This window comes from Dactylosporangium sp. CA-233914 (genome assembly GCF_050942935.1).
Classification (GTDB): domain Bacteria; phylum Actinomycetota; class Actinomycetes; order Mycobacteriales; family Micromonosporaceae; genus Dactylosporangium.
Genome location: NZ_CP192030.1, coordinates 2,951,902 through 3,067,244, shown reverse-complemented (window position 1 = coordinate 3,067,244; position 115,343 = coordinate 2,951,902). Strand labels below are relative to the sequence as shown.

Here is a 115,343-nt window from a genome sequence, read left to right as displayed (position 1 = left end):
TGCCCGGGCCGTCCATACGCTCGACGTAGTTGCCGAAGAAGGCCAGGTTCTTGAACGTGGAGCCGTCCGCCGAGGTCTCGACCCGGAAGCCCGCGTCGGTGTTCTGCTGGTCCTGCGGCGTGGAGAACCTCGTGTACCACGGGCCGGCGCCCACGACCTGCAGCGCCTTGCCGTAGACGTTGAACTTCTGGTTGGTGACGTACGTGCCGGCCGGCAGGTAGACGCCGACGGCCGTGGCGCTCTGCCGCGCGGTGTCGAACGCGTTCTGCACGTCCTGCTGGGTGAAGCCGGCCGGGGTGACGTACGTGGCCGGGTTCGGGTTGGCGATCGGCGAGACCTGCTCGAGGTTGATGAAGTCGACCGCGATGTTGCCGGAGTTGGCCGCGTCCTTCTGCAGCTTGATCGTGCTGCCGGCCGGCACCGTGCTGTCGAGCATGATGTTGGCCTCGTCGTAGATGTGCCGCGGGCCGGTGCCGGGGGAGTTGCTCGGCGACGCCTCGTTGCCGTACAGCCACGTGAACTTCGACGTCAGCGGGATCGCCTTGGCGAAGGAGCCGTTGACGTACACGTTGATCGACGAGGTGGTGCCGTCCGGGATCGAGAACCGCACGACGACCGTGTTCGTGTTCGCCCGGGTGGTCCACTGCACGTACTGCCCGGTCCCGTTCAGCGTGACGGCCTTGCGGCCGGACGCCTCACCCGCCGGGTCACCGATGGTGCGGTTCGGCCCGACGACCTGCGCGCCGCCGCCGACCGTGCCGTCCTCGGCCTCGTACATGTCGTAGGGCATGTTCGCGCCCCGCCCGACGAACATCGGGTTGTCGCTGGTGTTGTTGGCCTGCTTGACCGACAGCTCGTTGGTGTCCGCGGCGAGCACGGTGTGGACCGTGTACTTGCCGTTGACGGCCGTCCAGGTGCCCAGGGTGATCACCGGCGAACTGGCGCCCGCGGCGAGCGTCCCGGTGTACGAACCCGTCAAGGTCTTCACCGTGGCGCCGGTGGAGTCCTGCAGCGTCAGCGTGACCCCGTGCGCGCCGCCGGCCGTGGCCTGCGTGCCCTGGTTCTTGATGACGACGGTGAAGGTGACGGTGTTGCCCGCCGACGGGTTCGACGGCGACCACGCCACCGGCGAGGCGACCAGGTCCGAGCTCTGCACCGGCTGGACCACGAGGTTCGTGCCGGAGGTGAAGGAGTTGTTGGACTCGTCGGTCTCGATGACCGAGTTGCCCTCGTCGACCTTCGCGCTCACCGTGTAGGTGCCCGCGGTGCGCGGCCCGATGTTCGCGGTGAACGTGCCCTGCGCGCCGGCGGCGAGGCCGGTCACGTTGGCGGTGCCGGCCAGGACCGTACCCTGGGCGGTGCCGAGGTAGAAGTTGACGTTCGTCGCGCCCGAGGCGGCGGTGCCGTTGTTCTTCACCGTCGCGGTCAGGTTCACCGAGTCGGTCTCCACCGGCGCGGCCGGCGCCGAGGAGATCGCGGTGACCTGCAGGTCCGGGTTCGGCGCCGGGGTGCCGAAGACCTGGAACTCCGCCACCTGGCCCGACGGGGCGCCGGTGTTGGAGTTGAACTGCAGCCGCACGTCCGCGACCCGGGCGGTGACGGTGATGTCGACCGAGTTGCCGGTCGCCGGGTTCCAGGTGTAGTTCGCCGCCGACACCAGGCTGGTGAACGTCGAGGCGCCCTGCTCGCGCCCCAGCACCTGCAGGTTCTGGGTCCGGGTGCCCCACGCGCTGCTCGGGTCGAGCTTCAGCGTGATCTTGGAGATGTCGTGGTTGGCGCCGAGCTTCACCGTCAGGGTCGCCGGGTAGCCGGCCGCGCCCTCCCAGTACGTCGTGACGCTGTTGTCGTTGGCGTTGGACGGCACGAAGGTGAAGACCGAGCCGCTGGCCTCCATCGTCTTGCCCAGCGCCACGTTCGTGCCCGGCGGCGGGTTGCCGGTGCCGGTGCGGGTGACCGTGTTGCTGGCCGCGGAGGCGTTGCCGGCGGCGTCGCGGGCCTTCACGTAGTACGACACCGTCGCCGAGTCCGGCTGGTTGTCCGTGTAGGTCAGCACGTTGCCGGCGACCGAGGCGCGCAGCGAGTCGTTGGCGTAGACGTCGTACCCGGCGATGGAGCCGCTGTTGTCGGTCGAGGCGGTCCAGGTGAGCTTGATCTGGCCGCCGGCCGGCTGGGTGTAGGCGAGGTTGCCCGGCGCGGTCGGCGCCTGGGTGTCGGGGTTGGTGCCGGTGCGGGTCACCGTGTTGGACGCCGGCGACTGGTTGCCGGCGGCGTCGCGGGCCTTCACGTAGTACGCGACCGTCGCGGTGTCGGGCTGGCTGTCGGTGTACGTCAGCACGTTGCCGGCCACGCTGGTGCGCAGGGTGTTGTTGGCGTAGATGTCGTACCCGGCGATGGAGCCGCTGTTGTCGGTCGAGGCGGTCCAGGTCAGCTTGATCTGGCCGCCGGCCGGCTGGGTGTAGGCGAGGTTGCCCGGCGCGGTGGGCGCCTGGGTGTCACCGGTCGTCGGGCCGTAGACCTCGAGCTCCGAGATCTGCGCCGCCGGCCAGCCGGTGTTCGCCGAGATGTTCACCCGCACGTACCGCGTGGTCGTCTGCGTGAACGGGATCGTCACCGTGTTGCCGGCGCTCGGGGTGAAGTTGTACCCGTTGGAGGCCACGATGTCCGAGAAGGTGCTGCCGTTGGTGCTGCCCTGCACGGCGAGCGTCTCGGTGCGCGCGCCCCAGGAGGCGGGCAGCTTCAGCACCACGGAGTTGACCGGCACCGCGGAGCCCAGGTCGACCTGCAGCCACTGCGGGAAGGCGCCGGAGCTCTCCCAGTACGAGTTCTGGTTCGAGTCGCCGCCGTTGGCCGGCACGTACTGCCCGTTCTGGGTGCTGGCGGTGAACGTCTTGCCGGCGGCCAGGTTGGTGCCCGACGTCGACACGCCGTAGATCTCGAACTCGGAGACCTGCGCGGCGGGCCAGCCGGTGTTGGCCGAGAAGTTCAGCCGGACGTACCGCGTGGTCGTCGCGTTGAAGCTGATGGTGACCGTGTTGTGGGTGGACGGGTCGAACACGTACCCGGCCGAGCCGACGATGGTGCTGAAGCTCGTGCCGTCGTCGCTGCCGGTCACCGACAGTGTCTCGGTGCGGGTCTGCCAGGCGGCATCGTCGGGCAGTTTGAGCTTGATCTGGTCGATACTCTTGGCGCTGCCGAGGTCGATCTGCGCCCACTGCGGCCAGGAGTTGTTGGCGCTCTCCCAGTAGCTGGCCTGGTTGCCGTCGTTGATGTTGCCGATGCCGTTGGCGCCGTTGGTGCTGCTGGAGGTGGCGGGGCGGCCGGAGGCGAGGTTCGGCCCGCCGGCGGCCTGCGCCGGCAGCGTCTGCGCCGTCACGGCGACGAGGGTGGCCACGGCGAACACCGCGAACACCCTTCGCGTCACGGTCCTGGATCTCATCGGGTTCCTTACGTCGTGTGTCATGCGTCCGAGCGGGGTGGTTGTGGTGCGGGGACGTGGCGACGCGTGGCGATGGACGTAACTCGACCTGCGACGAGGCTTTGGCGGGGGTCGGCGTGCGGTCCTTGCTGCTGCGGTGGCGGCCACGGGCGTGCTTGACTGCGATACGGTCACGGACCCGGCGGCGGCCCGCGGCCGGACATCTCCCACTGCACTGGTTCGGCCTCTCCGTAGGCGGGGTGTGATCGAGTTGCGGAGAGTAGCAGTAAGTCTGTCGGACGCTCGTAGGAATCTTGCACGGCGTTGCGCCAAATGTTGCAGACTCGCTACCGGCTCGTCAACGGTCTACGCCCCGCATGGACGCCCGAAGTGCCATCGATCTTCGTTTGTGTACCTTCCCGTGTACTTCTTGCGTTGGAATCTGCGCGACTGTACAAACTTCAGCGACGACGTTCGAAACGTTCCGGATTCGTTGCCGACGGCTCCGGTGTCGCCGGTTTCGGCGGCGTCCACACGCGAGGGGAGCCGCGATGGTGAGCAAGGCACGCGCCGGTGCCGGCTCCGACCAGCTCGCGCCGCGCCGGGCCAACCTGACCCGGCCCCTGCGCCACCTGCGCACGGGCGGCCCCCGCACGCGGGCCGCGATCGCCGCCGCGGGCGAGGTCGGCGTGGGCAGCGGCGTCATCGTCGACGGCCACCTGCTGCGCGGCACCGACGGCATCTCGGGCGAGGTCCACATGCCGGCACCCCGTGCGGCTGCGGCCCGGGCCGGCTGCCGGGAGACGAAGATGGGCCTGGCTACCCCCGACGCCGCCCGCGGCCTGGGCGCCGGCCCGACCCCCGACCCTGATCCCGTCCGCCCAGGCCAACCTGGCCCGCCTGGCGGTCGCCTCCACGGCCGCCCGCTGCCACTTCGTCGCCTCACACCTGGGCTTCACCGCCGCAGCGAGAGCCGCCACCACCGCAACGCATGATCGACGACCCGACGGCGGTGTCCCTGACCGCACCGGCGCCCCTGGCCGGGGTCCGCTAGCCTGCGCCCGAACTGTCGTTCACCGTCGACGACGCGAGCGCCGTTCCCGCCCGCCGGATCTCGCCTCCGCCGGCAACACGCGATGGTGCCGTTGCGCGCCGAAGACCGCATCGATCACCACCGCAGCCCCCCGCGGTGCGCCAAGCCGAACGATGGCCGGCTGCCGCATCCGTACCGCCGCCGCACTCGCGGCTGGCGCGTCCGCCCCGGACGGCAGCGACAACCATCACGTCCGGCGTCTGGTACGCAAGCCCGCTCGGCGCACCCTCACATCCACCGATGTCAACGGTGTAGGTCAGCGCCAAATCCTGCGTGCCGGTGAGCCGGCTTGCCGACGCGAGCCCGACGAGGAGTTCGCCGTCCATCGGCAGTACCGAAGGATGCGGCGCCGGTGAACTGCGCACAAGTGTGCGGCGCGGGCACGCCGACCGGGCCGCTCGGGTTGGCCGGCGCGGGTGCGGCCGACTGCGATCGGTTCCTCGGGCCGGCCCGCAAGGTGGTGCCGATCGCGACGACCGGCACCACCTCGAGATGTGCGGAGGTCACGGCGTCAGGGCGAGGCGTTCTCGGCGGCGTTGTACAGGTTGAGGGTGTCGCCGTCGTAGTACGGGCCGAACACGGGACCCTGCGGGTCCGGGTTGATGCCGTACGAGGTGTTGCTGACCGCAATGCCCAGGCCGTTGGCGAAGTCCCGCAGCCACGGGCCGCCACTGGAGCCTGTGCCCAGGTTGCAGTTGAGCTTCTGGTCGGAGTTGGTGATGCTGCGCCGGCTGAGCTGGCCCTGGCAGCTGGCCTGCTGCTCACCGCCGGCGACATTGCTCGGGTATCCGATGAAGGTGATGAACGGCCGGCCCGGGTTGATCTGAAGACCGTTGCCGCCCACCGCGTCCACGATCCGCTGGCCGCTGGAATTGTTCTGGGTGATGGCGAAGGCGTAGTCGTAGTGGCGGTCGCGGTTGTTGATCCAGCCGCCCTGCGCCCACAGCTGGAAGGCCGGGAAAATGCCCGCCGAGCCAGCACCGAAATTGTAGCCGGGTTTGAAAACCCAGTTCTCCATCCAGCCACCGTTGCCGTACACGCAGTGCCCGGCGGTGAGCACGAGGCGGCGCTTGCCACTGTTGACGGCGCCGGCGGAACAGGCATGGTCGAGGCCGTCGGCCGGGTCCCGGTAGAAGACCCGGCCCTCAGTGTTGGTGAACGCGACGGCCAGCGACAGATCGGCCTTGGCCGCCGTCGGCGCGGCGACGAGCTGCGGCTTGCCCTCCGTTCGCCGGTCCGGCGCCGACATACCACCGACGTTCGTCACGGGCTTGGCGGCCGCGATCCGCTCGGGTGTCCAGTACGCCGAGATGACCGCCGCCGCGGTGGTCGATGTCGCCATCCGGGCCTGGCGGGTGGCCGGGTCGAACACTGGCACGAGGTCGGATCCGACGGCGACGCTACCGGCCTCCGCAGCCACAGACGGCGCCGCGCCGGCCACACCGGGCGTCGCCACGGCGACCGCCACGAGAGTGGACACTCCGATGGCGATTCTGAGCAGGTGCACGCTTCCCCTCCTTCAAGATGATTTTGCAGCTTCACCTCCATCGATGTTTTCAATCGCCAATTGGCGGGTCAATGGCCGATTAACGACAAGTGCATTAATAGACGATTGACAATTTAGAAAAGTTTTGGCAAAAACGAATTGAACGTGCCGAAACCCAGGGGGATTTCTCCAGACCCCGCCAGCGGCATTCGCCTGGCGAGGTCTGCCGCTATCCAAGATCGAAGATTTGGCGGGCTGGGCCGGCCGATCCGTGAGCATCTGCTCGCGCTGCCGGGCGTGACCTCGGTCAGGCAGTGGCCCAGGTAGCGCACGGTATCGATCTGCACCGCCACGCCAAGCCGGTTGTGATCACCGCGCTTGTTCGCGATCAGATCCAGCGCCGTCCCGTCGAGCAGGGAGAAACCCTCCAGATCCGGCCGGGTGAGCGTTGATTTTCGCACGGATCTTTCTCGACCCCGAGAGTGAGCGCGGCGCGGTACCGCCGAGATGATCTCTCACACCTCCCGCGCGCGGAGGCGGCGCAGCATGCGGGCGTCTTCGAAGCCCGCGGCGCGGGCGGCCGCCTCGACCGTGGCGCCGTGGCTGATGAGGTGCTCGGCGCGCTCCACGCGCAGCAGCTGCTGGTAGCGCAGCGGGGTCAGGCCCGTCGCCTCGCCGAAGGCGCGGGTCAGGGTCCGCTCGCTCACGCCCGCGGCGCCGGCGAGGCCGCGCAGCGGCAGGCGCTCGGTGAAGCGGGCGTCGATGAGGTCCTGCACGCGGTGCACGACGTCGCTGAGGTGGTCGCGGTGGCGCAGCATCGCGCTGTGCTGGGGCTCGTCGCCGTTGCGCCGAGCGTAGACGACCATCTCGCGGGCGATTTGGGCCGCCACCGCCGGGCCGTGCCTGGTCGCGACCAGGTGCAGGGCCAGGTCGATGCCGCTGGCGATGCCGGCCGAGGTCACGATCCGCTCGTCGACCACGAACAGCACGTCGCGGACCACCCGGGCGGCCGGGTAGCGCTCCGCGAGGTCGTCCTGCAGGCCGTGGTGGGTGGTGCAGCGGCGGCCGTCGAGCAGGCCGGCCTGGCCCAGCGCGTCGGCGCCCGCGCACACCGACGCGACCGTCCCGCCGCGGCGGTGGTGCTCAGCGAGGCGGGCGCGGGTCGATCCGGTCAGGCGGCCGTGGTGGCCCAGGCGGTGGCCGCGCCAGCCGGGGACGACGACCAGGTCCCCGGCGTCGAGGGCGGGCCACTCGGTCCGGGCGCGCACGGGCAGGCCCTGGGCGGTCGGGACCTCCTCCCGCTCGGCCACGTAGTGCAGCTCGTAGCCCAGGCCGAGGTCCCGCACGGTGGAGAACACCTGTGCGGGGCCGGCCAGGTCGAGCAGGTGCACCTGCGGCACGAGCAGGAAGACGACCCTCACCGGGCGAGGACCTCCTTGACGGTCGCGATGGTGGCGAAGCGACCGGCCAGAGCATATTCGGTGCGGGCGATCACGTCCGCGGTCCTCAGCGTCCGCGGGCTGCTCAGGATCTGCTCGTACGGCAGGTCGCGCTCGTCGCGGTGCGCGATCGGGAACGTGGCGGTCGCCTCGGTGACGAACGTGACGTCGTAGCCCAGATCGCCGGCGAGGCGGGTGGTGGTCTCGCAGCACAGCTCGGTCTGGATGCCGGTGACGATCAGGTGGCGGATGCCCCCGGCGGTCAGCAGCTGCTGCAGGCCGGTCGTGGTGAACGCGTTCGCGGAGGTCTTGACCAGCTCGGGCTCGCCGGGAAGGGGTTGCAGGTCCGGCAGGTACCGCAGGAAACCGCGCGCCGGGTCGAAGACGTCGCCGGCGCCGGGCGCGGCGTGCAAGACCCATACAACGAGGTCGCCGCGCTCGCGGGCGTCGGCGACGAGCGGGGCGACGGTGGCGGCGATGTCCGGGTTCGACACGGCGGCCCAGCTGGGCCGCTGCCGGAAGGACTCCTGGATGTCGATGACGACGAGTGCGCTTCGCATGCCGTCGATCCTGCCGCCCGCGTACCGCGCGCCACCAGGCACGGCCAGGTCGTGAGGCGGACCGATCCGGCCATCGGCTTGACCATATAATGGGAAGTGCATACCGAATTATGGGAAGCAAATACTACTGTCCGAGACATGGCTACGAACGTGTACACCCACGGGCACCACGAGTCGGTGCTGCGCTCCCACCGCTGGCGCACCGCCGAGAACTCCGCCGCCTACCTGCTGCCGGTGCTCAACGAGAAGATGAAGGTGCTCGACGTCGGCGCGGGGCCCGCGACCATCACCCGCGACCTGGCCGGCCGCGTCGCGCACGTCACCGCGCTGGAGGCCAACGAGGAGGCGGTCGGCGTCGCCCGCGCGGGGCTCGCCGGGGTCGGCAACGCCGACGTCGTGCTGGGCGACGTGCACGCGCTGCCGTTCCCCGACGACACGTTCTGCGTCGTGCACGCCCACCAGGTGCTGCAGCACGTCGCCGACCCGGTGCTGGCGCTCAGCGAGATGCGGCGGGTGTGCAAGCCCGGCGGCTACGTGGCCGCCCGCGACAGCGACTACGCGGCGTTCACCTGGTTCCCCCGACTGCCCGAGCTCGACGACTGGCTGGCGCTCTACCAGCGGATGGCCCGCGCCAACGGCGGCGAGCCCGACGCCGGGCGGCGGCTGCTGGCCTGGGCGCACGCGGCCGGGTTCGCCGAGGTGACCGCGACGTCGAGCACCTGGTGCTTCGCCGACGACGAGGACCGGGCGTGGTGGGGCGGCATGTGGGCCGACCGCGTGCGCGAGTCCGCGATGGCCCGCCAGGCGCTCGCGGCCGGGGTGGCGCAGGAGGAGCTGGAGCGTCTCTCGGCGGGCTGGCGAACCTGGGCCGCGGACTCCGACGGCTGGCTGTCCATCCTGCACGGGGAGATCCTGGCGCGGCCGTAGCATGCACTCGTGAATGAGCTGCCCGCCGACCTGCACACGCACACCCAGTTCTCCTGGGACACCCAGACCGGGGACATGGACGGATCGTGCGCGCGGGCGGTCGAGCTCGGGCTGCCGGCGATCGCCTTCACCGAGCACACCGACTTCGTGTCGTGGACCGTCGAGCCCGCGTCCGTGCCCGAGCGGTGGGCGCCACACATGGCCGGCCCCGCGAGCCTCGCCCCGCCGCCGCTGGACCTGGCGGGATACCTGGAGGCGATCGACCGGTGCCGCGTGAAGTACCCCACGCTGAAGATCATCACCGGGGTCGAGCTCGGCGAGCCGCACTGGTTCGCTGAGCAGGCCGCCGCCCTGCTGGCCAGCCACCCGTTCGAGCGGGTCATCGGCTCGCTGCACTCGCTCGAGGCCCGCGGGCGGCACCGGCTCGTCGAGGACGAGTACGCCACCCGCCCCGTCCCCGACGTGCTGCGGGACTACTTCGCCGAGACGATCCGCATGATCGAGGCGTGCGGGGACTTCTCCACCCTGACGCACCTCGACTACCCCGTGCGCTACGTCCCCGCGCAGTTCACGTTCGACATCGCCGATTTCGAGGATGAGGTACGGCAGGTGCTGCGCTCCCTCGCCGGCACCGGCCGCGCGCTGGAGGTCAACACCCGCCGGACCCTCGAACCGCTGCTGCTGCACTGGTGGCGGGAGGCCGGCGGCGCCGCCGTCAGCTTCGGCAGCGACGCGCACCGGCCCGACGCGGTGGCCGCCAACTTCACGGCGGCCGCCGCGCTGGCCGAGGCCGCCGGGTTCCGGCCGGGCCGGCACCCGTACGAGCACTGGATCCGGTAGGACTACTGTGCCGTACAGGTCAGGGTCGGTGCGTTGTTCGTGCCGGTCCACGAGCCGTTGAAGCCGAAGCTCGTGCTCTGGCCCGGGCTGAGGCGGCCGTTGTAGCTCGCGTTCGCCGCCGTCACCGTCGAGCCGCTCGTGGTCAGCGTCGCGTTCCAGGAGCTGGTGACGGTCTGGCCGTTGGCGAAGGTCATCTTCACCGTCCACGTGCTGATCCCCGCCGAGCCGGCGGTGACCGTCACGCTGGCGCCGAAGCCGCCGGCCCACTCGGAGGTCTTCGCGTACGCCGCGGTGCAGCCGCCCGGGCCCGGCGAGGCCGACGCCGACGCCGACGGGCTGGCGGAGCGCGACGGCGACGCGGAGGCGGACGGGGACTTCGACGGCGACGCGGAGGTCGAGGGCGAGGGCGAGCCGCCGCCGCTGCCGGTGAAGATGATGTCGCTGCACAGGTAGTACGACTGGTCCAGGTGGCTGGCCTGCCAGATCACGTACATCACGTGCCGGCCGGTGCGGGTGCCGGCGTCGACGTCGGCCTGGTACATCGGGGCGGGCGCGTACCGGCCGGTGCGCTGGATCAGCTCGAGGCTGTTCCAGGTCAGCGGCTGTGTCGTCGGGTCGAAGCCCTGCTTGGTGATGTAGATGAGCAGGTAGTCCGCGCCGTGCTGGGCCTGGTCGGTCAGCGTCATCGTGAACTTGTTCGGCTTCGTCGCCGCGACCCACGGGCCGACCGTGTCCAGGGAGGCGTAGAAGCCGTTCTGGGTGCGCCCGCCGCTGCACAGCTGCCCGTCGGGGATGGCCGCCTGGTGGTTACCGGCGACGCCCTCGCGGTACAGGCCGTTCCAGTTCCACATGGTGTTGGGGTTGGCCTGCCACGCCTGGGCACACATCGGGTCGGTGTCGGCCATGTGCGGGTTCTGGAAGTCGGAGCCCCAGCGGGCCCAGCAGCCGTAGTTGCGCGACGGCGGGTCGGTGACCGACCCGTGCGCGGAGGCCGGCTGCGGCCGGTCGAGCACGATCAGGCCCAGGGTCGCGGCCAGCACGGCCAGGACCCCGGCCGCGATCCGCCGGGCTGTCGGTGAAAGTTGCATCGGTACTCCTCGGGGGTGCGCTCGCGCCACCGGCGGCCTGCGGGCGCGGCGGCGACGCGGCTGACGTCGGACGATACGAGGTCAACGCGCGCGGCTCCCGCCGGGAGAGTAGCCGAGTAAGTGAGGAATGTGAATATCTGGAACGCCGGTTAATCCGTTGCCGCCCCGGGCGGGCCTGCCTAACGTCGGATGAATGGCGCGCACGATCGTCGTCGGTGACGTCCACGGCTGCTTCGCGGAGCTCGCCGCGCTACTGGAGCTCGCCGCCGTGCGCGACGAGGACCTCCTGGTGAGCGTCGGCGACCTCGTCGACCGCGGGCCGGAGCCGGCCGAGGTGATCCGGCTCTTCCGCGAGCGGCCGAACTCGGTCGTCGTGACCGGCAACCACGAGCGCAAGCACGTGCGCGGGATCTTCTCCTACGCCCAGGAGATCACGCGGCTGCAGCTGGGACCCGGCTACGGTGACGCCGTCGGGTGGATGGCGACGCTGCCGTACCACTTCGAGAACGCCCACGTCCGGGTCGTGCACGCCGCGCTGCTGCCGGGCGTGCCGCTGTCCGGGCAGCCGGAGGAGCTGCTGTGCGGCTCGACCGCGGGCGAGCGCGTGCTGGCCGGGCACTTCCCGCAGGGGCACTGGCACGAGCGGTACACCGGCCCGAAGCCCGTCGCGTTCGGCCATCACGTCACGGGCCGCGCCCCGCTGCTGCGCGACGGCGTCGTCTTCGGCCTCGACACCGGCGCCTGCCACGGCTGGAACCTGACGGCGGTGTCGTTCCCGGACCGCACGGTGTACTCAGTGCCGGCGCGCGCGGACCACTGGGCGCGCATCAGGCGCGAGTGGCAGGAGCCGGTGCTCAAGACCCGGCCGTGGCTCGACATGCCCTGGCCGGAGCTGGCCGCCGAGGCCTCCCGCCATGCCGGCACCCCGTGGGTCGCCGGGCTGTCGTCGTGGGCCGCGGCGCTGCGGGCCCTCGAACCGGCGCTGGCAGCGGCCGCCCGCGCGAGCGCGGCGACCCTCGACCCGGCCGCCATGCGCGCCCACCCGGCCGCGCCGACGCTGTTCCAGGCCGCGTCCGGCCGCCTGGACGTGGCACGCACGTGCCGGACCCCGCGCCGCACCCTGGCGCTGGCCGAGGCGCTCGGCGTCGCCACCCCGGAGCCGCCCTTTTAGAGGCCGCGCAATCATGGGCGGGGCGCTTGTCCCACCGGTACAGGGTCCACGCCTGCCGGATCGGGCTATGTGGCGTGGTGATGGTGTCGGCGAGGTGAAGGAACGCGTTGATGACGTGTGCTGTGCGTTGGTAGCAGCGTTGCAGGCGGTTGGTGGCGTTGTGTGAGGAGTTCGTGCGCTCGACGTGCCATCTCCGGCTCGCCTGGATGGGCGCTTTGTCGCCTTGCTGGGTGATTTCGCCGTCCAGGGTTCCGGGCAGCCGGAACCTTGCGGGTGACCGCCGAGTCGTCGCCGGTGTCCAGATGCGCCGTCACCTGCTGGGGCAGCGGACCGAACGCGTCCGGTGTGTCGGGGGTTGGCCCCAGCAGCAGTGGTGGATCGTGTCGGTTCGCGCCGGCCGGGACCCGATCCTGAGGGATCCCTGTACCCTCGACCGTGCTGGAGCGTTTTATCCCATGTTTGCCCCGGTCGGCCGGGGCCGGCCGGCGACCTCACCGCCGCCGGGAACCTTGGTGATGCATCCATCCACGGCGATGCCCTCCCAGACCAGGCCGACAATCCGGTCGTAAGCCCCCAAAACAATCATGTTGAGTTATTTGAACACACCCAAAGCGATCCACTCGTCACGCCGGTTCCGGATCGTCGTCGCCGAACAGCCCCTGTCCCCGATCGACTCGTACGAACATCCGAACCGCAACACCTGGAACAACTTCTCGAACACCAACCGATCCACCACCCGCAGACTGTGACAGCCCAGCGGATGCAAGGGATTCACCACCGGCCATAAAATTGAGACGAGCGGAGCCGCAACGCACTGCTGCACCTTCTTGCACCAGCGCAGCTTCGCACCACCCATTGTGAGGGACACGGTCGACGCACGCGCCTCGTGCGTCGTCGTCGTTCTTGAGGCGCACGGAAATGCTGGTCGGTGGCCCGTTGGGATAGGGCCGGACGGATTTCGTGCGTGACATTTCCCGGGAACAGTTCTCATGTGCCGGCAGGCGCTGATGCTCGCCGGTATTGCTTCGCGGTGCCGTGTCGGCGGGCCGGCGCGGATTCTCGCGGGCGTGCCCGCGCCGCGCCGACGGGCCGGCAGGATGGCGCTGATGCGGTGGGTGCGGGTGGACACTGCGAGGCGGGGCCGGGTTGACCGGCACCATGCGTCGGATGCGGCACTGCGGTGTGGTCGTCCGAGCCGGTACCGATCGCGGGACGGTCCGGGCTGCGCGGGCCCTTCGGCCGGCGGCGGTGCTTGGGCCGCTGGCGGTGTTTCGGCCGCTGGCGGTGTTTCGGCCGGTGGCGTGCCGAGGCCCTGTCCTTGGCCGGCGGTGCCGAGGTCCTGGCTGGGGCCTTGGCCGGCGGCCGCGCCGTAGCCGTGGCCATGCGCGGTGCCGGGGTTGTGGCTGGGCCATGCCGGAGTCGTGCGCGGCACCGAGGCCGGGGCGAGGGTCGTGGCCGTGCGCGGCGCCGAGGCCGTGGCGGAGGCCGTGGCGGAGGCCGGGGCGAGGGTCGTGGCCGTGCGCGGCGCCGAGGCCGTGGCGGAGGCCGTGGCGGAGGCCGTGGCGGGGGCCGTGGCGGGGGCCGTGGCGGGGGCCGTGGCCGTGGCGGGAGCCGGGGCTGGTTCGTTCACTGAGTCTTCCCGGCCATCGGCAGCCACGCTTGCCGACGGGGTACTCGCGCGTATTCGGCGGAGTTTCTCGGCATGTCGCTGGGCAAGGCCCCACGCGCGATGCCGAGCATGTTCCCGACGGAACTCCTCATTCGCCACGGAATAACGACGCGACCTGGTCCGGTCACGCATGGCAGCCAATTCAGACTTGCTAAACAATTGCAGCTGCCCCATGCATTCATTCTCCCAGAATCCAGCCCGACCCGCCGCCCCGCACAGCCGGCGGAAATGTCAAATGGTGCACACACACGCCGCATCGAGGCCTGCTACCCAACGCGACAGAGGCCGGGTCGCCGGCCACGAACATACCGAATACAGAGGCACCCAATCACGACGCCAGGTCACTGCGGCACCTCGCCCCAGCGTCGTGGTGCTTGACGCAGGAACGCTAGACCGAAGGCAGACGACAAGACGGCTCGACAACACCGACGCCCCCGCCGTGGCGAGCCCTCATCGAACACTGCCCGTGCGAGATCAACAGATCGTCGGCCCGATCCGGGAGGACATCGCCGTGGACGGATACATCACCAAGGCTCCCGGCAGCGGTGAGGTCCCCGACCGACCCCCGGCCGACCGGGGCAAACATGAGATAGAACGCCCCAGCACGGTCGAGGGTACAGGGATCCCTCAGGATCAGGTCCCGGCCGGCGCGAACCGACACGATCCACCACTGCAGGGGCCAACCCCCGACACACCGGACGCGTCCGGTCCGTTGCCCGAGCAGGTGACGGCGCATCTGCGCGAGGTTCCGGCTGCCCGAACCCTGGACGGCGAAATCACCCACAAAGGCGACAAAGAGCCCATCCAGGCGAGTCGGAGGTGGCACGTCGAGTGGACGAACTCCTCGCACAACACCTCCAACCGCCGGCAACGCTGCTACCAACGCAAAGCACGCCTCATCAACGCGTTCCTTGACCTCGCCGACACCATCACCACGCCACATAGCCCAATCCGGCAGGCGTGGACCCTATACCGGTGGGACAAGCGCCCCGCCCGCCGCCCATGATCTTGACCTACTTGCGCGGCCTCTAAGGCGGCCGGCCTCACCCGGCGAGTTCCGCCGTCCGCTCCGCGCCGCGGCGCTCGTTGCCCACGATGTCGTACTGCAGCGAGCCGACCATCCGCGCCTGCCGCTCGGCGGCCGCGGCGTCGGCGAGGCGGCGGACGCCGACCCGGATCGCGAAGTACATCAGGTGGTCCCGCAGGTCCCCGCCCAACCCGGCGGCGACGCGGTCCGCCAGGGCGTGCACCGCCTCCGCCCCGCCGAGGTGCCCGGCGGCGGCCCCAGGGACAAGGTCAGGCATCGCGAGGGTTTCGCTTTGCGACCAGGTCAAGCACCGCGAGGGTGTCGCCCACCGATCCCACCGACCAGGTCGAGCACCGCGAGCACGCCGCGTTCGACCGTGTCCCGGTCCGGCGGTGGCCCGGTGCGGTCGGCGAAGAGCAGGTGCGCGGACCCGATCAGCATGGCCCCCAGCGACCCCGGATCGACCCCGGGCGCGACGCGGCCGAGATCACGCTCGGCGGCGAGGTAGTCCGCGAGCATCTTCGCCGCCTCGGTCAGCACCGGGACCCCGGCCGGCCAGGTGTCACGCAGCCGCGCGCGCAACTCGTCACGGAAGGTGACCAGCGCGACAATGGCAACGGCCACGGACCCGAACACGGCCACGAGCGTGTCGGTGACATTACCGGCGACGGTGCCAGAACCGGCCTGCTCCCGCAGCCGCGCGGCCTGCGGCGCCATGCGGTCGGCCCGATCCAGCACGAACTCGGCCAGGAACGCGTCGAAGTCCGCGAAGTGTTTGTGCAGCACGCCTTTGGCGCAGCCGGCCTCGGCCGTCACGGCGCGACTGGTCAGCCCACTGGGCCCGTCGCGCAGGAGAATCCGGTCCGCGGCGTCGAACAACTGCTCGCGAACATCACGGATGGCTACCCCGGTAGGCACCCGCCACCCCGCCTCCCGCAGCCACGATTGTCGAGTGGGCAGACGCCCACTAGAGTGGGCGCATGCCCACTATTCCGCCCACCAGCAACGAGTCCCATCACCAACGAACGGTAGCGGAGTCCTTCGGCGCCGACGCCGAGCGCTACAACCGGGTCCGCCCCAGCTACCCGGCGGCCCTGATCGACCGCATCCTGACCCGCGCCGCCGCCACCGCCCCCGCCTCGGGTCCGAACACCCCCGCCCCGGGTCCCGCCACCGCATCGGCCTCTGTCGCCGCCGGCCCGAGCCCGCTCATGGGCGCCGCCGATCCGAGTCCGTTGGTGGACGCCGCCGGCCCGGGTCCGCGGGTGCTCGACGCCGGGTGCGGCACGGGGATCGCGGCGCGGCTGTTCCAGGCGGCCGGCTGCACGGTGCTCGGCGTCGACCCCGATCCACGAATGGCGGCGGAGGCGCGCCGGCACGGGCTCGAGGTCGAGGTGGCGAAGATCGAGGACTGGGACCCGACCGGCCGCACGTTCGACGTGGTCGCGGCCGGGCAGACGTGGCACTGGGTCGAGCCGGTGGCGGGCGCGGCCAAGGCGGCCGCGGCGCTGCGGCCCGGCGGGGTGCTGGCGGTGTTCTGGAACGGGGTCGAGCCGCCGCCCGAGGTCGCCGAGGCCACCGCGGGCGTGTTCCGCCGGCTGCTGCCCGACATGCCTATGCTGCAACGCTACTCGTTCGGCGGCAACGCCTACGGCGCGCTGGGCGACAAGGCCGCCGACGGCATCCGCACAGCGGGCGGCTTCGGCGAGCCGGAGGCGTGGAGCTTCCCGTGGGAGCGACCGTACACCCGCACCGAGTGGGTCGAGCAACTGTCCACGTCCGGCTTCGTCAACCAGCTTCCGCCCGGGACGCTCGCCGACGTGCTGGCCGGCATCGGGGAGGCGATCGCCGACAGCTTCGTGGTGCGCTACTCGACCGTCGCCGCCGTCGCCCTCCGCGAAGCCTGACGCAAACCCTACGCGGAAGCCCGACGCAAACCTCACGCCGTCGACGACCGTTGCGCTGCCCGCCCCCCGCGGCCGTCGACAGCCGCGGCGCCGGAACCGCCGTCAACGACCGTCGCGCTACTCGCGCCCCTCGCCGCCGCCGACATTCGCAAACGGCTGAGGCCGCCGTGGCACGCAATGCCTGGTCGAGAAGGGACTGCCCGGGCGCCGTCCCGCATTGCTCCCCTCACGCTAACATGCCCATCCAACTTGGATCTTGCGATGTCGCGCACGGTGAATGCCGCGTCACGTTAGGCGTCCTCCAGGTCGCCCTCGGTCTGGAGGTACACCTCGCGCAGGCCGTCCAACGTGGACTGTTCGGGGTGCTCCCACAGGCCCCGGTCGGCCGCCTCCAGGAGGCGTTCGGCGATGCCGTGCAGCGCCCACGGGTTGGACTCGGTCAGGAACTTGTGGTTGTCGGGGTCGAAGACGTAGGACTCGGCGAGTTTCTCGTACATCCAGTCAGCCACGACGCCGGCCGTCGCGTCGAAGCCGAACAGGTAGTCCACCGTCGCCGCGAGTTCGAAGGCGCCCTTGTAGCCGTGCCGGCGCATCGCGGCCAGCCAGCGCGGGTTGACCACGCGCGCGCGGAAGACCCGGGCGGTCTCCTCGCTCAGCGTCCGGGTGCGAACGGCGTCCGGGTTCGTGCTGTCGCCGACGTACGCCGCCGGCGCCCGGCCCGTCAACGCTCGCACGGTCGCCACCATGCCGCCGTGGTACTGGAAGTAGTCGTCGGAGTCGGCGATGTCGTGCTCGCGCGTGTCGGTGTTCTTCACCGCGACGCTGATCCGACGGTACGCCCCCTCCATGTCGGCGCGCGCCTCGAGCCCGTCCACGCCGCGCCCGTACGCGTAGCCGCCCCACACCGCGTAGACCTCGGCCAGGTCGCGGTCGTCGCGCCAGTTCCGGCTGTCGATGAGCGGGAGGATGCCCGCGCCGTACGCGCCCGGCTTCGACCCGAACACCCGTAGCGTCGCGCGGCGCTCGTCGCCGTGCGCGGCCCGGTCCGCCTCCACGTGTGCGCGCACGTAGTTGTCGTCCGGGGACTCCTCGGCGCCGGCCGCCAGCCGGACCGCGTCGTCGAGGAGGGCGACCACATGCGGGAACGCGTCGCGGAAGAAGCCGGAGATGCGCATGGTCACGTCGATGCGCGGGCGCCCGAGCTCGGCGAGGTCGGTCAACTCCAGGCGGGTGACCCGGCGCGACGCCTCGTCCCACACCGGGCGGACGCCGAGCAGCGACAGGGCCTCGGCGATGTCGTCGCCGGCGGTGCGCATGGCGCTGGTGCCCCACATCGACAGCCCGACCGACCGGGGCCAGTCGCCGTGGTCCGCACGGTACCGCTTGAGCAGCGAGTCGGCCATCGCCTGCCCGGTCTCCCATGCTAGCCGGCTCGGCACGGCCTTGGGGTCCACGGAGTAGAAGTTGCGCCCGGTCGGCAGCACGTTGATGAGCCCCCGCAGCGGCGACCCGCTCGGCCCGGCCGGCACGTAGCCGCCCTCGAGCGCGTGCAGCACCATCGCGAGCTCGTCCGTGGTCCGCTCCAGCCGCGGCACGATCTCCTCGGCGGCGAAGCGCAGCACACGTACGACTTCCGAATTATCCGAAATTTCCGACAAATCCGTCGGGTCCCAGCCCCGCTCTTCCATCGCGGCCACCAGCGCGCGAGCGCGGGACTCAACGGAGTCCACAGTGGAGCGGTCCACAGCGGACTCGTCGAGCCCGAGCGCCTCCCGCAGCCCCGGCAGGGCGGCCACCTGCCCGCCCCACATCTGCCGGGCCCGGAGCATGGCCAGGACCAGATCGACGCGCGCCGGACCGGTGGGGGCCTGGCCGAGAATGTGCAGCCCGTCGCGGATCTGCACGTCCTTGACCTCGCACAGCCACCCGTCGACGTGCAGCAGGAAGTCGTCGAACTCGGCGTCGTGCGGCCGATCGGCGAGCCCGAGGTCGTGGTCGAGCCGCGCCGCCTGGATCAGTGTCCAGATCTGGGCCCGGATGGCGGGCAGCTTGGCCGGGTCGAGAGCCGCGATCGTGGCGTGCTCGTCGAGCAACTGCTCGAGCCGGGCGATGTCACCGTACGTGTCCGCGCGAGCCATCGGCGGTACGAGATGATCCACGAGCGTGGCGTGCGCCCGCCGCTTGGCCTGCGTCCCCTCCCCCGGGTCGTTGACGAGGAAGGGATAGACCAGCGGCAGGTTGCCCAGCGCCGCGTCGGCCCCGCATCCCGCGGACATCCCGACGGTCTTGCCGGGCAGCCACTCGAGATTGCCGTGCTTGCCGACGTGGACGACCGCGTGAGCTCCAAATCCAGCATCGGACGAGTCCGCCAGCCACCGGTACGCCGCCAGGTAATGGTGCGAAGGAGGCAGGTCGGGATCGTGGTAGATGGCGACCGGGTTCTCGCCGAACCCGCGCGGCGGCTGCACCATCACCACGACGTTGCCCCGCCGCAGCGCCGCGAGCACGATCGCGCCGTCCGACGGATCGACGAACAGCTCACCGGGCGCCGGTCCCCAGTGCTGCTCCATCCCCGCGCGGAGATCTGCGGGAAGGGTGGCGAACCACGCCCGGTAGCGATCGGCGGAGATCCGCACCGGGTTGCCCCGCAGCTGCTCCTCGGTGAGCCAGTTGACGTCCTGGCCACCGGCCGCGATGAGCTCGTGGATGAGCGCGTCGCCGTCGGACGGGAAGCCCTCCCCGAGGTCGTACCCGGCCTCGGCCAGCGCCGCCAGCAGCCGCACCACGCTCGCCGGCGTGTCGAGGCCGACGGCGTTGCCGATGCGGGAGTGCTTCGTCGGGTACGCGCTGAGCATCACCACGACCCGCTTGTCCGCGTTCGCCAGGCCGCGCAGCCGGGCGTGCGCCACCGCGATCCCGGCGACGCGCCCGGCCCGCTCCGGGTCGGCGACGTACACGGTGAGGCCGTCCTCGTCGATCTCCTTGAACGAGAACGGGACCGTGATGATCCGCCCGTCGAACTCTGGGATGGCGACCTGCGTGGCGGTGTCCAGCGGCGAGAGCCCGTCGTCGTTCTCATCCCAGGTGTCGCGGCTGCTGGTCAGGCACAGCCCCTGCAGGATCGGCACGTCCAGCGCCGCGAGCGCGCCCACGTCCCAGGCCTCGTCCTCGCCGCCGGCCTGCGCGTCGGCGGGGCGGGTGCCACCGGCCGCGAGCACGGTCACGACCAGCGCGTCGGCCCGGCGCAGGGTGTCGAGCAGCTCCGGCGGCGCGGTGCGCAGCGAGGCGGCGAAGACCGGCAGCGCGGTGGCGCCCTCGGCCTCGATCGCCGTGCACAGGCCTTCGACGAACGCGGTGTTGCCGGAGACGTGGTGCGCCCGGTAGTAGATGACGGCCACGGTCGGCCCGCCGGTCGCGGCGCTCGCGCGCTCCAGGACGCCCCAGGCGGGGGTCTCGACCGGGGCGGCGAAGCCGTGGCCGGTGAGCAGGATCGTGTCGGTCAGGAAGCGGTGCAGCTCGGTGAGGTTGGCCGGGCCGCCGAAGGCGAGATACGTGTGGGCCTGCGCGGCGAGGCCGGCCGGGACCGTGGAGTGGCTCATCAGCTCGGCGTCGGGCGCCTGCTCACCGCCGAGGACCACCACCGGAAGGCCCGTCACCAGGAGCGTGTCGAAGCCCTCCTGCCACTCGCGGTACGCCCCGAGGAAGCGCACCACGATCAGCTCCGCGCCGTCGGCGAGCCCGGTCAGGTCCGCCACGGGCGTGCGCGCCGGGTTGGCGAGCCGGTATTCGGCGCCGCTGGCCCGGGCGCTGAGCAGGTCGGTGTCGGAAGTCGACAGCAGCAGGATCACGCCGGGGTCCTCCCTCGGGGTCCGCGCCCCAAGCCGGTGGGATGGGTCCGGCGACGGAGAGTCTCCTGGCTCCCGGATCGGCGCTCGCCCCCGGGCCTTCCCGGGCGGGGCCCGGTGGCCGTGTGGTGCTGGAGGCTCGCTCCCCGGTCACAGTGGCGGGACCGTCCCGGATTCGCACCGGGTTCCTCCACACGTCGCCGTGGTACAGCGTCACAACTCTCCTCGACGAGCCCGCACGGAGTCAAGCGCACGTGCCGAGGCCCGCAGGCGCAGGTAGTATCCGCCCGTGCAGGCTCCCAGCGGACGCGACGCCCCCGACCGGTGCCCCGGTGCCGTGCAGGTCCACGCGGCCGCGGACGGCGGGCTGGCGCGCGTGCGGCTGCCCGGCGGGCGGATCACCGGCGCGCAACTCGGCGTCCTGCGGGCGGCCGCCGCGGAGCTCGCCGACCCCGCACTGGAGCTCACCTCACGGGGAAACGTGCAGGTCAGGGCACTTCCGCCGGGTGCAGAGCACGAGCTGGCGGCCCGGCTGAGCGACGCCGGCCTGCTGCCGTCGGCGACCCACGAGCGGGTCCGCAACATCGTGGCCAGCCCGCTGAGCACGGCCGTCCGCCCGCTCGTGCGCGAGTTCGACGCGATGCTGTGCGCCACACCCGCCCTCGCGGCGCTGCCGGGCCGGTTCCTGGCCACCGTCGACGACGGTCGCGGGGACGTGACGCCGCTGCTCGGCGACGTGGGGCTGCACGGTTCCCGTTTGGTTCTGGCAGGTGTACCGGCCCAGGCCCGCGGCGGCCCCGAGTTGCTCGTCCGCGCCGCCGAGGCGTTCCTGGCCGAGCGGGCCGCGCAGGACTCGCGCGCGTGGCGGCTGGCCGAGCTCACCGACGGGCCGGCCCGGGTCGCGGCCCGCCTCGGCACCGCGCTCGCGGATGTCCCGATCAACCGGGCCGCGGCGCCCGCGCCCGGGGTCCACGGCCGCGCCGCGGTCCTCGTCGTGCCGCTCGGGCTGCTCACGGCGGACCAGTCGGCGGCGCTGGCGGCCGCGGCGGACGAGATCATCGTCACGCCGTGGCGGACCGTCGTCGTCCCGGCGGCCGCGATGGCCGAGGCTGAGCGGGCCGGGCTCGTCGCCGACCCCGCCTCGCCGTGGGCCGGGGTGACGGCCTGCGCCGGGCGGCCCGGCTGCGCCAAGTCGCTCGCCGACGTCCGCGCGGACGCCCGGGCCGCCGTGGCCGCCGGCACATCGTCACCGGAGGGCCGGCCGGTGCACTGGGTCGGCTGTGAGCGGCGCTGCGGCGCACCGAAGGAAAGGCACCTGGAGATGGTCGCGACGATTTCGGGCTACCGGAGCGCGGCGGCATGACGGAGTACATCCGCGACGGCGCCGAGATCTACCGGCGCTCGTTCGCCACCATCCGGGCCGAGGCCGACCTGTCCGGGCTGCCGGCCGACGTCGCGCAGGTGACGGTGCGCATGATCCACGCCTGCGGCATGGTCGACCTGCCCGCGGACGTGGGCTACTCCCCCGGCGTCGTCGCGTCCGCGCGTGCCGCGCTGCGTTCGGGCGCACCGATCCTCTGCGACGCCGAGATGGTCGCCTCGGGGGTGACCCGGGCCCGGCTGCCCCGCGACAACGAGGTCGTGTGCACGTTGCGCGATCCCGCCGTACCGGCGCTGGCCGCCCGGCTGGGCAACACCCGCAGCGCCGCCGCGCTGGAGCTGTGGCGGGGCCGCCTCGACGGCGCCGTCGTGGCCGTCGGCAACGCGCCCACCGCCCTGTTCCGGCTGCTGGAGCTGGTCGCCGAGGGGGCCGGCACGCCCGCCGCGGTGCTCGGCATCCCGGTCGGCTTCATCGGCGCCGCCGAGTCGAAGGCGGCGCTGGCCGCGTCCGGGCTGGAGCATCTCGTGGTGCACGGGCGCCGGGGCGGCAGCGCGATGACGGCCGCCGCCGTCAACGCGATCGCGAGCGAGAGGGAGTAGCACTGTGAACGGTGGCAGGCTCTACGGCGTCGGTCTCGGCCCGGGCGACCCCGAGCTGGTGACGGTGAAGGCGGCCCGGCTCGTCGCCGCCGCGCCCGTCGTGGCCTACCACAGCGCCCGCCACGGGCGCAGCATCGCCCGCTCGATCGCCGCGCCGTACCTGCGCCCCGAGCAGATCGAGGAGGCGCTGGTCTACCCGGTGACGACCGAGGACAGCGCCGACTACCGGGGCGTCATCGAGGAGCACTACGACGCGTGGGCGGCCCGCCTGGCCGCGCACCTCGACGCCGGCCGGGACGTGGTCGTGCTGTGCGAGGGCGACCCGCTGTTCTACGGCTCGTACATGCACATGCACAAGCGGCTTTCGACGCGGTACCGCACCGAGGTCGTCCCGGGCGTGACCTCCGTCGCCGGCGCCTCCGCGGTGCTGGGCCGCCCGCTGGTCGAGCGGGACGAGATCCTCACGGTGCTGCCCGGCACCCTGGACGCGGACGTGCTCGCCGAGCGCCTCGCCACCACCGACTCGGCCGCGGTGATGAAGCTGGGCCGCACGTTCGGCAAGGTCCGCGACGCGCTGGAGCGGGCGGGCCGGCTGGACGAGGCCTGGTACGTCGAGCGGGCCACCACCGCCGGCGAGCGCGTCGCCCCGCTGTCCGATGTGGACCCGGCGACGGTGCCGTACTTCTCGATCGCCCTGCTGCCCTCCCGCGTCCACGACGAGACCGCCGCGCGGCTGGCCGAGACGCCGCCCGACGCCGGCCACGAGGGCGAGGTGGTGGTCGTCGGCCTCGGCCCGGCCGGGCGTGACTGGCTCACGCCGGAGGCCCAGGCCGCGCTGGCCGCCGCCGACGACCTCGTCGGCTACGGGCCGTACCTGGCCCGGGTCCCGCACAACCCCCGCCAGCGCCGGCACGCCTCCGACAACCGCGTCGAGGCCGAGCGGGCCGAGTTCGCCCTGTCCCTGGCCCGCGACGGCCGCCGCGTCGCGGTCGTCTCCTCCGGCGACCCGGGCGTCTTCGCCATGGCCGCCGCGGTGCTGGAGGTCGCCGCCGAGCCGCAGTGGAAGGACCTCCCGGTCCGGGTCCTGCCGGGCCTGACCGCGGCGCAGGCCGTGGCGAGCCGCGTCGGCGCCCCGCTGGGCCACGACTTCTGCGTGCTGTCGCTGTCGGACCGGCTCAAGCCGTGGGACGTCATCACCGCCCGGCTGGAGGCCGCGGCCCGCGCCGACCTCGTCATCGCCGTGTACAACCCGGGCTCGAAGTCCCGCACGTGGCAGGTCGAGGCGGCCAAGGCGGTCCTGCTGCGCCACCGCGCCGCCGACACCCCGGTCGTGGTCGGCCGCGACGTCGGCGGCCCGCAGGAGTCGGTACGGGTGGTCCGCCTGGCCGACCTGGAACCGTCCGAAGTGGACATGCGCACGCTGCTCATCGTCGGCTCGTCGCAGACCCGGCGTCTGGACCGCGACGGGTCCGCCCCGGTCGTGTGGACGCCCCGCCGCTACCCGGCCTGAGTTCCCCGCCCCGGCCCGGCCGGCGGGGTGAGGTCGGGTTGGCGACAGTTGCGTGGCAATGCCGGTAGCGCCCCTATCGTGCTTCTCGACGACAAATGCGAGATCTCTCAAGGGGGCAGACAGCCATGAGCGACTACGACGGCGGCGAGCAGCTCGACCCCGGCTACACCGGCAACGACCAGCCGGAGACGCTCGACCCGGGATACACCGGCAACGACCAGCCCGACGTCTTCGGCGGCCACGGCACCGACTTCGGCCACTACGAGGCCGGCCAGGAGCACGAGGCGCAGGACCACCTGCACCAGGACCACGGTGCGCAGGCCGACTTCGGCAGCCAGTTCGGCATCTTCGAGCAGGACCACCACGAGGCGGAGTCGACCGCGCTCGTGCACGGCCAGCACGTCGAGTACAGCAGCGGCTACGACGAGGGCGAGCAGCCCGCCTTCACCGGCGGCGACATCGACGAGCTCCAGAACCGCCTGGGCAGCCTCGGCGAGGACCACGGCGGCGAAGCCCACCTCGGCGTCGCCTCCAACTGACCCGCGCCACGCCTCCCGGCCGGGAGAAACCGCTCCCGGCCGGGCCGGGACCGCAACGCCGTCAGGCCGCGGCCGACTCCTCGATCAGGTCGTCCTCGGTCGCGCCGCGCCGCCAGTAGCCGGTGAACCTCACCCGCCGCCTGTCGAAGCCCCGCTCCCGCACCAGATGCCGCCGCAGCGCCCGGACCTCGCCGGACTCCCCGGCGATGAACGCGTACGGCGTCCCGGACGGCAGCGCGGCGTCCCGCAACGGCGCCACCAACCCGCCGGGGCAGTGCACGGTGCCGGGCGCGCAGCGCTGCGGCGCGCTCGCGATCCACGAGTACACCGGCAGCGAGGAACCGACCCAGGACCGGATCGCGTCCAGGGCCGGGACCGCGGAATCGTCCCCGGCCAACAGCACCCACTCGGTGTCCGCGGGCGGCTGGAAGTCGACGCCGCCGTTGTCGGCCACGGTGGGGCCGAGCACCAGCAGCCGGTCGCCGACGCTGACCTGCGAGGCCCACTGGATGGCCGGGCCGCCGCCCGGGTGCAGGGCGAAGTCGACGTCGAACGAGTCCGGGCGCGCGGCGGAGACCGTGTAGGTGCGCATGATCCCGCGAACCGACGGGTCCAGGGCGCGCCACCGCGGGTACCACTGCTCGGAGCGCGGCACGATCGCCTCGGACTGGCCGGGCGCCGGGAAGAACAGCTTGCACCGCTGGTCCCTTCCCCCGCTGACGAAGCCGCCGAGCGTGTCCCCGGCGAAGGTCACGCGCACCGCCGCGGGCGTCAGGGCCTCGTGCCGCACCACCGAGACGTCGAAGAAGTCATACGTCACGACGCGACCTTCCTGGCTGCGGCCAGGGCCTTCGCGAGCGCCTCCAGCGCCCCCGCGCACCCGGCGTGGCTGAAGCGCGGCTCGCTCTGCCAGGCGACGATCTGCCCGGCCTTGACCGCGGGAAGGCTCGCCCAGGTCGGCTTGGCGGCGAGGTCCCTGGGCTGCAGCGCCTGGGCCCGGTTGTCGAGCAGGATCACGTCGGCCTGGTACTTGTCCGCGTTCTCCCAGCTCAGGTTCTCGAAGTAGCCGCCGGACACGGCGCCGGGGGCGATGACCTCGACGCCGAGCTCCTGGTAGTAGCTCAGTTCGGCGTACACCTTCGGGTCGCAGACGTAGAGCAGGTCCGGGCTCGCCGAGGCGGCCAGCACCTTCAGGCCGCCGTTGGCCTTCACCGCGGCCTTGACCGCCTCGGAGGCCGCCTCGAAGCGGGCCTTCGCGTCGGCGACCGGCTTGGCCGCGAGGTCCGCGCCGAGGGCCCCGGCCAGGTCGGCGTAGCGCTGGATGACCTTCCGCAGTGAGGTCCGCGACACGGTGATGCCGGCGCTGGGGGCGAGCGCGAGGATCTTGTCCTTGCTGTCGTCCGGCACGTACCACAGCTGGTTCGGCTCGTACATGTTGGTGATGAGCAGCTCGGGGCGCAGCGCGGCGTACTTCTCGATGTTGAACTCGCCCCACGCGTTGCCCAGCGACTCGACCTTGGCCGGGTCGACGTCGCCGGCGAGCGGGTCCTTGCCGCCGTCGGCCGCCTTGAGCGGGCCGAAGGTGCCCACGAGCGGGGACGTGATGCCGAAGTCGTGCAGGGCGGCGGCGGTGCCGATGTAGGCGACGATCTTCTTCGGCGCGGCCGCCAGGCTCACGTTGGTGCCGCGGTCGTCGGTGAAGGCGAAGGGGCCACCGCCAGCACCGCTCGCGCCCGGCTCGGCGCCGGTGCCGGACTCGCCGTCGCCGCAGGCGGCGAGCGCGCCCAGGCCGAGGACGCCGGCGAGCAGGCCGCGGCGGGACACGTTGAAGGACATGGTGGGTTGCCTCCCTCTCGATCGAAGCTTAGGGTAGCCTCACTTAAGTTGATCGTGTCAAGGCGGTAGTTTTGCGCGCATTCGTCCGGCTCGCCAGCGCGACCGGCGTCCTCGTCGTGGTCGCGGTCGCCAGCCTCGCCATCGGTGCCCGGGCCCTCGGCCCCGCCGAGGTGTGGCACGGCCTGACCGACGCCGCCTCGGCCGGCGCCACCGTCGTGCGCGAGCTGCGGCTCCCGCGCACCGTCCTGGGCCTGCTCGTGGGCGCCGCGCTGGGGCTGGCCGGGGCGCTGATGCAGGCGCTGACCCGCAACCCGCTCGCGGACCCCGGCCTGCTCGGCGTCAACGCCGGCGCGTCGGCCGCCGTGGTCAGCGCGATCGCCTTCCTCGGCGTGACGGATCTCTCCGGATACATCTGGTTCGCCTTCGGCGGGGCGGCCCTGGTGTCCGTCGTGGTCTATGCCGTGGCCGGCGGGCGCGGCTCGTCCCCCGGCGGCCTGGCCCTCAGCGGTACCGCGGTGAGCGCGGCCCTCTACGCCTACGTGGCCGCGGTACAACTGCTGGACACCGCGTCCCTGGACCGGATGCGGTTCTGGACCGCGGGCTCGCTCGCCGCCGCCCGCCCCGGCACCGCGGGCCTGATCACGCCGTTCGTCGCCGCCGGCGTGATCGTCGCCGCGGCGCTGGCCCGCCCGCTCAACACCCTGGCGCTCGGCGACGACGCCGCCCGGGCCCTCGGCGCGCATCCGGGCCGCATCCGCATCGCCGCGGCCGTCGCGATCGTGCTGCTGTGCGGCGCGGCCACGGCGGCGTGCGGCCCGATCGTGTTCCTGGGCCTCATGGTGCCGCACCTGGTCCGCTCGTTCACCGGGCCCGACGTGAGACTGCTGCTGCTGTACAGCGCGATCCTCGCCCCGGCGCTGCTGCTCGCCGCCGACGTCATCGGCCGGGTGGTCGCCAGGCCCGGAGAGCTGCAGGTCGGGGTCGTGACCGCCGTGCTCGGCGGCTGCTTCTTCCTGGCGATCGTCCGCCGGCGGCGCATATGAGCGGCCGGACCCGCGCCTTCACCGTCGGCCTCGTCCTGGCCGCCGTCGCCGTCCTCATCGCCCTGTACGCGATCGGCAGCGGCGACTACCCGATGAGCGTGCCGGACGTGGTCCGCACGCTGTTCGGGCACGGCTCCAAGGCCGACGAGTTCATCGTTCGCGAGCTGCGCCTGCCCCGGGTCGTCACCGCCCTGGTCACCGGCGGCGCCCTGGCGTTGGCCGGCGCGCTGTTCCAGTCACTGGTGCGCAACCCGCTGGGCAGCCCCGACGTCCTCGGCTTCACCCAGGGCTCGGCCACCGGCGGGCTGCTCGCGGTGGTGGCGTTCGGCGGCGGCACCACGGCCGTCGCCACCGGCTCGATGCTCTCCGCGATCGCCACCGGCGTCGCGATCTACCTGCTCGTGTGGCGCGGCGGCGGCCACGGCCACCGGCTGATCCTGGTCGGCATCGGCGTGGCCGGCATTCTCACCGGCGTCAACAGTTACCTGCTCATCCGGGCCAACATCGTCGACGCCGCCCGGGCCGTGCTGTGGCTCACGGGCAGCCTCGACGGCCGCGGCTGGGGCCACGCCGCCGTCGCCGGTGGCGCCCTGGCCGTCGTCACCCCGGTCGTCGTCGCCTGCGGCCAGGCGCTGCGCAACCTGGAGCTCGGCGACGACCCGGCCCGCGCGCTCGGCGTCAACGTCGGCGCGGTCCGCGTCACCGCGCTGGCCGGCGCGGTCCTGCTCGCCGCCGCCGCGTCCGCGGCCGCCGGCCCGGTGCTGTTCGTGGCGCTCACCGCCCCGCAGCTGGCTCGCCGCCTGACCCGCACGAGCGGCCCGAACCTGCTGCCGTCGCTGTTGCTGGGCGCCGCCCTGCTCAGCGGCGCCGACGTGGTCGCCCAGCGCGCCTTCCCCGGCCACCAGCTCCCGGTCGGCGTGGTGACCGGCCTGCTCGGCGGCGGCTACCTGGTCCTGCTGCTCGCGCGTACCGCAAGGAGAGCCCGTGTCTGAGTCCGACCGGCTGCGGGGCACCGACCTCACGCTCGGCTACGACGGCCGTACGGTCGCCACCGGCCTGTCCATCGACGTCCCCGACGGCTCCTTCACGGTCATCGTCGGCCCGAACGCCTGCGGCAAGTCGACCCTGCTGCGCTCCCTGGCCCGGGTCCTGCGCCCGAAGTCCGGCACGGTCCTGCTCGACGGCCGCGACATCGCCACCCGCCCGGCGAAGGAGGTCGCCCGCCACCTGGGCCTGCTCGCCCAGACCGCGATCGCCCCGGACGGCATCACGGTCGCGGATCTGGTCTCCCGCGGCCGCTACCCGCACCGCGGCCCGCTCAGCTCCTGGGCGCCGGCCGACGAGGCGGCGCTCAAGTGGGCGATGGACGCGACCTCGGTGACGGAGCTGGCGAACGCGTACGTCGACGAGCTCTCCGGCGGCCAGCGCCAGCGCGTGTGGATCGCGATGGTGCTGGCCCAGCAGACCCCGCTGCTGCTGCTCGACGAGCCGACCACGTACCTCGACATCGCCCACCAGATCGACATCCTGGAGCTGTGCGCGAGCCTGCACCGCGACCACGGACGCACTCTGGTAGCGGTGCTGCACGAGCTGAACCTGGCCGCCCGCTACGCCACCCACCTGGTCGCGATGCGCGACGGCCGCATCCTCGCCGAGGGCCCACCGTCGCAGGTGGTGACCGAGCCGATGATGGAACAGGTCTTCACCCTGCCATGCCGGGTCATCCCCGACCCGGAAACCGGCACAGCATTGGTCATCCCCCGCAAACGCGCCGCCTGATTCCGATGCGACCGCGGTGCGGTGTGCGGGCGTACATCTGCGGCTCGTATTTAGCAGATAGTCGCGCAGGACGCGGGAGTACAGGACGTTCGCATCGGCGAGGACGACACGGACCAGGTCCGTCTCCTCGGGAGTGTCGCTCATCCGGTCAGGCCGAGATCGTTCTGCAAGGCAGCCAGGTCGGCCAGCGCGTCGCGCCGACGTGGACGCTCAGACTCCAGAAATGCCCTGATCGAGGAGACCCGGATGCGATGGTGTGTGCCAACCTTGCGGAACTCCAGCAGGTGACGGTCCATCAGCTTGCAGACCTGAGGACGTGACATGCCCAGCAGCACCGCCGCCTCGGTCGGGGAGATTTCGGCGTTGCCTGGGGACACCAGGATCTCCTCACCGCGCGTCCGGGCGTCGACCCACCGGGACACCAACTCCGCGGTCTCCCGTGACAGCGCCACCTCTACCTCTTCACCGGCCCCTTCCAGAGCGCGATGAAGAGCACTGGCATCCCGCACCAACAGATCACTCATGACCCTGCTCCAACTGCACCAAATGTAGTGCTGCACGGCTCGTTCCCACCCCCAGTGGAAGAACCGGGGACAAGGCGCGACCAGATCAGCATGAGCACGAGGCCGAGCAGCAGGGCGAGCATGCCGATGATGAATACGCCGCCGATGTGCCATTGCGGTCCGCCGAGCGCCGGCAGGGCGCAGCGCGAGAGGAGATCCCGCAGGCCGGCCGATCCGCGGTAGGCCGAGGCGGAGGTGAGGCCGTAGTAGAGGGCGATCATCAGGCCGCAGGAGGACACGGCGTCGCCGATGACCTGACCGTCGGGACTTCTTGACCTGGTCGGGGCGAGCGAGGAGGAGAGGACGGAGTTCTTCCTCCGCCACGACACCTTCTGGCTTCAGACGTAGGCAGCCGAAGAACGTTATCTGGCATCGATGGCCCCGAATTCCAGCGGTACCTGATCGCCCAAACCTGATCAAATTCACCCGGTGTCGACAACGGTCACACTATGGGCTCGTTCAGCGTGGTTGCGAGGGCCCGCAGTTCTTCGGAGGTGAGGCCGCCGCCGAGTTGGAACTCGGTGGTGAAACGGGGTTCGCCCAGGGCCTGACAGACCCGTGTGGTGATTCGGTCGATGTCGCCGCGCTCGGAAGGCCCAGGTGGCCGTGAGCTCGATCCGCGCGTCGCAGCCGCCGCGCCGAGAAGCCGGGCGGCGCGGTGGTGATGTCCGGCGAGGGCCAGCGCCCCAGCCAGTCCCTCCACGGTGATCGGCATGTCCCGGGATGTGTCGAACCCGGCGGCGAGGTCGAGCGATTCCAGGTGGGAGGCGAGGGCGGTGGCCGCGTCGCCGCGTTGCTCGGCGAGGAAGCCGAACTCCGTTAGGACGAGGGGAAGGTACGGAGGTTGGGCTTCCTGGCGTGGAGCCAGGCTGAGCATGTCGCGGAGGTGGGTCTCGGCGAGGTCGAGGCGACCGTCTCTGCGGGCGGCGAAGGCGAGTCCGATCCTGGCGAAGATCTGTGCCTCCTGGTGGCCCTGTTCGACGGCCAGCCGCAGCGCCCGCTCGCAGGACTGCACCGCCTGCGGGTAGTCACCGCGTTGCAGCGCGATCCACCCGAGCCAGGACAGCCGGCCGGCAACCTCCGTCCACATACCGAGTTCCTCGGCCATGCGCTGCCCGTCGCGGTGGACGTGTTCGGCCCGGTCGTGGTCGCCGGTCATCTCGGCGAGGGCGCCGAGCCAGCCGGATGCCTCCAGCTGGCCCCAGCGGTCGCCGAGCTCACGGAACAGTGCCGCGCTCCGGTCGGCGTCACGTTCGATCGCGGTGACATCCCCCCTGATATGCGAGAGTTTGGCCCGGCTGGCGAGGACGGCGGCGATTCCCCAGCGATCACCGAGTGTTTGGAAGTCCGAGAGTGCCCGGTCCAGCAGGTCCTCGGCGACGGTCAGATCGCCGCGGCCGATCCCGGCGTAGGCCAGGAACCACTGTGCTCTGGCACGCCCGCCCAGGTCATCGGTGTCGTCGAACAGTCGCAGCGCCGTCCTACGGCGCTCTTCCCGGTCTGCCACGTCGCCGTGGAGGAACCCGACACCGGTCGCCCAGGCCAACGTCCTGGCCCGGCGTGCGGACGTCGAGACGGTGGCGACGGCTCCGGCGTGGGACGCGGGAACGTCAGCGTTACCGCAGGGCTTGACGGCGAGTGCGGCAGCGAAGGACCGCAGGGCCTCGTTCAGGCGGCCGCGCAGGAACCAGTACCAGGCCATCGCGTCGACGAGGCGCAGGGCGCCGTCGGCGTCCGCGTCCCTGATCGCGGCGTTGAGCGCGGCGCGGAGATTCATCGCCTCGGCGTCGAGGCGGCGCAGCCACCGCTGCTGGTCAGGTCCGTGCAGGTGCGGCTCGGCCTGCTCGGCCAGGTCGACGTAATAGCGCTGGTGCCGCCGCCGGAGCGGTTCGAGTTCGTCTGCTGCCTGCAGTCGCTCGATGCAATAGGCCGCCACCGATTCCAGCAGCCGGTATCGGGGCACATCGGCGTTCTCCACCATGACCACCAGCGACCGGTCGACCAGACGGGCCAGCAGGTCCACGACGTCCAGGCCGTCCTGCGCGCAGACGACCTCGGCGGCCTCCAAGGTGCAGCCGTCGGCGTGCACCGCCAGCCGGCGCAGCACAACGCGCTCGGGGTCGGTCAACAACTCCCAGCTCCAGTCGATCATCGCCATCAGGGTCTGCTGCCGCGGTGGCGCCCCCCGATAGCCGACGGCCAACAGCCGGAACCGGTCGTCGAGTCGGTTGACCAGGCCCTGCACGCCCAGCGCCCGGACCCTCGTCGCAGCCAACTCCAGGGCCAGCGGGATGCCGTCGAGCCGCCGACACAGCACGGCGACCGCCGGGGCGGTGTCGGCGTCGAGGACGAATCCGCGAGCAGCCGCAGCCGCCCGTGCCACGAACAGCCGTACGGAGTCGGTCCGTTCCAGTTCGGCGAGACCGGCGGCGCGATCGGGCACCTTGAGCGGCGCAACGCTCCAGACGACCTCGCCGGCAAGGGCGAGCGGCTCCTGGCTGGTTGTCAGCAGCCGCAGCCCCGCAGCAGTGTGGAGCAGCAGCTCCGCCAGCTCGGCAACCGATTCGACAATGTGTTCGCAGTTGTCCAGCACCAGCAGCAGACGCCGGTGGCGCATCGCCTCGGCGAGCCGGTCCACCGAGGCCACCGGCTCAGCCGGGCCGGTCGTGTCCCGGATGTCCAGCACTGACATTATCGCCTCTGCCACCCGGTGCGTCACGTCCCGGTCGGTCGGCCGGTCCAGGGCCGCCAGCTCGACCAACCACACGCCATCGGGGAACGGACTTCCCTCGGCGCCCGGTGGAAGCGAGGCCAGCTGCCGGGCGGTCTCCAGCGCCAGCCGAGTCTTCCCCACCCCGCCTGGACCGGTGAGCGTCACCAGGCGGTCGGTCTCCAACCGAGCGCGGATCTCGGCGACCGCGTCGCCCCGGCCGATCAACTCGGTGAGTGGCGTGCGCAGGTTCGAGGCAGGCTGCGCCGACGGACCCGGTGTGGCCGGCGCGGCCAGCGCCGCGTCCTGCGTCAGGATCGCCCGGTGCAGGGCGACCAGCTCGACACCCGGATCCAGGCCCAGTTCATCGGCGAGCAGACCGCGCAGCTCCTCGTAGCTGGCAAGGGCCTCGCTCTGGCGTCCGGAGCGGTACAGGGCGCGCATGTGCGCGGCCCGCAAGCGCTCCCGGAGTGGATGCTCGGCCAGTAGGGCGCCGAGCCCGCTGGCCAGCAGGGCGTGCTGGCCCAGTGATAGCCGCGCCTCGGCCAGGTCCTCCTCAGCGGTGAGCCGTTGCTGCGTCAATTGAGCGATGGCGGACCGGGTGAACGGCTCGTCGGCGAAGTCGGCGAACGCCGGGCCTCGCCATGCCGCCAGCGCCTCCGACAGCAGCGTGGCCCTGGCCCGGGGCTCGCCGGCCCGGCCCGCCTCGGCGATCAGGGACTGGAACCTGTCGGCGTCGGTCTCACCTTTCAACAGGTACCCCGCGGGATCGTGCTGGACCAACTCCCGGCCGCCCGGCTCGGCGTCCTCCAGCGCCCGGCGCAGCTGCGAGACCTTCGCCGACAAGGCGCCTGCGGGGTTGCCGGGCGGGTTGTCGCCCCACAGGTCATCAACGAGTCGGTCAGCGGAGACCGGCCGGCCCTCGTGCACCAGAAGGTCGGCCAGCAGGGTGCGGACCTTCAGCCCGGGCACCCCAACCGGTGTGCCGCTGGTCGTCCACACCGTCAACGGGCCGAGCACGCCAAACCGCATGACGGCCACGATAACCCTGCCTCGGCCGGGTGATGTCCACGTACGCGTCGCGTGAGCTGCGCCGTAAGCCGACGAGCAAGAAGCCGTAAACGGCCTGCGACACCGTGGGTCACGTCGAACGGGAACCGACCGCGGCGGAGGTGGGACATGTTGGAGAACGACCGGCTGCGGCTGGCGGTCATCATCGGCAGCACTCGCAAGGGCCGGTTCGGACCCACGATCGCCGGCTGGTTCGTGGGCAGAGCCCGCCGACACGGCGACCTCGACGTCGACGTGATCGACCTGGCCGAGGCCGATCTGCCATCGACCCTCACTGACGAGGACGAGCCCGTCCCTCCGCAGGTGCTCGCCCTGGCACCCCGGTTGTCCGCCGCGGACGCCTTCGCAGTGGTCACCCCCGAGTACAACCGGAGCTTCCCCGCTCCGCTCAAGACTGCCATCGACTGGTACTACCGCGAATGGCAGGCCAAACCCGTAACCTTCGTCGCCTACGGCAGGGAGTCCGGCGGCCTGCACGCCATCGACCAGCTACGGCAGGTCTTCACCGAACTGGATGCCGTTGCCATCCGCGACGCCATCAGCCTCCCCAGGTACTGGGAAATGTTCGCCCCTGACGGCACCTGGCCCAAAGCCGCCTCCGACTGCAACACCACCGTCACCGCCACACTGGACCACCTGTCCTGGTGGGCCCACGCATTGCGGGATGCCCGGACCAAGTCCCCCTACACCACGTAGACCCACCTCCACAGCGTGCGACGCCCCCTCCCGGCAAGACGATGATCTGGGCCGGATCGCGCTGTGGACCCATCCGATATCCCAATGGCACCTCATGAGGGAGCTATGCGGTTTCTTCTGCTTGGACCCTTGGAAGTCCATGATGAACGCAGTGCACGGGCGCATCATCGACCGCTCGAAGCTCCACTCGTTGTTTTCGGTCCTGCTCACCAATGCCACTACGTTGGCGCCCGTAGATACGCTCGTCGATGAACTATCGGACCCGAACGCACCCAAGTCCGCCAGACGGAATCTCAAGACCTACGTATGATTGCTGCGCAGTCTGCTCGCTTCGACCGGCACCGGAGCGAGCCCAATCCGCAGTGATTCGCGTGGGTGCATGTTCAGGCCGCGCCAAACGATGATAGGAGAAGACCGTGAGTGACGATGTAACCCAGTACATCAACAAGGCACAGCCGTGGCAGATTGATGTTTGCGAGAGACTACGCGCGATGGTCGGCCAGACTATTCCGGATGCCGAGGAGCAGCTCCAGTACGGCAAGCCGCACTACCTCAAGAACGGGCACCACGCGGCTGTCATCGCGGTGGCCAAGGACAAGGTTTCGTTCATGGTGTTCAACGCAACGGACATTCCGGAGGTCAAGGGGTTCCTTCGGGCATTGGGCAACGGTGAACGCAAAGCCGTCGACATCAGAGAAGGGCAGGACGTCAACTACGACGCACTTGCCAGCATCCTGGAAAAGACCACGACTGCCCTGTAGCCCCCAGGGCATCCGCCATTCAGGACCCGGTCCTGGCACCGCGAGCCCAGGCGGCCATCCCACTGCCCGGCACCTCCACCGAGGTCGTACCGACCAAGCGACCGGCGACGGGCACTACCTCGGTCTTTCGTGAAGCGCCGTCCATAGTGCGGATCGGGAATGGGGAGGTGCCTTCTGAGCTGGCAAGATAGGACTTGCTGACGGTCTTGTCGGTCCCGCGCGGAAGGCACCTGCCAGGTGAAGACTACGAACAGGCCCGAAGATCACGGTGAGCGCGGACGGGCGTGGCGTGGTCGGCCATGCCGGCGCCCGGCTGCTCGCCGATGTTGCCGACACGACAGGGAGCGAGTTCAGTGACGCTCTGGCTGGGTTGCGGCAGCGGCGGGGCGGGCATGACCCGGGTCGCGGTTGGCGTGGCGGTGATGCTCGCCGACGGCGGTCAGGTGATCGCCGACCTTGCGGTGCTGCGTGACCAGGCCGACTTGTTCGGGGCGGTGGCGTTAGGTCCGACCGCGTGGCGGGTAACAGTCGCTGCCGTCCCGGCCGTACGGAAGGAATTGTCGTGCCCCGGTCGACGGGTGTGCCGCCGCCACGTTGGCTGCGCACGTGCACCCATCCCTGCCGCGAACGCGATGCGTGCCGACCAGCGCACCCGGGCCAGCCGTGCCGCTTGTCCTCGACCATCGCGGCCGAGGCGACGGTCATCGCCGCATCCCTTCGGAGAGGAGTGTTGTGCATGGAGATGGTCCGGACGAAGGTTTGGCACGCCTCCGCTTGCAGATGAGCCAGGCCCTCGGGGTGTGCGTCCGTGGTTGGCGCGACAAGCGGCAAGGTCAATTGTCGTCTTGACCGCCACGGTCAGCACGCTGCCTTCGGGGGAGCGGGCTTCGGTGGTCGCCAACGACTTGCCTGGGAGACGACCGGCCGCCTGCGCGGCACGTCGGTAACTGTCGACAGCCTCGGCGGGCGAGGTGACCTCGAAGCGTCCGGTCTGGGTCACGGCGTCGGCGATGAGTTGCGGCGCGAGTTCTTTGATCGCCTCGTCGTCGTGGAACTCCAGCGGCAACCGGCTTCGCTGTGCGGTCAGGTTCTGCGCGGCGCGTTCCTGCTGGACTCGTCGCCGCTCGGGATCAACCCATGCCGCGTAGGCGGAAACGGCGCGGATCTCGCGAGCCGAGAAGAAGAGACCGGTCAGGCCGTCGGCTTGGGCCGCCTGCCACCACTGGGCCGCCAGATGCTCGGCCTCCTCGACCGTGTCGAATACGCCGAAGGCTGTGGTCCGGTAGCCGTTGCGAACGGTGGTGGCTTCGATGGTGAACTTCGGCAGTTCGGCTGGTTCCGACGGTGGCGCGGGTTCGTCGCCTGCTGTCGCAACCCGTTCAGGTAGTGCCTCGTGGTGCAACTTCCACAGCCCGTCAATCTCGGCGCGCGCCGCCTCGCGGAAGCGCTCGCCCAGCCGCGTCGGAGTCGTTCAGCAGCTGCTCGTCATCCATTTGGTCGAGGTAAGCGCGGACGGCCCCATCGCGGGCGACGGCCAGCGCTCGGAGTTCACTCGACCATCGGTCATAGCCAATTCAGTGATCGCAGCCTTCAGCCTCACCGACCGCTGTGACGCCGCCCGCGAGCCTGATCAGTTCCCACTCGGCTCGGTGAGCCCACGTTCTGCTGGGTTTGAGCGGCCTCTCCCGGGTCGGCCCCGCCGGTAATGGTCAGCAGACGCGTCACAAGTTCGTGCACGCTGGTCCAGGGATTTCGGTCCACCATGCTCGGATAGTCCTGGCGCTTCCGCCGATCGAGCTGGTCGGCGTTCTTGAGCGCCGTTTCTCGGTAGGGCCAGAGTTTGTCGAAGTCGAAGCCCTTGTCATCGTAATCGAAGGGGAGGTCACGAGCAATCGACCGAGCTTTGTCATTGGTGAGGTACGCGGTGTGGAGTCGGAAATGGAGGATCAGCCAGAGTTCGAAGCACGGGTGGGAGATCGCGCAGCGGATCCCGGCCCGGTCTGCCCTCGCAATGGCCGCTTCCAGGCTTGGATGCCGCTGCCCATGATGCCCAGCCGACTCGACGTCGAAGACCGCCCAGGCGTGGTCATAGTCGGACTTGAGTTCTTCGGCTCGTCTCACGACGGTCAGGGGATCCGCACCGAGCCCGATGAAATTTATGCGCGCCGTTGCGAGACGGTACTCCTTGCGGATGCCGTTGAAGTAAATCTCCTCCGTCTTTACGCCTTCACAAACAATGACGATTGTCTCGGCCTCGATTGCCGTTCCTGCACGCCGGGTCAGCGGACGACTGTTACGCGCCATGTTCGTTGGCGTCCGCGGTGAGCTCGTCCAGCAGCGATCGGTCGAAGAATGGCACGGCGCCATACCTACCCTGGAGGTAACGACCCTCCACGTCGTCAAGGCCATCGCGCACGCGGCCGTACTCGGTCAACGGGTATAGCTTTGTAGCGCCGCTCGGCTCCTTGTTGGTGAGCCAAACCTGATCTCGGCGTAGACGGTACTCGACATGTCTTCCAAGGAGGTTCACGTCATGGCCCGTGAAGATCAACTGTGCTCCGGCGGGATTGGTCTGACGATCCTGAAACAGGCCTACAAGCTGCGCCGTCAGCAACGGGTGAAGGTCGGAGCCCAGATCGTCAATCGCCAGTAAAGAGCCGTTCCGGAGGCTAGACGTGGCGAGTCGGCTGAGGCGTAGCCAGGTCTGTGTGCCAGACGACTCCCATGGCCACGGAAGCGGCTCACCACCGCTGTCGGTTGCGGCTTGATGAACCAGTTCAAGCCGCGCGAACCGCCTCGGCGCTCCTTCCTCGGCCGCCGTGATGTCCGTTGCCCCCGCCTCCGCGCCGATCGCTGCTCGTCTCCGATGCCGCCTGAACCCGCCGAGGCCGAGGTTGGCCTCCTCCGGCGACCGCTCGACCATCGCAGCACCGATCACGCCGATATCGGCATAGCGGAGCACCGCCATTGTCTGGTCGTCAAGCGGTCGATTGGGAGCAGGGAAAAGACCGTTGATGGACGCTCTTTTCCACGAACTGAACCAGGCCGCCACGGACCGCAGTCGTGGATGGTTGTTAGCCGCTGCCGCAGATAGGAACAGGCTGTTCTCCCGGACGAGTTCAGCGATCGTCGCCTTCTGTCCTGTCAAGCTCGGGCCGAAGTCGGTCGTCATGCCGCTGCGTTCAAAGAGGGTGCTACGCTTGCCCTTAGGCCAGTAGTACAGCCACTCTTCCTGAATTGCCGTGTCGTCGAGATGGAATCCGTACTCGTACCTGACCTCATCATGCACGAAGTCAAAGACGAACGCGCTAGGCGCGAGCCTGCTGTCCATGTCCAAGCGGAAGGGCCACCGGGGTATGGGTTCCTCGGGCAGCCAGTACTGGTGCGACTCCACCACAACTGACTGAGCAAAGTCCATAGCCTTGACGACATTCGACTTCCCTGAGGCGTTCGGCCCGAAAATGCCGGCGACAGGCAGGGCGCGCTCCCTGCTCAGCGGTATCGCTGAGGTCGCGAGATCGGGATGGTCGTCGATTGCGATGAGAGAGAGCTCCTGCTCATCCTTAATCGATGCAAAGTTTGTGGCGCGGAACCGGAGCAACACAGCAGCCTCCGGGCTGGAGTTGGAGCTGATCCCCTACATGCTAGCATGTTTAACGATGGTTTCCGGCAAGTTTTGTCGAATTCGACGCTTAAACAGGGGGAGGAGCCGTCAGGTCGGGACGCGTTCACGAGGCGCGGGAGTTGATCCCTGGCCGACAGGAGTGCCCACCCTCGCGACGCTGACAGGCTGATCAACTCTGCGGGAGCGGCCTGGGCTGCACAGGAGCCGCCCCGGCATGACGGTAGCCAGAGGCCCACGGCGACCCCAGCAGCACCGAGCCGATCGCGCTGAACCCTCTGCGATCACGAAAGTGTGGTCTTGCCGGCGGCTTGGCGTCCTGGCCTGACCACGAGTCTCGGCAGCGGCCAGCCTTGAACTTGATCACGCGGTTCGCATCGTGCATCGCCCACTCCACCACTGCGCTCACCGAGCGCGCCCGGCCGGTGCACGGCCGGATGACCACGATCATGTTTGACGTGTCCGGCTGGTCGCCGATCAAGAACGAGGCGATGTCGCTCTCACGGATCGGGCCGACCGACCGCTGCGGCGCCACGTGGTCGCCGTTCACCGCGCGATCCACCAGCGGGCGACAAGACGTTTGAGTTGGGCGCGCAGCCCTTCGGGGTGACGCCGGAGGCCAAGGGGCGAGACAGACGTCGCGGGCGCGCATCGGGGTGACGGTGCCGAACGCGGCAGGGATCTGCCACAGCGTGACCACCCCAGGGTGGTGGCGGTCGTCACGCAGGCCGCAACGCCGGGCGAAACAACGTTGCAGAAGTGCAAAAATACAGTTATGCAACGTAAGAGATGGGTTTGCGTAAGCGCAAGCGCCTGGAGATCCGGGCGCGGATCGTCGACGCGGCGCTGGATCTCGCGCTGAAGCATGGCCTTGACGGCGTCGAGGCGATCAGTGCGGCTGCGCATGTGTCGGCGCGCACGTTCTTCAACTGCTTCGAGTCGAAGGGCGACGCCCTACTCAATGCTCCCGGCCCGGGCGAGGCCGGTAAGATCGTGAAGGCGGTTGTAGCGGCCGGTCCGGGGCCGACGCCGCGTGAGGTAGCGGTGCGGTCGGTCATTGAGTGGATCCGTCCGGGCCTGCGGTCGGTGCGCCGTCGAGGCGAGCGCCACGAGTTGCTTGCCTGGCACCCGCATCTGTTTGCCACCGCGTTCCGGCGCATGAACGACACCCAGGACGCCTTGTCCGAACGGGCGCTCCGGGCCGAGTCGGGCCCGGGGTGGGTTGATGCCCTGGCTGCTGCGGCGATCGGCGCGGTCCGCGCCGCCGTGAAGGAACGGACCCCTGCGGGTGGCACCGACACGGGCGACCACCCGGAAGAGCGCACCAACGCGCTCATGATCAGGACATGGGAGACCCAGGTCGATGCCGCGCCCACCGTCACGGTCCGGATCCGGCCACGTCCTGACCAGCCGAGCGCGTGGCCCCGGCTTTGCGGCTGCGCCAACCTGGGCCACACCGCCCGCCGGCGCGGACACTCGTCACCGGAACCAGACAAGGATCAATATGAATGATGACACTCCGGCGATCCCGGATCTGCTCACCATCGACCTGAGGCAGCAGCTGCTGGTGCGCCTGCGTGACACGTCGGCCGACGTTCTCGGGGCGGTCGGCAGCGCGCAGGAAGAGGTCTTTCGCCGCCTGCGCGAGACGCGCGACGAGTTCACCCGGCTACGGATGTACTACAGCTTCGGCATCCAGGAGGTGCTGACGAAGGTCGAGATCCTGCGGCAGGAGTTCGAGACCATCTACGACTACAGCCCGATCGAGCATGTGCGCTCCCGGCTCAAGTCGGCAGACAGCCTGCTGGAGAAGGCGGTACGCCAGGGCACCGAGCTGACCGTGCCGGCGATGCGGGCCGAGATACGCGACATCGCGGGGATCCGCATCACGTGCAGCTTCATCTCCGACGTGTACTGGATCGCCCAGGTGCTCAGCGCTCAGCCGGACTTGACGGTGCTCACGACCAAGGACTACATCGCCAACCCCAAACCCAACGGATACCGCTCGCTGCACCTGATCGTCGAGGTGCCGGTATTCCTGTCGAGCCACACCGAGCAGATCCCGGTGGAGTTGCAGATCCGCACGATCGCGATGGACTTCTGGGCGAGCATGGAGCACAAACTCTCCTACAAGTACCGCACAGACATGCCCGCGCACCTGGCCGCGGAGATCGCCGACGCCGCCCGGGCCGTCGCGGACCTGGACGCGCGCATGGGACGGCTGCGCGACGAGATAAGGCCGTCGCCGGCAGGTCAGCGGGGCTGAAGGTCTCGGGCCTATACTCGGCGGCGGGCGTTGAAGGGGACGAGTACCCCCGCACGCAGCCTTGAGCGAGCCGGGGACGGTGGAAGCCCGGCAGGCGTGCGCGGGCGGGAACATCACCCCGGAGCCGCCGGAAGAACGGCCCGCGGGCTCAGTAGAACCGGCCACAACTGAAGACCAGAGTGGGCTGCCCTCCAGGCGGTCAAGGAGGGTGGTACCGCGGGGCCATGTGAGCGCCTCGTCCCTCCGGCCGGATCGCCACGATCGACGACGGAGAGGTGCCGCACCATGTATCGCCCGGTTCCAGCGCAGGTCGACCTGTCGCAGCTGGATCATCAGGTGCTCGAGTTCTGGCAGCAGGAGAACGTCTTCGCGCGCAGCCTCGAGCAGTCGCGGGGGCGGCCCGAGTGGGTGTTCTACGAGGGGCCGCCGACCGCCAACGGGATGCCCGGCGCCCACCATATCGAGGCGCGGGTGTTCAAGGACGTCTTCCCGCGATACAAGACGATGAAGGGCTTCCACGTCGCCCGGAAGGCGGGTTGGGACTGCCACGGGCTGCCCGTGGAGCTCGCCGTGGAGAAGGAGCTCGGCTTCTCCGGCAAGCAGGACATCGAGGCCTACGGCGTCGCCGAGTTCAACGCCAAGTGCCGCGAGTCGGTGACCCGGCACACCGACGCGTTCGGGCGGCTCACCGAGCGCATGGGCTACTGGGTCGACATGGACCGGGCCTACCGGACCATGGACCGGCAGTACATCGAGTCGGTGTGGTGGTCGCTCAAGCAGATCTTCGACAAGGGGCTGCTCGTCGAGGACTTCCGCGTCTCGCCGTGGTGCCCGCGGGACCAGACCGGCCTGTCCGACCACGAGCTGGCGCAGGGTTACGAGACGGTCACCGACCCGTCGGTGTATGTCCGGTTCCCGCTCACGTCCGGGCCGATGGCCGGCGCCGCGCTGCTGGTGTGGACGACCACGCCGTGGACGCTGGTGTCCAACACCGCCGTCGCCGTACACCCCGATGTCACCTATGTCGTGGCCACCGACGGCACCGAGCGCCTCGTCGTCGCCGAGCCGCTCGTCGCCAAGGCACTCGGCGAGGGGTGGGCGCCGACCGGGGAGTCGTTCACCGGCAAGGAGATGGAGCGGTGGGCGTACACCCGGCCGTTCGACCTCGTGCCGATGGAGGGCGCGCACTTCGTGGTCCTCGGCACGTACGTCACCACCGAGGACGGCACCGGCCTCGTGCACCAGGCGCCGGCGTTCGGCGCCGACGACTTCGCCACGTGCCGGGCCTACGACCTGCCGATGGTGAACCCGATCCGGCCCGACGGCCGCTTCGCCCCCGAGGTCGGCACGGTCGGCGGCGTGTTCTTCAAGGACGCCGACAAGACGCTGGTCGAGGACCTCCAGCGGCGCGGCCTGCTGTTTCGGCACCTGGCCTACGAGCACTCGTATCCGCACTGCTGGCGCTGCCACACGCCGCTGCTGTACTACGCGCAGCCCTCCTGGTACATCCGCACCACCCAGGTGAAGGACGCGCTGCTGCGCGAGAACGAGGCGACCGCCTGGCACCCGGAGTCGGTCAAGCACGGGCGCTACGGCGACTGGCTGACGAACAACGTCGACTGGGCGCTGTCGCGCAGCCGCTACTGGGGCACCCCGCTGCCGATCTGGCGCTGCGAGGAGGGCCACCTCACCTGCGTCGAGTCGCTCGCCGAGCTCAGCGAACTCAGCCGGCGGGACGTGACCGGCATCGACCCGCACCGGCCCTACATCGACGAGATCACCCTGCCCTGCCGGTGCGGGGCGACCGCGCGGCGGGTGCCGGAGGTCATCGACGCCTGGTACGACTCGGGGGCGATGCCGTTCGCGCAGTACGGCTACCCGCACCACAACGCCGAGGTGTTCACCGCCCGCTACCCGGCCGACTTCATCTCCGAGGCGATCGACCAGACCCGCGGCTGGTTCTACACGCTGATGGCGGTCGGCACGCTGGTCTTCGACCGGTCCTCGTACCGCAGCGTCGTCTGCCTCGGCCACATCCTCGCCGAGGACGGCCGCAAGATGTCCAAGCACCTCGGCAACATCCTGGAGCCGATGGCGCTGCTGGAGCGGCACGGCGCCGACGCGGTGCGCTGGTTCATGGCGGCGGTCGGCTCGCCGTGGTCGGCGCGGCGGGTCGGGCACACCGCGATCCAGGAGGTCGTGCGCAAGGTCCTGCTGACGTACTGGAACACGGTGGCCTTCCAGAGCCTCTACGCCCGCACCGCCGGGTGGACGCCGGCGCGGGGCGTGCCGGTCGCCGAGCGGCCGGTGCTGGACCGGTGGGTCGTCTCCGAGCTGCACCAGCTCGTCGGCGAGGTCGACGCGGCGCTGGCCGCCTTCGACACCCAGCGGGCCGGGCGGCTGCTGGCCGGGTTCGTCGACGACCTGTCGAACTGGTACGTGCGGCGGGCCCGGCGCCGGTTCTGGCGCGGCGACCCGGCGGCGCTGTCGACCCTGCACGAGGCGGTCACCACCGTCACGCTGCTCATGGCGCCGCTGACGCCGTTCGTGTCCGAACGGGTCTGGCAGGACCTCGTGGTGCCCACGACGCCCGACGCCCCGGATTCCGTACACCTCGCCGCCTACCCGACCGCGGACGCGACCCTGATCGACCGCGACCTGTCGGAGCGGATGGCGCTCGTGCGGCGCCTGGTCGAGATGGGCCGGGCGGCGCGCGCGGACGCGACGGTGAAGACCCGTCAGCCGCTGTCGCGGGTCCTCGTCTCCGCCCAGGGCCTTTCCGCCCTCGACGCGCAGCTGCTGGAACTGCTCGCCGACGAGCTCAACGTGCAGGCGGTCGAGCCGCTGACCGGCTCGCTGGTGAACACCTCGGCGAAGGCGAACTTCCGCAGCCTCGGCAAGCGTTACGGCAAGCGGGTGCAGCAGATCGCCGCGGCGATCGCGGCCGCGGACGCCACCGTGCTCAGCACCGCGCTGCGCGAGGCGGGGACGGCGACGCTCGCGGTCGGCGGGGAGCCGGTGACGCTCGAACGCGACGACGTGTTCCTGACCGAGACACCCCGCGAGGGTTGGGCGGTCGCAAGCGACGCGGGGGCGACCGTGGCGCTGGACCTGAACATCACGCCCGAGCTGCGCCGGGCCGGGATCGCCCGCGAGGTGATCCGGCAGGTGCAGGAGTCGCGCAAGGCCTCCGGGCTGGAGGTGGCCGACCGGATCGAGCTGCGGTATCAGCCCGAGGACCCGCAGACCGCCGAGGCCCTGGCCGAGCACGCGGCCGCGATCGCCGACGAGGTGCTGGCGACCGCGTTCGGCGAGGGTTCGCCGTGGCCGGACGCGGAGGCGCACTCGGCGGCCGGGCTGACGTACTGGCTACGCAAGCAGTAGCTTCGCCACTTCCTCGACGGATTCGCAGACGGGGACGCCTGGGGTGACCGGTGGGCGGTCGACGACCACCACCGGGATCCCCAGCTCCCTCGCGGCATCGAGCTTCGCGGCGGTCATGCTTCCCCCGCTGTCCTTCGTGACGAGCAGGTCGATGTCGTACTGCCGCATGAGCGCGATCTCACCGTCCACAGTGAACGGTCCGCGGTCCAGGATCACGTCCACATTGGACGGAACGTCCTCGGGCGGGTCCACGCAGCGCAGCAGTAGGAACATCGGAAGATCCCGGAAATACCCGATTCCCTGGCGCCCGGTCGTCACGAACGCACGCCTTCCCAGCGAAGGCAGGAGCACCGCGGCGGCCTGCAGGGTCGGCACGTGGTGCGAACCGGATATGTCCGCAAAGCCCGGCCGGCGCAGCACCAGCAGCGCGACGCCGGTCTCGGCACAGGCCTGGGCGGCGTTCGCGGACATCCGGGCGGCAAAGGGGTGGGTGGCGTCCACAACGGTGTCCACACACTCGGCCCGCAGGTATGCCGCCAGGCCGGACGGACCGCCGAAGCCGCCGATGCGCACCTCCCCCGCCGGCAGCGCCGGGTCGGCGACGCGGCCGGCGAGGGAGGAGATCACGCGATTCGCCGGCAGCAGCACCGAGGCCAGCCGCCGGGCCTCCCCGGTGCCGCCCAGGATCAGCACGGTCGGCACCGGCAAAGCCTAACCCCCACGGGAAGTTGCAGTATGTTGGTGTTCCAGCCGACGGTGCCCGCGTCGAGAATGACGCCGGCGGGCCCGATCCTCAGGCGAGGATCTCCCCGGTGCCGCCGGCGGTCTCGTTGACGGACTCGAGCCAGGCCTTCATGTCGGTCTTCGAAAGGCCCGTGCCGCCCACGACGACGGTGTTGCCGACCAGCAGCGTCGGGTACAGCTTCGCCTGGTCCTGCGCGTACGCCTTGGCCGCGTTGGCCGCCTTGAACTCCACGAAGATGGCCTGCTGCCCACGGTGCGGGAGCCTGTCGTTCTTCTTCTCGTAGCAGTCGAACTGCTTGAAGCTCGCCACGGCCGAGCGGTACTTGGGCTCCACGCCGGTTGAGTTGGCGTCCCACTGCCCGAACGGGCAGTCGGGGTCCTTGGTGAACAGCTCTCCGGTCATCTTGCCGACGGTGGTGAACTCGAGCTTGCCGGCCGCACCGGACGCCTTCGCCGCGCCGGAGGCCTTCGCCTCGCCGGAAGCCTTGGTGGAGGTGGACGGCTCGGCGGACGCGGAGGCGGGTGCCGAGGCCGCGGCGGTGTCGGACTTCTTCTCTTCCTTCTTGTCGTCCCCGCACGCCGCGGTGAACAGCAGGGCGGCACAGGAGACGGCCAGGACGGGCAGCAGACGCTTCATCGGGGATCGACTTCCTTTATCTGTACCGCATGTGGCACGCGGTCGGTCTTCGTCGGACGAAGAGCAACCTATGCGCGCCCGGGCACCGTTTGATCCCGGATGTATGCCACCCGACAACTGAACGTGGGCTACCTCACCTTCCTCGGGGTTTGGAGGGGCGGGCCGGGCCGGGCGTTGGCTTCGGGTGACCGTCCCGGCCCGCCCCTCCCTGTGCCGGTGCCCCGGCCGTCCGCTTACCGGGGCACCCGCTCATGAGGGACTAGCCCTGGTACTGGGCGATGACCTTCGTGTAGTCCCACGCGCTCTGCGAGACGCCGCTGCACGTGTCGTCGCCGGTGCCGCCGCCGTTGCACGGCCGGTCGCGGTTGGCCGACCAGAACGTGAACCGGGCCAGGTGGTGCTGCTGGGCGTAGGCCAGCATGGTGCGGAAGTCCGCCACGGTGACCGTCTCGCCGACGTCGGTGATGCCGTTCATCGAGGAGATGCCCGAGTGCCGGTACGCCTGGTCGTCGGTGTAGTGGTAGCCGTTCTTGACCACGTTCTTCAGGCCCTCGGCCGCCTGGATCGTCAGGTTGCCCATGTTCTGCCCGGCCGCGCCGAAGTCGAACGGCATGATGGTCCACGCGTCGACGGTCAGCCCGCTGGCCGCCGCCCGGTTGATCATCGAGGAGTCCGGCCCGGTGCGGTCACTCGGGAACGTGACGTACACGGCGGTGCCGGGGTTGTTGGCCTTGACCGTCTTCAGCGCGTCGATCGTGCGCTGCTGGAGGGTCGGGTTGTTGTACACCGTGCCCTCGATGTCGATGTCGATCGCCTTCAGGCCGTAGGCGTTGATGACCTTCTGGTACGCCGCGGCGAGCGCGCTCGCGCTGCCGCAGGTCTGCTCCAGCCACGGCCCGCTGGCCCCGCCGAACGACACGGCGACGTCGCCGCCGGCCCCGCGGATGTTGTTGACGGTGGTCTGGTCCTGCCCGCCGGTCAGCGGCCGGTTGCCGTCCCACAGCGGCTCACACGCGCCGTTGGACAGGATGAACGCCATCGTGAACCACTTGATGCCGGTCGCGCTCATGATGGTGCGCGGGTCGGGCAGGTTGCCCCAGCCGAGGTACGCGTACGGCGCGGCGCCCATCGCGGGGTTGGACGTGGGCGGGTTCGTGGTCGGCGGCGTGGTGCCACCCGGGAGCGTCCAGCGCTGGTTGGCGCCGGCGAAGCAGTCCCAGATCTGCAGCGGCGTGCCGTCGGCCGAACTCGGCCCGGTCGCGTCGAGGCACTTGCCCAGCGCCCGCAGCGTGCCGTCGCTGTTGCGCGACCACTGCTGCGCGGCGGTGCCGTTGCAGTCGTAGATCTGCACCTTGGCGCCGTTGGCGGAGCTGGCCGCGGCCACGTCCAGGCACTTGCCCAGCGCCCGGATGGTGCCGTCGTCGCCGATCGTCCACTGCTGGGCGCTGGTGCCGTTGCAGGTGTACAGCTGCACCTGCGTGCCGTTGGCGGAGCTGGCCGCGGCCACGTCGACGCACTTGCCACCGTAGCCGGTGATCGGGCCGGCGGACGCGGCGGACGCGACGTTCATCGCCACGGCACCGACCGCGCCGATGACGGCGAGGGCGGCGGTGGCGAGCACACCGCGGCGGAGCAGGCGGGTTCTTGCCATGAGAGGCCTTTCAGCGGAGGGTGGCCCCGGTTGGGCGCCCAGATCGGGTGAAGCCGACTGGGCGGCCGGCCATCTGTTAAGCGCCCTTCCAGATTGAAGGCAGGCTATGACCAGATTCATCGCGCGTCAATATAAGAGGCGAAAAAAGGGGTCCGCTTGCGGTTGGCCCGTTGCCGTTATCCCAGGTCACGCCCCGATTACCGGGCGTCGTCGATCGGGGTGCGGCGGCCGGTTCAGGGGCGCGACGCGCGGCGCAGCAGCTCCGCCATCGGCAGGGTCGCGGCACCGAAGGCGACCGCGTCCGGCCCCAGCTCGCACAGCTCGATCGACACCTGGCCGAAGGGGTGCTCGAGGGCCTGCTCGCGGGCGGCCGAGCGGATCTGGGGCAGCAGCCGGGCGCCCAGGGCCAGGCCGGCCCAGCCGCCGAGCACGACCCGCTCGGGGTTGAACAGGTTCACCAGGTTGCCGATGCCGGCGCCGAGCATGCCCGCGGTCTCGGCGAGGATCTCGGCCGCCGCCGGGGTGTCGGCGGCGATCAGCGCGGTGACGTCGGCGATCTCACCGTCGGCCGCGGGGGTGTCGGGGTCGAGGGTACGGTAGCGCTCCAGGATGCCCTCGGCGCCGACGTACGCCTCCAGGCAGCCCCGCGCCCCGCACCGGCAGACCCGCCCGCCGTAGACCACCGTGGTGTGGCCCCACTCCCCCGCGCTGCTGCTGGCGCCGCGGTACACGGTCCCGTTGGTGATGACGGCGGCACCGACGCCCGAGCCGACCAGGACGACGACGGCGTTGCCGACCCCCCGCCCGGCCCCGAACCACATCTCGGCCTGCCCCTGGGTCTTGGCCCCGTTCTCGACGAACAGCGGGGCGCCGACCCCCCGCTCGCGGAGCAGATCATGGAAGGAGACCCCGCGCCAGCCGAGCGTCGGCGCGTAGACCAGCGGCGGGTCGGCCTGCTCCACGGTCCCCGGCACACCGATACCGATGCCGAGCACCGCGTCGGGGTCGATGTCCTTGAGCACCGCACGGATGCCGGCCTCCAACTGCCCGGCGACCGCGGACGGATCGGGACGCGAGGACGGCAGCGGCTCATCGACGGCGGCGAGGCGGTTCATCGCCAGGTCGAACAGCTCGACCTTGACACCGGTCTCGCCGACGTCGGCACCGACCAGCCGCCCGAAGTCCGGGTTGACCCGCAGCAGAACCCGCGGTCGCCCCCCGTCGGACTCGATCTGCCCGGCCTCGATGATCAGACCCTCGTGCAGCAACTCGGCCGTGACACTGCTGGCGGTGGCGGCGCTGAGCCCGGTGATGCGACTGAGATCGTGACGGCTCAACGGCCCGCGGAAGAACAGCTCCGACAGCAGCGTGGAGCGGTTGCGCCGCCGCATGTCGCGCGTCGTCGCACGCTCGACCTCGATGCGCACCACCGCTACCCCAACCTCCCCCTTGATCCCTCGGTAGCGATCGTGTCACGCGCACCGATGCCCGTCGACACCGGGAGTACTCACGGGTGTCGCCGTGGGTTTCCAGGCGGGTGGCGTCTGAGGGCGGGTGTCCGGCTCCGCGCCGGCGGTCGCTCAGCGCCGCCGGGCCCGCCGGGCGGCCGCCGCTACCAGACCGACGGCCACCACCACGAACGCCCCCGTCAGCAGCGCCACCTTGCCCTGCCGGCCGGGCCCCGGCTCGCCCGGGCCGGCCCCCCGGTCGGCCTGCTTCGCGGCCTCGGTGGGAGTCGGCGACGGGGAAGGGCTCGGGGCCGGCCGCTCGACCGGATAGCGCAGGATGCTCACCGGGCCCGCCTGGTCGGAGACGGTGAGGAAGTCCTTGCCGTCGGGTGTGTATGCGATCGCCTCGCCCTGCGGCTCGTCCGGCAGCGGCGTCACCCGCGGCTTGCCGGTGGTGATCGCCTTGGCCACGTCGCCGTCGGGAACGTCGAACTCGTACGCGTCGGCGTATGTGCGCACGACCGCCCGGGTGCCGTCCGGGGACACGGCCGCGCCGGTGACGAAGGAGCCGCCGAGGAAGCCGAACGGGTTGCTGGTGCCGCTGTGGGTCGCCTCGAAGCGGCCGATCCTCGTCAGCGGCGCCCCCTCGACGTTGTCCGTCGGCAGCGGGGTTTCCAGGCGGAACACCTCGCCGCTGGGGTCCTTGGTGACGATGACCGGCCGGCCCTGACCGTCGATGAGCAGCGCCTCGGCGTCGCGCGGGGTGCCGTCGGGGTATCGCAGCCGATGGATCTTCATGCTCTTCGCCCCGGGCGCGAGCGTCCACAACGCGATCGTGTCGCGGCGCTTGCCGGAGCCGCCGGTCAGCGGGCTGTTGTCGCCGATGTCGGCGATCCAGACCGTGCCCTTGGCGTCCACCGCGAGGTCCTCGGGGTCGCGGGCGGTCGTCGGGTATCCCACGCTGCGCGTCACCCGGCAGTCGGCGCCGAGGTAGAACAGGCGGGTCTTGCGCGGCTCGGGGTTGGAGTCGTTCTCGACGAGGTAGCCACCGCCGGGCAGCGCGGCGAGGCCGGATGCCTCGGTGACCGCCGGATCGGTGATGCGGCAGGCCTCCCGCGCCCGCTCCGCCCAGGCGAACGCCGGGCCGGGAACGCCCACGCCCAGGGCGACGACCGCCACGATCACCACCCACCGCATGCCGTCCAGTCTGGCAGAGCCGTGCCCACCCCCACGGTCCGGATGACTGTCCGTCGTCCGAACGGATGTGAGCAGTAACCGACACGATGGTGGAAGTGCGCGTTCAGCGCCACGTAAATATGACACATTTCGGACATGAAGACATGGGGGAACCTGGCGGTGACGCTGGCCGGCGCCGCCGTGCTGCTCGACGTCTCGGTGGCCTCAGCGGCCGTGCGCCCGGCCGGCGTCCCGGCGCCGGTCATCGTCGCGCGGTACAGCTTCGACGCCGCCAGGATCGGAGGGACCGTCGCCGACGACTCGGGGCATGGCCACACGCTGGTGCCGTCGGCCAACCGCGGCGGCAAGGTCAGGCTGGCCGCCCGCGCCGCCGGCCACGCCGCGGCGTTCCCGGCCAAGTGCAGCGGCAAGAAGTGCCCGCACGCGGTGCTGCAGGCGCCGGACGCCCCGGAGCTGAACCCGGGCGCGAACCCGATCCGCTACGGCGCGTCGGTGAAGCTCGCCAGGGGCCAGACCGGCCCGGGCGAGAACGTCCTGCAGAAGGGGTACTCCGCGGCGGGCAGCCAGTACAAGCTGCAGGTCGACGGCGCGCCGGGCCGCCCGAGCTGCGTCCTGACCGACAACGTGGTCCGCGACATCCACGTCGCCCGGTCCGGCGTCTCGATCGCCGACGGCACGTGGCACAGGCTGGAGTGCCGCCGCGCGGGCGCGACCTTGACGCTGCTGGTCGACGACGCGGTCCACGCCACCGCGACGATCCCGGCGACGCTGGCCATCACGAACACGGTCCCGCTGAGCATCGGCGGCAAGGGCGACGGCAAGGACAACGACCAGTTCCACGGCGCCCTGGACGACGTCTGGATCGCCCTGGGGTGACGCAGACCGACCTCACCGGCCCCGGGTCGAGCCCGTCGCGCCGGTCGCCGGGGACCGCGGGCCGCACCGGGATCAAGGATGGCGGCTGCGGGTGGTCGAGTACAGATGGCTGTCGGGGAACGTTTCGGCGGTGAGCACGGGGCCGACGATGATGACCGCCGTGCGCTTGATGCCCGCCGCGCGCACCTGGTCCGCGATGCCGGCCAGGGTGCCGCGCAGGACGATCTCGTCGGGGCGGCTGGCGTAGGCGACCACGGCGACCGGGCAGTCCGGGCCGTACCACTGGGCCAGCTCCGCAGCGAGCGCGTCGATGCGCTGCACGGCGAGGTGCAGCACGAGCGTGGCCCGGCTCGCGGCGAGCGTGGCCAGCTCCTCGCGGGGCGGCATCGGGGTGGCGCGGGCGGCGGTGCGGGTCAGGATGACCGACTGGGCGACGCCGGGGACGGTCAGCTCACGGCCGAGGGACGCGGCGGCGGCGGCGAAGGCGGGGACGCCCGGCACGATCTCGTACGGCACGCCGGCCGCGTCGAGGCGGCGCAGCTGCTCCGCCATGGCGCTGAACACCGACGGGTCGCCGGAGTGCAGGCGGGCCACGTCCAGGCCCCGCGCGTGCGCGGCGACGAGCTCGGCGACGATCTGGTCGAGGTCGAGGTTCGCGGTGTCGACGAGCCGGGCCCCCGGCGGGCAGTACGCCAGCAGCTCCACCGGGACGAGACTGCCCGCGTACAGGCAGACCGGCGCGGCGGCGAGCCGGTCGCGGCCGCGCACGGTGATGAGGTCGGCCGCGCCCGGGCCGGCGCCGATGAAGTACACGGTCACTTTCGCACCACCCACTGCGTCACGGGCAGCATCGGCCGCCACGCCAGAAACCCGCCGACGGCCCCGGCCCGCTGGACGGCGATGCGGGTGAGCTCCCCGCCGTGGCGCGCCTGAAGCTCGGCCACGAGCCGCTCGGACTCGACGGTGACGGCGTTGACCACGATCCGCCCCCCGCTGCTGAGCGCGGTGAGGCAGGCCTCGAACACGCCCGGCACGGTGAACCCGCCCCCGATGAACACCGCGTCGGGCGCGGGGAGCCCGTCGAGCGCCGCGGGCGCGTCCCCGACCACGACGCGAAGCCCCGGCACCCCGAACCGCCGGGCGTTGCCGGTGACGCGCGCGGCCCGCACGGGGTCCTTCTCGACCGCGACGGCGCGGCACCGGGGATGCGCCCGCATCCACTCGATCCCGATGCTGCCGGACCCGGCCCCCACGTCCCACAGCAGCTCCCCGGCCCGGGGTCCCAGCGCGGCGAGCGTGACGGCCCGGATCTCCCGTTTGGTGAGCTGCCCGTCGGTGTCGTACCGGTCATCGGCGATCCCGGGCACGAGTGGTACCCCGCCGTCGCCCCGGCACTCGACCGCGACGATGTTCAGCGGCCGGGCGGCCGCCGGGTCGTGATGAATCCGCTCGCCGTCCCCGCCGAGCTCCTCCAGGATGGTGACGCCGCTGCCGCCGAACCCGGTCTCCGAAAGGACCCGCCGGACTTCGGCGGGCGTGCCGGCCCCGGAGGACAGCACGAGCACCCGCCGCCCGTCCTGCAGGTGTCGCCGCAGCGCGTCGAGGTCCCGCCCGACGGCGCTGACCACGTCGACGTCCTCGACGGCCCACCCGAGCCGGGCGCAGGCGATCGACACCGACGACGGATGCGGCACGGCGGTGACGTGGGCGGCGCCCAGCAGCCGTACGAGGGTGGTGCCGATCCCGTAGTGCATGGGGTCCCCGCTGGCGAGCACGCCGACCCGCCGCCCGTGGCGCTCGGCCAGCAGCCGGGGCAGCGCCGGCACCAGCGGCGACGGCCACGCGACGCGTTCCGCGCCGCCGTCGGGCAGCAGCGCGAGCTGGCGGGGGCCGCCGAAGACGACCTCTGCCGCCTGCAGCGCGGCCCGGCCCTGCGGGCTCAGGTCGCCGCCGGCGCCGATGCCCACCACGACGACCTCGGGCGCGGGCGCGGCCACGGCGACGGTGGCCACCGGCGAGGACCGCTTCTCCACGATGAGTACGGACGCGCCGCCGCCGGCCGCCGCGAGCCGGGCGGACGCCTCGGCGACGCTGGGTGTGCCGAGGGCCGAGGTCACCCGGGCCGAGGGCGACGGGACCGGCACGGCGGCCAGCTCCGGCGCCCCGAACACGACCAGCTCCCAGCCGAAGCGCTCCGCGACCGCCGACGCCAGCGACCGCCGTGAGTCCACAGTGGACACCGCCACGACGTCCGACGGATCGGGCAGCACCTCGCGCAGCAGCCGCTCGACGTCGGCCACCGAGGCCGAGGAGCGCGCGCCCAGGCCGACCGTCAGGCGCACGCCGCCACCAGCCGATACGCGAGCTGCGGCGCCCCGGCCCAGTGCAGGTGCAGGTAGGAGGCGTGCACGTTGCCCTCGACGAACCCGTCCCGGCCCTCGCGCCACGCCCACGCGGCGCTCGGGCCCGCCGACGGGGTGACCCGCGTGCGGTGGAACTCGTGCCCGGTGACCCGCACGCCGGCCGGGGCCAGGACGCTGGCGGAGACGGCGACGGCGTCACGGTAGCCGAGGGTGAGACTCGCAGTCATGGTCGCGTCGGCGGGCAGGACCCCGCACATCGCGCGGCCGTCGAGCGTGCGGCACAGCCACAGCAGCCCCGCGCACTCGGCCGCGATCGCGCCCCCGGACGCGGCGAGGGCCGACACCGCGGCGCGGAGGGGCTCGTTGGCGGACAGCTGCTCGGCGTACACCTCGGGGAATCCCCCGCCGACGACGAGCGCCCGGGCCCCGTCCGGCAGGGCCTCGTCCCGCAGCGGGTCCACATAGGACACCCGGGCACCGGCGGCGGTGAGCAGCTCGACGGTCTCGGCGTAGCCGAAGGAGAACGCGGGGCCGCCGGCGACCGCGACCACGGGCTCGCCGGCGACCGGCTCGCCGAAGCCCGGGGTCCACGGTGGACTCGACAGGGGCGGCGCCGAGCGCGCCACCGCCAGCACGGCATCCAGGTCGACGCTCGCGGCGATCAGCTCGGCCAGGGCCGCCACCGACGCGGCCGCCTCGGCGGAGCGCTCGACGACCGGCACGAGACCCAGGTGACGGGAAGGCGCGGCGACGGCGTCGTGGCGGTGCAGAACGCCGAGGACCTCGGTGCCGACCTCGGCGCAGGCGTCGCGCAGGATCTGCTCGTGCCGGTCGGAGCCGACCCGGTTGAGGATCGCCCCGGCGATGTGGATGCCGGGGCCGAAGGAGCGAAACCCGTGGATGAGCGCGGCGACGGACCGGGCCTGCGCGGTGGCGTCGACGACCAGGACGACCGGGGCCGACAGCAGCCGGGCGACGTGCGCGGTCGAGCCGAGCTCACCCGCGCCGGTGCGGCCGTCGTACAGCCCCATGACCCCCTCGACGACGGCCAGGTCGGCGCCGGCCGAGCCGTGGGCGAACAGCGGGGCGATGCGGTCCTCGCCGACCAGCACCGGGTCGAGGTTGCGGCCCGGGCGGCCGGCGGCCAGGGCGTGGTACCCGGGGTCGATGTAGTCCGGGCCCACCTTGAACGGCGCGACCCTCGCCCCGCGGGCGGCGAACGCGGCGAGCAGGCCCGTCGCGACCGTCGTCTTGCCGTGACCGGAGGCGGGGGCCGCGATGACGATCCGGGCTACCACTCGATGCCCTGCTGGCCTTTTCGCCCGGCGTCCATCGGGTGCTTGACCTTGCTCATGTCGGTGACCAGGTCGGCGAGCTCCACCAGGTCCGGGTGGGCGTCGCGGCCGGTGACGACGACGTGCTGGGTGCCGGGGCGCTCGCGCAGCGTCTCGACGACGTCGGCGATGTCGACCCAGCCCCACTTGATCGGATACGTGAACTCGTCGAGCACGTAGAACTTGTACGCCTCGGCGGCCAGGTCGCGCTTGATCTGGGCCCAGCCCTCGGCGGCCTCGGCGGCATGGTCGCGCTCGGTGCCGGGGCGCTGGATCCACGACCAGCCCTCGCCCATCTTGTGCCACACGACGCTGCCGCCCTTACCCGTCTCGCCGAGCGCGCGCAGGGCCGTCTCCTCGCCGACCCTCCACTTCGGACTCTTCACGAACTGGAACACGGCGATCGGCCACCCGGCGCTCCACGCGCGCAGGGCCATGCCGAACGCTGCGGTCGACTTGCCCTTGCCCAGCCCGGTGTGCACGGCCAGGACGTGCTGGCGGCGGCGCTGGCGGGTGGTGAGCCCGTCGTCGGGTACGTTCTCGACTCTTCCCTGCGGCAACTCAGGCTCCCAGGCTCGTCAGCGGAATGCAGGACGCCTCGAGCGCGGCGGCGAGGCGGCGCGCCAGCCCGAGGCGGATCGGGCCGTTCTCGCAGTCGACGACGACGGCGGGCACGCCGGCCAGCAGCGGCACCACGCTCAGCGGGTCCGGCCCGCTCGTCGAGCGGCCGTCGGTGACGACGACGAGCAGCGGCCGGCGGCGGGCGTCGCGGCGCCGCTCGCCGTGCAGGGTCCGCGCGGCCTGGCGCAGCCCCGCGGCCAGCGGCGTGCGGCCCCCGGTGCGCAGCTCGGCGAGGCGCACCACGCCGACCTCGTGGCTCGCGGTCGGCTCCAGCACGAGCGAGGCGTCGTGACCCCGGAAGGAGATCATGCCGACCTTGTCCCGCCGCTGGTACGCGTCCCGCAGCAGCGACAGGACGGCGGTCTTGACCACGCCCATCCGCTGCCGGGCGGCCATGGAGCCGGAGGCGTCGACGACGAACAGCACGAGGTTGGCCTCCCGCCCGGCCTTGACCGCCTCGCGCACGTCCCGGGCCTCGGCGCGCCCGGCCCCGCGCAGCGCGGCGGCGCGGATCGTGTCCGGCACGTGGATGCTCGTGAGCTTGCCGCCGATCGGGGCGCGGGAGCGCACCACGCGGCCGTGGCGGGACAGGGCGGGCGATCGGCGGCCGGCGTGGGCACCGGCCTGGCGGTTCGCCCGGCCGGCGATGGCGAGCAGTTTCGGCTTGTACGGCAGCCCCGCGAACGCGAGCTGCCCCGGCGCCGCCACTTCGGACATTTCCGAAAAATCCGATTCGCTCAGCGAGTCGGATTGATCCGGCTCGACCGGCGAGCGCTGCCCTGGCGGCGCGGGCGGCGGATCGGCCGGCCCCGAACGTTCAGGCCCGGAAGAGGGCGGCGCGGAATCGGACAAATCCGAACGATCCGAAGGCCCGTCCGGCGGCGGGTTGTCGTCCGGGGGCGGTGGCCCGCCCGGCGGGTCGTCGTCGTCCGGTCCGGCCTCCTGGTCCAGGACCTCCTCGAGCCGGTCACGGTCCGCGCCCGGCGGGTCGAGCGGATCCCGCCGGCGCCGGTGCGGCAGGGCGAGGCGGGCCGCGTCGCGCACGTCGGCTTTGGTGACCACCGTCCGGCCGTGCCACGCGGCGAGCGCGATCCCCGTGCGCGCGACCACGATGTCGGCGCGCAGACCGTCGACGCGGTACGCCAGGCAGATCCGCGCGATCCGGTCGAGCTCCGCGTCCGGCAGGGCCACCGCGCCGAGCCGGGCCCGGGCGCTCACGATCCGCGCGGCCAGGGCGGCGTCCTCGGCGAGGAAACGCGCGGCGAACGCGGCCGGATCGGCCTCGTACGCCAGCCGCCGCCGGACCACCTCGGCCCGCGGCGCGGCCTCCTGCGGGGCCGCCACGCCGACGACCAGGCCGAAGCGGTCCACCAGCTGCGGGCGGGGCTCGCCCTCCTCGGGGTTCATGGTGCCCACGAGCAGGAAGCGGGCCGCGTGCTTGACGGAGACGCCGTCGCGCTCGACGTGCGCGCGGCCCATGGCGGCCGCGTCGAGGAGGAGGTCGACGAGGTGGTCGGGCAGCAGGTTGACCTCGTCGACGTAGAGCACCCCGCGGTGAGCGGCGGCGAGCAGGCCCGGCTCGTAGGCCTTGACGCCGTCGCCGAGGGCCCGCTGCAGGTCCAGGGTGCCCACGACGCGGTCCTCGGTGGCGCCGACGGGCAGCTCGACCAGGGCGGAGCGGCGGCGCTCGAACCCGGCGCCGGGCGTGTGCGGCCCGTCGGGGCAGCCGGCGTCGGGCGCGGCCGGGTCGCAGGCGAAGCGGCAGCCGGAGACGACCTCGACCTCGGGCAGCAGGTCGGCGAGGGCGCGCACGACGGTGGACTTCGCGGTGCCCTTCTCGCCGCGGACGAGAACTCCCCCGATGGCCGGCGACACGGCGGTGAGCAGCAGCGCCAGGCGCAGGTCGGGCAGGCCGACAACGGCCGAGAACGGATACGGCGGCGTCACGGGCACACATCCCTTCGGCGGGTCCGCGCCCGCGAGGTGGCTGAACATGGGCGGCCGGAGTCTCCTGGCTCCCGGAATCGCCGCCTTGCGGTGTCGGGCGGCGCCCCGGTCACAGTGGCGGGACCGTCCCGGACTCGCACCGGGTTCCTCCGCATACCGCTTGCCGGTCATCGTGTCCCACCGGCCCCAGCACCGTCAACGTGACACGGTGTGATGCTCACGATCCCGGCCGGCCCGCCGATGGGAAAGGCATGCGGCGCGGCAGGTCCTCGCAGGAGTGCGCTGCCGGTCGAAGGAGCGCCCGGAACATGAGAAGGCGGCGGCACGAGGGAGGGGTGCCGCCGCCTGGCCTCATATATATGGTTATCGAGAGCGGGTTCTCGAGTTAGGTGGTGCGAGGGCCGTTGTACCGGCCCCTTCAGTGGCGCTGAAGACAGGTTGCACCGGCGGACTTGGCGCCCACTTGGCAAGCACTTGCGCCGATCTGTCACGCAGGCGACAGAGCACCACAGCCCCGGCGCGTGACGTATGTTGCGGGCGTGAGCCTCGACGAACTCGACCTCGACTCGCTCGACAGCGAGCCGGTCGTGCCGAGCGACCCGCGGCAGGCGGCGCTGTGGGCCGCCCGGATCGGGCTGTGCGCGGTGTTCGTGCTGTTCCTGCTGCTCACCAGCGATCTCGTGTTCGGGCGGACCGTCGCGCTGGCCGCGCCCGAGCGGATCGGCCCGTGGGCGGCCGACCCGCAGCTCACCGAGACCCTGGACCGCGGCGTGCGGGCCGCGCAGGACGAACTGGGCGCGGAGCCGTTCACCGCGGCGTACACCGACGACGACGGCCGCATGCTCCTGCTGTGGGGCGGCACCGGACTGCCGGTCAAGGACGCCGACGACGCGGCGGTGCTCGGCGTGCTGCGCGAGACCATGCTCGGGTTCGTGATCGACGGCGGCAGAGGCGCGGTGGCGGCCGGCGCCGACCCGGGCCGGCACCACGGGAAGGCCTCGTGCACGGTCGTGCGCTACGGCGAGGCGCGATACACGGTCTGCGTGTGGACCCTCGACGAGGCCGCCCTGGCGATGCTCGTCGTCAACGGCACCGAGCCCGGCGACGACCTGCGCACGGTGCTCGACGCGGTCGTCACGATGCGTTAGGGCATGGCCTCAGATCATGGCTTCCAGGGCCAGGCGCTCAGCCGCGGCGGCGCGGACCTCGGGGGTCTCGATCGGGTCATCGCGCAGGTACTCCATCCGCCGCTCCAGCTTCGCGTCCAGCGACACGTGCCGCACGGCGAGCAGGCGGACGTCGGCCTCGCAGTCCCACAGGCCCTCGGTGAGCGCCCCGGCGCACGCGTCCGGCTCCAGCGTCAGGCGGGCCCGCAGGTAGGTGGCGCGCTCGTACGAGTGGGGGCTGAACCACAGCGATCGGATGCGCGGCAGCGCCCGCCGGGCCGCGTCGCCGCCGACCCGCGCCAGCCCGTCGACGAGCCGGTCGTAGCCGCACATGTCGTCCGGCCGCCGGTCGAGCCATTCGAGCCCGGCCAGCAGGGCGGGGCCGTCGGACTCCGCACCGTGCTCGGCCAGGACGCACAGGCCGCGCCAGTACTCGCCCGACGTGGGATCAGCCGCGGCGCGCCGGGCCGCCGGCAGCGACTCGGACGCGGGTCCGGCCAGGCACTCGGCCTCGTCCAGCAGTTCGTCCACGTAAAAGCCGCCGGTGACCGCGGCCCGGATGCGCTCGTCGCGGGCGGACCACTCGTGCCACGGCGCGCCGGGCGGCAGGGGCGCGGGGGCGCACTCCAGGCGGTCGGCGGCGACCGGTAGCAGGTCGTCCCACCAGTTCGCGGGCCAAGTCGCGGCGATCGTGGCGAGCGCCTCGCGCCAGTAGGGGCCGATCTCGACGTATCGGCGCAGGCTCTCGATCATCCCGTCGGAGCCCGCCCGGGCCAGCGCCTCGGCGACCCGCAGCGCGTGCGTGAACTCGCCGGTCTCGTCGGAGGCGGTGAAGAGCCGGGCCACGATCGGGCCGGTCGGCAGTTCCAGGTCGCGGACCAGCCTCGCCAGGTAGACGCCGCGGTCGTCCAGTGGCAGCCAGCGATGGTCGCGGCGGATGCAGGCGTACACCAGCTCCGGCGCGGCCGGGTCCTGTCTGGCCCGCACCGCGCCCCGGCCGAGTCCGCGCTGCAGCGCGCCGGCCCGGGTCCTGGTCGGCAGGTAGTGCCAGTCGTCGTCGAGGCTCATGGCGATGCAGTCTGCGCCGGTTGCGGGCCCCGCGACAACGAATTCCGCCGGGGAAACGGCTTGACAACGGGGCCGGACACGACGCGACGCCGGTCAGCGGGGGTCCCGCCGACCGGCGCCGTGAGCGCGATCTCACCGCCCCATGAGAGGCCGGTCACGCGCTGGCGTCGTTGATCTCGTTGTCGTTCAGGAACCCCCCGGAGGTGAGGAAGTTCTCGAACCGGGACGTGAGGCTGTCCAGGCCCGAGCCCACCGAAGCGGCGCCGAACCCGGACTCGCCGAACTCGCCCTCGGTGCCCTCGGCCGCGCCGAAGCCGGCCTGGCCGTCGCTCTCCGAGCCGTACGCCATGAGCGTGTGGTCGTCCTCGATCTCGGTGTGCTCGTAGTGCGTGTACTCGGTGATCTCGTAGTGGTTGCCGGCGGCGTCGGTGTACTCGATGTGCTTGAGTTGCTCGAACTCTTCGTGCTCGAAGCTGTGGTGGTCCTGCTCGAGGATGCCGAACTGCGACTGGTGGTCGGCCTCGGCGCCGTAGCCTCCGTGCGCGGCCTCCAGGGTGCCGTGCTCCTGGCCCGCCTCGATCTCGCCGTACTCGCTCATGGGGGTGGTCCTCTCGGGTGCCGCTCATGTATGGGGGTGGTGCGCTCGCTTGCTGCATTCAAGGTACGGGCCGCCGCCACGCCCCAAATCCCGGAAACGTGCCACGCGTCATGGGCCGCTCGGGCTCAATACGCGGTCACCGGCGCCCCGGTGTGGCTCACCTGCACCAGGTGTGTCACGCACTCGCCGCCCTCGAGGCGGTGCAGCAGGAAACCGCTCGGTTCCGCGACGAAACTGACCGGTCTCCCTTCGCGGAGCCCGAGGTCGACCTGACGGTACGTGCTGGGCGCGACGCTGAGGATCGTGCCCGCGAAGCCGGCCGTGACGACCCGGTGCAGGTGCCCGGCGAGCACGCGCACCACGTGCGGGTGGCGGCGCACGACCTCGGCCAGCTCGGGGCCGTCGACCAGGCGGATCGCGTCCATGCCCGGGATGCCGACCCGGACGGGCGGGTGGTGCAGGCAGACGAACGCCGGGAAACCGGTCCGTTTCCGTAGTGTCGCGTCGAGCCACTCCAGCTGCTCGGCGCCGAGGAGTCCGGCGTCGCCCAGCTCCGGCTGCAACGATTCGAGGACGATGACCGTGAAGTCCGGGTACTCGGCCGCGTACCACGTCTCGGGCAGCCCGAACGCCTGCCGGAGGGCGTCGCGGCCGTCGTGGTTGCCGGCGACGAGGTGGACCGGGATCGGGTACGGCTGCAGCAGCTCCCGCAGCACGTCGTATTCGTCGGCTCGGCCGTGGTCGACCAGGTCTCCGGTGATGATCACGCAGTCCGGGGCGGGCTCCAGGGCGAGCACGCGGGTCAGGGCCTTGTAGAGCCCGGCGGCCGGCTCGGCGGCCAGGGCACCGGTGGTGATGTGCGGATCGCTGAGGTGCGCGATGAGCGGCATGCGGTCATTCTGCGCGCCAACCACGGCGGGCGGGGCTGCTCCAGGGGGTGAGCAGCCCCGCCCGTGTCTCCGGTTTCCGGTCAGCCGTCCGGTCCCTCGCCCGCGGCCGCCGTCCGGTCCTGTTCCGCTTTCCGGTCGCCCAGCCCCGCACAGCGGATAACTCAGTCCCTTTGTGTGGATAAGTCCGAGCACTTAATATCCGGACTTATCCGATTTTTCATGATCTAGCGGCGCTAGCGATTCGCGCCCACCGGGGTGTCGTCCGCCGGGGACGCCGGCTTCGCCGGCGAGAGGTCCAGCGTGCTGCGCAGCATCGTCGGCTTCATGAGGATCGCCGCGATCACACCCACCACCGCGATCGCCGCGGCGATCAGGAAGATGTGCCCGGTGGCGTCGCCGTACGCGGCCCGCACGATGTGCTGGAACGCGGGCGGCAGGGCGCCGAGGTTCAGGTTGCTGGTCTCGCCGCCCCCGGCCGGGGCCTGCACGCCCGCCGCGGCCAGCGAGTGCGTGATGTTGTCGGTGACCTGCCGGGCCAGGACCGCGCCGAGGACCGACACGCCGATCGTGCCACCGAGGGAGCGGAAGAACGCGACCGTGGAGCTCGCGGCGCCGATGTCCTTGAGCGGCACCGTGTTCTGCACCGCCAGCACGAGGTTCTGCATCGACATGCCGACCCCGATGCCGACCAGCAGCATGCCGCCGCTCACGTAGACCAGCGAGGTCTCGTGGTCGATGGTCGACAGGACCGCGAAGCCCGCGACGAGCACCAGCGTGCCGGCCACGATGTAGGGCTTGATCTTCCCGGTGCGGGTGATGAGGCGGCCGACCACGATCGAGGAGACCAGCACGCCGGCCATGAGCGGGATCGTGAGCAGGCCGGCCTCGGTGGGCGAGTAGCCACGGCCGATCTGGAAGTACTGCCCGAGAAACACGGCCCCGCCGAACATCGCCATGCCGACCGCGAGGCTCGCGAGGATCGACAGCGCCGTGGTGCGCTGCGAGATGATCCCCAGCGGCACGACCGGCTCGGCGGCACGCGCCTCGACCCACACCGCGAGCGCGAGCATCACCAGGCCGGCGCCGAACATGACCGCGGTCTGCCAGGACAGCCACGCGAAGGAGCCGTCGACGAAGGAGACCCAGATCAGCAGCACGCTGACGCCGGCGGCGATGAGCGTGGCGCCCAGGTAGTCGATCTTGAGATTGTCACGCTTGAGGGTGACCAGGTGCAGGGTCTTCTGCAGCACGACGAGCGCGAGGATCGCCACCGGCACGCCGACGAAGAAGCACCAGCGCCAGCCCAGCCACGAGGTGTCGACGATGACGCCGCCGAGCAGCGGGCCGCCGACGGTCGCCACCGCCATGACGCCGCCGAGGTAGCCGTTGTAGCGGCCGCGCTCGCGGGGCGGGATCATCGCGGCGATGACCACCTGGACCAGCGCCTGCAGGCCGCCGACGCCGATGCCCTGGAAGGCGCGGGCGGCGATGAGCTCGCCGGTGTTCTGCGCCAGGCCGCTGATGATCGAGCCGACCACGAAGATCACGATCGAGACCTGGACGAGGGCCTTCTTGCTGTACAGGTCGGCGAGCTTGCCCCAGATCGGGGTGGTCGCGGTCGCCGCGAGCAGGGTGGCCGTCACGACCCAGGTGTACTGGGTCTGTGTGCCGTTGAGCGCGCCGATGATCTTCGGCAGCGCGGTGGAGACGATCGTGGAGCTCACCATGGCGACGAAGAGCGCGAGCAGCAGGCCGCTCAGCGCCTCCAGCACTTGCCGATGGGTCATCGGCTCCTCGGTGTGCGTCTGACTCATCGTGTTGCCTCCAGGGTCTTGCTGGTGGGGTTGTTCTCGCTCAGGGACACCGCGAAACGGCGCAGGAGTCCGCTGAGCTGTTCGACATCGGCTCGGGTCCAGTCGCGCAGGGCGGCGGCGAGCATGCCGGCGTACCACTCGTCGGAGCGGCGCAGCGCGTCGCGCCCCTGATCGGTCAGCTCCAGGAAGCTGGCCCGGCCGTCGCGGGGATCCGCGACCCGGCGCACGAGCCCGTCCTGGACGAACGCGCTGACCGCCCGGCTGGTGGTCGACTGGTCGAGCGCGCAGGCGGTGGCGAGTTCCTTGAGGTGACAGCCGCCCTCAAGCCGCTCGATGGCTGCGAGCATGCCCGCGACACCGGGTGCGAGCGGCCCGTGATCGTGCGGGTGCTGCTGCTTGAGCAGGCGCACGACCTTCATGAGCTCGCGCACCCCGTCACGCAGCGCGTCGACGTGCTCCACCGGAGACCTCCCGAATACTTGCCTGGTACAAGCATCCAAAAAACTTGCCCGGTGCGCAAGTTTGCTCAGTGAGAAGTAGGTAACATCGGCTGCGTGACGCTGGGCCTGCGAGAGCGCAAGAAGATGGCTACGCGACAGGCCCTACACGAGGCCGCGGTGGCCCTGTCGATCGAGCACGGCCTGGACAAGGTGACGGTCGAGGCCATCGCGGACGCGGCGGAGGTGTCCCGCCGGACGTTCTCGAACTACTTCGCGAGCAAGGAGGAGGCGCTGCTGCACGGCGACCAGCAGCGCGTCCGCCAGCTCGTCGACGCGGTCCGCGAGCGCCCCCGCTCCGAGCCGCCGTGGGCGGCCCTGACGGCGGCGGCGGTGGGTCTGCAGCAGCGGCTCGGCGCCCGCGACCCGCACTGGGTGGCCCAGGTCCGCCTCGTGCGCCGGCACCCGTCACTGGTGGCGCGGCAGGTCTCGGCGTACGCGTCGATGGAGGACGAACTCACCGCGGAACTGGCCGCGCGCGGCCCCCGCCCGATGCGCGCCCGCGTGATGGCGGCCGCCTTCCTGGTGGCGATGCGGGTGGCGGTCCAGGAATGGCTGGACCGCCCGGCGGGCACCTCACTGCCGGACGTGATGCGCGAGTCCCTGGACGAAATGTCGACCGCGTTCCAGTGACGATGCGGAAAAGCTCCGCACATCCTGCTGCGCCTGGCATCGAGAATTGGGTGCCTGCCGTAGGAGCCGCGCTCGTACTCTGCGTTGGTGAGCGATACCGATGACTACGTGAGGCTGCGAGAGACCTTCAACGAGGACGCCGCACGATATGACCGGGCCCGGCCCCGATACCCGGCGCAGATATTCGATGATCTCGCTGCGGCCGGAGTAGCGCCCGGCGCGAGAGTGCTGGAGATCGGCTGTGGCACTGGGCAGGCGACCGTGCCGCTGGCCGAGCGGGGCTATCGCATCGTGGCTGTCGAGTTGGGCACGGACATGGCGGCTGTGGCTCGGCGAAATCTTGCCGCGTTCGACGCGGTGGAGGTCGTTACGGCGGCGTTCGAGGAGTGGCCCTTGCCCGGTGAACCGTTCGACGTGGTGTTCTCCGCTACCGCGTTTCACTGGATCGACCCCGCGGTGCGGGTGTCGAAGTCCGCTGACGCTTTGCGTCTCGGTGGCCTGCTGGCCACCGTGGGAACCCACCACATCGCCGGCGGCACCTGGACCGAGGCATTCTTCGCCGAGATCCAGAAGTGCTACGAGCGCTTCGATCCGTCGACCCCACCGGGCCTGCGTCTTGAGACTGCTCGAGACATCGTCGAAGACGATCGGGAGCTCACCTCGTCGGGGCGATTCGGGCCTGCGAGGTTCCACCGATACGAGTGGGAGCTGCCGTACTCGACAGCGGACTACCTGGATCTCCTGTTGACCTACTCCGGACACCGTGCCTTGCCGGACGCGCAGCGCAGTGCACTGCTGAGCTCCATCGCGCGGCTGATCGACGTGGACTACGGGGGTCAAGTCGTCAAGCGCTACCTGACGGAGCTGAGGATCGCCCAGCGAGTCCGGTGAATCGCTTCGATCAGTGGCGGTCGGATTCAGCGGAGCGCCCGTGCGCCCGCAGGGGATCTCCAAGGCTGAACCGCGCTCTGACCAGTCGAGCCAGAATCGAACTACCGGCCGAGGCCGGCCTCGCGGGCCCGGACGATGGCCTCTGCGCGGTCGGCCACCTGCAGCTTGGCGAAGACGTTGGACACGTTGTTGCGCACGGTCTTCTGCGACAGGAACAGCGCCTGCGCGATCTGGGCGTTGGAGCGCCCGGCCGCGAGCAGCTCCAGGATCTCCCGCTCGCGGGCGGTGAGCTCCGGGAACGCGGTCGTCGCCGAGGGCGGCCCGGCCGCGAAGAACTCCGCGATGCGCCGGGCCAGGGTGGCGCCGAAGACCGCGCCGCCGGAGGCCACCGTGTTGATGGCGCGGACGATCTCCTCCTGCTCGGCGCCCTTGACGAGATATCCGCGGGCGCCGGCGCGCACGGCCGCGAAGACCGTGCCGTCGTCCTCGGACATCGTGAGCACCACGACGCCCGACTCGGGGACCTCGGCCGTCAGCCGGCGGGTCGCCTCGATGCCGTTGAGGCCCGGCATCTGGACGTCCATCACGACCACGTCCGGGCGCAGGGCGACGGCCTGCTCGACCGCCTCCAGGCCCGTCGCCGCCGTCGCGACCACCTCGATGCCGTCGACCGAGCCGAGCAGGACGGCCAGGCCGTCACGGAAGATCGGGTGGTCGTCGGCGACGAGCACCCGGATCGCACGCTCGTCGGTCATGGCCGGCATCCTCCAGGTAGGGCCCAGGGCTCCCCCGCCAGTCGCGGCCCGCGGCCCGTGGGGTGAGAAAACGCGGCGCGGCGGGTCACGAGCTTAGCGCCGCCGCCGTCGCGGCCAAGGGCAGGGCCGCGCGGACGACGGTGCCGCCGGACCGCGGGCATTCGATCTCGCAGCGGCCGCCCAGCTCCGCCGCCCGTTCGCGCAGCGAGACCAGGCCGACGCCGCTCGGGGTGCCGGGGGCGATCCCCGCGCCGTCGTCGATCACCTCCACAATGAGGTCGGTACCGCCGGAAAACAGGCGAACCGTGCAAGTGACAGCATTCGCGTGCTTCGTGACGTTGGTCAGGGCCTCGGAGGCGATCCGGTACGCCGCGACCTCGACCGCGGCCGGCAGGTCCTCCGGCAGGTCGGCCAGCACGCGCGTGGTCAGGCCGGGGGCGCGGAGCCGCTCGGCCAGCTGGGTCACCGCGCCGGCCAGGCCGACGTCGTCCAGGGCCGGCGGGCGCAGGTCGTGCACCAGGCGCCGCACGTCGGCCAGCGCCGTGGAGACGTCCTCGCGGGCCTGGCGCAGCACCTCGTCCGCCTTGCGCAGCGCCTCGCCGGCCCGGCGCCGCTCGCCGTCCGCCTGTTCCGGAGCACGCAACGGATCCGCCTTGCGAGGCACGTCCGTGGCGTCGGCCGGATCGGCCGCGGCGGCGACGTTCGGGGCGCGCGTGAGGCCGGCGGCGCGGGCCAGCAGGTTTCGGGCCGTGTCGATGCGCAGCGCCACGCCGCCCAGGGCCGGCCCCAGGCCGTCGTGCAGGTCGCGGCGCACCCGCCGGCGCTCCTCCTCCCGGGCGCCCACCAGGCGTTCCCGGCTCACCTGCAGCTCCGCCGCCAGATAGCTGGACCGCGCCGCCGCGGCCGCCTGACGGACCACGTCGGCCAGGAGGCGTTCGTCGCGGGGGGACAGCGCGGCGCGGAAGCCGCCGGCGGCGAGGATCAGGCGGCCGACGGTCTCGTCGCGGTATGTGATGGGCAGCGTCTGGGTCTCGGTGGGCGCCACCCCGTGCTCGGCCAGCAGGAGGTTCCCGCCGGTGCGGTGTACCTCGACGGCCACGTACGGCGAGCGGAACGCCTCCGCGACACTGCGCACCACCGCCAGGAGCTGGTGCTCGGGACTTTCGGAGCGCTCCAGCTGCTCGGCCAGGCCCGAGATGATGCGGTACGGGTCGTGCCGCTGCCCGAGCACCACCCGCTGCACGAGCACCCACAGGCGGTTGCGCAGCGGGCCGTACACCAGCAGCACCACGAGCAGGCCCACCAGGGCGGCCCCGCGGTCGCCGAGCAGGGTCGTCACCAGGGCGAGGATCCCCGCGTCGACGAGGACCACGATGGTCGCCAGGGTGCCGTAGAGGACCGTGCCGCCGAGGAGGCGGTCGATGTCGAGCAGTTGCGGGCGCAGGACCCCGGCCGCGATCGCGCCGCCGGTGATCGAGATCGCCACGAGCAGGCCGCCGCCGAGCCAGGGCTGGGGCAGCACGAGCGAGGAGAGCATGACGAGCACGTCGACCACGCCCGCCCACAGCAGCCAGCGCATGCGGGTGCGCTCCAGGCCGGCGGCGGCGCGGTACCGGCGGAACACCACGGCGAACGGGATCAGCAGGCTCACCGGCAGCGCCGCGTAGCCGACGCGCAGCAGGGCCTGCCAGGCGGTGTCGGGCAGCGGCAGGGAGAGGAAGTCGATGGACAGATCCCGTGCGGCGGCGGGGACGGGGCCGTCGTCCATCGTGTCGGCGATCCGGGCCGGGACGAAGATCAGGGTCAGCGGCAGTACCGCGGTCGCGCCGAGGCTGCCCAGCGCCGCCCACCGCCACCGGCCGGCCGGGAGGCGCCCGTTGGGGTAGAAGACCAGCAGCAGCGGCAGCGAGAAGAGCAGGCCGGCGCCGACGCGCTGGTAGACCCAGTACGTCAGGGCCGCGCCGGGCAGCATCGGCGAGTGCGCGGTCGAGTACGCCACCCACGCCACCGCGACCCCGTCCAGCGCCCAGTGCAGCCCGCTCGCGCACAGGATCCACGCGACCGCGTTGCGCGGCACCCGGTGGACCAGCAGGCCGCCCGGCACCGCGAGCGCGAGCCCGGCCAGGCCCGAGACCCAGCCGGCCTCCAGTCCGTCGCCCGCGCGCCGCTGCGCCCCGATGCTGAACTCCAGCGCGAACGACGCGACCGTCGCGGCGAGCGCGAGAGCCACGAACAGGGCGCCGACCAGGGTGGACACGCGGGGTTTCGCCACCCGGTCATGGTGCCAGGCCGGGCGTCCCGAGGGCCCGGGGACTGCGGTCCCGATCCATCCGGGACACGGCGCGGGACGGGGCGCGGGGCGCGCGCCCCTGCCGCCCGGGTCGCCGCGCGCCGCAGAGTTCTCGGCATACCGCACCGCAGTGCGCCAGACATAGACAGGAACCCACGATGACGATCCGCACCGGACCGATTCCCGCCCGTACCGACCTGCCGCCCACCGTCGCCGCCCGCATCTCGACCGGCACGACCCGCGGCCTGGCCGCCGCCCTCACCGCCGGCACCCTGGTCTGGGCCGGCACGATGTTCACGGTCGGCAACAACCCGACCGACTCGCTCGGGCTGACCATCACCGACATCGGCGGCACCGCGTTCCAGCTCGGCCTGTTCGCGCTGCTGCGCATCCAGCTACGCACGGCCGCCACCGGCACCTCGAAGGTGGCGCGCGGGATGCTCTACGTCGAGCACGTCCTGCTCGCCGTCGCCACCGCCTGGAGCATCCTGCACGCGATCCCGGCGCTGCGCGACTCCGCCTTCCTGGTGCCGATGGACGTGTTCTGGCCGCTGTCGATGCTCGGCATGTTCGTGATCGGCCTGAAGATCCTCTTCACCGGCCGCTGGAAGGGCGCGGCCCGCGTCTGGCCCACGGTCGCCGAGAGCTGGGCGGTCGTGAGCGTGCCGACGTTCGCGATCGCCGGCTCCCCGATCGCCGACTACGTCGGCGGCGCCCACCTGCTGATCGGCTACGCCACCCTCGGCGTGATCCTGGCCACCCGCCCGGAGCTGACGGGAGCCCGCACATGAACCGCTGGGCCGGTCCCTGCTGAAGCCGTGGTGATTGCCCGGCCGCCGACGGCGGCCGGGCATCGACCCGTCACTGCCGGAGCGCGATGATCAAGGAGTTGTCCAGATACTTGTACGCGTCCGCGCCGGCGCTGGGCAGGTTGTTGCCTGGGATATAGACCAGTTCGTAGAAGTGGCCGGGCTCGAGGCTCGGGATCGCCGGCACCGTGTATGAGTACGGCAGCTCGAGGTTCGCCGACGAGCCCGGGACCGGCCACAGCGTCGCGTCGCCGGGGCCGTAGAGCCCGTTGCCGCTGCGGGTGTCCCGCAGGAACACCCGCTTGCGCTGCAGCGTCGGGCAGCCCGAGCCGCTGTCGCCGACGTGGAACTGGCCGTCCGAGAAGCTCAGCGTCAGCCCGTACGCGCACTGGCTCGGCAGGGCGATCGGTACGCCGTGGCCGCCCGGGTCGATGCTGTCACTCGGCGACGGCGGCGCGCTGGGGCCCGGCGTGTAGCTGCGGGAGAACCCGGGGGCCGGGCTCCCCGACGGCCACGGCTTGGCCAGCGACGGAGCCCCCGACGGCCGCGCGCCGACCTCCAGGCCGGGGCCGGGCCCGCCGGCGAGGCGCCCCGTGGCCACCCCGATGACGAGCACCAGCCCCACCACCCCCGCGAACACGGCAAGCACGGACACCTGCCGCCGGCGCCGCACGTTGACCGCGTGCCGGCTCCGCGCCTCCACCGACGAGTCATCCGGGCCGTCGACCGGCGGCCGTCCGGCGCGGCGGACCACCTCCGCCAGGCCGGCGTCGGCGTCGAAGGGCTCAGCGGCATACGCGCGCCGCACCAGCCCCCTGGTCAGTTCATCCTCGGCCATGTTCGCTCGCCTCCATCAGCTCCTGGAATCGGCGCACGTACGGCTGCAGGACCTTCCGCAGCTCCGCCACGTGCGAACGCACGGTCGACTCGCTCATGTCGAGCAGCTTGGCGATCTCCGCGTAGCCGTCGTCGTGCAGGAAATACAGCAGCGCCACCTGGCGCCGCCGCGGCGGAAGCCCGTCGATCAGCTCCCGCACCGCCCGCTCCAGGCCGAGGCTGTGCTCGATCCGGCCCAGCGCCGCGTCGTCGGCGCCGGGCTCGCCGCCCGGGCGCTCGTCGAGGCCGACATACCGCGACTGCGTCTCCGCCCGCCGCCGTGCGTAGTTCTTCGCGGTGGTCAGCACGTACGCGCGGCGCTGGGGCGGCCCCAGCTCACGCAGCCTGTCCCAGCGCTCCAGCATCCGGGCGAACCCCTCGGCCGTCGCCTCGACCCCGAGCTCATGACCCGCGAACGCGCACACGACGTGCTGCACTCGCATCGCCTCGGCCCGGTAGAACTCCGCGAAGTCCGGCGGCGCCGCCCCAATCTCGTGCGTCACGTTCATAGAGAGCCGCGAACGGCCGATTCCGTCCAATGGCCACACCGTTCGATATCGGGGCGAGCGGACGGACCCAGCATGAGACCAGGCCTCGGTGGTACGCACAGATCGCGCGCACGATGACCGGCGGCGTCCGCCCCGCTCGCCCTGACCACCTGCACCGCGGTCCTGCTCGGCGGCCCCACGATTCCCGCGGCCGTCCTGCTCGCCGCAGCCGTGTGCGGCGTGCGGCACACTGCCGGGCCGGCTCGCCTCGCCCTGGAGCCCCGCCGCGCCGCCGCCATGCTGCTCGGCACGGGCCAGGCCGCCGCCGGGCCAGCCCGCCTCGCCCTGGAGCCCCGCCGCGCCACCGCCATGCTGCTCGGCACGGGCCAGGCCGCCGCCGGGCCAGCCCGCCTCGCCCTGGAGCCCCACCGCGCCGCCGCCATGCTGCTCGGCACGGGCCAGGCCGCCGCCGGGGCCCGCCGCCGCCTGGATCGCCCCGCCGCAGGCCTCGCCCTCGTGACCGGGCTGCTGCCCGGCCTCACAGGCGGCCCGGCTTGCCCAACTGCACGACGCGGCGGACCGTACAGTCCTCGCCACCGGCCTGCTCGGCACCGTCGGCGTCACGGTTTCGCGCTGGCAGTCCCCTTCTCCCTGTCGCGCCCGCGCCACCCTGCCATGCCGGATTTTTCCCCCGCCAGGCGAAAAAACATGACAAGCCCGGCAAGCGATGCCGGACTTGTCGGGAGTTGCTCCGCGTTCAGGCCTTCTTCGTCACCAGGGGTAGGACCGCCCGATCGGGGTTCACGTGCAGGACGCTGAAGGTGATCGGGTCGCCGCCCTGCCAGCGGACGGCCAGGCGGTGGGTCTCGCGCGTGGCCGGGAACAGCATCCGGCCCGTCGCCACGACCGGAAGGCCCAGCTTGGCGGGCTGAACGCCGCGGTTCTTGAGGTTGCCGCCGACCACGTTGACGAGCTCGCCCATGGCGTCGGTCACGTCGCGTTCGGTCACCTCGTCCGCGTCCATGGCCAGCATGATGGCGGTGATGTCGCCGGCGGCGGCCGGCGGGACCAGGACGCGTACGTGGCCCTCCCAGGCGCCGGTGATCGACACGGCGGCGGTGACGGACTTGGCGTCCAGGACGGTCTGCGCTTCGATGGGGGTGGCCGGGGGCTGCTGGAGGTACGCGTCCCAGACCTCGTTCACGATCTCGATGAGGTCCCGGTCGACCAGGCCGGACTCTGCGGTGGAAACGTCCGCCATGGCGGCTCCCGACGGTTGCGACACGGCACCGCCTGCCGGTGCCCCCTTCACCGCATGGTGCCAGTCCAAGGTTTCAACGCAGACGGTTTGGCGGTATTCGCCGGGCCGGCGGGAGAACTGGCGGCGTTCAGCCCGAAGCGGAAACGCGGGTGCGCGGACGGCCGCGGCACGGATTCTCGCCTATGTTCGGGGCATGCGCTCACCGTACGAACGACGGCCGGACGAGGAGCCGCCGATGCCCCCGGCCCTGCACACACCGTGGCTGGACGAGCAGCTGTTCGGGCGGCGGATGGTGTTCCTGCGCGGGCCGATCGAGCCGGAGATGGCCGCGCGCACGGCGGCCACGCTGCTCGCGCTCGACGCGTCCGGGGACCAGCCGATCAGCATGCACATGAGCGCGGACCAGGGCAACCTCGCGGCAGTGTGGACGCTCGTCGACGCGATCGACTCGATGCGCGCGCCGGTGCACGCGACCGCCGTCGGGGAGGTCAGCGGGGCGGCCCTGGGGGTCTTCTGCGTGACCGCCCAGCGGACGGCCTTCGCGCACGCGCGGTTCCGGCTGACCGAGCCGAAGGTGTCCTCGCCGGGCGGGACGGCTGACCAGGTGGTGGCCGAGGCCGGGCGATACCTGCGCGACCTCGAGGACCTGATCCTGCGCATCGCGGGGGCGACGGGACAGCCGCGGTCCCGGGTCGAGGACGACCTGCAGTCCGGTCGGGTGCTGTCGGCCCAGGAGGCCGTCGACTACGGACTGGTGGCATCCATCGTCAAGCGCTGAACCGTTGCCTGCGAGGTGGCAACATAGGCTGATGGGGAGCGTCGATCTCGTGCGCAAGGTGGCGCTGGGCCTGCCGCGCACGACCGAGCATCTGATCCGCGACCGGGTCAAGTTCCGGGTCGGGCGGATCGTGTATCTCGCGCTGTCGCAGGACGAGACCACCCTCGGGTTCGCCTTCCCCAAGGAGGAGCGGGCCGCGCTGGTGGCGACCGAGCCCGAGCGGTTCTTCCTGCCGCGCCCCTCGGACATGCGGTTCCACTGGGCGTGCGCCCACCTCGACCAGCTCGGCGACGACGAGCTGCGCGACCTGATCGTGGACTCGTGGCGCATGGTCGTGCCGAAGCGCGTGTACGCGGAGTGGCACCAGCGGACCCCCTGAACGCCGATAAATCGTGATTTATCCGATATGACGGGACGCGCACCGGCGCCTCGGTGCGGGCGGACTCGATGGACGAAGCATGGCGACCGCCCCTCCAGCGGGACCGGGCCGCGAGACAGGCGAAGGTGAAATAGATCACCATGAGCGCGCCGACGAACAGGCGGCTGTTCGCGGTGCAGTGGGTGAGCGCACGCACCCACCGCAGCGATGTGCTGCACTGTGCGTGCTGGACCGCCGCGCAACGGCCGGACCCCGGTGCGGGGTAACGCACGGACGGCCGGCGGGCCCCGCGACCAGGACGTTGCGAGCACCCCGCAGCGAAGCGAACAGCGGGGGAACACCGAGCCCCATCGGGCGAGCTTGCCGTCATCGAGCGTCGAGATTTCGACAGATTCCACCCAACGGGGTTAAAGTGCCGGGTGCTTAACGCGCCTACCCTCACCGAAGCACGCACCTCCCCCCGGAGGGAGGGCCGCCTCGCCGCGCTCGACGGCATGCGCCTGGTCGCGGCCCTGCTCGTGGTGATCTACCACTACGTCGGCACGCCGCACTCACAGCTGTGGGAGTCGCCGAACCGTCAGGTGTTCGGCCGGCTGTTCGACTTCGCGAACTACGGCTACCTCGGCGTCCAGCTGTTCTTCCTGATCAGCGGGTTCGTCATCTGCATGAGCTGCTGGGACCGGAACCTCAAGGACTTCTTCGTCTCGCGGGTCGTGCGGCTCTACCCGATGTACTGGGTCGCCGTGCCCCTCTCGTTCGCGTTCGTGTACTTCAACCGCGACCTGGCCCTGTCATCCCACGTGATCCGGGCCCCCACCACCCTGTCCGACCTGCTCGTCAACTTCACCATGGCCCAGGACGCGTTCTGGGTGCCCAGCGTCGACGCCGTCTATTGGACGCTGTGGACCGAGATGCGCTTCTACCTGCTGTTCGCGATCGTGGTCGCGTTCGGCCTGACCTACCGGCGGGTGCTCGCCTTCAGCGCGCTGTGGCTCATCGCGACGATCGTCACCGGCAACATGGGCATCCCGATCATCGACACGATCGTGCAACCGAAGTACTCGCCGTACTTCATCGCCGGCATCCTGCTGTACCTCATCCACCGCTTCGGCTCCACGCCGCTGCTGTGGGGGCTCGTCGGCGTGTCGTTCCTGCTGGCCCAGCATCAGGTGCTGCTCGACACGCGGCACATGAACCAGTACCTCCACGTGAACATGAAGTGGACGCTCGCCATGGTGCTCGTCGGCGGCTTCTTCGCCGCGGTGGCCGCCTCGGCGCTGGGGTGGCTGGACTGGGCGAAGTGGAAGTGGCTCACCGTCGCGGGCGTGATGACCTATCCGCTGTACCTGCTGCACCAGGACATCGGCGTCATCACCATCCGCCTGCTCAAGGGCAAGATCGCGCCGTGGCCGCTGCTGTTCGGCATGATCGCGGCGATGCTGGTCCTGGCCTACCTCGGCCACCGGCTCGTGGAGCGGCCGTTCGCGCCGCGGCTGAAGCGGCTGCTCAAGTCCGGGCTGAACTTCGACGTGCCGTCGCGGATCAAGCCACGTGGCGAGCGGGCGAGTGCCGCTACGCCGACGAATCACCCTCCGCGGAGCAGTGAATCGCAGGCCACGGAACATATGGTCGCCCCGATCGATCAACAGCCGGTTGGGGTCGCCGATGCCACGTCAGGACGAAGATGAGCCGCCCGCGAGCCTCGCGGTCCGGCTGATCGTCGCCGCCGTCGCGGCCGGGGCTCTGGTCCCGGCCGCGCTCGGCGCCGCGCACTCGGCCGACGCCGGCGCGCACTTCGCGATCGGCTACCACCACCGGCCCGGGCGGGACGTCGAGCGGATGGAGTATCTCGGCGCCGAGATGGCCCGCCGGATTCCGGCCGGCACCCGGGTCTTCGTCGACGAGCCCGACGAGCTCTGGCGTTTCCGGATGACCGAGCTGGTGACCGTGCACGGGCTCGTGCTGGCCGTTGACACGCCCGGGGCCGACCTGGTCCTGCGCCGCCGCAGCGACGCGTCCGTCCCGCACGGCGTCGCCCTCGACATCGCCCCGGCGGCGACGTGACCAGCGTCGTCGCGGTCTTCATGCTCACCGTGGCCGGGCTGCCGCTGGGGTGGGCGCTGACCCGTTCGCTGCCGCTGGCCGTGCTGCTGGCCCCGCTCGCCGGCGCCGCCGTGTCGGCCGTCGCCGTGCTGCTCATGCTGTGGCTGCGGGGGCCGCTGATCCCGTGGTTCGCCGCCGTCCTCGCCGCGAGCGTCGCCGTGGCGTGGCTGGTGCGGCGGGCCGCGCCGGCGCCGGGTGGGAGCTGGCGGGAGGCCGGGCTGCTCGGGGTACCGCTGCTGCCGCCCATGCTGCTGATGTTCCGCGACCCTGTGGCGTGGGACGCCCACGCGATCTGGTGGCTGCACGCCGGCTACTTCGCGCGCGGCGGCGACTTCGCCCGCGCCGCGATGGGCAACGCGGCGCTGGTGCCCAGCCACCCCGACTACCCGCCGCTCGCCTCGGCGCCCGTCGGCGTGGCGTGGCGGCTTCTGGAGTCGTACACGTTCCGCCCCGCGATCGCCGTCAACGTCGCCGTCACCTGGTCGGCCGCCGTGCTCGTCGCCTATGCGGTGCGCCGCGTGACCGCCCGCGCGCCGTGGCAGCTGTCGATCCCGGCCGCGCTCGGCGCCGCGTGCTCGGCCTGGCTGCCGCAGTGGACCGCGCCGACCGAGGGCTACAGCGACACGATGTGCGCCGCCGCGTTCGTGGCCGGAGCGGTGCTGCTGCTCGCGCCGCGCGAGCCGCTCGGGGTCACACCCCTGGCGCTGTTCCTCGTGGCGGCCGCGGCGCTGACGAAGAACGAGGGCGTCGCGCTCGCCGAGGTGTTCGCGGTCGTGGCGTCGGTGCGCTACCGCCGCGAGATCCGCCGCGCCGCGTGGTGCTGGCTGCCCGCCGGCGCGGCCGCCGCCTGGTCGCTGACCGCCCGCGCCCTCGGCGCGGAGAACGACCTCATGGCCGGCGGCCGGTTCGGCGCACTGCTGCGCGGCGACGCCGGCACGTGGGAGCGGCTGCCGCTGATCGAGACGGAGCTGGGCGAGCGGATCTGGCCCGTGGCGATCGCCGCCACCGTCGCCGCGGTTCTCGGCGGGCTGCTCCTGCGCGGGCGGCGCCGGCGGCTGGGGCTGGCCGGGGACGGGTGGCTGTGGGCGGTGCTCGCCGCGCACTGGCTGATGCTGACCTTCATCTATCTTGTCACGCAGTACGACATCCACTGGCATCTGTCGACCTCGGTCGACCGGGTCACGATCGTGCTGGCCATGCTCTCCTGCGCCATCGCCGCCACCTGGCTGCCGGTCGCCCTGGCGCCGGTCCCACGCCCGGCGGGTGAGCACGGACCTGGGCGCCACCGGCGCGCGGCCGATTCCGCCACGGCCGCCGTCCGCCAGCCGTCGCCAGGTCCTGCGGCGAGCCTTGAGCGGTGACAAAGTGGAGAGGTGGAGGTTGTCACAAGTAGGGATTTTCGCGCGCACACGCCCTTAACGTGGCGACCATGAGCGCCCCCGCAGATCTCCAGGACTGGCGGCGGCTCGCGCTGGGCGTGCTGCGCAAGTCCGGGCTGGCCGACGACGACGCGCCGCCGGAGGCCGTCGCCGAGCTGTTGTCGACCGCGACGTACGACGGCCTGAGGATCGCGCCGCTGTACACGGCCGCCGACGCCGCCCCGCCCGCCGGTCAGCCGGGGCACGTGCCGTTCGTCCGGGGCGGCTGCGCGCTCCCCCGGCCCTGGGACGTCCGCCAGCGCCACGCCGATCCAGATCCCAAGGTGACCCGCGCGGCGATCCTGTCCGACCTGGAGAACGGCGCCACCTCGGTGTGGCTGGCCGGTCTCGCGCCGGGTGACCTGGCCGAGGCGCTCGACGGCGTCTACCTGGACCTGGCCCCGGTCGTGCTCGACAACGGCTTCGACACCCTGGAGGCGGCCCGGGCGTTTCTCGCCCTGCCAGGCTCCGACAAGACGGGCAACCTGGGCGCCGATCCGCTGGGCCTGACCGCCCGGTCGGGCGAAAAGACCGAGCTCTCGCTGCTGTCCGTCCTGGCGCGCGAGTCGCCGGTCCCGGTGGCGACGATCGACGCCACGGTGTACCACGACGCCGGCGCCGCCGACGCGCAGGAGCTCGGGTACGCCACCGCCACCGGCGTCGCCTACCTGCGCGAGCTCGTCGCCGGCGGCCTCAGCGCCGGCATGGCCCTGCGCCAGCTGGAGTTCCGCTTCGCGGCCACCGCCGATCAGTTCGCCACCATCGCCAAGCTGCGCGCCGCCCGGCGCGTCTGGGCCCGCGTCGCCCAGGTCTGCGACGTGCCGCACCTCGGCGCCCAGCGCCAGCACGCCGTCACCAGCGACGCGATGATGACCGCCCGCGACCCGTGGACCAACCTGCTGCGCACCACCGTCGCCTGCTTCGGCGCCGGCGCCGGCGGCGCGGACGCGGTCACCGTGGCGCCGTTCGACGCGCGGCTCGGCCTGCCCGACGGCTTCTCCCGGCGCATCGCGCGCAACACCCAGTCGCTGCTCATCGAGGAGGCCGGGGTCGCCCGCGTGCTCGACCCGGCCGGCGGGTCGTGGTACGTCGAATCGCTCACCGACGCCCTGGCCCACGCCGCCTGGGACGTCTTCAACGAGGTCGAGCGGGCCGGCGGGATGGCCGCGGCGCTGTCGTCGGGGCTGGTCGAGGACCGCGTCGGCGAGGTACGGCAGCGGCGCCTCGACGACCTCGCCCACCGCCGGCAGCCGATCACCGGCGTGTCGGAGTTCCCGGACCTGGCCGAGCGGCGCCCGGTGCGTCCCCCGGCACCGTTGCCGCCGGGCGGCGGTTTACCCCGGATGTCGTACTCCCAGGGCTTCGAGCTTCTGCGTGACGCCGCCGACGCCGCGCCGCAGCCCCCCACCGTGCGCCTGGTCACGCTGGGTCCGCCGGCCACGCACTCGGCCCGCGTCTCCTTCGCCGCCAACCTGTTCGCGGCCGGGGGCGTGCGACTGGCCGACGAGCCGTCGCCGGTCGCCTGCGTCTGCGGCTCCGAGCGCTCCTACGCCGAGGAGGCCGCCGCGACCGCCGCGCGCCTCAAGGCCGAGGGCGTGCGCAAGGTCTGGCTGGCCGGCAAGGGCTCCTACGAGGGCGTGGACGCGTACCTCTTCACCGGCTGCGACGCGCTCGGCGTGCTCCAGCAGACCCACCGAGACCTGGGAGTGGTGGCGCCGTGATTCCCGACTTCTCCGAGGTGGCCCTCGGCACCCCGCGGGTCGAGCCGGGCGCGCCCGAGGGCACGGCCGAGGCCTGGCACACCCCCGAGGGCATCGACGTCAAGGGCGTGTACGGCCCGGACGACCTCGCCGGCGTCGACTTCATCGGCGGCCTGCCGGGCATCGCGCCGTACGTGCGCGGCCCCTACCCGACCATGTACACCACGCAGCCGTGGACCGTGCGGCAGTACGCGGGGTTCTCCACCGCCGAGGAGTCCAACGCGTTCTACCGGCGCAACCTCGCCGGCGGGCAGAAGGGCCTCTCGGTCGCCTTCGACCTGGCCACCCACCGCGGCTACGACTCCGACCACCCGCGGGTCGCCGGTGACGTGGGCATGGCCGGCGTCGCCATCGACTCGATCCTGGACATGCGCCGGCTCTTCGAGGGCATCCCGCTGGACCGGATGAGCGTGTCGATGACCATGAACGGCGCGGTGCTGCCGGTGCTGGCGCTGTACATCGTCGCCGCCGAGGAGCAGGGGGTGGCGCCCGAGCAGCTGTCGGGGACCATCCAGAACGACATCCTCAAGGAGTTCATGGTCCGCAACACGTACATCTATCCGCCGGCGCCGTCGATGCGGATCATCAGCGACATCTTCGCGTACACCTCGAAGCACATGCCGAAGTTCAACTCCATCTCGATCTCCGGCTACCACATCCAGGAGGCCGGGGCGACCGCCGATCTGGAACTCGCCTACACCCTCGCCGACGGCGTGGAGTACCTGCGCGCGGGGCGCGACGCCGGGCTGGACGTGGACGCGTTCGCGCCGCGGCTGTCGTTCTTCTGGGCGATCGGGATGAACTTCTTCATGGAGGTCGCCAAGCTGCGGGCCGGCCGGCTGCTGTGGGCGCGCCTGGTCAAGGAGTTCGGCGCGAAGAACCCGAAGTCGCTGAGCCTGCGCACGCACTGCCAGACGTCGGGCTGGTCGCTGACCGCCCAGGACGTGTTCAACAACGTGGTGCGCACCTGCGTCGAGGCGATGGCCGCCACTCAGGGCCACACCCAGTCGCTGCACACCAACGCCCTGGACGAGGCCCTCGCCCTGCCGACCGACTTCTCGGCCCGCATCGCCCGCAACACCCAGCTGCTGCTGCAGCAGGAGTCCGGCACCACCCGGGTCATCGACCCGTGGGGCGGCAGCGCGTACGTCGAGCGCCTCACCCACGACCTCGCCCAGCGCGCCTGGTCGCACATCGAGGAGGTCGAGCGGGCCGGCGGCATGGCCCGCGCGATCGACGAGGGCATCCCGAAGCTGCGCATCGAGGAGGCGGCGGCCCGCACCCAGGCCCGCATCGACTCGGGCCGCCAGCCGGTGATCGGCGTGAACAAGTACCGCCCCGACGCCGACGAGCCGATCGAGGTCCTCAAGGTCGACAACTCGGCCGTCCGCGCCGCCCAGATCGCCCGGCTGCAGCGCCTGCGCGCCGAACGCGACCAGGCGGCCTGCGATGCGGCTCTGGACGCCCTGACGGCGGGCGCGGCGGGCGGCGGCAACCTGCTGGAGCTGTCCGTGGCCGCCGCCCGGGCCCACGCGACGGTCGGCGAGATCTCCGACGCGCTGGAGAAGGTCTTCGGGCGCCACACGGCCCAGATCCGTACCATCTCCGGCGTGTACCGCGACGAAGCCGGCGGGTCCGGCAACGTGGAGCGGGTCCGCGCCGCGACGGACGCGTTCGCCGAGGACGAGGGCCGCCGCCCCCGCATCCTGGTGGCGAAGATGGGCCAGGACGGCCACGACCGCGGCCAGAAGGTGATCGCGACCGCATTCGCCGACCTCGGCTTCGACGTTGACGTGGGCCCCCTGTTCTCCACCCCCGGCGAGGTCGCCCGCCAGGCCGTCGAGGCCGACGTCCACATCGTCGGCGTCAACTCCCTCGCCGCGGGCCACCTGACCCTGGTCCCGGCCCTGCGCGCCGAGCTGGCCGGCCTCGGCCGCGAGGACATCCTCATCGTCGTCGGCGGCGTGATCCCGCCGCAGGACTACGATGAGCTGCGCGCGGCGGGCGCAGCCGCGATCTTCGGCCCCGGCACGGTCATCGCCGACGCGGCCCTGGAGCTGCTGGAGGTGCTGCGATCCCGGTTGCAGCACTGAGCGACCTGATCGAGGGCGTCCGCTCCGGCCACCGGGCGTGGATGGCCCGGGCGATCACGCTCGTCGAGTCGACGCGCGCCGACCACCGCGAGCGCGCCCAGGCGCTGTTGCACGCCCTGACCCCGCACGCCGGGAAGGCCCGCCGCATCGGCGTGACGGGCGTTCCCGGCGTGGGCAAGTCCACGTTCATCGACGCCCTGGGCACGCAGCTGACCGGCTCGGGCCACCGGGTCGCGGTCCTGGCCGTGGACCCGTCCTCAACCCGCACCGGCGGCAGCATCCTGGGCGACAAGACGAGAATGAACCGCCTGGCCGCGGACCCGCACGCGTTCGTGCGCCCCTCCCCCACGTCAGGCACCCTGGGCGGCGTGGCGCGGGCGACCCGCGAGGCCATGCTGGTGGTGGAGGCGGCCGGCTACGACGTCGTCCTGGTCGAGACGGTCGGCGTGGGCCAGTCCGAGACCGCGGTGGCCGACATGGTCGACACGTTCCTGCTGCTGGCCCTGGCCCGCACGGGCGACCAGCTGCAGGGCATCAAGAAGGGCGTCCTGGAGCTGGCGGACGTGATCGCGGTCAACAAGGCGGACGGCCCCCACGAGACGGACGCGAAGGCCGCCGCCCGCGAGCTGGCGGGCGCCCTGCGCCTGCTGCGCACCGGCCCGAAGGACGCGTGGCAGACTCCGGTGGTGACGTGCAGCGGCCTGACCGGCGCCGGCCTGCCGGAGCTATGGTCACAGCTGACCCGCCACCACGACACACTGTCGGCCAGCGGCGAGCTACGGTCGCGCCGGGAACGCCAGCAGCTACGCTGGGTCTGGTCCATGACGAGGGATGCCCTGCTGGACGGCCTGCGCACGAGTCACGCGGTCCGCGAACTGACCCCGAAGGTGGAACGCGAGGTCCTGGAGGGCCGTCTCACCCCGGTCGAGGCCGCCGAGGCCCTGCTGCGCGCCTACCGCTCCCCAGAGCGTGCGTGAACTCCTCGCCGTTGGCGCAGTTCTCGTGCTACGGCGGTGAGGCGATCGGATGCCTTCCCGGCGATCGCGGCGTTTCAATCGGCGCAGCTCATCTTCGTTCGCCGACTCCCAACCACGGTCGGCGGGTGCGCTGTGGATCGCGACGTTCGCGGGCATCCGGTTCGCGCGCGCCAGGCGCCTACCGAGCGGTCCAGGCCGTGGGCTACGCCTCGACCGGTTCCCCGGTCTCGAGGTCGATGACGGAGATCGCCTCCATGGGACAGTTGGCAACGGCGTCGAGCACCGCGTCGTCGGGCTCGATCTCGGCCCGCACGGGGTGGGACCGCCCCGCGGCGTCGTCGAGTTCGAACCGCTCCGGCGCCAGCCCGACACAGCTGCCGGACCCGATACAGGTGTCGTTCACGGTGATGCGCCACATACCGTACAACCTATCGAACCCAGCCACTGTCTCGCAGTCACACGCCCACCCAGCAGCGTGACCGTCGCTGTTACTCAGTCGCGAAGTTACGGCCGCACGGCGACGATGAAGCGATGTCCACGCCACCACTGAAGGACCGGGTAGTGATCGTGACCGGCGCGAGTCGCCGCATCGCGATCGGAGCAGCCATCGCCCGGCGGCTCGTCACTGACGGCGCCGCTTTGCTGCTTCACTCCTGGGTGCCGTATGACGCCGGGCGACCTTGGGGCGCGGATCCCGGCGGCCCCGAGGCCCTCGTCGACGAGCTACGCCAGGCTGGCGGCCGGGTCGAGCACGTCTCGGCGGATCTCGCCGAGCCTGATACGCCGGCGGCCCTGGTCGACGCCGCCCGCGCCGCGTTCGGGCACGTCGACGCTTTGGTAGCGAACCACACACGCAGCGTTCGGCAGGCCCTGGAGGCTCTCACCGCCGAGGAACTCGACCTGAGCTACGCCATCAACACCAGGGCGACGCTGCTGCTGGCCCAGGCATTCGCCGCCCAGCACGACGACACCCGTCCCGGCGGGCGCGTGCTCTGGATGACCTCCGGGCAATATCACGGCGCCATGCCCGCACAACTTCCCTATATCGCCTCCAAAGCGGCACTGCACGAACTCACCCGCACCCTCGCGACGCACCTCATGCCCCGCGGCATCACCGTCAACTGCATCAACCCCGGACCGAACGACACCGGCTACGCCGACGACGACCTCCGCGCCGGGGTGATCCGGCTCAACCCCGGAGGGCGCTGGAGCACGCCGACTGATACCGCTCGCCTGGCCGCCTGGCTGCTGAGCGACGAAGCGGACTGGATCACCGGCCAAACCATCGCCTCCGACGGCGGATGGTCAGCACGCTGACGGCGTCCCTTGACCCATCACGTTTTCCCGGCAGGCTCGGCGCAGACCGCGGCAGATCAGGTAAACCGATCTTGCTGTACGGGCCAGCCGGAGCCCGTACTCGACAGCTATCTCAAGACTGTGACGATAGGCGACGGCTCGGTTACGTTTGGCTGCGCCAGCCCCCTCGCGGTCCCGGAGGTCTCCGTGAACGCTTTCCCGCCCGTCAGCGTATTCTCCGCGCCGTCCTGACCCACCTCGTAACCGGTCTTGCCGATGACACCGCCCATAGGACGTTGCAAATGTGGACGCCTGGCAACGTCGTACACCTTGGCGATCCGTTCGGGACCGTGCTCGGTTGGATGTGGCGCTCCAACCCTGGCCTAGCCGTCGAAGCCGTCTCGACTGTGCTGTCACAGCTGCGGGAATGGGATGAACTCGCGACCCGGAAGATCACCCTCGATGCACTGCTGCCACCGCAAGCGCGTTCACAGCGGCACGTCCGGGCATTGCAGCAGGTATTGGTGCTCGCCGCCGGAACCGCTGGTCAGTTGCCACCGCCCTGCCGAGCCGGACATCGTCCGGAGCGGCCTGGAACACTCGAACCGTGAGAGCTGAATGCCCGTCATGCGGTCGGTCCATCGACTCGCACGACCGCCATGTCCGTTTCACCTTGCCGGACCCGGTGCTCGAGTTGCCTGAGCAGGAGCGGACGCCGGGCACGTAGATGATCAGCGAGAGTGCCCGCAAGTTGGTGATGATGCAGGTTCCGGCTGTCGGTGGGCTCAGATTTCGTACACACCGGCCGGGAACTTTGCTGGGCCGGCGCCGGGCACCGAGGCGAGGACCGGCAACCCTCTCACGTCGGCGGTGACCGGGTGATGCCAGCCCACGTCCAGGCTGATCGCGGCGGCAACCTCGTTCGCGGCAGTGATATCCCAAACGTCGTCGGGATGCTCTTCGGGTTTGCCGTCCAAGCCGTGAGCGGCCATCCACTCACGTTCGATCGGCAGGGGATCTCCCGACGACATCTCCAGATCCTCGCTGTAGAAAGACCGGATCGTCATGCCGTCCCGCACGACATGCCACGCCGAGCCGTCACCTTGCTCACTGAAATAGAAGGCGTGCACCTCACCGAACTGACGGCTCAGGTCGGCGACGATTGCCCGTACTTCATCGGCGCGCCCGCCGAAGGCGTCGCACCATGGCCCCGCCAGGGGAACCCATCCGTTGATCGACGGCCCGACGTACACCAGCCCCTGCTCCGCGCTCTCGTCGTGTTCGAGGATGTCGATGACGGTGGCGGCCAGCCCGTAGGTTGCCGGCCGCACATCGGTCAGCCCCAAAGCGGCCACCACGGCGTCCTGGTCGGTGCTGCGCACCGCCCACCAGTACGTCCAGCACGACGTGACCGAGCCGATCGGATCAGTGCGGCGGCGAATGCGGACCAACCGCTCCACGATCTGCAGATCAGCCGGGTCCAGAGCCGCTTCACCACCGAGGTAGGCCAGAGCGTCGAGGGCCGCGCGCCGCAGCCGCCCGGGACCACGACGCCGCACGCTGCTAAGCACTTGGCGAGCCTCCGGGGAATTCTCGATCTTCCACAATGCCTGGCAGCGTCCGTCCGCCCCGGCCGTGGCGAGATGATCGAGGTTCATGGCCTCGCAGGATAGCGCCTGATCGACCAGCTTCCCGGCCGAACGGTGCACTCATCTCGGCACGAGCATGAGCCAGCGACGCAGGAAACCCGCCGGTCCTGCGGCCACGAAGCGTGACGATCTTCGGACGGCCGCTGCGCAACACTCGCGACAGATCCGCTGCACCGGTGGGCTTGCCGCTGGTCAACGGAGCCGGGGCGGGCTGGGTTAATGGCGCGCGTGGACGCGGCGGGGTCACTAGATTGCGGCTATGGGGCTGTTCGTCCGGATCAATGCGTTCCGTGGCGTGGGGCACGCCGATGTCCACGCCGCACTGGCCGAGTTCTGGTCGCGGCATGCCCGGCGGGTCGAGCAGGTCCCAGCTGACGAGTGGGTCGACGCGTTCAACCTTTACGAGCAGCGTGACGGTTGGACCGTGATGCGCTGGACGAGCGGCTGGGAATGGACGCTACGGCGTCAGGCGCAACTGCACGTGTCCGAGGCGCTGGGCTGCGCCGGCATCCTGGTGTTCGTCTACGACGGCGACGACTGGGGGTATGAGCTGTTCGACCGGGGTACGGCGGTGGACTGGTTCATCCAGTGGCCGCAGGAGCGCAACACCTGGTTTCCGGGGAGGGATCTGTCCGGCCGACCGGAGGCCGTGGTTGCCGCGTTCCCCGACCTCGCCCTCGACCGTTCGGATGTTGCCGCATACCTTGTGCAGCGTCCGGACGACGAGGAGAGCGACGACGCGTGGGACGTGCCGGCCCGAGCCGGCGACCGGTTCCGCCGTGGCGACGAGTGCGCGGCGCTGGACTTCCTTGCCCTGCTCGGCGTCACCGTCGCCGTCACCGAGGAGGGCCTGGGTTGGCCCGCACCGCTGTGGCGCCGATTCCGGGTCGAGCCGCCCCCGGCCGATGTGACTTGAGGCGCGACCGCGGACGCCACGGCGGTTGCTCGGTACCGAGCCGCGAGACGTTGGCGCCCAATTCGCCACGACGCTCCGCAGCGAGCCGATCGCGGCATGAGCACGCGCCCGACGTGGGCGTTTTGCGTGCAGATTGCGCAGGGACCCGTCCTGCGGGGCCGCCGCGACTGGACACGTGGCTTCAGCGGCCTCGCAGAGCGGTATTACCCTCCGCTGCATGCCTGACGATCACGTGTACGGTGTGCGGCTCTTCGTCCCAGGGGCTGCGGCGACGATGGCTCAGTGGCAGGGTTCGCTCGGACGTTCCGGCCTGACACTGGACGGCCAGTCGCTCACATCGCAGAACCTCGGCTTTCGCGCTCTGGCGGAGTGGGTGGAGAACGACGGCTCGTTCAGCCAGGCGTTCGGTCACGGCACGATGTCGGTGGAGGAGCAGCACGCCGTCGCCGCGGCTGGCAGTGCCTTGGTCCTGGATCTGCCGGTGTACCTCGGTGCGGCGGCGGGAGAAGTGGCGATGCTGATCGCCGCGCTGGGCGACGCCGGCGCGCTGGGAGTGCGGCTCGAGCAGTCGAAGTTGGGCTGGCCCGTCACACGCTGGATTCGGGGTCTCGAGAGCGGCGACCCGTGGATGCTGTACCGCTGCGCCGTCGTGGTGCTCCAGGATCGCGGTGTGTCGCGATCGTGCGGCATGCACGCGTTCGGGTTGCCGGATGCGCAGGTCGAGGCCCCACCGTCCGAGGCCAACCAGATCCTTGGCTCGTTCAACGTGTATCAGCTGGCAGAGGACCCCGTGCTGGTGAGCGGCGATACCTTCAGGCCCGACCTGGATACGCCTCGCCGCCGCCTTGAGCGCTGGCCCGACGGCGGGTATCCGCCGGGCCACGCTTGCCACAACCCCTTTGGCACCTGGCGTCTGGGCACTGAGGGAGGTGAGGCGGATTCACGGAGCGAACTTCGACCCGTGTTCATTCCCTCGCTGGTGGCCGTCCTCACCGCCGCCGAGGAAGAGGCCGGTCGGCATCTCCGCCGCGAAGAGGTGGAGCGCCTCACCAGCGAAGGTGTCTGCATGATGATGACCCACGCCGATGCGCAGCAGCTCGAACGCAGCCGCGGTTACGCAGACCTCGAGCCCGAGCTCGCCTGGAGCCAGTGGCAGGTCCTGCGCGAGTCCCAAGGCTGACATCACAGCGATCCAGCGCGCGTACCAGATCGAACGTGCTGTCATCGGCACTTCAGCACACCAGCCAGGGTCGGCACGCGCCACCCGGCGTGACCGACCCGACCAACACGGCACGCACGATCGGCGGCATTATGCGCAGCGAGCATGACGGCCGTTGAGCCGGTTGGAGGTCACCCCTCCTCGATCTCGCGCAGGTGCTCGGCCAGTTCGGGGACGGTCGCGAGCACCTGGGGGTCGACGCTCGCACGGATCGGGTCGGCCTCCTCGTCCCCCCGTTGGCCCTCGAGGATGACGACGAAGAAGTTGGTCGGGAGCGAGCTGTGGATGCGGCCCTGGCGAGCGGTCGCGGTCATCGCTTTGCAGACCCTGGCCATGGCGGCGTCGTGTGCCGCCGCGAGCGCGTCCAACGCCGCGTCGCGTCCGGCGGCGTTGCCGGCGGACGTAAGGAACTCCTCGGTGATGCGCCGGTACCACGGCCGCATCGCATCGCTCGCGGCGTCCAGGACGTCCCACCGCCACTCTGGCGGGGCGAACCGCGTCGAATACCCAGAGCGCTGGTCCACCGCAGCCTCGGTATTGGCGGCAAGGGCCGGCGGGAGGATCTCGTTGTCGTCGCTGTAGAAGAGGTGGAAGGCCGCGGCGTACAGCCGCTCGCCCGGATGCACCGCGGCCAGGCCGGCCAAGGTTCGGCATCCGCTGTCGTGCCATGCCGCCTCGAAGGCGTCCCAATCCACCGGCGCACAATATCGTGTCTCCGGCCCACCGATATGAGTGGAACACCGCTTCAATCGGGGTTGCCAGCGGCGACAGCGATGGCGCGCAGATCTCCTGCACCGCGCCAGTAACGAGCCGACAGCAGCAAATCCGTGCGCCATGATCGCTAGGCATACCGGGCAGATTTCTTCACTGGTCGCTTGGTCTGACCGGTGCTCGATGCTTCGGCCCGCCGTGTATGCCGCCGGAAGCGGGGTGAAGAGCGGCGGTCTGCCAGCCCTTCGCCCCCGAGACCCACCAATATTCTGGCTCAGAACGGTAGGCGGAGTAGGGCGTTCTGCCGCTTGCCGCGGAAGGTGGCCAGTGCGCGCTGGCCCGTGGCGGCACCAAGGAATGTCCAGGGATACTCGGTGGCGTAGCCCCGCAAAAGCTTGAAGTGTTTATTGGCGCGGCCGGGCTCGCGGCTCAGCGCGAACCAGGCGGCCGCGTAATTGTGGGCCAGGAACTCGTCCGGGGTCGCGCAGGGCCGGTTCGGCAGCTGCTCACCCGCCCGATGGCCCTCGGCGCGGACCTCCGCATCGCGGACGAAGCCTCGCCCCTCCCTGAGGAAGCGCTGGTATTGGGCGACGAAGAACAGCGCGGGGAGGGTAGAGCCGGCCGGGGCCGAGGTCAGCCACTTGCGGATGTGGTCGGCGGCCAGCTCTGCCGAGCCGCCCCACATCGGGCCGAGCGCGATGACCGCCTGCAGCTGAGAACCGAGGTGTTGGGGCGCCCGCGCCTCGAGCTCTTCGCGGCGGCGCAGCACCTCTTCGGTGTCGACCTGCTGGCCGCGCGCCATCTGGAGCAGGAATGCCCAGGGCGCCGGGTCGCGCTGGTCGGCGTGCGCGGCCGCGCGGCAGTACTCCTCGGCCTGGCCGAGGATGGCGATGAAGTCACGCAGCCGCTGCTGCTGCGTCTCGCGCGCAAGCGCGCCGCCGCGGATCTCCCAGGCCCGGGCCACCTCGACGCCACCGCGCACCGCGAGGGCGGTTGGGTTGCCCGGTTCGGTGCGGACCCAGTCGTCGAGGCCGGCGGGCACCGAGGCGCCGGTCCGCGCCGTCAGGGTGTCCACCGCGACCTTTACCCGGTCGAGCCGGTCATGCGCGCTCGTCAGCCCGGCAGTCAGCGCCGACCTGAGCGCCCGCAGGTCACCGCGAGTGACGGCGTTACGGACGGCGGCCAGTTCTGGGCGGCCGAAGGTGGTGTCGATACGAGCCATGGCGCTGCTCTCCAAGCTGACGTGGACGCCGTGAACGACACATGATCACCCACAATCCATCGGCTGTCACTACCACCCGGTCGGTGGCACACAACATCCACTGAGCAAGGCAGCGAGCAAGATCAGGTGCACGCACATGGGCATGTCCGTGAGTTGGGTAGGCCAATCGTCGTGACGTTCCGTAGCGCGCTGATTGCCGCGGATCCGTGTGCCAAGTCTGCTCTTGACCGCGCCGTCTGCTGCCGATTCTTGAACGTCGTGTCGCGTGTCGTGGCGTGCGGGCGATCCCGGTCGCCGCTGCCGCGATCCCGGAACCTCGCCGATGGATACGAAACCGCGCACTCGACGCTCGCCGCCACCGCCGATACTCAAAGCGTGCCTCAACGGCGGACGCTGACCACCGAGCGCATCAAACGGGTCGCGCTCGTAAGCTCTTCGGGGACAGCCCAAATCGTGGGTTGCCGGCCGGCGTTTACCGCCACGACCACAGGCAGGGCAGCACGACATGGCGCCGCACGCCCGAACAACGTCGCCGCACGCCCGGTCGGGCACCCGTGGAGATCCGATCGGAATCGTGATCCCCGGACATTGCAGCCAGCACTCTTACGGATGCAAGCTGAAAACACCGACGTGCGAGGCTTCCAGGTGCTACCCCGCCGCTGGTGGTGAAACGAACCTTCGCCTGGTTGGGGACGGTGCAGACGGCGCAAACCCGCGCACGCCGAAGCCATGATCAAAGTAGCCATCCAGTTACCCAACGCTCTCTTACGCCTCGGTGTCGGCGGGAAGGGCGTCAACTGGGTTCGGTAGACGCGCCAGGCCCGGGGCCGGGCGACCATGTTCGCCACGGTCCCGGGAGGAGCTCAGGTGGTGACGATCGTGCCGTCGGGCTGGCGGGTGCAGGTGACCGCGCGGGCGGCCGTCGTCGTGGCGGCGTTGAGGCAGCGGGCCAGGACGGCCTGGCCGGCGGCTGTGGGGTGCCAGGATTCCTGGCAGGTCTGGAAGTACGACGCGCAGGTGTTGGCGATCCGCTGGATCGCGATCTTGTCCTTGCCCGACAGGCTCGTGACGAACGTGCCGCTCGGGCCGTCCTGCAGGCGGATCGGGGTGGCCAGCGCGCCCGCGGGACTGCCGGGGTGCTCGCAGAGGCGGGCGCCGTCGAAGGCGTGCTGGACGTCGAGGAAGACCAGGTCGTCGTTCGGGAACTCGGCGGCCAGGGTGTTGCGCACGTTCTGGACCAGGGTGCCCAGGCCCTGCGAGAACAGGTGGCCGGCCGACAGGCTGGCCCGGTGGATCGGGCAGCCGGCCGCATAGCGCAGCGCGCCCAGGTCGCGGAACTTGTCCCGGTCGTCCTGGCGGCCGTCGGCCTCCCAGTAGGACGGGTCCAGGTCCAGCGGCAGCGGGTTGGTGTAGTCCTGGAAGACCACCCGGTGCTGGTGGTCGGCGTCGACCTGGTTCAGGGTGATCAGCAGCTGGCGGACCGCGTTGACCGTCTCCGTCGTCGCGGCCGAGAACTGGGCGGCGGTCGCCAGGTCGGCCGCCGCGCACGGGGCCTGCTCGACCGGGCCGCCCAGGTAGGCCCAAAACTCCCACCAGCCGGTCCACGCGTCGGCGATGAAGCGGTTGGCGCACTTCTCCGCCACGTCGCCGAAGGTGAACTGGCTGTTGTTGGAGCCGAGCCCGACGAGCACGAGGTCGATGTCGTGGGTCTGGGCGACGGCCCGCAGTTGGTCGAGCTGGGCGGCGACCGAGCGGCCCTTGTCCCGGGCGGAGGACGCGGTCGCGAGGTCGGCGGGCCGGCCGCCGGAGCAGGCGAGGTTGTACCGGTCCGCGATGCCCGGCAGCGTCGCCTGTAGCAGCGAGGCGTTGGCGGAGCGGTGGCAGAAGAAGGCGTTGCTGTTCGGCGCCGACCAGCCGGGGAAGGACTGCGCCACCCCGCCCGAGTCGACGACGGGCTGGTAGTTGCCGGCGCCCTCGCCGCTGATGAAGCTGTCGCCGAGCGCGACGGCGGCGGTGGGCAACGCGGCGGAGGCCGGCGAGGTGGGGGCGGCCAGGGTTGCGGCGGTGGCGATGACGGTCGCCACCAGCGCGGCACGGAGGAACTTGGACACGGCGGTCTCCTCGATCCAGAACGTGAAGAGTTCTCGGATCAGATCACGGGAGCACTACCGACGTCAATGTCCTACCTAGTAGATGGACATATGAACGTGGTTGGTGTGGTCGCTGCTCGGGTCGCCCCTGCCGCTCTCGTACGTGTGCCAGCCGGCGGCCGGGGTCCAGATCTGGCGGTACCAGATCACGTACATCACCCCGAGCGGCTGGGCGTTGCGGACCAGCCAGGTCGCCAGCTGCGTGCCGTACTCCTTCGAAGGCCCGCTCGCCACCCCGCCGAAGCCCTTCGGATCGGCCGCGAAGTCGCAGGCGCGGCCCTTCGGATGCTCGTAGGGCTGCGGAGGCGACCGCCAGCACGACACGAAGCGCCCGAACCCGGCCAGCTTGACCTGCTGCAGCGCGTGCAGCGTGCGCGGCGTCAGGCACCCGTCCTTCGTCGTCGGGTCCTTCATGCCGCACGTCTCCGGCGGCCACGAGCCGTCGGCGCGGCGCGGCGCCGGCTGCGGCACCACCAGCGGCGTGCTGGTGCTGTTGGTGGTGGCCGGGTCGAGGATCGGCTGCGACTCGCGGGTGAGCGCCGCGGCGAGCGCCGCCTCGACGGCCTCCTTCTGCCGGGCCATGACCCGCAGCTGCTCCTGCTGGCGGGCCACCTCGCCGTCGATGGTCGCCTTGGTGGCCTCCAGGCCGTCGCGCACGCCGGCGAGTTCGCGCAGCTTGGCGCTCTGCCGGCGCGCGACCAGCTCCAGCAGGCTCACGCGGTCGGCGAAGACGCCGGGGGTGGGGCTGTCGAGCAGGGTCGCCGCGTCGCGCAGGCCGCCGCCGTACTGGTACGCCGCGACCGTGACCGTCTCGGTCTCCCGGACCAGCTCGCGGTAGCGCGGCTCCAGCTCCGCCTGCTGCGCGGAGAGCAGCGCCTGGCGCATCTGCGAGGCGGTCAGCGCGTTCTGCGCGTCGATGTACGCGCGGTTGGCCGCCTCCAGCTGCTCGGTGAGCTCCGCCGAGCCGCCCTCGTCGCCCGGGTCGGCCGACGCCGGGAGCGGGGCGAGGAGGATCGCCAGCGCGCACAGGACGGCCGCAATCCATGATGATCTGGACATACTGCCCGGCTGATCGGCGGCGGACCGGGCGGCTTTAGCCCTTTTGGTCGCTTATCGCACGGCGGAGTACAGGTCGGCCGTCGTACTCGTCCCGTCCGACGCGGCCCGCACGACCACGCGCTCCAGATCGGCCAGGAAGCCCAGCGGCCCGCGCCGGCCGAAGAACCCGAGCTCGACGCTGAGCATCAGCTCGGCCGTCTCGCCGAGGTCCATGAGGAACATGAAGAAGTTCGCGTGCTTCGGCAGCCGGTCGATGACGGGCGAGCGCAGCTTCGTGGCCGGCAGCAGTTCCCGCAGCCCCCCCAGTCGAGGTTCGGCGGCCCGTCCGAGCGCCGCCCCCGTTCGAGCATGCCGGCCGGCAGCGTCCGCAGGTGCCGCGCCCAGAACGCCAGCGCGTTGGCCTCCCGCCGCCGGCCGACCGCGGACCGCTCGTACTGCACCCGCTCCAGCGGCTGCTGCCCCGCCTCGAGCGCGACCGGCGGATCGGCGAGCAGGTTCACGAGGTCCCCCGCGCACGATGCCGAAGCTCCATCCGTCGACGGCCATATGACTGGCGGCGAGCAGCACGAGCTGCGGCACCCCGTCCCGCAGCAGCACCGCGGCCCGCAGGGGCAGGTCCCGCCCGATGTCGAACCAGGGCTTGCGCAGCCGCTCCCCGATCTCGGTGACGGCCTCGCCCAGGCTCACGTCGTCGGGCAGCTCGTGCAGGTGCAGCGGAATCTCCCCGCTCCCGAGGACCTTCTGCACCGGCTCCCCGTCACGCTCGAAGAAGACCGTGCGCAGCGCGTCGTGCCGCTCGACGAGGAGCCTGACCGCCTCGGAGACGGCGACGAGCCCGCGCCCGGCCGGCACCGGCGCGTGCACGAGCAGGTTGAGCGTGGTGTCGCCGGCCGGCAGCCACCGCAAGACGTCCCAGATGGCCAGCTGCGCCCAGATGAGCGGCCCCTCGCCGGTCCGATCGGTGCGAAACGCGATGCTCGTGCTCGATGGCGCCAGGTACATGCCTCACCGATCCTCGCCACATCAATTGGACGCGGAGCGGCCCCAACACTAAGCCGTGGTTGCAAGATTCTCAATGACGATTGCAAGAATCGGCATTGCTGGCGGTAAATCATCCGGCCTGTCGGCGTTCTCGGAAATCGCGGCTTTCAGGGGTGGTGGCTCAGAGGGAGTACCAGGGCGCCCGGATCCGGTAGAAGACGAACTCGCCCGCGGTCGCGCAGGCCAGGTAGGTGTGGCTCCACGTGCAGGCGTCCGGCCGGGCGTCGACCTGGCCGAGCTCGCGGGCCTTGCCGTGCTCGGCGTCGACGCCCATCCACGGGAAGGCGCCGGGCGGCGGCACGGCCGGCAGCAGCAGGTAGCTGCCCTCGTCCAGGCGCGCGGCCCGCTTGCCGGGCCAGCTGCTCACGACCTTGCCGTCCGCGTCCAGGAGCGTCTCAGTGACCCCGACCGCCTGCGTGGCGGTGCGCAGCATGATCCGGTCGCCGACCGGGACGGCCTGGGACGGGCGCTCGGCGGCGATGCGGAACACCACCTCGCCGGTGTCGGTGTCGAGCCCGGTCAGGTGATGCTCCTCGCCGACGCACACGCGGTGCTCGCCGCACGCGCTCACGAAGAGCGGCCGGGCCTGCGGATCGGGCGAGGACCAGCCCCACTGCGCCTTCGTCAAGTGCGTGCGACTGTACGCCCTGAGCCCGAAACCCTCGCCCCGCGCCGCGACGAAGACCTGGTCCTCGTACGCGTACACCAGGTCCGAGGGTTCCGCGAGGCCCGTGCCGGCGCCGAGGGCGTGCCCGCCGGCGAGCCCGACGGCCTCCAGGCCCCGGTCGGCGGTCGCCCGGACGATGTACGGGGCGACGGTGAGCGCCTCGTCGATCGGCTCGCCGGTCGTGGACGTCGGGACCTGCTGGCCGCTCCAGTTGTCGGTCGGCCACCAGGCGTCCGCCCCGCCCGGCTGGTCGAAGGCGGCGGTCTGCTTGCCGTTGCCGACGTCGGTGATGCTCAGGCGGTGCTCGGCGGCGGCGTAGCGGACGAAGTACTTCCCGATGAGCGCCCAGCGGTCGCCGGACGCTACCTCGAAGGAGGTGAAGGCGACGCCGTTGTTGGCGTTGAGCAGTGTCACCCTCCGGTGACCGGCCGCGTCGGGCAGGCTGGTGACCTGGACCATGCCCCGGGCCGAGCGGAACGTGTCCACGTCGGTCAGCGACGTGTTGGTCCACACCGCGACCGACGGCTTGTCGGAGTCGACGGCGCGCAGCTCATACGCCCCGCCGCCGGTCGCCCGGCCGAGAAACGCCCGGCCCCCGTCGAGGTAGGCCCGCGCCCGCTCACTACCGGCCGGCAGCGCCACCCCGCCGATCCGGTCGAAGCGCTCGAAGCCGTACGGGCGCTGGCTCACGCGGTACACCACCGAGAACACCAGCAGCGCGGCGGTGAGCGCGGCGACCGCGGACGCCGACCACCGCGCACGCCGGGAGAGCCAGAGCGACACCCGCCGAGGTTACCGCGTGGTCGCTCAGGAGAAGCTGTTCGGGCCCAGCAGCGCCTTCAGGTCGCCCTTGAGGGCGGTGGTCGGGTTGACGTGGTACGGCCCGAGGCGCAGCAGCGTCGTGCGCGAGCCGTGGCTGAGCTTCACGTGCACCTCGGCCTTGCCCGGGTGGTTGACCAGGATCTCCTTGAGCCGGTCGACCAGCGGCGGCGTGCACCGGGTCGCGGGCAGGGCGAGCACGACCGGCCTGTTCTCGTCGGCGGTGCTCACGTCCGGGATCGACAGGTCCATCGCCATGAGCCGGGGCGTCTCGTCGCGCCGGTCGACCCGGCCCTTGACGACCACGATCGCGTCCTCGGCGATGTACTGCCCGACCAGCTCGTACGTGTTGGGGAAGAACAGCGCCTCGACCGCGCCGCCGAGGTCTTCCAGTGTCGCCGAGGCCCACGGCTTGCCCTGCTTGGTGATGCGCCGCTGGACGCCGGTGAGCATGCCGGCGAGGGTGACCACCGTGCCGTCGGCGATCGCGCCCTCCTCCGACAGCCGGCTGATCTCGGTGTCGGCCGCCTTCGCCAGCACCGACTCCAGGCCGAAGAGCGGATGGTCGGAGACGTACAGCCCGAGCATCTCCCGCTCGAAGGTGAGCAGCTCGCGCTTGTCCCACTCGATCTGGGGAATCGGGACCGCCATCGCCGTGCCGCCGCTCGAGGAGTCGTCGGTGCCGAACGCGTCGCCGAACAGGTCGAACTGCCCGATGGCCTCGTTCTTCTTGAGGTCGGCGTAGTTGTCGATGGCGTCGGCGTGGATGGCCAGCAGGCCCCGGCGCGGGTGCTGCATCGAGTCGAACGCGCCGGCCTTGATCAGGGATTCAATGGTCTTCTTGTTGCAGGCGACCGCGTCGACCTTGGACAGGAAGTCGTCGAAGTCCTTGTACGGCCCGCCCTCGCCCTGCCGGCAGCGCACGATCGCGTCGACGACGTTGTGGCCGACGTTGCGCACGGCGGCCAGGCCGAAGCGGATGTCCTTGCCGACCGGGGTGAACGGGCCGGCGGACTCGTTGACGTCCGGCGGCTGCACCTCGATGCCCATGCGCCGGCACTCGGACAGATACATGGCCATCTTGTCCTTGTCGTCGCCGACGCTGGTGAGCAGGGCGGCCATGTACTCGGCCGGGTAGTTCGCCTTGAGGTACGCCGTCCAGTACGACACCAGCCCGTAGCCGGCCGTGTGCGCCTTGTTGAACGCGTAGTCGGCGAAGGGCACGAGCACGTCCCAGAGCTTCTGGATCGCCTCGTCGCTGTAGCCGTTGCCGCGCATGCCGTCGCGGAACGGCACGAACTCCTTCTCCAGGACCTCTTTCTTCTTCTTGCCCATGGCCCGGCGCAGCAGGTCGGCCTGGCCGAGGGTGTATCCGGCCAGCTTCTGCGCGGCGCGCTGCACCTGCTCCTGGTAGACGATCAGGCCGTACGTCGGGCCGAGGATCTCGGCGAGCGGCTCCTCCAGCTCCGGGTGGATCGGGATCATCTCCTGCTGCCCGTTCTTGCGCAGCGCGTAGTTGGTGTGCGAGTTGGCACCCATCGGACCGGGCCGGTACAGCGCCAGCACCGCGGAGATGTCCTCGAAGTTGTCCGGCTTCATCAGCCGCAGCAGCGAGCGCATCGGCCCGCCGTCGAGCTGGAACACCCCGAGCGTGTCGCCGCGGGCCAGCAGCTCGTAGGCGGGCTTGTCGTCCAGGGACAGCGAGAGCAGGTCGAGGTCGATCCCGCGGCGCTTGATGTTCTTCACCGCGTCGTCGATGATCGTCAGGTTGCGCAGGCCCAGGAAGTCCATCTTCAGCAGGCCGAGCGTCTCGCAGGTCGGGTAGTCGAACTGCGTGATGATCGCCCCGTCGGCGTCGCGGCGCATGAGCGGCACGTGCTCGATGAGCGGCTCCGCGGACATGATCACACCGGCGGCGTGCACGCCGGTCTGCCGGATCAGCCCCTCCAGGCCCTTGGCGGTCTCGACGACCTTCTTGACGTCGGGGTCGCTGTCGTACAGCGCGCGGAACTCGACGGCCTCGGAGTATCGCGGGTGGTTGGGGTCGAAGATGCCCGACAGCGGGATGTCCTTGCCCATCACCGCCGGCGGCATGGCCTTGGTGATCTTGTCGCCGACCGCGAACGGGTAGCCCAGCACCCGCGCCGAGTCCTTGATCGCGGCCTTGGCCTTGATCGTGCCGAACGTGGCGATCTGCGCGACCCGGTCCTCGCCCCACTTCTCGGTCACGTAGCGAATCACGTCGCCGCGCCGGCGCTCGTCGAAGTCGATGTCGATGTCGGGCATCGAGATACGGTCGGGGTTGAGGAACCGCTCGAAGATCAGGCCGTGCGGCAGGGGATCGAGGTCGGTGATCCCCATGGCGTACGCCACCAGGCTGCCGGCCGCCGAACCACGCCCGGGCCCGACCGCGATGCCCTCGTTCTTGGCCCACAGGATGAAGTCGGACACGACCAGGAAGTACGCCGGGAAGCCCATCTTGACGATCATGTCGGCCTCGTAGTCGGCCTGCTTCTGGTGCTCCTCGTCGATGCCGCCGGGGAAGCGCCGCGCCATGCCGCGGGCGACCTCGGCCCGGAAGAACGACTCCTCCGTCTCCCCCTCCGGCACCGGGAAGCGCGGCATCAGGTTGCGGAACTCGAACATCCCGTCGATGTCGACCCGCTCGGCCACCAGCAGCGTGTTCTTGCAGCCGTTCTGCCACAGCTCGGAGGAGTCCACCGCGCGCATCTCGTCCGCGGACTTGAGGTAGTACCCCGACCCGCCGAACCGGAACCGGTTGGGGTCGTTGATGTTGGCCGCGGTCTGCACGCACAGCAGCACGTCGTGCGCCTCGGCCTGGGCCTGGTGCGTGTAGTGCGAGTCGTTGGTGACGACCGGCGGGATGCTGAGCCGCTTCGAGATCTCGGTCAGGCCCTCCCGGACCCGCTTCTCGATGTCGAGGCCGTGGTCCATGACCTCGAGGAAGTAGTTCTCCTTGCCGAAGATCTCCTGGTATTTCGCCGCAGCCTTGAGCGCCTCGTCGAACTGGTCCAGCCGCAGCCGCGTCTGAACCTCGCCCGACGGGCACCCGGTGGTGGCCATCAGCCCCTCGGCGTGCTCGGCGATGATCTCCGCGTCCATGCGCGGCCACTTCACGAAGTGACCCTCGATCGACGCCCGCGAGTTGAGCCGGAACAGGTTGTGCAGGCCGGTCCGGTTACGCGCCCAGATCGTCTTGTGCGTGTAGCCGCCGGAGCCGGACACGTCGTCGTCCTTCTGGTCCGGCCGCCCCCACCGGATGCGCTGCTTCGTCAGGCGCGACTCCGGCGCCACGTAGGCCTCGACCCCGAGGATCGGCGTGACGCCCGCCGCCTTGGCCTGCTTGTAGAAGTCGTACGCCCCGTGCATGTTGCCGTGGTCGGTGATCGCCACCGCCGGCATCCCGAGCCGGTTGGCCTCGGCGAACATCTCCTTGAGGCGCGCGGCCCCGTCAAGCATGGAGTACTCGGTGTGCACGTGGAGATGCACGAACGAGTCGGCCATGCTCAACCCCCTGAGGCTCGGTCTTCAAGTTCCGGCGTTGGACTCTAGTCACCTCGCGGCCCCGACACGCCGACGCCGCACCGTCGCGTGAAGTTCATCGCTGAATTACGTTGCTGACCTCGACAAATCGGATGGGGCCACTTCGTCGCAGCGCACCGCCACGGTGACATCCCGTCGCCTCCCTCTCATCAGAGCATCTCGGCCGTGACCATGATCCGCAGGCCCGCGTAGACCCACGCCTCGGCCGCCGCCTCGCCCCCGAGCGCGCCCCGGAAGGCCTCGACCGCCCCGGCCGCCTTGTGCAGGCCGACCCGGAGCAGACCGTCACGCGCCTCGCGCAGCCGGTCACCGAACCCGGGCGGCAGATGCCGCAGCCCCCGGTGCGGCACCTCGGCGAGCACACCCATCGCCCGGCCGACCACGATCCGGATCGGATCCCGATCGACCTGCCGGGCGAGCCCCAGCCCCGCGCCGGCCGCCTCCGCCAGATCGGGCACCACGACCCGCCCGCCGGCCGCGATCGCGAGCGGCTCGATCACGATCCCGCCCCAGGCGCGCCGCACCACCCCGCTGACATACGCCCTCCCCTGCCCGGTGGAGCCTGACGGCGGCTCTTCGCCCGGCCGCAGCGTGCAGCCCAACGGCGACCCTTCACCCGACCGCAGCGTGCAGCCCAACGGCGACCCCTCACCCGACCGCGGCATGCAGCCCGACGTTGCCCCGGCGCCCGGTGTCGCGGCCGAGGCGATGGCGGCCAGGGCGGCGGCGATGGCGTCGAGGCGACCCGGGGCGGCGGCCGTGTGGGTCGCCGAGACGGTCGCCGGGTGTCCTCGCGCGTCGGCGATGACGGCGTCGAGGCGCTGGTCCCCCGGCGAGTACGCGACCCCGCGCACCTCCGCGATCTCCACCACCCGCACCCGCTCGGCCTCGACCCTCGCCCGCACGACCCGCGGCGGCAGCCGCTCCAACTCCCCGGCGAGCGCCACCAGGTCCCGGACCACGAGGGCCCCCGGGAGCCGCCCCCAGTCCCCGCGCGACGCGGTGACGCTCGTCCTCGCCACCCGGCTCGTCGTCAGCCGTACGGCGCGGCTGGCGCTGCGCACCGCGGACTCCGTCACCACGTGTCCGGCGGCCAACTGTCCCACGGTCGACCCGCCCAACCGCCGCGGCCCGAGCCGCTCCCCCGGCTCGTCCCCGCCCCAGGCCCGCCGCAGCACCAGCACGTTGGCGCTGTCCCCGTGCGCGAGGAAGATCTCGACGACCCGCCGCTCGTCGCCGGCCGCCGCGCTCCCGGCCGCAGTGACCCGGCACCCGAGCCCGTCCAGGCGCGCCCGCCGCAGCGGCGTCTCGGCCGCCTCCCCGGTCCCCAGCACCCGCGCCCGCACCGCGCCACCGAGCCCCCGGGCCGCCCGCGCCCGCGTGTGCACCTCCACGATCAGCCCGGCGAGCGCCTCGGCCGTGTACCCGCTCCCCCGCCCCCGGTACGCCTCCAACTGCTCCGCCAGCCCCTCGACCGCGAGCAGCGGCCACCGCAGCCCGGCCCGGTCGAGCCGCCGCCGCACGTCCTCGATCCCGCCCCCGAACCCCGCCCCGAGGTGCACGGCCCCGCCGAGCAGCACCTCGCCCGCAAGCCCGACCGCGGCCTCCAGCGCCTCCGCCTCCCCGTTCCCGGCAGCGTCCGCCGCCACCCCCACGTCAACCTGGACGTCGGCCTGTCCCGGCGCGGTCTCGTCGGCGACCCGGAACGCCCACACCGCCAGCGCGATCACGTCGTCACGCGTCCCGGCCACCGCATCCGTGTGCACGAACCCGAGATCGTTCGGCACCAGAAACCGGACCGTCGCCGACCCGAGCTCAACACGCGCCACGGAATCGCCCGCGCCCGGCCGACACACCCGGGCCCGGTACCCCACCTTCCGAGCCCGCCGCGCCACCGCCAGCATCCGCGCCCCGATCCGCTCGGCAAGCTGCTCATCGCTGAACCCGCCGGGCGACCATCCCTCCGGCTCCACCGTTGTCCGATCCCCGCCGCCCGATCCGCCTTCAGCGCTTCGCGGGTCGTCACCGTTTCCCAGGTCCTCCGAGCTCCGCAGGCCATCCGCGCTCCGCAGGTCGTCCGCGCTTCCCGGGTCGTCCGCACCACGCTGGCCCTCCGCACCACGCTGGCCGGTCGCATTTCGCGGGGTGGTCGCGCTTCCCAGGCCATCCGCGCCACGCTGGCCGTCCGCGCCACGCTGGCCGTCCGCGCCACGCTGGCCGTCCGCGCCACGCTGGCCGTCCGCGCCACGCTGGCCGTCCGCGCCACGCTGGCCGTCCGCGCCACGCTGGCCGGTCGCGCTTCTCGGGGCGGTCGCACTTCGCGGGGCGCTTCGCTGGTAGGCCAGGATGAGCCCGACGACATGGCGGCACGCGCCGATCGCCCCGCAGGTGCACGTCGCCCGGTCCAGCCCGCCGACCGGCAGGGCGGGCGCGGCCCCGTCCGCGAACTGCGCGCGCAGCGTCCCGTCGACCTCGACCGTCACCGCGGGCGGCGCGCTGTCCACCTCCCGGGTCGCCCGCTTCACCAGCCCCCGGTTGGTCAGCGCCGCCAGCGAGTCGGCCGTCAGCGCCAGGACGTCGTCCCTCATCGGCCGACCTGCTCGGCGACGAACGCGGCCAGCTCACCCGGCGTCATGGCGCCGACCCCGGCCCCGACGTCGGCCAGCCGCTGGGCGAGCCCCGGCTCGTACGCGGGGTCCGCCTGCTCGTCCAGCGCCGCCAGGCACAGCACCTTCGTGCCCTGCTCGACGAGGTCGCGGACCTGCCGTACCAGATACGTCGGGTCACCTCCCTCGTAGAAGTCGCTGATGATCGCGACGATGGTGCGGCGGGGCTGCTCGATGAGCTGCGCGCCGTACGCCACCGCCCGCCCGATGTCCGTGCCCCCGCCCAGCTGCACCTTCATCAGCAGCTCCACCGGATCGTCGACGTCCGCGGTCAGGTCGGCGACCGCCGTGTCGAACGTGACCAGGTGCGTCCTGACGCCCGGCAGCCCCCACAGGCAGGCGGCGGTGACGGCGGAGTGGATGACCGAGCCGGCCATCGACCCGGACTGATCGACCAGCAGGATCACCTGCCACCGCTCGACGTGCCGGCGGGTGCGGGAGAAGAAGTACGCCCGCTCGACGTACACCTTGCGCTCCTCGGGCCGGTAATGCCCGAGGTTGCCGCGCAGCGTCCGCCGCACGTCGAAGTCCCGCGCCAGCCGGAACCGGCTCGGCGTGCGCGCCCGCGCCCCGGTGAACGCCCGCCGCACCTCGGTGGCGAGCCGCTGCGTCAACTGCCGCACGACCGCCTCGACGATCCGCCGAGCCTGGCGCAGCACCTCGGGATTCATCAGATGCTTGGTGCGCAGCACGGCCCGCAGCAGCGTCTCGTTCGGCTCGATGCGCGCCAGCACCGCCGGATCGGTGACCACATCCTGGATCTCGTACCGCTCCACCGCGTCGCGCTCGAGCCGCTCGACGGTCTCCTTGGGGAACAGCTTCGTGATCTGATCGAGCCAGTCCACGGTCGTCAGGATGGACGGCCCGTCGCCCCCGTGCCGGCTGTCGCGCCGCACCCCGCGCCGCCGCTGCTCCTCGTCCCGCCCGTACAACCACGCGAGCGCCGCGTCCTGCCCCTGCTCACGCGCCCCGAGCTCGCCGCCCCCGAGCGCCCGCTCCCCGGCCGCCCCGAGGACGAGCCGCCACCGCTGCAGCCCCGGATCGGGTTCGGCCGTCAACGCAGGAGTCCTTGACCGCTCAGAGCGGCATCGACGCGCGCCTCCAACGCGGCCGCGCGAGCCGTCAACTGCGGATCGGCGGCCGGCATCCGTAGCAGTGCCCGCCCCGACCCCGGCAACCCCCGCCGGCCCAGGACGTGCCCGGCGATGGTCTCCCGCTCCCGCGGCGGAAAGTACGCGAACGCCTGCCGCAGCGCCGGCAACGCGATCAGGAAGTCCTCGTCGTGCAGCCCGCGGACCAACTCGTCGAGCAGGTCCAGCACACCGGCGTCGTGCAGGACCTCCTCCCGGGCGACGGCGAACAGGCCGGCGAGCCAGTCCCCGAGCGCCTCGGCCCCACCGGCACCGCGCACCGCCCGCACCGGGTCGGTCCGCGCCCCCAGCGCCCACCCGAACCCGAACGCCGCGCCCCGCAGATCCGGCGGCGCACCGGAACCGGCCGCGATCCGCCCCATCGCCCCGAGCGCGGCGCCGCGGTCGAGCCCGAGCGCCGCCCCCGCGTGCACCACGGTGTCCCGCACTGCGACGATCGCGTCGATCCGCCCCGGATCGGCCGCGGCGGTCGCACCCCGCACTCCTTCGGCGAGCCAGAGCACCCGATCGTGCGAGGCCCCGATCACCGCGCCGATCGCCGCGCTCCCGGCGGTGCCGAGCAGCCGATCATGCCGCCACAACGCCAGCAGTACGCCAAGCAGCCGCCCCAGCTCCCCGAGCTCCCGCGCCGAGGCGATGCCGAGCCGGAGGTCGCGCAGCACCCGGTCCGGCAGCCCGGTGGTCCCGCACAGCGCCGCGTCGAACAGCACCCCGGACAGCGCCCCCACGTTCCCGCCGGCCGCCGCCGCCCGCTCGGCGATCGCCGCGGCCGCCGCCTGCTCGACCGTCGCCCCGTACGCCCCGGCCTCGATCAACGCCGGCAGCCGATGCTCGTGCTCGGCAACGGTCCACTCCTCGTCGAGCACCGGGTCAATCCCGGTCGCCGGCCCCCGATGCCGCGCGATCCCCGGTATCCCCAGCACCCGCAGCCGATGCAGCAGCCGGCTGCGCCGCAGCCCGTCCGCCGTGGTGAGCGCGACGCCGACCGGCCCGCCGCCCGCGAGCCCTTCGCGCTCGAGCGCGGCCGCGGCATCGTGCACGAGCGGCGGCAGCGGCGTCGCCTTGTGCAGCCGCCCGACCCGCTCCCCGCTGAGCGCCGCGACCATCTCCACCACGACCGGATGCGTGCCGGGCCGCAGCCGCCCCCGCCCCGCCCACGGCAGCGGCTCGTCCAGCGCCTCCTGCACGAGCACGGCGGCCAGCCCGTCGAGAATGTCGGTCCGCGCGGGATGCCGGTGCCCGCGCACCATCGCCAGCCCGGCCGCGGACGCCCGCGCCGCGATGAGATCGGCTGTGGAGGCGACCTGCCGCCGGGCCCGCAGCCGCTCGACGACGGCGGCGACGAGCCCCTCGGCCGCGCGCCGCGGCCCGCTTTCCCACAGCCGCTGGTAGTACTCCGGCGACGGCATCCCCGACTGGTATCCGTCGAAGGCATCCAGCCGCCGGAACGAATACGGCACCAGGTAACTGCCTCCGACCGCGCCGGCGGGCACCTGCGGCACCTCCGGCCACGCGGCGTCCTCGTCGCCGTCCTGGGCGGCGAGGCGGATCAGCGCGGGCCGGTGGAAGCCGCCGGTGACCACGACGACGGGCCGCTCCCCCGCGTCGCGCACGGCCGCCCGCACCCACCGCGCCATGTACTGCTCGCGGACCCGGTCACTCTCGCCCGCCTCCGATTCTCCGCGCAGCAGATCGAAGTAGGCCGCCAGCCGCTCGCCGCCCGCGTTGCCGTCGTCATGCGCGGAATCGGCGGCGTCCACGTCGATCTCGAAGAGGTGGTCCCACAGGGTGTCGACGTTGTCGACGGCGAACGCCTCGCACAGCCGGTCGATCGCCTCGGCATAGCGCTCCTCGGCGTCGCTGTAGCGGTTCTCGCGGCCGGCCAGGGCCCCGTGCCAGGCGGGCAGGTCGATGAAGCGGACCTCGGCCCCGGCATCACGGGCGCTGTGCAGGGCGACCCACTCCGGCGAATACGCGCAGAACGGGGTCCACGAGCCCGCGTGCCGCTCCTCGTCGCGGTAGCTGCTGAACACCGCGATCGGCAGGTCGTGGCCGAGCAGCAGCTCGTCGATGCGGTCGTTCATGTCCGCGGGGCCCTCGACCAGCACGTGCGCGGGCCGCAGGGCGGCGATCGCCGTGGTGACGAGGCGGGCGCAGGCGGGGCTGTGGTGGCGTACCCCGATGAACGTCGCCGGCATCGCGCACCTCAGCCCAGCAGCTGGTGCCGGGCGGCGTGCAGGGCGCGCCACTGCTCGCCGCCGCGCTGGCCGGCCGCCTGCTCCAGATATCGTCGCAGCTTCGCGAGATCCTCGGGGCTGTCCTTGGCGGCGGTGCCGGCCAGGCAGGCGACGAAGTCGGCGACGGTGCCGGGCTCGCCGCGCAGGAACCAGCCGCGCAGCCCGACCGCGTGGGCGACCGACACGGCCTCGGCGGTGCTCATCACCGACGAGAGCCGGTCCATGGCGTCGCCGCGCGCGGTGCGCCCGCTGCGCAGCTCCCGGAACGTGGTGACCAGGATCTCCATGACGTCCCGCCGCGGTGGCGCGGTCACCCCGGAGCGGCGCAGCAGCGCGGCGGCCTCGGCCTCGACGAGGGTGAGCTCCGTCTCCAGGTCGGGGATCGGGAACACCGTCTCGAAGTTGAACCGCCGCTTGAGCGCGGCGCTCATCTCGTTGACGCCACGGTCGCGGGTGTTGGCGGTGGCGATGACGTTGAACCCGTCGCGGGCGAACACCATCGAGTCGGGGCCGGTCAGCTCCGGGATCGCGAGGACCCGGTCGGACAGCGGCGACAGCAGGCAGTCCTGGACCTCCAGCGGGCACCGGGTGATCTCCTCGAAGCGCACCACCCGCCCCTCGGCCATGCCCCGCAGCAGCGGCGCCGCGACCAACGACCGGGTCGAGGGCCCCTCGGCGACGAGGAGGGCATAGTTCCAGCCGTACTTGATCTGGTCCTCGCTCGTCGCCGCGCCACCCTGGATCGTCAGCGTCGACACCCCGCTGACGGCCGCCGCGAGCAGCTCCGACAGCAGCGACTTGGCGGTGCCGGGCTCGCCGACGAGCATCAGCCCGCGACTGGTGGCCAGGCAGACCAGCGCCCGGTCGATGAGCGAGGGGTTGCCGACGAACTTGCGGCTGATCCCGGCGGCCGGGTCGCCGACGATGAACCGCCGCGCCGCGGTCAGGCTCAGCGCCCAGCCCGGCGGCCGCTCCCCGGTGTCGGTCTCGGCGAGCCGCCGCAGCTCGTCGGCGTATCGCACCTCAGCCGGCGGCCGCTGCACCTCAGCCGACGGCCGCGACTCGTCGGCGAGCGGCCGCTGCCCGTCGGCGGGCGGCCGGGGCACCGCGTCCGACGGGCTCACTGGACGACCTCCTGCAGGTCCCGGAGGATCTCCGACATCGTCACCGGGTCGACGGTGCCCAGGGGTAGGGCGTTGCGCCGGTTCCAGCTGTGGCCGTCCTCGGGCAGCACGTGGGCGGTGCCGAGGGACTGGTCGCCGAAGACGGTCACGTCGCCGACGACGATGCCGGGGTCGAGGTCGAGCATGAGCGTCGCGCCGGAGGGCAGCTCGCGCTCCATCGCCGGCTGGATGCCGGCGTCCTGCGGCGAGGCCCGCCGCCAGCCGCGCCGCTCGAGCCCGAGCACCTTCGTCGCCGGCACCTTCACGCCCCAGTGCCGCTTCAGCTCCCTGGCCGCCCGCTCCTCTGCCGTCAGCGCGTGGGTGCCGCGGGAGAGCTGCTCGAAGGGCTGCAGGATCTCGTAGTCGGCGAACACCTCGGACCAGGCGTCGACGTCGGCGCCCAACTGCAGCGGGTGCGCGACCCCGACGAGGGCCCCGCCGGGGATCGCGGCGGGCTCGTCGTCGACGCCGGCGAGCGAGCGGTCCTCGGCGACGCGGAGGCTGACGAGCACGGCCCCCGAGTCGTCATACGCCGCCCACACCAGCCGCCGGGCCACGTGCCAGACCAGCGGGTGCTCGACGATGAACCGGCGGAACTCCTCCGCGCTCCACCGCCGCTGCCACACCATCGCGCATTCGAACCGCCGCAGCTGGTCGGTGGCGACGGTCCGCACGTCCTTCTTGAGCGCGGCGAACCGGGCCGCGGCGGCCGGGGCGAGCCGCGGGTCGTCCTTGGCCCCGGGCTTGGGCAGGTCCTTGCGCCGCTTGCCGTCCTCGTCGGCGACATAGGGCTTGAGCTGCTCGTCGAAGCCCACCACGAACCGGCGCGGCCCGTAGTCCAGCGCGAGCGTCCCGTCCGCCTCCAGGCCGAAGTCCGGCACGAGCCGGTCGGCGAGTTGCTCGGGTGAGAGGCCCAGCGCGTCGGCGACCTCGCCGATCTTCTCCTGCGCCCGCTCCTTGAGGCCGCGGAACTTCACCGTCTCCGCGATGCCGTGCAGGTGCATGAGCGCCACGTCGCTGCCGATCTCGGCGAGCACGTCGAGCCCGGCGACCGCGCGGGCGTGGCCGCCCTCCCCCGGCCAGGCCCGGATCAGCGGGGCGAGCCGCCGCACGGTCTCGTCGTCGCCGAAGAACCCGAGGGCGTCGAGGACCCATGACTCCTTCGACGGGAACCCGGCCAGCTGCCAGCGCTGGAACAGCGACCAAGCGAACTGCGCGAGCGAGCCCCGGGTGGCCGCGCCGGCGACGACGGCAAGCCCCGCATACGGCTCGCCGAGCCGCGACATCGCCAGCATCGTCAGCACGTGCCCGGCGGGGCCCGGGGGCAGGCTGCCCGAGCCGTCGGCGAGCGCGATCGGCGCCAGCAGCTCCGGATCGGCCCAGTCGGGCACGGCCGGCATCCTGGCCGGCAGCACCTGCACCGGGTCGGTGTCCAGCAGCGCCCCGATCGCCTCGGCCGCCGCGGGACCGTAGCCCGCGGCGGCGGACCGGACCGCGTCCGCGTGCCCCTCGCCGGCGAGCAGGTGCAGGGCCCGCTCCGCGTAGCGCCGGGCGGGGCCGGGCTTGGCCAGCGCCGCCGGGACCAGCCCGCGCGCGGCGGCCGCCGGGTGCCGCCGCAGCCACGCCGCCGCCGTCGGCCGGACCGATTTGAGCCGCCCGAGCCAGTCGGCCATCAGCGGGGCGACCTCCGGGCCGGTGAACGGCTGCAGGGCCAGCGCCGCGGCGGCCGCGTTGTGCGGGGCGACGGCGAGCACCACCGGGCCCGCCGCGATCCCGAACCGGGCCACCAGCCCGGGGAGCCAGTGTTCCGCGCCCCAGGCGTCGCTCGGCCGCCATTGCCGCAGCAGCGGGGCCGCCAGCGCCTCCGGCGCCGCCATGAAGAACCCGGTCTCGTCGTGGGATCGGGCCTGTCCGGCCCGGATCTGCTCGGCGAGCCTGTCGAAGTCGCGGCGGCCCCAGGAGCGGTAGCCCTGCCCGGCGCGCAGCCACGCCTCCCGCTCGCCGGGCGCCCAGTGCAGCGCGACCGGGTCGGTGCAGGCGAGCCCGGCCACGACGACGGGCTTGCGCGGCTTGCCGCCGGCGGTCCACGGCGGGGCGGCCAGCAGCGGCGGGACCGCCTCGGGCGGGGCGACGCCGACCGCGTCGAGCCGGGCTACGACGGAGGTGATCCGGCGCGCGGCCGCCTCCGGCAGCTCGGCCGCGACCTCCTCGGCGAGCTCGCGGTGGCGGACGATCTGGGTGCGCAGCAGCTCGCCGAGGACCACCGCGCGGGAGCCGGACCCGGTGGCCGTCGCGAGCAGGCGCATGGCCCGGCGCGGGAAGCGCGCGGCCGCATCGGTCAGGGCGGCCAGACCGGCCTTCGAGTCGACCCGTTCGACGAGCGTGAGGAAGGCCGCGTCGGACGGCGTGGCAGAGATCAATGACAGCAGCAGGCGCACGCCGTCGCCCCAGGACGCCTGGGAGGTCAGCAGGTCCTCGTAGACCGGCAGGCCGTCGCCGCCGAGGCCCTCGGCGAGGGTGTAGAGAAACGGCGGCGAGCTCGTGAGGTGGTTGGGCACGTAGCCGGTGAACAGCGCGCGCAGCCGGTCGGGCCTGGTGATGCAGGAGGTGAGCAGCAGCTCCAGCCACTCGTGTCCCCGGCGCCCCGCGAACGCGCCCACGTCCCGGTTGACCCACGACTCCTCGGTCGGGGCGAGGAACGTGGCGACGACCGCCTGGTGCGGGGCGAGGTCACCCGCCCGGAGCGCGGCCAGGGCCGACCGGGCCGCCGCATACTCCTGCTCGGGCGCGGCCGCCATCGCGGTGCGCAGCCGGTTGAGCAGGAGGGTGACGCCGTCGTCGTGCATGTGCTGGGGCGGCCGGTCGCGGCCGTGACGGGTGATCGGCGCGGGGCCGACGTCCTCGCCGTAGCGGTTCTCGCGGGCCTGGTGGAACCGCAGGTCGACCAGCTCGACGGCGGCGCTGACGGCGAAGGGCAGGCCCCGGGCGGTGACCCAGTCGTCGGCGAGTGCCTCGCTGGTCCTCGCGTCGGTCCGCGTGGCCGGGCCGACGGCGATGACGGCGACGGCGGCGGCGCCGAGCGGGGTGCTCGCGGCCGGGTCCTCGAGGTGGGCGACGCCGGTCGCGGTGATGTCCTCGGCAGTGCCGGGGTGGGTGAGCGACTCGCGAAGATCCGGGATCGCCGTGAGGGCCTTCGCCACCACCGCGGCGGCCTTCGGCCCGGGCTCGTAGGCCACCGGCGTCCCGCCGCGGCGGGGCAGCAGGACGCCCTGCCACGCGTCCGGTGTGACGAACCGGTCCTCGCTCATGTCGTCCCCCTCGTGATCGGTCCCGACGGCCGACACCATAGCGACCCCCACCGACAGTTTTTCGCCGCGAGCGCCGTGAGCTGCGGCGATTCGGTTCCGCCGGCAAAGATCGACAAAGTCGCCAAATGGGGAAAATCGGATCCCCGGAAAAGTGTCGTACCCGCCTGTTACACCAGAGTCATGGGATTGCGAATCGGACGCGGGGTGGGCGTCGACGAGGCGCTCCGGATGGTTCTCGTGCTGCCCGAGGTCGACCAGCGCCAGCACGGCAACCACCTCGGCTTCCGGGTGCGGGACAAGGCGTTCGCATATCTGTGCGCGGACGACTGGACCATGCTCGTGAAGGCGACGCGGGAGGAGCAGGCGGCGCTGGTGGAGGACGACCCGCGGGCATACAAGAAGGCCCACACGGCGGGGCGGATCGGGTGGGTGCAGGTGCGGTTGCGCAAGGCCCACGAGGACGAGCTCGCCGACCTGATCACGGAGGCGTGGCGGATGACGGCGCCGCGGCCGATCGTGGCCCGGGCCGACCTGCCGCTGTGCTGAGCGAACGACTCAGGCGGCGACGGACAGGAGCGTGGTGATCAGCCCGGCGGCCAGCGCGGCGACGAGCCCGGCGGCGAGCAGCAGGCGCCAGGCCAGGCGGAGCGCCGGGGCGGCATGATCGGGCGGCGGAGGCTTCATCTTCGGAAGGGAACCAGAGGGCGCTGACGTTGCGCTGTGGTGAACCTGAAGTGCACCACGGGGACGGCTCAGGTCGCGGTGGGGGCTGCCGATCGCGGCGGGCGTGGACGTTCGGGTGCTCGGGGGTATCGAGGTTGTCGACCCCGCTGACGCGGATGGGCGGCGGCTGACCGGGGACGACCTGCCCCGGCGGGCGCGGCAGGTGCTCGGGGTGCTGGCGGCCCGGCACGACCGGGTGCAGTCCAAGGACGCGCTCGCCGACGCGGTCTGGGGCGAGGAACTGCCCGGCAACCACGCGGCGGCGCTGGAGCACTACGTGTCGGTGCTGCGGCGCGCGCTGCAGCCGGGGGTGCCGACCGCGCGGTCGTTCATCGTGACGCGGGCCGGCGGCTACATGTTCGCCACCGACCGGGCCCGGCTGGACCTCGCCGACCTGCGCGCCGCCGCCCGGGTGGCCGAGGCCGAGCCGGCGCGGGCCGACGTGCGCGAGGAGATCGTACGGCTGGCCCGTGACCTGCCCTTCGCCGAGGACGAGTATGCCGACTGGGCGGCGCCGGCCCGCGCCGAGGTCAAGGCGGTGCTGGTCGGGGCACTGCTGGACCTGGCCGAGGGCGCCGCGCAGAGCGATCCGGGCCGGGCGCTGCGGCTGGGGCGGGAGGCGATCGGCCTGGAGCCGTACGCCGAGCGCGGCTTCCGCGTCCTGATGCGCGCCGCCGCCGCGAACGGCCGCAAGGACGAGGTGATCCGCTGGTACGACCAGTGCCGCCGCGCCCTCGGCGACGATCTCGGGGTCGGCCCGTCCACCGAGACCGACACGCTGCGCGACGCCCTGCTCGCCGGGATCGGCAGCGGCCCGCCCGGTGTCGAACGGCGTCGCGGCGACCGGCGCAGGACCAACCGCCCCGAGGCGCCGGCCAACCTCGCCGTCGTCAGGGAACGCCCGGGGTTCGCCGAGCGGACCACCGAGCTCGAGACGCTCGCCGCGGGCCCGGACGTCATCCACGTGGCCGGACCCTACGGGGCCGGCAAGTCGGCGCTGCTGGGGCGGTTTCGGGAGTTGTACCCCGACGTCGTCGGGCTCGGCCGTGGCCCCGGCGCCGGCGGGGCGCTGCGCCTGGGCTGGCTGCGCACAGTGCTGCACCAGCTCGGCGCCCCGGCCGACCAGGTCCTCGACGCCGCGATGGCCCGGCGGCGCCACCTGCAACCCGCGGAACTGGACGGCATCGCCGGGGCGCTGCGCCGCCGCGGCCGCGTCCGGCCGGTCATCGCCATCGACGACGCCGAGCACCTCGACGTCGACTCGGTGGCGGAGCTGCACTGGCTGCGGGAGCGCGGGGCGCGGATCGTGGTGTCGTACCGGTACCCCTCCGCGATCGCCGAACGCCCCCTCGGCGGGCTCGACGCGGACCTCGTCCTCCGGCTCGCGCCGCTGACCGGCACCGAGCTCCCGCCGGAGGTGCTGGAGGCCAGCGGCGGCATCCCGGCGCTGGTGGCCGCGGCCCGCGAGCTGGGCCCGGAGCTGGCCGCGCAGGTGGCGATGCACCTGGCGCGGCAGCGCACACGGTGGATGCCGCCCGCGGCCTGGGACGTGCTGCGGCTGACGGCGGCGCTGGGCTCGCTGCGGGTGGAGCAGGTGGCCGCGGCCGGCGGCCTGGAGCTCGACGACGTGCTGGGTGCGCTCGACCAGCTGGTGCACGCGCACCTGCTGGTCGAGGGGCCCGGCGGGCACGTACGGCACCGCAGCGGCCTGGTCCGCGACGCGGTCGCGGCGCAGGTCTCGGCGGCCCGGGGCCAGCACCTACGCGCCCGGCTGGCCTGACCGGCGCTCGCCCCACGGGGTCACGTCCGGGCGTGGATCAGGCCGACGGCCAGCAGGCCGGCCGCGGCGGCGAGCCAGCCGGGCAGCGGGTGCACCGGGCACGTCGGCGAAGGCCCAGGCCACGCCCGCGATCAGACGCGGGTGGTCGGCGGGGTGCGCGACGACGTCGGCGCGGCCGAGGTGATCGCGGTGGTGGCCGGCGCCTCGCCCGCGGCCCGGTGGGCGGCCGACGATGCCACGCGCCGGCGGGCCGTCGCGGTGATCCTCGACGCGCTGCGGAAAATGCCGTGGCCTCCGGGCGGGCGGGGACGCAGAATCGGGGGCGATATGGAATACAGCCAACTAGTCAAGATCAGTAAGCGGATGTCCAAGGCACTCCGCCACGATCCCGCGCGCGTCGGGATCAGGCTCGACCCGGCCGGCTGGGTGCCGGTCACGAAGTTCCTCACCGCGATGCGGATCGATCGCGCGACGCTCGACGAGGTCGTCGCGGGCAACGACAAGCAGCGCTTCGCCGTGGCCGTCGGCGACGACGGGGTGGAGCGCATCCGGGCCAACCAGGGCCACTCGGTCCCCGTCGAACTCGGGCTGGCCGAGGCGGAGCCGCCGGAGGTGCTCTTCCACGGCACGAGCGCCGCGGTGCTCGGCTCGATCCGGGCGACCGGGCTCAACCGCGGCGGCCGCCACCACGTGCACCTCTCCCCCGACACCGCGACCGCGCGGCGCGTCGGGGCCCGCCGCGGGGGCGCCATCGTGATCCTCACGGTGCTGGCGGGGCCGATGCACCGGGCCGGGCACATGTTCTACCGCTCCGACAACGGCGTCTGGCTGACCGACGAGGTGCCGCCGGAATTCATCAGGACTGACTGAGGATCCGCTCCAGCAGGGCCGCGAGCGGCATCGACTCGCCGTCGCGGGCACCCTCGCCGACGATGAGGCGCGGCGGCTGCGGCTGCGGGTCCGCCCCCGCGACCAGGGCCTTCATCGAGCTGGGCACGAGCAGGGAGTAGTACTCCCCCGTCTGCGAGATGGCGATGGTCCGGGCGGGGTTGAGATACCACCCCCGAAGCGAGGTCCGGTAGGACCGCCCCGAGTAGGAGCGCGCCCGCAGCGGCCCGGGCGCCGGGCCGGATGCGCGCGCGGCCGCCACGAACTCGGCGATCAGGGCCCTGGCCTGCTCGGCCTCGGCCTCGCGCCGGCGCTCGAGCTCGGCGCCGTGGTGCGCCACCGCGCGGGCCCGCTGCTCCCGCCAGTCCTCGCTCACGCCCAAACCCTATCCGGTCGCAGATCACACACGGCTACCGCGCCACGGGGCGGCGCCGGGGCGTTTGGGATGCTAGAGGCGCCGCCGTAATGCCCGAGTGAGGAGTCACCGTGACCGCGAGCACCGACGACGTGGACATGACCAGCTTCGGCGACCTCGGGCTACGCGACGAACTACTCAAGGCGCTGTCCGGTTTAGGCTACGAAGAGCCGACCCCGATCCAGCGCGAGGCGATCCCGCCGATGCTCGCCGGGCGCGACCTGCTCGGCCAGGCCGCCACCGGGACCGGCAAGACCGCCGCCTTCGCGTTGCCGCTGCTGCAGCGCCTGCCCGCGCCCGGTGGCGACAACCCCGCGGCGCTGGTGCTCGTGCCGACCCGCGAGCTCGCGGTGCAGGTGTCGGAGGCGATTCATCGATACGGCCGGGATCTGGGCGTCCGCGTCCTGCCCATCTACGGCGGCCAGCCCATCGGCCGCCAGCTGCGCTCGCTGGAGTTCGGCGTCGACGTGGTGGTCGCGACCCCCGGCCGGGCCCTCGACCACATCGGCCGGGGCACCCTGCACCTGCACGACCTGCACGTCGTCGTGCTCGACGAGGCCGACGAGATGCTCGACATGGGCTTCGCCGAGGACATCGAGGCGATCCTGGCCGAGACGCCCGAGGACCGCCAGACCGTGCTCTTCTCGGCGACGATGCCGCCGCGGATCGACGGGCTGGCCCGCAGCCACCTCAACGACCCGGTGCGCATCCAGATCGGGCGGGAGCCGACCCCCGCGGGCGAGGCGCCGCTGGTGCGTCAGGTCGCTTATGTCGTACCGCGGGCGCACAAGCCGGCCGCCCTCGGCCGGGTCCTGGACGTCGAGGCCCCCGGGGCGGCGATCGTCTTCTGCCGCACGCGCGACGAGGTCGACCAGCTGACCGAGACCCTCAACGGCCGCGGATACCGCGCCGAGGCCCTCCACGGCGGCATGGGCCAGGAGCAGCGCGACCGCGTCATGGCCCGGCTGCGCAACGGCACCGCCGACCTGCTCGTGGCCACCGACGTCGCCGCCCGCGGCCTGGACGTCGAGCACCTCACGCACGTGGTGAACTACGACGTGCCGTCGGCGCCCGAGTCGTACGTGCACCGCATCGGCCGCGTCGGCCGAGCCGGCCGCGAGGGCGTCGCCATCACCCTGGCCGAGCCGCGTGAGCACCGCATGCTCAAGACCATCGAGCGCGTCACCAAGCAGCGCATCTCCGTGGAGAAGGTCCCCTCCGTCGCCGACCTGCGCGCCCGCCGGATGGAGCTGACGCGCGCGGCGCTGCACGAGAGCCTCATCGCCGACGTCGGGCTGGAGCGGTTCCGGGCGATCGTCGAGTCGCTGGCCGAGGAGTTCGACCCGATGGAGATCGCGCTCGCTGCGGTCAAGCTCGCCCACGAGGCGACCGGCGTCGGCGAGAACGACGAGGAGGAGATCCCGGACGTCACGCTGCGCCAACCGCGCGAGCGCGAGGAGCGCCCCGGCCGCCGGGTCAGCGTCCGCGACGCCGACGGGCGCGGCCGCGGCCGCGAGACCGGCGGGCGGCGCGCGCCGACCGGCGGGATGACGCGGCTGTTCGTCGGCGCGGGGCGGGCGGCCGGGATTCGCCCGCAGGACCTGGTCGGGGCGATCACCGGCGAGTCGAGCCTGAGCGGCCGCGACATCGGGGCGATCGAGATCGCGGACCGGTTCTCGCTGGTCGAGGTCCCGGACGGCGCGGTCGACGAGGTGATCGACACGCTGCGCCGCACGACCCTGAAGGGCCGCCGCCCGATCGTCCGCCGGGAGCGCAACCGCTCGGCCTAGCTCCGCGTGGGGGCACCGTCACGCTGCGGAGGGCCGGAAACATGAACTTTTCTCGGAATGGTACGGTGTAGTGGATACGGAAGCCGCACCGCCGAAGCCGCGTGCCCGACATATGCTCTGAGCGCGGCCGCGACTGGCGAAGGTGGAGCACCACCGGAGATCGGCCGTGGTCACGTCGGCCGCCGACCGCCTGGGCATCCGCGACGCGTCACGTCGAGTGCGTCCGGAGGTCCTTGCGCGGCTGCGATACGGCATGCGGCGGCCGAGCCGGTCGGCCCCGAGCCGTCCACCGTCGTGCACGTGCGGCCCTCGTATCTGAACCTGCTCGACGCCGTCGCCGCCTGGCAGCTCGTCAACGAGGCCGGGGGCGTGGCGGCGGCCTCGTTCAAGCACGTCTCGCCGGCCGGGGCCGCGCTCGCCGGGCCCGTCGACGCGGTCACCGCCAAGCTATTTGGGGTCGATGACGGTGCCGACGCGGTGACCCGGGCCTAATGCCCGTGACCCCAAGAGCTCCTACGGCGACTTCGTCGCGGTGTCGGTGCCCGTCACCGCCGAGCTCACCGATCCGCTGCGGCGGGTGGTCAGCGACGGGATCGTCGCGCCCGGCTACGAGCCGGGGGCGGTCGGGGTGCTGGCCGCCAAGAAGGGCGGCGGGTACCTGGCGCTGGAGGCAGACCCGGCGTTCGAGCCGCCCGGCGAGGAGGTGCGGGAGCTGCACGGCCTGCGGCTCGTCCAGCGCCGCGACGACGCCCCGGTGCCGGAGGGGCTCTCCGCCGACCTGCGGCTGGCGCTGATCGCACAACGCCGAGCGCGAGATCGAGATGGGACGCGAGCTCGGCGACGGCCGGTGCGGTACACCCAGTCGAACTCGGTCGCGCTGGTCCGCGACGGGGCGACGCTCGGCGTCGGGGCCGGGCAGCAGTCGCGGGTCGACTGTATCCGGCTCGCCAGGGAGAAGGCGCGGCTGTGGCGCCGGCGCCGGTTCGCCACCGTCGGCGACGAGCCCTCCGCGCAGGATCGGGTCACCGCCGCACCCCGCGGCGGCCGGGGCGGTCGATATCGTCGAGCCTGAGCCCGGCGGCTCGACCCGCTCCGAGCTGGTCGCCGCGGCGGCCGAGCGGCGCGGCATCGCCCTCACCCGCACCGGGCTGCGACTGTTCCGGCACTGAAAGCCGACAGAAATCCACGTTGCGCGGAGCCGTACTGCGGGCTTATGTTGTTCTCAGATCGAGTAATACTCAGAACGAGAAAGACTCCAGCTGAGAAGGACCTCGGACCGTGGGCACTGAAGAGTCGGACTTCCTCGCCAACTACGACCCGCACCGGTATCCGCCGGTCGCGGTGACCGTCGACGTCGTGGCGTTCACGATCCGCGACGGGCGGCTGCACGTGCTGCTCGTGCGGCGGGCCTGCCCGCCGATGAAGGACATGTGGGCGCTACCCGGCGGGTTCGTCGGGCAGTGGGAGGACCTGCCCACGGCGGCCGCGCGGGAGCTGGCCGAGGAGACCGGCGTCGCCACCGCGCACCGGCGGCTGCACCTGGAGCAGCTGGGGACCTACGGCACGCCGGACCGGGATCCGCGGATGCGGGTGTTCTCGGTGGCGTACGTCGCCTTCGCCCCGCACCTGCCCGACCCCGTGTCCGGCACCGACGCGCGGGAGGCCGCCTGGGTGCCGATGGACGACCGGCCGGAGGTGCTCGCCTTCGACCACACCACGATCCTCGCCGACGGGCTGGAGCGGGCGCGCTCGAAGCTGGAGTACTCGCCGCTCGCGACCCGATTCGTCGGCGAGGAGTTCACGATCGCCGACCTGCGGGCCGTGTACGAGACGGTGTGGGGCGAGCCGCTGCACGCCGGCAACTTCCACCGCAAGGTGCTCTCGGTGCCCGGCTTCGTCGAGAGCACGGGGAACACCACGGAGCGCGGCGGGGCGCGCGGCGGGCCCCGGGCCAAGCTGTACCGCGCCGGCGACGCCCAGCTGCTGCACCCCGCGCTGCTGATGCCGAGCCGGGAGGAGACGGTCCGGTGAACTCCGACGAGGCCATCGCACTGGTCGAGCGGGCCACCGCCGAGGAGCTGTTCGGCGGCGGGGACGCGCACCAGCGGTACCGGATGCTCGCCAAGCTCGTCCACCCGGACGCGGCGGGACCGCGGGGCACGAAGGCCTTCGCCCGCCTGTCGCAGCTGTGGCGCAATCGCGGCGTGATCCGCAGCGCCCGCGGCACCTACTCGACGGAGACCCTCGAGCACCGCGGCGACCTGGCCAACCTCTACCGGGTGCCGGAGGGCCATCTGAAGCTCGTCCGCGACCCGGCCTG

The 115,343-nt window shown here is 72.0% G+C and carries 97 protein-coding genes, 2 pseudogenes and 3 riboswitches (2 of these 102 only partly in view); of the genes and pseudogenes, 44 read left to right on the top strand and 55 right to left on the bottom strand.

Annotated features, from left to right (window positions below; genetic code table 11):
* Positions 1-3,436 carry the 5' portion of a discoidin domain-containing protein gene (locus ACQPY0_RS14215; protein ID WP_432988769.1) on the bottom strand. The gene continues 863 nt to the left of window position 1, outside the view, so the window shows 3,436 of its 4,299 coding nt (coding positions 1-3,436); its start codon is at positions 3,434-3,436; the stop codon falls past the left edge of the window.
* Between the two features lie 530 nt (positions 3,437-3,966).
* Here ACQPY0_RS14215 and ACQPY0_RS14210 point away from each other — a divergent pair.
* Positions 3,967-4,410 carry a hypothetical protein gene (locus ACQPY0_RS14210; RefSeq protein WP_432988767.1) on the top strand — a complete coding sequence of 148 codons (444 nt, stop codon included), beginning with the start codon at positions 3,967-3,969 and terminating at the stop codon, positions 4,408-4,410.
* Positions 4,411-4,465: 55 nt separating this feature from the next.
* On the opposite strand, the gene ACQPY0_RS14205 is transcribed toward ACQPY0_RS14210, so the two are convergent.
* The 5 genes from ACQPY0_RS14205 to ACQPY0_RS14185 all read right to left on the bottom strand — a co-directional run bounded on the left by ACQPY0_RS14205 (position 4,466) and on the right by ACQPY0_RS14185 (position 7,993).
* The gene (locus tag ACQPY0_RS14205) at positions 4,466-4,834 is read right to left on the bottom strand and encodes a hypothetical protein (protein ID WP_432988765.1); all 369 of its coding nucleotides are present in this window, start codon (positions 4,832-4,834) and stop codon (positions 4,466-4,468) included.
* Between the two features lie 185 nt (positions 4,835-5,019).
* Positions 5,020-6,015, bottom strand: a complete 996-nt coding sequence (locus ACQPY0_RS14200; protein ID WP_432988763.1) for a trypsin-like serine peptidase — start codon at positions 6,013-6,015, stop codon at positions 5,020-5,022.
* A gap of 113 nt (positions 6,016-6,128) precedes the next feature.
* Positions 6,129-6,455, bottom strand: coding sequence for a DUF4158 domain-containing protein (locus ACQPY0_RS14195; protein ID WP_432988760.1), 327 nt, complete (start codon positions 6,453-6,455; stop codon positions 6,129-6,131).
* A 54-nt stretch (positions 6,456-6,509) separates the two neighbouring features.
* Positions 6,510-7,415, bottom strand: a complete 906-nt coding sequence (locus ACQPY0_RS14190; RefSeq protein WP_432988758.1) for a GlxA family transcriptional regulator — start codon at positions 7,413-7,415, stop codon at positions 6,510-6,512.
* Positions 7,412-7,993, bottom strand: coding sequence for a cysteine hydrolase family protein (locus ACQPY0_RS14185; RefSeq protein ID WP_432988755.1), 582 nt, complete (start codon positions 7,991-7,993; stop codon positions 7,412-7,414). The genes ACQPY0_RS14190 and ACQPY0_RS14185 overlap by 4 nt, the downstream gene beginning before the upstream one ends.
* Before the next feature lie 150 nt (positions 7,994-8,143).
* Here ACQPY0_RS14185 and ACQPY0_RS14180 point away from each other — a divergent pair, with 150 nt between their 5' ends.
* Together ACQPY0_RS14180 and ACQPY0_RS14175 are read left to right on the top strand one after the other, a co-directional pair.
* The gene (locus ACQPY0_RS14180) at positions 8,144-8,920 is read left to right on the top strand and encodes a class I SAM-dependent methyltransferase (protein ID WP_432995227.1); all 777 of its coding nucleotides are present in this window, start codon (positions 8,144-8,146) and stop codon (positions 8,918-8,920) included.
* A gap of 9 nt (positions 8,921-8,929) precedes the next feature.
* Positions 8,930-9,760, top strand: a complete 831-nt coding sequence (locus ACQPY0_RS14175) for a histidinol-phosphatase HisJ family protein (RefSeq protein WP_432988753.1) — start codon at positions 8,930-8,932, stop codon at positions 9,758-9,760.
* A 2-nt stretch (positions 9,761-9,762) separates the two neighbouring features.
* Here the strand turns inward: ACQPY0_RS14175 and ACQPY0_RS14170 are convergent, their stop codons facing one another.
* Positions 9,763-10,848 (bottom strand): lytic polysaccharide monooxygenase auxiliary activity family 9 protein, encoded by a 1,086-nt coding sequence (locus tag ACQPY0_RS14170; protein ID WP_432988751.1) that lies wholly within the window; start codon positions 10,846-10,848, stop codon positions 9,763-9,765.
* 193 nt (positions 10,849-11,041) lie between these two features.
* Here ACQPY0_RS14170 and ACQPY0_RS14165 point away from each other — a divergent pair, with 193 nt between their 5' ends.
* A complete protein-coding gene (locus ACQPY0_RS14165) occupies positions 11,042-12,019 on the top strand; it encodes a metallophosphoesterase (protein WP_432988748.1) in 978 nt (325 codons plus the stop codon).
* A gap of 16 nt (positions 12,020-12,035) precedes the next feature.
* Here the strand turns inward: ACQPY0_RS14165 and ACQPY0_RS14160 are convergent.
* Positions 12,036-12,860, bottom strand: a pseudogene (locus ACQPY0_RS14160) (IS5/IS1182 family transposase); the annotation flags it as partial.
* A gap of 1,294 nt (positions 12,861-14,154) precedes the next feature.
* Between ACQPY0_RS14160 and ACQPY0_RS14155 the strand changes: the two are divergent.
* Positions 14,155-14,694: a hypothetical protein gene (locus tag ACQPY0_RS14155; protein WP_432988746.1), complete on the top strand. Its 540-nt coding sequence runs from the start codon at positions 14,155-14,157 to the stop codon at positions 14,692-14,694.
* A gap of 37 nt (positions 14,695-14,731) precedes the next feature.
* On the opposite strand, the gene ACQPY0_RS14150 is transcribed toward ACQPY0_RS14155, so the two are convergent.
* Positions 14,732-14,992, bottom strand: a complete 261-nt coding sequence (locus tag ACQPY0_RS14150) for a hypothetical protein (RefSeq protein ID WP_432988743.1) — start codon at positions 14,990-14,992, stop codon at positions 14,732-14,734.
* 26 nt (positions 14,993-15,018) lie between these two features.
* Positions 15,019-15,633 (bottom strand): TetR/AcrR family transcriptional regulator, encoded by a 615-nt coding sequence (locus ACQPY0_RS14145; protein WP_432988741.1) that lies wholly within the window; start codon positions 15,631-15,633, stop codon positions 15,019-15,021.
* Positions 15,634-15,695: 62 nt separating this feature from the next.
* Between ACQPY0_RS14145 and ACQPY0_RS14140 the strand changes: the two genes are divergently transcribed.
* Positions 15,696-16,622 (top strand): class I SAM-dependent methyltransferase, encoded by a 927-nt coding sequence (locus tag ACQPY0_RS14140; RefSeq protein WP_432988739.1) that lies wholly within the window; start codon positions 15,696-15,698, stop codon positions 16,620-16,622.
* Between the two features lie 290 nt (positions 16,623-16,912).
* Here ACQPY0_RS14140 and cobN read toward each other — a convergent pair whose 3' ends face one another.
* Positions 16,913-20,470 carry a cobaltochelatase subunit CobN gene (cobN, locus tag ACQPY0_RS14135; RefSeq protein ID WP_432988738.1) on the bottom strand — a complete coding sequence of 1,186 codons (3,558 nt, stop codon included), beginning with the start codon at positions 20,468-20,470 and terminating at the stop codon, positions 16,913-16,915.
* A gap of 38 nt (positions 20,471-20,508) precedes the next feature.
* A riboswitch (cobalamin riboswitch) is annotated at positions 20,509-20,720 on the bottom strand.
* 36 nt (positions 20,721-20,756) lie between these two features.
* Here cobN and ACQPY0_RS14130 point away from each other — a divergent pair.
* The 4 genes from ACQPY0_RS14130 to ACQPY0_RS14115 all read left to right on the top strand — a co-directional run bounded on the left by ACQPY0_RS14130 (position 20,757) and on the right by ACQPY0_RS14115 (position 24,496).
* On the top strand, positions 20,757-21,830 hold the full coding sequence (locus ACQPY0_RS14130) for a precorrin-3B synthase (RefSeq protein WP_432988736.1): 1,074 nt from the start codon (positions 20,757-20,759) through the stop codon (positions 21,828-21,830).
* On the top strand, positions 21,827-22,447 hold the full coding sequence (locus ACQPY0_RS14125) for a precorrin-8X methylmutase (protein ID WP_432988734.1): 621 nt from the start codon (positions 21,827-21,829) through the stop codon (positions 22,445-22,447). Before ACQPY0_RS14130 ends, ACQPY0_RS14125 begins: the two co-directional genes overlap by 4 nt.
* Positions 22,448-22,451: 4 nt before the next feature.
* Positions 22,452-23,957 carry a precorrin-2 C(20)-methyltransferase gene (locus ACQPY0_RS14120; RefSeq protein ID WP_432988732.1) on the top strand — a complete coding sequence of 502 codons (1,506 nt, stop codon included), beginning with the start codon at positions 22,452-22,454 and terminating at the stop codon, positions 23,955-23,957.
* A gap of 125 nt (positions 23,958-24,082) precedes the next feature.
* Positions 24,083-24,496 carry a hypothetical protein gene (locus ACQPY0_RS14115; protein WP_432988730.1) on the top strand — a complete coding sequence of 138 codons (414 nt, stop codon included), beginning with the start codon at positions 24,083-24,085 and terminating at the stop codon, positions 24,494-24,496.
* 61 nt (positions 24,497-24,557) lie between these two features.
* Here ACQPY0_RS14115 and ACQPY0_RS14110 read toward each other — a convergent pair whose 3' ends face one another.
* Together ACQPY0_RS14110 and ACQPY0_RS14105 are read right to left on the bottom strand one after the other, a co-directional pair.
* Positions 24,558-25,316 carry a siderophore-interacting protein gene (locus ACQPY0_RS14110; protein ID WP_432988728.1) on the bottom strand — a complete coding sequence of 253 codons (759 nt, stop codon included), beginning with the start codon at positions 25,314-25,316 and terminating at the stop codon, positions 24,558-24,560.
* Positions 25,313-26,332, bottom strand: coding sequence for an ABC transporter substrate-binding protein (locus ACQPY0_RS14105; RefSeq protein WP_432988726.1), 1,020 nt, complete (start codon positions 26,330-26,332; stop codon positions 25,313-25,315). The genes ACQPY0_RS14110 and ACQPY0_RS14105 overlap by 4 nt, the downstream gene beginning before the upstream one ends.
* A gap of 71 nt (positions 26,333-26,403) precedes the next feature.
* On the opposite strand from ACQPY0_RS14105, the gene ACQPY0_RS14100 reads away from it, so the two are divergent.
* Genes ACQPY0_RS14100 through ACQPY0_RS14090 form a run of 3 tightly spaced genes read left to right on the top strand, consistent with a single transcriptional unit; the run spans position 26,404 to position 29,154 of the window.
* Positions 26,404-27,375, top strand: coding sequence for a FecCD family ABC transporter permease (locus tag ACQPY0_RS14100; protein ID WP_432988724.1), 972 nt, complete (start codon positions 26,404-26,406; stop codon positions 27,373-27,375).
* Positions 27,372-28,367: a FecCD family ABC transporter permease gene (locus tag ACQPY0_RS14095; protein ID WP_432988722.1), complete on the top strand. Its 996-nt coding sequence runs from the start codon at positions 27,372-27,374 to the stop codon at positions 28,365-28,367. The genes ACQPY0_RS14100 and ACQPY0_RS14095 overlap by 4 nt, the downstream gene beginning before the upstream one ends.
* Positions 28,360-29,154: an ABC transporter ATP-binding protein gene (locus ACQPY0_RS14090; RefSeq protein ID WP_432988720.1), complete on the top strand. Its 795-nt coding sequence runs from the start codon at positions 28,360-28,362 to the stop codon at positions 29,152-29,154. The genes ACQPY0_RS14095 and ACQPY0_RS14090 overlap by 8 nt, the downstream gene beginning before the upstream one ends.
* A gap of 140 nt (positions 29,155-29,294) precedes the next feature.
* Here the strand turns inward: ACQPY0_RS14090 and ACQPY0_RS14085 are convergent, their stop codons facing one another.
* The 3 genes from ACQPY0_RS14085 to ACQPY0_RS14075 form a co-directional block, all read right to left on the bottom strand.
* Positions 29,295-29,678, bottom strand: coding sequence for a helix-turn-helix domain-containing protein (locus ACQPY0_RS14085; protein ID WP_432988718.1), 384 nt, complete (start codon positions 29,676-29,678; stop codon positions 29,295-29,297).
* Positions 29,675-29,938 carry a hypothetical protein gene (locus ACQPY0_RS14080; protein WP_432988716.1) on the bottom strand — a complete coding sequence of 88 codons (264 nt, stop codon included), beginning with the start codon at positions 29,936-29,938 and terminating at the stop codon, positions 29,675-29,677. The genes ACQPY0_RS14085 and ACQPY0_RS14080 overlap by 4 nt, the downstream gene beginning before the upstream one ends.
* 221 nt (positions 29,939-30,159) lie before the next feature.
* A complete protein-coding gene (locus ACQPY0_RS14075) occupies positions 30,160-33,459 on the bottom strand; it encodes a BTAD domain-containing putative transcriptional regulator (protein ID WP_432988714.1) in 3,300 nt (1,099 codons plus the stop codon).
* Positions 33,460-33,606: 147 nt separating this feature from the next.
* On the opposite strand from ACQPY0_RS14075, the gene ACQPY0_RS14070 reads away from it, so the two are divergent.
* The 4 genes and pseudogenes from ACQPY0_RS14070 (at position 33,607) to ACQPY0_RS14055 (ending at position 36,342) form a co-directional block, all read left to right on the top strand.
* Positions 33,607-34,194 (top strand): NADPH-dependent FMN reductase, encoded by a 588-nt coding sequence (locus tag ACQPY0_RS14070; RefSeq protein WP_432988712.1) that lies wholly within the window; start codon positions 33,607-33,609, stop codon positions 34,192-34,194.
* 416 nt (positions 34,195-34,610) lie between these two features.
* Positions 34,611-34,955 carry a DUF1801 domain-containing protein gene (locus ACQPY0_RS14065; protein WP_432988710.1) on the top strand — a complete coding sequence of 115 codons (345 nt, stop codon included), beginning with the start codon at positions 34,611-34,613 and terminating at the stop codon, positions 34,953-34,955.
* Positions 34,956-35,192: 237 nt separating this feature from the next.
* Positions 35,193-35,636, top strand: a pseudogene (locus tag ACQPY0_RS14060) (IS1380 family transposase); the annotation flags it as partial.
* A 127-nt stretch (positions 35,637-35,763) separates the two neighbouring features.
* Positions 35,764-36,342 carry a hypothetical protein gene (locus ACQPY0_RS14055; protein ID WP_432988708.1) on the top strand — a complete coding sequence of 193 codons (579 nt, stop codon included), beginning with the start codon at positions 35,764-35,766 and terminating at the stop codon, positions 36,340-36,342.
* 209 nt (positions 36,343-36,551) lie between these two features.
* Here the strand turns inward: ACQPY0_RS14055 and ACQPY0_RS14050 are convergent, their stop codons facing one another.
* The 3 genes from ACQPY0_RS14050 to ACQPY0_RS14040 form a co-directional block, all read right to left on the bottom strand.
* A complete protein-coding gene (locus tag ACQPY0_RS14050; protein WP_432988707.1) occupies positions 36,552-37,259 on the bottom strand; it encodes an RloB family protein in 708 nt (235 codons plus the stop codon).
* Positions 37,249-38,559 carry an AAA family ATPase gene (locus ACQPY0_RS14045; protein ID WP_432988705.1) on the bottom strand — a complete coding sequence of 437 codons (1,311 nt, stop codon included), beginning with the start codon at positions 38,557-38,559 and terminating at the stop codon, positions 37,249-37,251. The genes ACQPY0_RS14050 and ACQPY0_RS14045 overlap by 11 nt, the downstream gene beginning before the upstream one ends.
* A gap of 190 nt (positions 38,560-38,749) precedes the next feature.
* Positions 38,750-39,127, bottom strand: coding sequence for a hypothetical protein (locus ACQPY0_RS14040; protein ID WP_432988703.1), 378 nt, complete (start codon positions 39,125-39,127; stop codon positions 38,750-38,752).
* 239 nt (positions 39,128-39,366) lie between these two features.
* Between ACQPY0_RS14040 and ACQPY0_RS14035 the strand changes: the two genes are divergently transcribed.
* The 3 genes from ACQPY0_RS14035 to ileS all read left to right on the top strand — a co-directional run bounded on the left by ACQPY0_RS14035 (position 39,367) and on the right by ileS (position 44,227).
* Positions 39,367-40,089 (top strand): TetR/AcrR family transcriptional regulator, encoded by a 723-nt coding sequence (locus tag ACQPY0_RS14035; protein WP_432988701.1) that lies wholly within the window; start codon positions 39,367-39,369, stop codon positions 40,087-40,089.
* On the top strand, positions 40,082-40,843 hold the full coding sequence (locus ACQPY0_RS14030; RefSeq protein WP_432988699.1) for a GTP pyrophosphokinase: 762 nt from the start codon (positions 40,082-40,084) through the stop codon (positions 40,841-40,843). Before ACQPY0_RS14035 ends, ACQPY0_RS14030 begins: the two co-directional genes overlap by 8 nt.
* A 285-nt stretch (positions 40,844-41,128) precedes the next feature.
* Positions 41,129-44,227 (top strand): isoleucine--tRNA ligase, encoded by a 3,099-nt coding sequence (gene ileS / locus ACQPY0_RS14025; protein WP_432988697.1) that lies wholly within the window; start codon positions 41,129-41,131, stop codon positions 44,225-44,227.
* Here the strand turns inward: ileS and ACQPY0_RS14020 are convergent.
* From ACQPY0_RS14020 to ACQPY0_RS14000, 5 genes are all read right to left on the bottom strand, one after another.
* Positions 44,213-44,929 carry a cobalt-precorrin-6A reductase gene (locus ACQPY0_RS14020; RefSeq protein ID WP_432988695.1) on the bottom strand — a complete coding sequence of 239 codons (717 nt, stop codon included), beginning with the start codon at positions 44,927-44,929 and terminating at the stop codon, positions 44,213-44,215. The two genes, ileS and ACQPY0_RS14020, sit on opposite strands and share 15 nt — an antisense overlap.
* Before the next feature lie 91 nt (positions 44,930-45,020).
* Positions 45,021-45,608, bottom strand: a complete 588-nt coding sequence (locus ACQPY0_RS14015) for a hypothetical protein (RefSeq protein WP_432988693.1) — start codon at positions 45,606-45,608, stop codon at positions 45,021-45,023.
* 259 nt (positions 45,609-45,867) lie between these two features.
* Positions 45,868-47,259: a ricin-type beta-trefoil lectin domain protein gene (locus tag ACQPY0_RS14010; RefSeq protein ID WP_432988691.1), complete on the bottom strand. Its 1,392-nt coding sequence runs from the start codon at positions 47,257-47,259 to the stop codon at positions 45,868-45,870.
* A gap of 233 nt (positions 47,260-47,492) precedes the next feature.
* Entirely contained in the window at positions 47,493-48,689 is a 1,197-nt protein-coding gene (locus ACQPY0_RS14005; protein ID WP_432988690.1) for an ROK family protein, read from the bottom strand.
* 150 nt (positions 48,690-48,839) lie between these two features.
* Positions 48,840-49,904, bottom strand: coding sequence for a hypothetical protein (locus tag ACQPY0_RS14000; RefSeq protein ID WP_432988688.1), 1,065 nt, complete (start codon positions 49,902-49,904; stop codon positions 48,840-48,842).
* Between the two features lie 135 nt (positions 49,905-50,039).
* On the opposite strand from ACQPY0_RS14000, the gene ACQPY0_RS13995 reads away from it, so the two are divergent.
* Positions 50,040-50,780 (top strand): laminin G domain-containing protein, encoded by a 741-nt coding sequence (locus tag ACQPY0_RS13995; protein ID WP_432988686.1) that lies wholly within the window; start codon positions 50,040-50,042, stop codon positions 50,778-50,780.
* 72 nt (positions 50,781-50,852) lie between these two features.
* Here ACQPY0_RS13995 and cobM read toward each other — a convergent pair whose 3' ends face one another.
* From cobM to ACQPY0_RS13970, 5 genes are read right to left on the bottom strand one after another with little or no spacing between them, the layout of a single operon-like run.
* On the bottom strand, positions 50,853-51,599 hold the full coding sequence (cobM, locus tag ACQPY0_RS13990; protein ID WP_432988685.1) for a precorrin-4 C(11)-methyltransferase: 747 nt from the start codon (positions 51,597-51,599) through the stop codon (positions 50,853-50,855).
* A complete protein-coding gene (gene cbiE, locus ACQPY0_RS13985; protein ID WP_432988683.1) occupies positions 51,596-53,122 on the bottom strand; it encodes a precorrin-6y C5,15-methyltransferase (decarboxylating) subunit CbiE in 1,527 nt (508 codons plus the stop codon). Before cbiE ends, cobM begins: the two co-directional genes overlap by 4 nt.
* A complete protein-coding gene (locus tag ACQPY0_RS13980; protein WP_432988681.1) occupies positions 53,113-54,441 on the bottom strand; it encodes a cobyrinate a,c-diamide synthase in 1,329 nt (442 codons plus the stop codon). The genes cbiE and ACQPY0_RS13980 overlap by 10 nt, the downstream gene beginning before the upstream one ends.
* Positions 54,435-55,037 carry a cob(I)yrinic acid a,c-diamide adenosyltransferase gene (cobO, locus tag ACQPY0_RS13975; RefSeq protein ID WP_432988679.1) on the bottom strand — a complete coding sequence of 201 codons (603 nt, stop codon included), beginning with the start codon at positions 55,035-55,037 and terminating at the stop codon, positions 54,435-54,437. The genes ACQPY0_RS13980 and cobO overlap by 7 nt, the downstream gene beginning before the upstream one ends.
* Before the next feature lies 1 nt (position 55,038).
* Positions 55,039-57,093 (bottom strand): VWA domain-containing protein, encoded by a 2,055-nt coding sequence (locus tag ACQPY0_RS13970; RefSeq protein WP_432988677.1) that lies wholly within the window; start codon positions 57,091-57,093, stop codon positions 55,039-55,041.
* 9 nt (positions 57,094-57,102) lie between these two features.
* Positions 57,103-57,195: riboswitch (cobalamin riboswitch) on the bottom strand.
* A 389-nt stretch (positions 57,196-57,584) separates the two neighbouring features.
* Between ACQPY0_RS13970 and ACQPY0_RS13965 the strand changes: the two genes are divergently transcribed.
* Positions 57,585-58,193 carry a hypothetical protein gene (locus tag ACQPY0_RS13965; RefSeq protein WP_432988675.1) on the top strand — a complete coding sequence of 203 codons (609 nt, stop codon included), beginning with the start codon at positions 57,585-57,587 and terminating at the stop codon, positions 58,191-58,193.
* Between the two features lie 9 nt (positions 58,194-58,202).
* Here ACQPY0_RS13965 and ACQPY0_RS13960 read toward each other — a convergent pair whose 3' ends face one another.
* From ACQPY0_RS13960 to ACQPY0_RS13940, 5 genes are all read right to left on the bottom strand, one after another.
* On the bottom strand, positions 58,203-59,279 hold the full coding sequence (locus ACQPY0_RS13960; protein WP_432988674.1) for a hypothetical protein: 1,077 nt from the start codon (positions 59,277-59,279) through the stop codon (positions 58,203-58,205).
* A 154-nt stretch (positions 59,280-59,433) separates the two neighbouring features.
* Positions 59,434-59,877: a hypothetical protein gene (locus tag ACQPY0_RS13955; RefSeq protein ID WP_432988672.1), complete on the bottom strand. Its 444-nt coding sequence runs from the start codon at positions 59,875-59,877 to the stop codon at positions 59,434-59,436.
* A 125-nt stretch (positions 59,878-60,002) separates the two neighbouring features.
* Positions 60,003-60,767 carry a phosphodiesterase gene (locus tag ACQPY0_RS13950; RefSeq protein WP_432988670.1) on the bottom strand — a complete coding sequence of 255 codons (765 nt, stop codon included), beginning with the start codon at positions 60,765-60,767 and terminating at the stop codon, positions 60,003-60,005.
* 233 nt (positions 60,768-61,000) lie between these two features.
* Positions 61,001-62,581, bottom strand: coding sequence for an MDR family MFS transporter (locus tag ACQPY0_RS13945; protein ID WP_432988668.1), 1,581 nt, complete (start codon positions 62,579-62,581; stop codon positions 61,001-61,003).
* Positions 62,578-63,042, bottom strand: coding sequence for a MarR family winged helix-turn-helix transcriptional regulator (locus ACQPY0_RS13940; protein WP_432988666.1), 465 nt, complete (start codon positions 63,040-63,042; stop codon positions 62,578-62,580). Before ACQPY0_RS13940 ends, ACQPY0_RS13945 begins: the two co-directional genes overlap by 4 nt.
* Before the next feature lie 93 nt (positions 63,043-63,135).
* Between ACQPY0_RS13940 and ACQPY0_RS13935 the strand changes: the two genes are divergently transcribed.
* Together ACQPY0_RS13935 and ACQPY0_RS13930 are read left to right on the top strand one after the other, a co-directional pair.
* Positions 63,136-63,711, top strand: a complete 576-nt coding sequence (locus ACQPY0_RS13935; RefSeq protein ID WP_432988664.1) for a TetR/AcrR family transcriptional regulator — start codon at positions 63,136-63,138, stop codon at positions 63,709-63,711.
* A gap of 87 nt (positions 63,712-63,798) precedes the next feature.
* Positions 63,799-64,602 (top strand): class I SAM-dependent methyltransferase, encoded by an 804-nt coding sequence (locus tag ACQPY0_RS13930; RefSeq protein ID WP_432988662.1) that lies wholly within the window; start codon positions 63,799-63,801, stop codon positions 64,600-64,602.
* Between the two features lie 101 nt (positions 64,603-64,703).
* Here ACQPY0_RS13930 and ACQPY0_RS13925 read toward each other — a convergent pair whose 3' ends face one another.
* Together ACQPY0_RS13925 and ACQPY0_RS13920 are read right to left on the bottom strand one after the other, a co-directional pair.
* Positions 64,704-65,357: a response regulator gene (locus ACQPY0_RS13925; RefSeq protein ID WP_432988660.1), complete on the bottom strand. Its 654-nt coding sequence runs from the start codon at positions 65,355-65,357 to the stop codon at positions 64,704-64,706.
* 85 nt (positions 65,358-65,442) lie between these two features.
* Positions 65,443-67,629: a sensor histidine kinase gene (locus tag ACQPY0_RS13920; protein ID WP_432988658.1), complete on the bottom strand. Its 2,187-nt coding sequence runs from the start codon at positions 67,627-67,629 to the stop codon at positions 65,443-65,445.
* A gap of 176 nt (positions 67,630-67,805) precedes the next feature.
* On the opposite strand from ACQPY0_RS13920, the gene ACQPY0_RS13915 reads away from it, so the two are divergent.
* A complete protein-coding gene (locus tag ACQPY0_RS13915; RefSeq protein ID WP_432988656.1) occupies positions 67,806-68,438 on the top strand; it encodes a hypothetical protein in 633 nt (210 codons plus the stop codon).
* A 70-nt stretch (positions 68,439-68,508) separates the two neighbouring features.
* On the opposite strand, the gene ACQPY0_RS13910 is transcribed toward ACQPY0_RS13915, so the two are convergent.
* The 3 genes from ACQPY0_RS13910 to ACQPY0_RS13900 form a co-directional block, all read right to left on the bottom strand.
* Complete coding sequence (locus ACQPY0_RS13910; protein ID WP_432988654.1) at positions 68,509-69,294, bottom strand: hypothetical protein; 786 nt, start codon at positions 69,292-69,294, stop codon at positions 68,509-68,511.
* Positions 69,281-69,835 carry an RNA polymerase sigma factor gene (locus ACQPY0_RS13905; protein ID WP_432988653.1) on the bottom strand — a complete coding sequence of 185 codons (555 nt, stop codon included), beginning with the start codon at positions 69,833-69,835 and terminating at the stop codon, positions 69,281-69,283. The genes ACQPY0_RS13910 and ACQPY0_RS13905 overlap by 14 nt, the downstream gene beginning before the upstream one ends.
* A gap of 742 nt (positions 69,836-70,577) precedes the next feature.
* Positions 70,578-71,081, bottom strand: a complete 504-nt coding sequence (locus ACQPY0_RS13900) for a chemotaxis protein CheX (RefSeq protein ID WP_432988651.1) — start codon at positions 71,079-71,081, stop codon at positions 70,578-70,580.
* Between the two features lie 193 nt (positions 71,082-71,274).
* Here ACQPY0_RS13900 and ACQPY0_RS13895 point away from each other — a divergent pair, with 193 nt between their 5' ends.
* The 8 genes from ACQPY0_RS13895 (at position 71,275) to meaB (ending at position 80,589) form a co-directional block, all read left to right on the top strand.
* On the top strand, positions 71,275-71,859 hold the full coding sequence (locus tag ACQPY0_RS13895) for an ATP-dependent Clp protease proteolytic subunit (protein ID WP_432988649.1): 585 nt from the start codon (positions 71,275-71,277) through the stop codon (positions 71,857-71,859).
* 31 nt (positions 71,860-71,890) lie between these two features.
* A complete protein-coding gene (locus tag ACQPY0_RS13890; protein ID WP_432988647.1) occupies positions 71,891-72,238 on the top strand; it encodes an MmcQ/YjbR family DNA-binding protein in 348 nt (115 codons plus the stop codon).
* A gap of 419 nt (positions 72,239-72,657) precedes the next feature.
* Entirely contained in the window at positions 72,658-73,926 is a 1,269-nt protein-coding gene (locus tag ACQPY0_RS13885; protein WP_432988645.1) for an acyltransferase family protein, read from the top strand.
* Positions 73,904-74,302: a hypothetical protein gene (locus tag ACQPY0_RS13880; protein WP_432988643.1), complete on the top strand. Its 399-nt coding sequence runs from the start codon at positions 73,904-73,906 to the stop codon at positions 74,300-74,302. The genes ACQPY0_RS13885 and ACQPY0_RS13880 overlap by 23 nt, the downstream gene beginning before the upstream one ends.
* Positions 74,299-75,702 (top strand): hypothetical protein, encoded by a 1,404-nt coding sequence (locus ACQPY0_RS13875; protein ID WP_432988641.1) that lies wholly within the window; start codon positions 74,299-74,301, stop codon positions 75,700-75,702. Before ACQPY0_RS13880 ends, ACQPY0_RS13875 begins: the two co-directional genes overlap by 4 nt.
* Before the next feature lie 68 nt (positions 75,703-75,770).
* A complete protein-coding gene (locus ACQPY0_RS13870) occupies positions 75,771-77,480 on the top strand; it encodes a methylmalonyl-CoA mutase subunit beta (protein ID WP_432988639.1) in 1,710 nt (569 codons plus the stop codon).
* 92 nt (positions 77,481-77,572) lie between these two features.
* Positions 77,573-79,612 carry a methylmalonyl-CoA mutase gene (gene scpA, locus ACQPY0_RS13865; protein WP_432995225.1) on the top strand — a complete coding sequence of 680 codons (2,040 nt, stop codon included), beginning with the start codon at positions 77,573-77,575 and terminating at the stop codon, positions 79,610-79,612.
* 41 nt (positions 79,613-79,653) lie between these two features.
* The gene (gene meaB / locus ACQPY0_RS13860) at positions 79,654-80,589 is read left to right on the top strand and encodes a methylmalonyl Co-A mutase-associated GTPase MeaB (RefSeq protein ID WP_432988637.1); all 936 of its coding nucleotides are present in this window, start codon (positions 79,654-79,656) and stop codon (positions 80,587-80,589) included.
* Between the two features lie 202 nt (positions 80,590-80,791).
* On the opposite strand, the gene ACQPY0_RS13855 is transcribed toward meaB, so the two are convergent.
* A complete protein-coding gene (locus ACQPY0_RS13855) occupies positions 80,792-81,007 on the bottom strand; it encodes a ferredoxin (protein WP_432988635.1) in 216 nt (71 codons plus the stop codon).
* 143 nt (positions 81,008-81,150) lie between these two features.
* Here ACQPY0_RS13855 and ACQPY0_RS13850 point away from each other — a divergent pair, with 143 nt between their 5' ends.
* Positions 81,151-81,906 carry an SDR family oxidoreductase gene (locus tag ACQPY0_RS13850; protein ID WP_432988633.1) on the top strand — a complete coding sequence of 252 codons (756 nt, stop codon included), beginning with the start codon at positions 81,151-81,153 and terminating at the stop codon, positions 81,904-81,906.
* A 764-nt stretch (positions 81,907-82,670) separates the two neighbouring features.
* Here the strand turns inward: ACQPY0_RS13850 and ACQPY0_RS13845 are convergent.
* Entirely contained in the window at positions 82,671-83,543 is an 873-nt protein-coding gene (locus ACQPY0_RS13845; protein WP_432988631.1) for a hypothetical protein, read from the bottom strand.
* Between the two features lie 250 nt (positions 83,544-83,793).
* Between ACQPY0_RS13845 and ACQPY0_RS13840 the strand changes: the two genes are divergently transcribed.
* Both ACQPY0_RS13840 and ACQPY0_RS13835 read left to right on the top strand, forming a co-directional pair.
* Positions 83,794-84,450, top strand: a complete 657-nt coding sequence (locus ACQPY0_RS13840; RefSeq protein ID WP_432988629.1) for a hypothetical protein — start codon at positions 83,794-83,796, stop codon at positions 84,448-84,450.
* Positions 84,451-84,667: 217 nt separating this feature from the next.
* Complete coding sequence (locus tag ACQPY0_RS13835; RefSeq protein ID WP_432988627.1) at positions 84,668-85,630, top strand: hypothetical protein; 963 nt, start codon at positions 84,668-84,670, stop codon at positions 85,628-85,630.
* A gap of 170 nt (positions 85,631-85,800) precedes the next feature.
* On the opposite strand, the gene ACQPY0_RS13830 is transcribed toward ACQPY0_RS13835, so the two are convergent.
* From ACQPY0_RS13830 to ACQPY0_RS13775, 12 genes are all read right to left on the bottom strand, one after another.
* A complete protein-coding gene (locus ACQPY0_RS13830; RefSeq protein ID WP_432988625.1) occupies positions 85,801-86,364 on the bottom strand; it encodes a DUF4303 domain-containing protein in 564 nt (187 codons plus the stop codon).
* A 290-nt stretch (positions 86,365-86,654) separates the two neighbouring features.
* Complete coding sequence (locus ACQPY0_RS13825; protein ID WP_432988623.1) at positions 86,655-87,602, bottom strand: hypothetical protein; 948 nt, start codon at positions 87,600-87,602, stop codon at positions 86,655-86,657.
* A gap of 863 nt (positions 87,603-88,465) precedes the next feature.
* The gene (locus tag ACQPY0_RS13820) at positions 88,466-89,713 is read right to left on the bottom strand and encodes an SGNH/GDSL hydrolase family protein (RefSeq protein WP_432988621.1); all 1,248 of its coding nucleotides are present in this window, start codon (positions 89,711-89,713) and stop codon (positions 88,466-88,468) included.
* Between the two features lie 75 nt (positions 89,714-89,788).
* Positions 89,789-90,811, bottom strand: coding sequence for a coiled-coil domain-containing protein (locus ACQPY0_RS13815; protein WP_432988619.1), 1,023 nt, complete (start codon positions 90,809-90,811; stop codon positions 89,789-89,791).
* 51 nt (positions 90,812-90,862) lie between these two features.
* Positions 90,863-91,813 (bottom strand): condensation domain-containing protein, encoded by a 951-nt coding sequence (locus ACQPY0_RS13810; protein ID WP_432988617.1) that lies wholly within the window; start codon positions 91,811-91,813, stop codon positions 90,863-90,865.
* Positions 91,814-91,973: 160 nt separating this feature from the next.
* Positions 91,974-93,302 carry a hypothetical protein gene (locus ACQPY0_RS13805; RefSeq protein WP_432988615.1) on the bottom strand — a complete coding sequence of 443 codons (1,329 nt, stop codon included), beginning with the start codon at positions 93,300-93,302 and terminating at the stop codon, positions 91,974-91,976.
* Positions 93,303-93,326: 24 nt separating this feature from the next.
* Positions 93,327-96,863, bottom strand: coding sequence for a DNA polymerase III subunit alpha (gene dnaE / locus ACQPY0_RS13800; protein WP_432988613.1), 3,537 nt, complete (start codon positions 96,861-96,863; stop codon positions 93,327-93,329).
* A 188-nt stretch (positions 96,864-97,051) separates the two neighbouring features.
* The gene (locus ACQPY0_RS13795; RefSeq protein ID WP_432988611.1) at positions 97,052-99,490 is read right to left on the bottom strand and encodes a hypothetical protein; all 2,439 of its coding nucleotides are present in this window, start codon (positions 99,488-99,490) and stop codon (positions 97,052-97,054) included.
* The gene (locus ACQPY0_RS13790; RefSeq protein ID WP_432988609.1) at positions 99,487-100,626 is read right to left on the bottom strand and encodes a VWA domain-containing protein; all 1,140 of its coding nucleotides are present in this window, start codon (positions 100,624-100,626) and stop codon (positions 99,487-99,489) included. The genes ACQPY0_RS13795 and ACQPY0_RS13790 overlap by 4 nt, the downstream gene beginning before the upstream one ends.
* A complete protein-coding gene (locus tag ACQPY0_RS13785) occupies positions 100,623-102,917 on the bottom strand; it encodes a DUF5682 family protein (RefSeq protein ID WP_432988607.1) in 2,295 nt (764 codons plus the stop codon). Before ACQPY0_RS13785 ends, ACQPY0_RS13790 begins: the two co-directional genes overlap by 4 nt.
* A gap of 8 nt (positions 102,918-102,925) precedes the next feature.
* Positions 102,926-103,999 carry an ATP-binding protein gene (locus ACQPY0_RS13780; RefSeq protein WP_432995222.1) on the bottom strand — a complete coding sequence of 358 codons (1,074 nt, stop codon included), beginning with the start codon at positions 103,997-103,999 and terminating at the stop codon, positions 102,926-102,928.
* A gap of 77 nt (positions 104,000-104,076) precedes the next feature.
* Complete coding sequence (locus tag ACQPY0_RS13775; RefSeq protein WP_432988605.1) at positions 104,077-107,427, bottom strand: DUF4132 domain-containing protein; 3,351 nt, start codon at positions 107,425-107,427, stop codon at positions 104,077-104,079.
* Positions 107,428-107,607: 180 nt separating this feature from the next.
* Here ACQPY0_RS13775 and ACQPY0_RS13770 point away from each other — a divergent pair, with 180 nt between their 5' ends.
* Positions 107,608-107,973, top strand: a complete 366-nt coding sequence (locus ACQPY0_RS13770; RefSeq protein ID WP_432988603.1) for an MmcQ/YjbR family DNA-binding protein — start codon at positions 107,608-107,610, stop codon at positions 107,971-107,973.
* A 9-nt stretch (positions 107,974-107,982) separates the two neighbouring features.
* Here the strand turns inward: ACQPY0_RS13770 and ACQPY0_RS13765 are convergent, their stop codons facing one another.
* Positions 107,983-108,111, bottom strand: a complete 129-nt coding sequence (locus ACQPY0_RS13765; RefSeq protein ID WP_432988601.1) for a hypothetical protein — start codon at positions 108,109-108,111, stop codon at positions 107,983-107,985.
* 103 nt (positions 108,112-108,214) lie between these two features.
* Between ACQPY0_RS13765 and ACQPY0_RS13760 the strand changes: the two genes are divergently transcribed.
* On the top strand, positions 108,215-109,930 hold the full coding sequence (locus ACQPY0_RS13760) for a BTAD domain-containing putative transcriptional regulator (RefSeq protein ID WP_432988599.1): 1,716 nt from the start codon (positions 108,215-108,217) through the stop codon (positions 109,928-109,930).
* A gap of 153 nt (positions 109,931-110,083) precedes the next feature.
* A complete protein-coding gene (locus ACQPY0_RS13755; protein ID WP_432988597.1) occupies positions 110,084-110,800 on the top strand; it encodes an RNA 2'-phosphotransferase in 717 nt (238 codons plus the stop codon).
* Here ACQPY0_RS13755 and ACQPY0_RS13750 read toward each other — a convergent pair.
* Positions 110,787-111,194, bottom strand: coding sequence for a hypothetical protein (locus ACQPY0_RS13750; RefSeq protein WP_432988595.1), 408 nt, complete (start codon positions 111,192-111,194; stop codon positions 110,787-110,789). The two genes, ACQPY0_RS13755 and ACQPY0_RS13750, sit on opposite strands and share 14 nt — an antisense overlap.
* 137 nt (positions 111,195-111,331) lie before the next feature.
* Between ACQPY0_RS13750 and ACQPY0_RS13745 the strand changes: the two genes are divergently transcribed.
* The 5 genes from ACQPY0_RS13745 to ACQPY0_RS13725 all read left to right on the top strand — a co-directional run.
* Complete coding sequence (locus ACQPY0_RS13745) at positions 111,332-113,023, top strand: DEAD/DEAH box helicase (protein WP_432995220.1); 1,692 nt, start codon at positions 111,332-111,334, stop codon at positions 113,021-113,023.
* Between the two features lie 119 nt (positions 113,024-113,142).
* A riboswitch (ZMP/ZTP riboswitch) is annotated at positions 113,143-113,226 on the top strand.
* 97 nt (positions 113,227-113,323) lie between these two features.
* On the top strand, positions 113,324-113,515 hold the full coding sequence (locus ACQPY0_RS13740) for a hypothetical protein (protein ID WP_432988593.1): 192 nt from the start codon (positions 113,324-113,326) through the stop codon (positions 113,513-113,515).
* A gap of 40 nt (positions 113,516-113,555) precedes the next feature.
* A complete protein-coding gene (locus tag ACQPY0_RS13735) occupies positions 113,556-114,095 on the top strand; it encodes a hypothetical protein (protein ID WP_432988591.1) in 540 nt (179 codons plus the stop codon).
* 206 nt (positions 114,096-114,301) lie between these two features.
* The gene (locus tag ACQPY0_RS13730) at positions 114,302-115,054 is read left to right on the top strand and encodes an NUDIX hydrolase (protein ID WP_432988589.1); all 753 of its coding nucleotides are present in this window, start codon (positions 114,302-114,304) and stop codon (positions 115,052-115,054) included.
* Positions 115,051-115,343, top strand: the 5' portion of a protein-coding gene (locus ACQPY0_RS13725; RefSeq protein ID WP_432988587.1) for a lipopolysaccharide kinase InaA family protein. The gene runs 658 nt beyond the window's last position; only the first 293 of its 951 coding nucleotides appear in the window; its start codon is at positions 115,051-115,053; its stop codon lies off the right edge, out of view. The genes ACQPY0_RS13730 and ACQPY0_RS13725 overlap by 4 nt, the downstream gene beginning before the upstream one ends.

Coding starts and splice junctions, on each gene's coding strand:
- ACQPY0_RS14210 (WP_432988767.1), top strand. CDS start 3,967: ATGGTGAGCAAGGCACGCGCCGGTGCCGGCTCCGACCAGCTCGCGCCG.
- ACQPY0_RS14205 (WP_432988765.1), bottom strand. CDS start 4,834: ATGGACGGCGAACTCCTCGTCGGGCTCGCGTCGGCAAGCCGGCTCACC.
- ACQPY0_RS14185 (WP_432988755.1), bottom strand. CDS start 7,993: ATGCGAAGCGCACTCGTCGTCATCGACATCCAGGAGTCCTTCCGGCAG.
- ACQPY0_RS14170 (WP_432988751.1), bottom strand. CDS start 10,848: ATGCAACTTTCACCGACAGCCCGGCGGATCGCGGCCGGGGTCCTGGCC.
- ACQPY0_RS14165 (WP_432988748.1), top strand. CDS start 11,042: ATGGCGCGCACGATCGTCGTCGGTGACGTCCACGGCTGCTTCGCGGAG.
- ACQPY0_RS14150 (WP_432988743.1), bottom strand. CDS start 14,992: ATGCCTGACCTTGTCCCTGGGGCCGCCGCCGGGCACCTCGGCGGGGCG.
- ACQPY0_RS14140 (WP_432988739.1), top strand. CDS start 15,696: ATGCCCACTATTCCGCCCACCAGCAACGAGTCCCATCACCAACGAACG.
- ACQPY0_RS14125 (WP_432988734.1), top strand. CDS start 21,827: ATGACGGAGTACATCCGCGACGGCGCCGAGATCTACCGGCGCTCGTTC.
- ACQPY0_RS14115 (WP_432988730.1), top strand. CDS start 24,083: ATGAGCGACTACGACGGCGGCGAGCAGCTCGACCCCGGCTACACCGGC.
- ACQPY0_RS14105 (WP_432988726.1), bottom strand. CDS start 26,332: ATGTCCTTCAACGTGTCCCGCCGCGGCCTGCTCGCCGGCGTCCTCGGC.
- ACQPY0_RS14095 (WP_432988722.1), top strand. CDS start 27,372: ATGAGCGGCCGGACCCGCGCCTTCACCGTCGGCCTCGTCCTGGCCGCC.
- ACQPY0_RS14085 (WP_432988718.1), bottom strand. CDS start 29,678: ATGAGTGATCTGTTGGTGCGGGATGCCAGTGCTCTTCATCGCGCTCTG.
- ACQPY0_RS14080 (WP_432988716.1), bottom strand. CDS start 29,938: ATGATCGCCCTCTACTACGGCCTCACCTCCGCCTCGGCCTACCGCGGA.
- ACQPY0_RS14075 (WP_432988714.1), bottom strand. CDS start 33,459: ATGCGGTTTGGCGTGCTCGGCCCGTTGACGGTGTGGACGACCAGCGGC.
- ACQPY0_RS14070 (WP_432988712.1), top strand. CDS start 33,607: ATGTTGGAGAACGACCGGCTGCGGCTGGCGGTCATCATCGGCAGCACT.
- ACQPY0_RS14050 (WP_432988707.1), bottom strand. CDS start 37,259: ATGGCGCGTAACAGTCGTCCGCTGACCCGGCGTGCAGGAACGGCAATC.
- ACQPY0_RS14035 (WP_432988701.1), top strand. CDS start 39,367: ATGGGTTTGCGTAAGCGCAAGCGCCTGGAGATCCGGGCGCGGATCGTC.
- ACQPY0_RS14030 (WP_432988699.1), top strand. CDS start 40,082: ATGAATGATGACACTCCGGCGATCCCGGATCTGCTCACCATCGACCTG.
- ileS (WP_432988697.1), top strand. CDS start 41,129: ATGTATCGCCCGGTTCCAGCGCAGGTCGACCTGTCGCAGCTGGATCAT.
- ACQPY0_RS14015 (WP_432988693.1), bottom strand. CDS start 45,608: ATGAAGCGTCTGCTGCCCGTCCTGGCCGTCTCCTGTGCCGCCCTGCTG.
- ACQPY0_RS14010 (WP_432988691.1), bottom strand. CDS start 47,259: ATGGCAAGAACCCGCCTGCTCCGCCGCGGTGTGCTCGCCACCGCCGCC.
- ACQPY0_RS14000 (WP_432988688.1), bottom strand. CDS start 49,904: ATGCGGTGGGTGGTGATCGTGGCGGTCGTCGCCCTGGGCGTGGGCGTT.
- ACQPY0_RS13995 (WP_432988686.1), top strand. CDS start 50,040: ATGAAGACATGGGGGAACCTGGCGGTGACGCTGGCCGGCGCCGCCGTG.
- ACQPY0_RS13970 (WP_432988677.1), bottom strand. CDS start 57,093: ATGTTCAGCCACCTCGCGGGCGCGGACCCGCCGAAGGGATGTGTGCCC.
- ACQPY0_RS13960 (WP_432988674.1), bottom strand. CDS start 59,279: ATGAGCCTCGACGACGACTGGCACTACCTGCCGACCAGGACCCGGGCC.
- ACQPY0_RS13955 (WP_432988672.1), bottom strand. CDS start 59,877: ATGAGCGAGTACGGCGAGATCGAGGCGGGCCAGGAGCACGGCACCCTG.
- ACQPY0_RS13950 (WP_432988670.1), bottom strand. CDS start 60,767: ATGCCGCTCATCGCGCACCTCAGCGATCCGCACATCACCACCGGTGCC.
- ACQPY0_RS13945 (WP_432988668.1), bottom strand. CDS start 62,581: ATGAGTCAGACGCACACCGAGGAGCCGATGACCCATCGGCAAGTGCTG.
- ACQPY0_RS13925 (WP_432988660.1), bottom strand. CDS start 65,357: ATGACCGACGAGCGTGCGATCCGGGTGCTCGTCGCCGACGACCACCCG.
- ACQPY0_RS13915 (WP_432988656.1), top strand. CDS start 67,806: ATGACGATCCGCACCGGACCGATTCCCGCCCGTACCGACCTGCCGCCC.
- ACQPY0_RS13910 (WP_432988654.1), bottom strand. CDS start 69,294: ATGGCCGAGGATGAACTGACCAGGGGGCTGGTGCGGCGCGCGTATGCC.
- ACQPY0_RS13900 (WP_432988651.1), bottom strand. CDS start 71,081: ATGGCGGACGTTTCCACCGCAGAGTCCGGCCTGGTCGACCGGGACCTC.
- ACQPY0_RS13895 (WP_432988649.1), top strand. CDS start 71,275: ATGCGCTCACCGTACGAACGACGGCCGGACGAGGAGCCGCCGATGCCC.
- ACQPY0_RS13890 (WP_432988647.1), top strand. CDS start 71,891: ATGGGGAGCGTCGATCTCGTGCGCAAGGTGGCGCTGGGCCTGCCGCGC.
- ACQPY0_RS13880 (WP_432988643.1), top strand. CDS start 73,904: ATGCCACGTCAGGACGAAGATGAGCCGCCCGCGAGCCTCGCGGTCCGG.
- ACQPY0_RS13870 (WP_432988639.1), top strand. CDS start 75,771: ATGAGCGCCCCCGCAGATCTCCAGGACTGGCGGCGGCTCGCGCTGGGC.
- meaB (WP_432988637.1), top strand. CDS start 79,654: ATGGCCCGGGCGATCACGCTCGTCGAGTCGACGCGCGCCGACCACCGC.
- ACQPY0_RS13855 (WP_432988635.1), bottom strand. CDS start 81,007: ATGTGGCGCATCACCGTGAACGACACCTGTATCGGGTCCGGCAGCTGT.
- ACQPY0_RS13845 (WP_432988631.1), bottom strand. CDS start 83,543: ATGAACCTCGATCATCTCGCCACGGCCGGGGCGGACGGACGCTGCCAG.
- ACQPY0_RS13840 (WP_432988629.1), top strand. CDS start 83,794: ATGGGGCTGTTCGTCCGGATCAATGCGTTCCGTGGCGTGGGGCACGCC.
- ACQPY0_RS13835 (WP_432988627.1), top strand. CDS start 84,668: ATGCCTGACGATCACGTGTACGGTGTGCGGCTCTTCGTCCCAGGGGCT.
- ACQPY0_RS13825 (WP_432988623.1), bottom strand. CDS start 87,602: ATGGCTCGTATCGACACCACCTTCGGCCGCCCAGAACTGGCCGCCGTC.
- ACQPY0_RS13815 (WP_432988619.1), bottom strand. CDS start 90,811: ATGTCCAGATCATCATGGATTGCGGCCGTCCTGTGCGCGCTGGCGATC.
- ACQPY0_RS13810 (WP_432988617.1), bottom strand. CDS start 91,813: ATGTACCTGGCGCCATCGAGCACGAGCATCGCGTTTCGCACCGATCGG.
- dnaE (WP_432988613.1), bottom strand. CDS start 96,863: ATGGCCGACTCGTTCGTGCATCTCCACGTGCACACCGAGTACTCCATG.
- ACQPY0_RS13795 (WP_432988611.1), bottom strand. CDS start 99,490: ATGAGGGACGACGTCCTGGCGCTGACGGCCGACTCGCTGGCGGCGCTG.
- ACQPY0_RS13785 (WP_432988607.1), bottom strand. CDS start 102,917: ATGCCGGCGACGTTCATCGGGGTACGCCACCACAGCCCCGCCTGCGCC.
- ACQPY0_RS13775 (WP_432988605.1), bottom strand. CDS start 107,427: ATGAGCGAGGACCGGTTCGTCACACCGGACGCGTGGCAGGGCGTCCTG.
- ACQPY0_RS13770 (WP_432988603.1), top strand. CDS start 107,608: ATGGGATTGCGAATCGGACGCGGGGTGGGCGTCGACGAGGCGCTCCGG.
- ACQPY0_RS13765 (WP_432988601.1), bottom strand. CDS start 108,111: ATGAAGCCTCCGCCGCCCGATCATGCCGCCCCGGCGCTCCGCCTGGCC.
- ACQPY0_RS13745 (WP_432995220.1), top strand. CDS start 111,332: ATGACCAGCTTCGGCGACCTCGGGCTACGCGACGAACTACTCAAGGCG.